The organism is uncultured Xanthomonas sp., assembly GCF_964278005.1.
In the GTDB taxonomy this organism is placed as follows: Bacteria; Pseudomonadota; Gammaproteobacteria; order Xanthomonadales; family Xanthomonadaceae; genus Xanthomonas_A; species Xanthomonas_A sontii.
This window is the reverse complement of the sequence record NZ_CAXYKF010000020.1, coordinates 1-114762: the sequence shown is the minus strand read 5'-3', so window position 1 is coordinate 114762 and position 114762 is coordinate 1. Positions and strand designations below refer to the sequence as shown.

Below are 114762 nucleotides of genomic sequence, written 5' to 3'. Positions count from 1 at the left end.
CCGCCACCGCCGCGCCGGACCTGCGCGGCCTGCGCTTCGCCCCGCGTCCGCGTGCGCCGCGGCGACGGCGCTGGCCGGGGGCGCTGGCGGCCGCGCTGCTCGGTGCCGCGGTGCTGTCCCTGGTCTGGCGGCATGCCGTCGAACCGGTACCGACCGCCTATGCCAGCGTCACCGGCCAGCTGCGCCCGGTGGCCCTGGCCGACGGCTCGCAGGCCACGCTGAGCAGCGACAGCCGCATCGCGGTGGCGCTGTCGCGCGCGCAGCGGCGCATCGACCTGCAGCGCGGCGAGGCGTTCTTCGCGGTGAGCAAGGACCCAGGCCGGCCCTTCGTGGTCGACAGCGGCGCGCGCCGGGTGGTGGCGGTGGGCACGCGCTTCGCGGTGCGCCGCGAGGCCGATGCGCTGCGCGTGGTGGTCACCGAAGGCACGGTGCGGCTGGAATCGGCGGGCGCGCCGCAGGCGCCGCCGCTGCTGCTGCATGCCGGCAGCATCGCCCAGGCCGGGCCGCACGGGGTGCTGGTACGCCGGGTCGCGCTGGCCGAGGCCGAGCGCGCGCTGGACTGGCGCAGCGGCTACCTGAGTTTCGACGACACCCCGCTGCAGGCGGCGGTGGCCGAGTTCAACCGCTACAACACGGTCAAGCTGCAGGTCGCCGATGCCGGTGCCGCGGCGCTGCGGGTCGGCGGCAACGTGCGCTGGTCCAACGTCGACGCCTTCGTGCGCCTGCTCGAACAGGGGTTCCCGATCCGCGCCGAGCGCCACGGCGACACGGTGTTGTTGCACAGCCGGTAAGCCGTCCCGCGCCGCGCCGGGCGGGCGCGGCGGCGGGGGGATTTGTCGGTCTCGTTCGTCTGGAGCTACTGAGGCGCGCTCCGCGCCCGTTTGGGGAGAAAACTCGATGCGGTATCCGATGCGTGCCCTGCTGCTGAGCATGGCCTGTGCGAGCGCCTGTGCGGCGCAGGCGCAACCCGCTGCCGTTGCCGCCACCGGCACGGTGGACGTCCCCGCCGGCCCGCTGCGCGCGGCGCTGGACACCCTGGCGCGGCAATCCGGCGCGCAACTGATTTACCGTGCCGACCAACTGGGCCAGGCCCGCAGCGGCGGCGCGCACGGCCAACTGGACACCGCACAGGCGCTGCAGCAGGTGCTGCGCGGCAGCGGCTTCGTCGCCCAGCGCGACCCCTCCGGCGCCTGGCTGGTGCGGCGCCAGGAGCCGGCCCCGGCCCGCGCGCAGCCGGTCCGTGCCACCGCGCCGGCTGCGGCGGCCGAGGCGCCGGTGGCGCAACTGGACACCCTGCGCGTGACCGGCTCGCGCATCCCGCGCACGCAGGTGGAAGGCCCCGCGCCGATCAGCGTGATCAGCGCCGAGCAGATCAAGGCCAACGGCTTCACCTCGGTGCCGGACGTGCTGCGCGCGATGACCCAGAACGGCGGCGAGACGCAGAGCCCGCAGTCGGCCAGCGGCGCGGACTTCTCGCCCGGCGCGCAGCAGGTGGACCTGCGCGGGCTCGGCCCCAACCACACCCTGGTGCTGGTCAACGGCCGCCGCATCGCCGACTTCCCGATGCCGTTCAAGGGCCGCAGCAACTTCACCGACATCTCCAACATCCCGCTGGGCATGATCGACCGCATCGAGATCCTGACCGGCAGCGCCTCGGCGATCTACGGCTCGGACGCGATCTCCGGCGTGGTCAACTTCATCCTCAAGAAGCACGCCGACGGCACCACGCTGGACTACCGTTTCGGCGACACCACCCGCGGCGGCGGCGAGAGCTTCAACCTCAGCCTCAGCAGCGGTTGGTCGCGCGGCAATTTCGACGCGGTGTTCGGCGCCGAACTGGTCTCGCAGACGCCGCTGTGGGCCTACCAGCGCAGCCGCCAGGACAGCACCCTGGACGGCCCCACCGCACGCTCGCAGGTGCCGCGCCGCACCTTCCTGCGCACCGACGGCAACGACGACTACCTGGACCCGGGCGCGGACACCTGCGCGGCGGTGTCCGGCCTCAACGGCGGCAGCACCGGCTACGCCACCCGCCCGGGCTACGGCGCGTTCTGCGGCAGCAGCGCCTCGATCGGCTACGGCACCATCACCAACAAGCGCCGTGGGCTCAACGGCTACGCCTCGCTGCGCTACGCCTTCGACAACGGCAGCGAATGGTTCGCCGACGTGCAGATGGGCTACCACGAGCTGTCATTGTTCCGCGACGTGACCCAGTGGGGCTACATGGCCCCGGACGGCAACGAGGAAGGCTATTTCTACAACCAGGCCACCGACCAGGTGGAAGCCTGGGGACGCCAGTTCAGCCCGGAAGAAATGGGCGGCCTCAACGCCGGCACCATCCGCACCCGGCAGAAGACCTTCAGCGTCACCACCGGTTTCAAGGGCCACCTCGGCGCGGACTGGGACTACGAGACCAGCCTCAGCCACTCGCAGTACCAGGCCACGATCAGTTGGCCGCAGATCGTCGCCGCGCGCGCCAACGCGCTGTTCCTCGGCCCTCAGCTGGGCGTGGACGAAGACTCGGGGCTGCCGATCTTCAACGCCGACCCGCAGCGCCTGTACACGCCGCTGAGCCGTGCCGAGTACGACAGCATCGCCCAGCGCACGGTGTACCAGCCGCGCTCGCGCACCGACACCCTCGCCTTCACCGCCACCAACACCGCGCTGTTCTCGCTGCCCGGCGGCGATGCCGGCATGGCGGCGACCGCCGAATTCGGCAACCAGTCCTACAACCTGCGCCCGGATCCGCTGGCCACGCAGTACTACTACTACAGCTGGAAGGACTCCGACGGCCACGGCAGCCGCAACCGCTGGGCGCTGGCCAGCGAGCTGCGCCTGCCGGTGCTGTCGACGGTATCGCTGAGCCTGGCCGGGCGCTACGACCAGTACCGCTTCGCCGGGCGCTCGCTGGGCAAGTTCACCTACAGCGGCGGGCTGGAGTGGCGGCCGGTGGACACGCTGCTGGTGCGCGCCTCCTACGGCACCGCGTTCCGCGCCCCCGACCTGCATTACGTGTATGCCGGGCCCGGCAACGACGAGACCACCGGCGTGGACTACTACCGCTGCGCCAGCGAGGAACCGGGCGTGGCGATCCAGGACTGCAGCTACAACGAAGAAGCGGTGATCCGCGGCCGCAGCGGCAACCGCGCGCTGAACCCGGAGAACAGCACCTCGTGGACCGCCGGCCTGGTGTGGTCGCCGATGGCCGACCTGGACCTGTCGGTGGACTACTTCAACATCGACATGCGCGACCAGGTGCAGGACCTGCGCGTGGACCAGGTGCTGCGCGACGAGGCCGACTGCCGCCTCGGCGTGCTGCAGGCCACCTCCACCACCTGCCAGCAGGCGCTGGCACGGGTCACCCGCAGCGCCGACGGCCGCCTGTACGGGGTCTACGTCAACCCGATCAACATCGCCCGCGAACGCACCAACGGCATCGACCTCAGCGCGCAGTACCGCCTCGACACCGGCATCGGCACCTTCCGCCTGAGCGGCAACTACACCTGGGTGCGCCGCCACGACATCCAGGTGTACGCCGGCGAAGCGATGGTGGACGAGTTCGCGGTCAACAGTGGCTACGACATCCCGCGCACCAAGGCCAGCGCCAGCGTGTCGTGGGAGCGCAACGCCTGGACCGCGACGCTGCACGGCGAACGCCTGGGCCGCCTGCCGACCTCCGATTCCTACGACCAGGTCTACGACCCGGAGAGCGGCGACAGCCCGTGGATCGGCGCCACCTACCGCTACAACGCCTCGCTGCAGTACCGCTTCACCGACCACGCGCAGTTGTCGCTGACGGTGACCAACCTGTTCGACAAGATGCCGCCGCACGACCGCACCTATACGTCGTACCCGTACTACGACGTGTCCTGGTTCGACACCGTGGGCCGCAGCGTGTACCTGCAGTACACGCAGAAGTTCGGCGGCAGCGCGCTGTAGCGCGGGGGTCAAGGCCTGCATGTGGGAGCGGCGTCAGCCACGACGAGCGAAAGGTCGGCTGACACCGTCCGTCGTCGGGACTGAAGTCCCTCCCACAGTGCAGCCCTCCAGCGATCCTGGCACCTCACTTGTGGGAGCGGCTTCAGCCGCGACGAGTGAAGCCCAAAGCCACTTGGCACCTTCCTGCGTCGGACTGAGATCCTCCACACAGTGCAGTCTTCCGGCGATCCTGGCGGCACACTTGTGGGAGCGACTTCAGCCGCGACGAGTGAAGCCCAAAGCCACTTGGCACCTTCCTGCGTCGGACTGAGATCCCCCACACAGTGCAGTCTTCCGACGATCCTTGGGGCGGCACTTGTGAGAGCGGCTTCAGCCGCGACGAGTGAAGCCCAAATCCACCCGGCACCTTCCTGCGTCGGACTGAGATCCTCCACACAGTGCAGTCTTCCGGCGATCCTGGGGCGGCACTTGTGGGAGCGGCTTCAGCCGCGACGAGTGAAGCCCAAAGCCACCTGGTACATTGCTGCGTCGGGACTGAAGTCCCTCCTACAACAACATCCGACCCATGCGCTGCTCCTACGGCATCGGTTGGCGCCGTGGGGCAAAACGGCGGATGGCGCCGCCGTCAGCCGCCGCTGCCCGTCACAAGGTATCGCGGTGCTTGCCGCGCCACGGCCGGTACCATTCGCGGATCGCGGCGATGTCCGCCTGCATGTCCTCGCCGGTCCACACCACCTCGCCAAGGCCGACGGTGCGGCTGGGGTAGTCGAAGTACACCGGGAAAATCGGCACCTGCGCGCCGTGGGCGATCTTCCAGAACCCGGTCTTCCACTTCTCCACACGCTTGCGCGTGCCCTCGGGGGTGATCACGTACCACATGCGTTCGGCGCCGCGGATCAGCGCCACCGCCTGTTCGACCACGCCGCGTGGCGAGTTGCGGTCCAGCGGGATGCCGCCGAGCCTGCGCAGCAGCGATCCCAGCGGCCACCAGAACAACTGGGTCTTGCCCAGCACGCGCACCTCGAAGCCGACCGCGAACTTGACTGCGAAGCCCAGGAACCCGTCCCAGTTGGACGAATGCGGGGCCACGATCATCACCAGCTTGGGCACATTGGGAAACTCGCCCACGACCCGCCAGCCGGTCAGCCGCAAGGCGGTGCGGCCGAGCCAGCGCATGAAGCGGCTGGGCCTGACCATCGGCATGTTCGGGGGCGCTGCGGGCAGGCGGTAATCGCGTTCGGTCAAAAGTCACTCCCAGCGGCCGGGCGAGCGGCCGCGTTTGATCTGGCTGCGCTCGCGCTTGGCGTCCAGGCGTCGCAGCTTGGCGCCGTGCGAGGGTTTGGTGGCGATGCGCCGCTTCGGCACCGACAGCCCGGCGGCGATGAACTCGGCCAGGCGCTGGCGCGCATCGTCGCGGTTGCGGTCCTGGGTACGGAAGCGCTGCGCATCGATCACCAGCACCCCGTCGGCGGTGATGCGGCGGTCGCGCCGCGCCAGCAGGCGCGCACGCAGCGGCTCCGGCAGCGACGGCGAGCCGGCCAGATCGAAACGCAACTCGACCGCGGTGGCGACCTTGTTGACGTTCTGCCCGCCGGCGCCGCTGGCGCGCACGAAGCGCTCGACGATTTCGTCCTCCGGAATCGTCAGGCTGCTCGAGATGTGGATGGCCCCGTTACCCATGGCGCGGATTGTAGGGTATTCGCCGGACCGCCCGGTTTCCGCGTCGGCACCGCCTGAACGAGCCAGGGAGCGGACGCAGGCCGGTCGCACGTCCCCACGCGCGGCGGCGGCGGCGCGGCGATTGCCGTATTCTGGCCGCCGGTCATCGTTCTGCAGGATGCTCCATGCCCCCGATTCCGCGCTTCTTCCGTTGGCCGCAGCGCCTGCTGCTGGCCCTGCTGCTGGCCCTGGCCGCCCTCCCCGCGCTGGCCGAACCGCCCACCGATGCCGACGTCAACCGCCTGCTGTCGGCCTCGCGCGCGCAGAACATGCTCGACACCATGCTGCCGCAGATCGAGGCGATGCAGCGCCAGCAGTTCGCCCAGCTCACCGCGCAGCACCCGCTCGACGCCGCGCAGCAGCAGAAGCTGCAGCAGATCCAGGAGCGTACCCAGGCCACCGTGCGCAAGGCGCTGTCCTGGCAGGAAATGCGTCCGCTCTACGTCAACCTGTACAAGCAGACCTTCTCCAAGCAGGACGTGCTGGCCATGGCCGAGTTCTACGAGAGCCCGGCCGGCCAGAGCCTGCTCGACAAGACCCCGCAGCTGATGCAGAACCTGATGGGCGCGATCCAGCAGAAGATGACCCCGCTGTTCGCCGACCTGCAGAAGGACCTGGAACAGACGGTCAACGCGCCGCCGGCCAAGTGACACAGCGCTGGCCCTGCGCGTCGCAGGAGCGGCTTCGGCCGCGACCGGACCTACGGATAAAGCCCAGTCGCGGCTGAAGCCACTCCTACGGTTCGCTGCCCGGGCATGTACGAGTGCTTTCTATGATCGCGCTATCAGCACGATCGATCGTTCAAGACTCGCAGGGCCCGATCGGATAGCACAGCATTTCAGTTATCGATCAGAATGTATTCGGCCGTTTCGCGATCTCCCCACGCCGAGCAATCCCCTGTTCCATGAACGGTGACCGCTTTGCCTTGTGCGACCGCGCTCAGTAGCAAGGCGTACTGGGCTCTTCCTGAGTTGGTCGCCAACGACAACGACCACGGCGTGCTGGAACATGCAGGCGCGTTCGTGTGGGGACCATCGAGGGAAAAAAATACGACATCATGCGAATGTGCGATGACCTGTATCACCTTTCCAGCCCCGTCTCCTGCCATTGCTGAAACTGGCAGCACGAGAAAAATCGAGGCAGCACGTGCCCAGCGAACCTTGTTCCACATATATCCCCCTGAAAACTATTGAATTCAGTCCAAGACGTTAGACGAAGCTCAGCTTCGTTAGCAACCCGCCACGGAAGCATCGGCACTTCGCTTACAAGCGTTCCGCCTCAAGCAGATCACCGCATAGCGGCATCCCCTACTGCGACGACAGCCTCATGGTGGTAGCGGTGCTACCCCGCCACACCCCGTCCCACATCCACCTGCCACGGCGCCGGATCCCAGCCGAACAAGCCGAACGCCCGCACGAATTCCGCATCCAGCGGCGCCGTCACCGCGATCCGATGGCCGTCCGGGTGCGGAAACGCCAGGCGTTCGGCGTGCAGCAGCATGCGGTGCACGCCCTGCATGCGGAAGATGCGGTTGTGGCGGCCATCGCCATGGCTGGTGTCGCCGATCAGGTGATGCGAGAGGTGCTTGAGGTGGCGGCGGATCTGCCGGAAGCGCCCGGTCACCGGGCTGCAGCGCAGCAGCGCATAGCGCGAGGTGGCGAACTCGCCCGACGGTACCTGCAGTTCGCCGCAGGCCAGGCGCTCGAAGCGGGTCTGCGCCGGTTTCTTCAGCGGCTTGCCGGGGCCGCCATCGAGATCGTGGTCGACGTCGAAACGGGCTTCGGCCGGCCAGCCGCGGCAGACCGCCAGGTAGTCCTTGTCCACCTCGCCCCCCATCAGCGCCTTGCCCAGCGCGCTGGCGGTGTCGCGGTCGAAGGCCAGCAGCAGGCAGCCGCTGGTGGCGCGGTCGAGCCGGTGCACCAGGAAGATCGGCCGACCCAGCTGTGTGCGCAGACGGTCGGCGAGGAAATCGTCCTCGCCGCGGGCGAGCTTGCTGTCGTGGACCATCAGCCGGGCGGGCTTGTCGACCACGGCGAGCAGTGGGTCTTGATAGAGGATCTGCAGGGAATCGGCGTCGGTATTCACTGCTGGATTATCCGCGCCGTGCCGCGGCGCGACAATGCGCATTGCAGGCAACGAGGCGCACATGCAGGTGGTGCCGAGCGGCAGTGTCCGCTGCACTGAGCCATGACCTCGCTCACGACAACGGCACCCATGGCACCGATGACGACGTGGCTGCAGCTCGCGCCGACGGTTGCTTGACCCGACGACGCACGTCGCGGGCAGGCACGCCGCCGCGCTGCGCCTACGCGTCCTTGACCGCCAGCAGTTCGCCGTTGCCGACGGGCAGCGTGGTGCAGGTGAACGCGGCATCGGCCTGCAACAGCGCGGCGAAGGGCGCCATCTCCGTCGCGTGCGACAGCGCGTTGTCCACCACCAGCAGACCGCCCGGCCGCAACACGCGACGCAGCTGCGGCCACCAGTGGCAATACAGCGTGCGCTCGGCGTCCAGGAACACCAGGTCGAACGTGGCCGAACCCGCAGCGGCCAGCCAGGCGCCGGCATCGGTGTGGATCAGGTCGACGCAGCCCTCCACGCCGGCGTGGGCGAAGTTGCGCTGCGCCAGCGCGATCTTGTGCGCGGCATATTCCAGCGTGGTCACGCCGCCACCCAACGCCGCCGCGGCCTCGGCCAGCCACAGGGTGGAATAGCCGTTGGACGTGCCGACCTCCAGCACCCGCCGCGCAGCCGTGGCGCGCACCAGCACCGCCAGCAGTTCGCCGGTCTCCGGGGTGATATTGAGCAGGCGCTGCGCGCGCTCGGGCTGGCCTGCATCGTGACGCGGACCTTCCTCACCGAGTTCGGCGCGCACCGCGTGCAGGCGCGCGCGATCCAGCGCCGCCACGCTCAGCGCCGCCACCACGCCGACAGCAACGCCGCGGTGCCGGCACCGCCGCTGATCCAGGCCCACAGCGACACCCCGCCCAGCTGCGGCCCGCCCGCGTCGAGCGCGTACAGCAGCGTGGCCACGGTGAGCAGGCCGACGCCGGCGATCGCCGCCACCACCCGCCGCTGCATGCGCCGCACCAGCAGGTTGAGTTCGAACAGGTCGCGCGAGCGCATCGACAGTTCGTGCCGGCCCTCGACCTGCTGGCGCAGCCAGCCGTGGATCAGCCGCGGCATGTCCGGTGCGTGGGTCATGATCTCCGGCAGCCGCTTGCGCAGTTCGTGCAGCGCGCGTTGCGGGCTGTAGCGCTCGATCAGGATGCGCTCGAGCACCGGCCGCGCCACCGCCCAGATGTCCAGTTCCGGGTCGAGCTGGCGGCCGACGCCTTCGATGTTGAGCAGGGTCTTCTGCAGCAGGATCAGTTGCGGCTGCAGGGTCAGCTGGTAGCGCTGGGCCACGCGGAACAGCTTGATCAGCACCTCGGCCAGGGAGATCTGCGACAGCGGCCGGGTGAAGTACGGCTCGCACACCGAGCGCGCCGCCGCCTCCAGTTCGTCGATGCGCACGTTGGCGGGCATCCAGCCGGCCTCCACGTGCAGCTCGGCCATGCGCCGGTAATCCTTGTTGAAGATGGCCATGAAGTTCTCGGCCAGGTAGTACTGATCTTCCTGCGAGAGCTGGCCCATGATGCCGAAGTCCAGCGCGATGAAGCGCGGGTTGTCGCGGCGCGCCGGATCGCTGTCGACCCAGATGTTGCCGGCGTGCGCATCGGCATGGAAGAAGTTGTCGCGGAACACTTGGGTGTAGAACACCCGCACGCCCTTGGCCGCCAGCGCGCGGCGGTCGATGCCGGCGGCGTCCAGCGAGGCGATGTCGTCGGACGGGATGCCACGCACCCGCTCCAGGGTCAACGCGCGCTCGGCGGTGTGCGTCCAGATCACCTCCGGCACGTACAGGTCGTCCGAGTGCAGCCAGAAGCGGCGCAGCACGCTGGCGTTGGCGCCCTCGCGCTGCAGGTCCAGCTCCGCAGCGAGGGTGGTCTCGATCTCGGCCACCACCTCGCGCGGGCGGATCTTGTCGGCGCGCGGATGGGTGCGCTCGACCAGTGCGGCGGCCGATTTCAGCAAGGCGATGTCGGCGTCGATCTGCCGCTCGATGTCCGGGCGCAGCACCTTGACCACCACTTCGCGGCCGTCGTGCAGCGTCGCCGCGTGCACCTGCGCGATCGAGGCCGAGGCCAGCGGTTCGGTGTCGAAGCTGGCGAACGCCACCGCGATCGGCCGCCCCAACGCCTGTTCCACGATGCGCCGCGCGGCCTCACCGTCGAACGGGCGCACCCGGTCCTGCAGCAGGGTCAGCTCCTCGGCCACGTCCGGCGGCATCAGGTCGCGGCGGGTGGAGAGGATCTGCCCGAACTTGACGAAGATCGGCCCCAGGTCCTGCAGCGCCAGGCGCAGCCGGGCGCCGCGCGACTGTGCGGCGATGTCGGGGCTGGCGCGCGGCACGAACGGCTTGGCCAGGCGCAACCAACGCTCGGCCGGGGTGCCGTCCAGCAGGTCGTCCAGGCGGTAGCGCAGGATCACCCGACCGATGCGGCTGGCGCGGAACATCGCCTTCATGCGCCGCGCTCCGGCTGCAGCCGCGCCACGCGCGCGGCCAGGCGTTCGATGTCGTCGCGCAGCACGTCGACGTCGTCGTAGAAGGCCTCCAGCTCGGCGCGCGCGACCACGTCGCGCGACTCCTCGGTGACATACTCGGCCGCGCTCTGCGCCAAGTCCTGCGCGCTACGCCGGGCCTGCTGCAGGGCCGAGCGCGCGGTGTTGGCCACCTGCACGCCGAGCACATCGCCGAACACCTGCACGAACGGCCGCTGCCAGTCCGGATCGAAGCGCGTCGCCAGCTGCTGCAGGCGCCGCGCCAGTTCGGCATCGCCGGAGACCCGCACCCGCCCGCCGGGGCCGCCAGGACGCCGGGCCTGGGCCAGGAACGGCAACTGCGCGAGCAGGCCGCCGAGGGTGCTGCGCACCGCCAGCTCCGGCTCCTGCGCCGGATCCACCGGGCCGACCCGCAACTGCGTGCCGTCGACGCGGATCTGCAGGGCCAGTGCCGGCGCCTCCAGGGTCAGCGCCACGCGCTGGCCGTCGAGGTCGCGCAGGGCCTCGCCGGTTTCCGGGTCCAGCGCCAGCGCGCGATTGAGCGCCGCTTCCAGCGCGCGGCCGGCCAGGGGCTTGAGAGCATCGAGGGGGGATCCAGACATCCCCGCATTCTAGCGGCAGACACGTCGCCAGGCCGTGCGCAGGGCGAGACAGATGTCCCGCCCATGCCATCGCCAACCGCTACTGCGCCTGCGCGCCGCCCAGGTGCTTGCTCAGGAACGTCAGAACTGCGCCTAGCCTGCGCGCCGCCGCGCTTCGCTACGCGGCTACTCCGGTGGAGCCGGTACACCGCAGCGTCTACCCCAGAAACGACTTGCCCGCGACGCAGGGCGCCGCGGGCAAGTATCGACGTTGGATTGTCGCGGCGGACTACACCTTGCCGCGGCGGAACATCGAGATCACCGCCAGGATCAGGAACACCACGAACAGGATCCAGGCGATGTTGGTCGCCGCGCCGGCGATGCCGCTGAAACCGAGCACGGCGGCGATGATGGCGATCACGAAGAAGATGATGGCGTAATGCAGCATGGCAATGTCCAGAAGGTTGTCGTGCCGAATCGGCGCGGCATCATCTTCGGAAACGCGTGGTCGTCAGCGGGTGACGGACGCGTCGTGGCGCCATGACGACGCCAGCCGCTGCAGGCCCTGCTCGATCGACACGTGCGGCACGTAGCCGAAGTCGCGCCGCGCCGGCTCCATGCTGTACCAGTGCGGGGTGCACAGCTGCTCGGCCAGGAACCGCGTCAGCGGCGGCTCGCCGCGCAGGCGAAGCAGCGGCCACAGGGTTTCGCAGGCAGCGCCGATGCGGTACGCGGCCTTGAACGAGAGCGTCTTGGTCACCGCCGGTGCGCCGACGGCGGCCAGCAGCTTGTTGAGCAGTTCGCGCATCGGCAACGGTTCGCCGTTGGAGATGAAGTAGGCCTTGCCGGCGCAGGGCGCGCCCACCGCCAGGTGCTCGAAGGCGTCGAAGTGCGCCTGTGCGGCGTTGTCGATGTAGGTGGAATCGACCTTGTTGTCGCCGCTGCCGACCAGACGCACGCGCCCGGCCTGCGCCCGCGCGACCAGCTTGGGCAGGATCTGGTTGTCGCCCGGCCCCCAGATCAGCCGCGGGCGCAGCGCCACCACCGCCAGTTGCGCGTCGTTGGCGGCCAGCACCATGCGCTCGGCGATCGCCTTGGTCGCCGCATACGGCGCCTGGAAATCCTCGCCGTAAGGCACCTGGTCCGCGCCCAGGCCTTCGACCGGATGGGTGGCGCGGTGGGTCACGCTCGGTGTGGAGGTGTAGACCAAGCGAGACACGCCGTGCAGGCGGCAGGCCGCCAGCACGTTCTCGGTGCCGACCACGTTGGGCTGGTAGTAGCTGTCGTAGCTGCCCCAGGCGCCGGCCTTGGCGGCGTTGTGGAACACCGCATCGGCGCCGGCCAGCGCATGCTGCAGCGCCTGCGCGTCGACCAGATCGCCCCGCACCTGGGCCACGCCCAAGGCCTGCAGTTCCGGGTAGTGGCCGCGGTTGTAGCTGACCACCTGGTGCCCGCGCGCGACCAGCCCGCGGCACAGCGCCTGGCCCAGGAACCCACCACCGCCCGTCACCACAATCTTCATCGCGTCGTACCGATCGAACCAGGGCGCACACGATAGCCGGGGGCGCCGGCGAAGGCGATCCGCGATGACGACGCCGGCGATGCAAGCCGCGCAAGCCCTTGATCCGACTGACCTTCAGAATTCTTCACTCTGGCATCAGGCACTTCACCGATGCCACGGGCGTAAGTGCGCTGGCCTTCCACCGGAGTTCCGCCATGTCGCCCCTGCCGCTGCTGCTGTGCCTCACCCTCTCCCTCGTCGTTCCGTGTGCTTCCGCCGCCGTAGCAGCGGCCGCGACCGCACCGCCGGCGCAGGATGACGGCTGGCCCGTCGCCGATGCCGCCACCGGCGGCTGGAAGCTGGACCGGCTGGCCGCCATGGAACGCGCCATCGCCGACGGCGCGGCGCCGGATACCACCAGCGTGCTGATCGTGCGCGACGGCGCCCTGGTCTACGAGCACTACTTCGGCGTTGCCGACCGGCAGACCTTGCACGACACCCGCTCGGCGACCAAGAGCGTGACCGCGCTGCTGGTCGGCGCGGCGATCGCCCGCGGCCGCCTGCCCGGCGTGCAGGCACGCGTCTACGACTTCTTCGGCGACCACCACTGGCAGCACGATGCGCCGCGCAAGCGCGCGATCACCGTCGAAGACCTGCTGACGATGAGTTCGCAATGGGAGTGCGACGACGACAACGCCTTTTCCAGCGGCCACGAGGAACGCATGTACGTCAGCGCCGACTGGACGCAGTTCGCGCTGGACCTGCCGCTCAAGGGCTATGCGCCCTGGATGCGCCGCCCCGAGGAGAGCCCGTATGGGCGCGCCTTCTCCTACTGCACCGCCGGCAGCTTCCTGCTCGGTGCGCTGCTCGAGAAGGCCACCGGGAAGCGCCTGGAGGACTTCGCCGGGCAGGTCCTGGAGCGGCCGCTCGGCATCGTCGGTGCACGCTGGCTGCACGCCGCCGAAGGCGTGGGCATGGGCGGTGGCGGCACCCGCTACCGCAGCCGCGACCTGGCCAAGTTCGGCCAGCTCCTGCTCGACGAGGGCCGCTGGCACGGCACGCAGGTCTTGCCGGCGGCATGGATCCGGGCAATGACCCAGGTGCATGCACAAGCCCGCGACGATGCCGACTACGGCTACCTGCTGTGGCGCTTCCGCTTCCAGGCGCATGGCATCGAACGCGGGGTCTGGGCGATGTCGGGCAACGGCGGCAACTATGTGTTCGTGCTGCCGGAGGAACGCCTGGTGGTGGTGATCACCCGGCGTGCCTACAACCGGCCGCAGATGCACCCGCAATCGCAGGCGCTGCTCGCCGACTACGTGCTCACGGCACTGCCGTAGGCACCAGTCCGGCACGCTGTGCCTGCACGCGTTGCGCGGCGACATCGGCCTCGTTGCGCGCCAGCAGCGCCGCGAAACCCGGCTCGGCGCGCAATGGCGCCAGCAGCGGCGACACCCGCAGGTAGGGGCCGTCGCGATAGCCCGCGGCCTGCGCCCGGCGCAGCGCGGCCAGGGCCGCCGGCCGGTCGCCGGCCAATTGCAGCAGCAGCGACGCATCCACCGCATCCAGCGGGTCGGTGCCGCGCGTCACGCCGTCCAGCAAGGCCTGGGCCCGCGCGCGCAACTGCGGCACCGGCGGCAGCGGTTGCGCCTGCAGCGTCCAGGCCACGGTCTGGACGAAACTGCCCTGCGGCCGCAGACGCATCGCCTGCAGGCTGGCCTGGCGTGCGTGCGCGGTGTCGCCGCGCGCCAGCGCCAGCTCCGCTTGCAGCAGGAACAGCCCGGCGTAGTCGGTGCCGCGCCCCAGCGCCTGGTCCAGCGCGACCTGGGCTTCGGCCGTGCGGCCATGCAAGAACAGGAAGCGCGGCCACGCCAGATTGGAATACGCGCTGTCGGGATAGAGCTGGAAACTGTCGCGGTAGCGGACCTCAGCGGCGCTGGCGTAGCCCAGCAGATCGAGGTTGCTGGCGATCTGCAGCGTCAGGAAGCGCACCCGCGTCGGATCGCGCACCCGCATGTTCGCCGCAAGCGCCTGCACCAGGCGGCCCTGGCGCTCGTACAGATAGGCCGCCGAGCCGCGCACGGCATCTGCCTGCGGGTCCAGTTGCAACGCGCGCTCGTAGGCGGCCAGCGCCGCGGCGTTGTCGCCGCGGCAATCGTACGCATAGCCAAGCGCGGCATGCGCGGCGGCCAGACGCGGATGCGCCGCGAGCACCTGCGTCGCCAACCGCTGCGCGCGCAATGCGACCTGCTGGTCGCCGTCGTATTGGCAGACGCGCGCACTGTAGGCGCGGCTCAGGCCGATCAATGCCGCCGCCTCGTCCGGTGCCTGCTGCAGGCGCTGCTGGTACAGCGCGATCGCACGCGCGTTGTCGTCGCGCTGGCCGATGCCGGCGTAGTACTCGGCGCGCTGCAGCAGCGGCGACGCGGCTGGCGTCGGCGCGGCCGCCTGCCAGCGCCATGCCATCGCTGCCGAGACGATCACCACCGCACCGGCCGCGATCGCCCAGGCGCCACGGCTGCGCCACATCGGCCGCGGCGCAAGGGCGGCGTCGGCAGGATCGGGGGCGGCGTCGGACTGCACCGGCAGGCACAGTTGATACCCCTGGCCGCGCACCGAGCGCAGATAGCGCGGTTGCCGCGAGGTGTCGCCCAGCGCCTGGCGCAGCAGGCGCACGCGCTGGGTGACGGTCTCCTCGTTGACCAGCGCCGGCGCCCACACCTGCGCGATCAGCTCATCGAACCCCACCACGCGCTGACCCTGCTGCAGCAGGTAATGCAGCAGGCGAAAACTCAGCCCGCCCACCTCCAGCACCGCACCGTCGCGCTCGACTCGCTGCCGCGCCGCGTCAATGCGCAGGTTGCCCAGCCGGTAGCGCGCGGCCATCGTCTTGCCTTAGCGCAGCTTTTCCGCGGCCCACAGCGCCAGCTTCTCGCGGCCGATCTTGGCGTTGTGGCGGATGTCCACCGGAAAGCCCGGGTGGCTCAGGAAATCGACGATGCCGGCCGTGTGCGCATGCGCGGCGGCGGTATCGCGCAGTCGCTGCTGCAGCGCCTGCAGTTCAGGGCCGCTCGAGAGCATGGCGCCCACTTCCAGCTCGTAGCACAGCACCGGGCGTTGCTGCCCCGGCGCGCCGATGCCGACCAGGGCGGTGCGGCCGATGCCCGGCAGCGCGTTGAAGATCGGCTCCACCTGCTCGGTGTACAGCGGTCCCTGCGCGGTTTCCACGCGCTGGGTCTTGCGCCCGCAGAACCACAGCCGGCCCTGCGCGTCGAAATAGCCGACATCGCCCATGCGGTGCACGACGCGCTCGCTGCCGTCGTCCAGGCGTTCGCGGATCTTGGCCAGGCGCGTGGCCGCATCGCGGTTGAAATAGGTGTCGGTGGCGGTCGGGCCTGCCACGGTGATCTCGCCGACCGTGCCCGTGGGGACTTCGCGCACGCCGCTCCACTCCGGAATCGCGGCGTCGTCGATGGCGATGATGCGCACCTGGTTGGGCGGCACCACCGTGCCGACGCAGGTGCCGGCACCGCGCTCGGTCGCCGCGCGCGTGTCCTGCAGCTCGCGGCCCTCGATCACCGCCACCGGCAGGCACTCGGTGGCGCCGTAGGGTGTCCAGAACTGGCCGTCCTCCGGCAGCAGGCTGCGGATCCGCGCCACCACGTCCGGCGGCACCGGCGCGCCGGCCGAGGTGGCGCAGCGCACGTTGGTCAACGGCTTGCCGTAGTCGGCCAGCACCCGCATCAGGGCCGGCGAGCCGAACAGCTGGGTCACGCCGAAGCGCTGCATCGCATCGTGCAGCTTGCGCGGGTCGACCTTGGCCGGACGCGTCGGGTCCATGTCCGGGATCACCGAGGTCAGCCCCAGCGCCGGGTCGAACAGCGCGAACGGCGGGAAAGTCGGCAGGTCGATCCCGCCGGGCTGCATGTCGAAGGCATTGCGCATCAGCTCGATCTGGCCGACGAAATGCCGGTGGCGGTAGACCACGCCCTTGGGCACGCCGGTGGAGCCGCTGGTGAACAGGATCGCGGCGACGTCGTCCGCGGCCGTGTCTGCGAGCTGGCTGCCGGCGCCCTGGCCGGCGCGCTCGATCCGCGCCAGCGTGGTGCCGCCCCAGGCCCAGCGCCGGCCGACGGTGACGATCCGTTTCGCCGAGCGCGCCCAGCCGAGCAGACGCCGCGCCAGTTGCGCCAGCGGAATGCCGATGAAGGCCTCCGGCTGCGCCTCGTCCAGGCACTGCTTGAGCGCGCGCCGGTCGATGCCCGGATCGACCAGCACCGGCACCGCGCCGGCCTTGAACAGCGCGAACATGAGCAGGAAGAACTCCGGCGACGGCCGCACCATCACCACCGTGCGGGTGCCGCGGCCGATGCCGTAGGCGCCCAGGCCGGCGGCGATGGCATCGCTGCGCGCGTCCAGCTGCGCATAGCTCAGGGTCACGTCGTAGGCCGCCATGCCGCCGGGGCCGGGCCGGCCGGGGCAGCGCATGGCGATCTGGTCCGGGCGCTCGCGCGCCAGCCGCGGCAGCGTCGCCGCGATGTTGCAGGTCGTGGTCATGCGCCGATTATCGCCGATGCGCCGGGCCGCAGCCGACACCCCGGCCGCGGCCGCCGCGGCTGAATGCCGGAATGCTTGCAGCGCGCCCCGGTTCGGTCAGAATGCCGCGCCCCCCACGCTGTTCGCCGCGCAAGGCCCGGCCGCCATGTCCCATCCCTGCCTCACCTGCGGCGCCTGCTGCGCCTACTTCCGCGTCAGTTTCCACTGGAGCGAAGCCGATCCCGCGCTGGGCGGCAGGGTCCCGTTCGAGTTGACCGAACCGCTGCGCACCCATGAGCGGGTGATGCGCGGCACATCGCAGGCGCAGCCGCGCTGCATCGCCCTGGACGCGGACATCGGCCGCTACAGCCGCTGCAGCATCCACGAGCGGCGGCCGTCGGTGTGCGCGGCGGTGCCGGCCTCGCTGGAATTCGGCGAACGCAGCGCGCAGTGCGACAAGTCGCGCCTGGCGCATGGGCTGCCGCTGTTGACAGCGGCCGACTGGGAAGGCGTGGTCGAACGCAACTTGCCGGACGCCTGAGCGGCGGCGCCGCCAGGACGGCAGGGAGGCCGTAGCATCTACCCTTGTCGCCGCGGGACCAGCCGCGATCCGCGTTCCCGGCAACGCCCGGTCGCGGCTGTAGCCGCTCCTACGCAAACTCCTGCAAACGCCCATCCTGGCGGCACCCGAAGAGCGGCGGACGCGCGCCGCATTGGCTCAGCGGTGCTTCCACGCCGTCGGCACCGGATTGGTCACGGTGTTCTTTTCCAGGGTGTAGGTGCCGTTCTGCTGGGCGATGGCCTCGCCGGTGTCGACGATCGCGTTCTGGATGAAGACGTTCCTGTCCTCGCCACGGATGAAGGTCAACTGGTGGAAGGCGGTCTTGTTGCCCCAGTCCTCGGACGGCAGCGAGATGAAGCGAATCGTGTAGGTCTGGTCGTCGAAGCTGCCCTGCAGCACGTACACGCCGTAGTGGTTCTCGCCCTGCGAGATGATCTTGTACATGCCGTTGCTGTAGTAGTAGATCTCCGCATCGGGGAACGGCTTCTTGTCGTACAGCTTGCGGTAGTGCAGCACCTGCTTCCAGGTGGGCTGGCCGAATCCGACCGTCAGCGTCTTGCCATCCGCGGACGTGGTCAGGTCTTCCGCATGCGCACCAGGCACGCTCATCGCCGTCAACAGCATCGCCATCGCCATCGCTTTCACTCTCTGTCTCCTGTCCGATTGCGTGCAGCGTCCGCTTCCGCGCGACGCGCACGTCGGCGGCGACTGTACCCAGCCAACAATGTTGCATCACGGCAATCGGTAGCAGTTTGCGCGCGCCCGTGTAGACGATCCACGGCGCAGCGGCAAGCACCGCAGCACACCCTGACAGCATTCGTGAGCATCGGCACTCAGTGCGCGCAACGATACTGACTTAGCTAGGTTGAGCTAGCGTAGTACACATGGCCACAGATCGTGGCTGTCGCTACTACCCTTGGTTGACTGGGACGGAGTGATCGAGCGCATCTTTCCAAGACAGTCACTCTTCCAATTTAAACCAAGAGAGAATCTAAATGCCTAATTGCCCTATGCAAGCTGGGTGATTTTTCTGCAGCCCTTCTTGGACTCCAAGAGCCATTCACGAACGCTTGGAGATGGATATTATATCCCACCCCAGGCTTCCCTGAATCGAAACTTGAAACAACTTCGTTACGCAACGCTCTTTTATTGGAGCTCCGCACAAGATTAACTACCTCTCGCTTTGGATCAACAACTTCATCTGGGGATCTTGGAATTTTTGCACGAGATATTCCAAAATAATCAGAAAAACCATCGTCGTCAGCAAGCAGCCAACTCTCAGCCTCATTTACGGCAAGCCGCAGTATAAACCTCTCCGATGCAGTCGATGGCCTCCATGTAGATAGCAACTTCACTGCACATTTACCATCAGTGTCAGCAATGCAAAGGACATGGCCAATTTTTGCAAGAGAAGAATACCTGGAAATATTCTTCACTAGCTTTGTAACTCCACCGGTATCTATTGGACTTGCTTCAATATCCCAACGGAGTATTTCAGAAACCAAGCGAACTCCAAGTGCACATGTGAGAGAATCCTCGCCAATCACATAAATTGACGGCATCAGAATAGCCCCATTTGCTCTATCTTATCTGGCCTCGTTTTTGGAAGCATAACTTCGGCCGCATTCAAGCCTGAATTCATTGCCTGAACTTCTTTTTTATCAGGCGACCTTGCTATTGTTCCATTATCACCTGGCTCCAGAAGTAGTACAGAGCTTGGATCAAGCACTGCCGCGATAAGGTTGTCACTATGCGTAGTAACCAAAATTTGACGCAAGAAAGCTCCCTTTTTCCGCTGTCTAAGCACCCGCTCAATCATTAATGGTATGTATTCGACAATAGCATCATTAAGCGAAAGCTCTGGTTCTTCCAGCAGAAGCATTCCATCGCCTTCTTGGAGAGCCCAAAGCAACCCTATAAGCCTCAATGTTCCATCTGAAAACTGATCTTCTCGTTGCCAAGCACCGTGCTCTCGCCAGTGCTTAAAACGAGCCTCAAGGTGTGGCGCCCCTGAGACCTCATCTTTTTTAAATTGCAATTCGGAAAACTGAGGAACCGCCACCACTAACGCTTTTCTTATCCTCTCCAGACGAGCCGCTTGTGTTTTTTGAGGCGTTCTAGCGATTCTCTGCAACAGGCCTTGTCCAAAAGGGTCATTCTCTACAACTCGACCGCTAATTTCATCCCCATGCTTTAAGAGTTGCGGCACCAAATGCAGATAGGTCGTCGCTCCAAAAAATTCAGCCAACTCGCGAAATTCCGAGTTATTATTAATCTGTTCTATGTGAGTTTGCGTTAGACGAACTGGATCTTCCATATCCTCCTTTTCCGGACGTGATCTAATTTTCTCCCCATCCAGAAAGACAACCTCTTTCGTGATAAGTACACGCTGCGCACCTTTACCCTCAGCCTTAAATGCCAACTCATAGCGCCAACGCGGGACTTCGTCTTCGAAAGATTCAGCAACTTCAACCTCAATCCCCACTTCAGGATTTGTCCTTGCGTGAAGACTCCTTAGCTTACTCAAGCCCCCGCGTTCCTTAAGAGCTTTCTGTAGACCACCACCCTCTGATTGGGCAACCGTTCTTAGAAAGCGGAAAACGTCCAAAAGATTAGATTTACCAGCTGCGTTAGCGCCTATGACATAACTACGCGGATGCAGCTCCACGTCCACATCTCGAAAATTTCTCCAGTTACGCAACCTGAGGCGAGTAATCAGCATTTAGTCTCTCCGCTACAAGAAAGCACAGCTAAGATAAGGAAATCTCGAGAAAATAACAAACTTAGTTTTTATAGCGGATGCGCGTCCAGAAACCGGCGGATCGCCGGCACCAGCACCTCGTGCTTGTCTTCCAGCACGTAGTGGTTGGCATCCTCGAAGGCCATCACCTCGGCCTGCGGCAACGCGCGGCGGAAGCCTTCCAGGAAATGATGGTCGAAGCAGATGTCACGCAGGCCCCAGCCGATGAAGGCCGGGCGATCGGCGAACGACGGCAATGCCTGCTCGGCCCGCGCCAGCAGCGACCAGGCCTTGTCGGCCGGCGACAGCGGAATGTCCTGCATGAAGCGGATCGTGGAAATGCGGTTGGCCCAATTGTCGTACGGCGCCACGTAGGCGCGACGCACATCGGCGGGCATGCGTCGCGACACACCCAGCCACGACGCGCCCGAAGAGAACGCATTGAACGTGCGGATGAACCACTCGCCCGGGCGCCAGTGCCGCCCCATCGCGATCTGCCACGGCATCGGCTTGGCCGCCGGCAGCGGGAACGCCGCGGTATTGGTGATGACCAGGCGCCGCACCTGCGCATAGTGCGACAGCGCCCAACCGAAACCGATCATGCCGCCCCAGTCGTGCACCGCCAGCGTCACCGGCCCGTCGATGCGCAGATGCCGCAGCAACGCGTCCAGGTCGTCCACGCGCGACTGCAGGGTGTAGTCGTAGCCCGGCCGCGCGCCCGGCGCATCGTCCGGCTTGTCCGACAGGCCCATGCCGATGTGGTCGGGCACGATGCAGCGGTAGCGGTCCGACAGCCCGCTCACCAGCGTGCGCCACAGATAGCTCCACGACGGATTGCCATGCAGCATCACCACCACCTCGCCGTCGCGTGGGCCTTCGTCGAGATAGGACATGTGCAGCCCCGGGCGGACCTGGAAGTGCTGCGGGGTGAAGGGGTAGCCGGGGTAGTTCATGCGGGGGACCGATGCGAGATGGAAGAGGAAGACGGCACCGCCGCGGCGCATGATGCATTGCCGTCGGCGTGCGGCGTTGGGGAACTCATAACGGCTGCGCACCCTCGCTGAGGATGTCCAGATAAGCCTGATAGGCGAACACGCGGTGCCGCTGCTGCCCGGTGAGTTCGTTGACGATGTCCAGATCCTGCAGGGTGCGGATGGCGGCACGGATCGTCGGTGCGCTGAGCGGCAAATGCGGCTGGACCTGCGGCACGCCCAGCAGGACACGACGGGCGAACTGCTCGTACACCAGGCCCACGTTGCCAGCGCGCGTTCCCAATCCGGCGATACGTGCGCGGTCGGCCGCCAGCAGTGCCAGCAGGCGCTGCGCGGTGGACACCGCCTGTTGCGCGGTGTCTGCAACGCCCTCGAGAAAGAAATCCAGCCAGCCTTCCCAGTCGCCCTCGGTGCGTACCGCGTTGAGGCGCTCGTAGTAACGCGCGCGATGGCGCTTGAAGAACAGGCTCAGGTACAGGCTGGGCGCGCGCAGCACACCTTCGTTGCACAGGATCAACGCGATCAGCAGCCGCCCCAGCCTGCCGTTGCCATCGCTGAAGGGATGGATGGTTTCGAACTGCACATGCGCCAAGGCTGCCTTGACCATCGGCGAGACGTCGCGGCCAGGCGCGTGCAGGAAGCGCTCGAAGGCGGCCAGCACCGCATCCAGGGCTTCCGGCGGCGGCGGCACGAAATGCGCCAACGCCGGCGAGGCACCGCCGATCCAGACCTGGCCCGAACGGAATTCGCCCGGACGTTTGCCGGCGCCACGCCCACCTTGCAGCAGCAGCGCGTGCATTTCGCGGATCAGGCGCAGCGACAGCGGGAAGTCATCCTCGCGCAAGCGCCGCAGCCCGTGGTTCAGCGCAGCGACGTAGTTGGAGACTTCTTCGACGTCGTCCAGAGGGACACCCGGTGCCTCGTCCAGTTCGAACAGCAGCAGATCGGACAGCGACGATTGCGTGCCCTCGATCTGCGAGGACAGGACCGCTTCCTTGCGCACGTAGTGGTAGAGGAACAGCTCCGGGTCCGGCAGCATCAGGGTGATGCCATCGAGGCGACCAAGCGCCTGGTCGGCCTGTTCCTTGCGCGCGATCAGCAGCGGCGCCGCCAACTGCAGCGGCGGCTCGGGCGGCAGCGGATCAGGAACGAACGCCTGATAACGGCTGCCCGCCAGCGACCCGGGAACATAGTGTCCGGTACAGCGTCGAGACGACATCAGGCAATCCTTGCCGTGGCCGGAGACGGCTCTTAGGAAAGAAATTTAGCAAATTTCTTTCTAAACACCCAAATACGGCGCGCAAGGAAAATTTGCGCGCCTGTCCTGCGCCTCTCGCTTACCAGACCACCTCGGCCATCGAGCAGTTCAAGCCCGAGCCGATGCCCATCAACGCGATCCGGTCGCCCTTCTTCAGGCGACCCAGCTCGCGCAGCTTGCTCAGCACGATCGGCACGCTGGCCGGGCCGATGTTGCCGTATTCGCCGAAGATGGTCATGACCTTCTTCTGGTCGATCCCGAAGCTCTTCATGAAGGCCTTGGTGTGCGGAAGGCTGACCTGGTGGATGACGAACTGGTCCAGTTCGTCCACCGCCCACCCCAGCGCCTGCCGCGCGGCGGCGAAGGTCTTCTGGCCCAGCTTGAGGCCTTCGATCAGCAGCATGCGGGTGTCGGTGACCATGCGGTCCATGTTGCCCCGGCACAGGGTGTTCCACTGCGTGGCCGAGCGAGTCACGCCGCCGCGGTAGCGCGGTGCATCCGGCGCCAGGTCGGTACGCGCCATCACCATCGCCACGGCACCGCACCCCAGGGTCAGGGTCGCCATTTCGTCGCGGAAGGCGTCGGCGGTCAGATCCTGCGAGGCCATCCGCTCCAGGGTCTTCTCGTACACCAGGTTGGCGGTCTCGCCATCGACCACCATCGCATAGTCGATATCGCCACGCTCGATCATGCGCGCCGCGATGTCCATGCCGTTGATGAAGGCCAGGCAGGCGTTGGCGACGTCGAAGGTCATGCACTGCTCGCTCACGCCCAGATTGCCGGCGACGATGCTGGCGGTGGACGGCTCCAGGTAATCGCGACTCACCGACGTGTTGACCAGCAGCCCGACCTGCCCAGCCTCGATGCCCGCATCGCCCATCGCCTTGCGCGCCGCCAGCGTCGCCACGTCGGACGCCTGCAGGTCCTGGTCCCACATGCGCCGCGCGTGGACGCCGGCGATGTCGCCGAGCACGTCGGCCCGGATCCGCAGCCGGTCCAGGGTAGGCTGCAGGCGCGCGTTGATCTGCTTGGAGGTCAGCGTGTGCGGCGCGTCGATATGCGCCAGTCCCGCGATCGAGACGTTGGTGAAGAGCATCGAGGTGTACGCCAGGGTCAGGCGAGGGGGCGCCAATTCTAGCGGTTACACCGTTTTACCGCATCTTTAACAAATCCCCGGAAAGCGTATGGTCTGAGCGGTTCAGCGGCCGCCGCACTGGTAGGCGGTGAAGCGCTGGTCGCCGTCGACCGGGTCGCCCATCGCCTGCACGGTGTTGGCGCCCACGCCGGGCGCCTCGTTGCGCGCCAGGGTCTCCAGCTCCTCGCGCACCCGCAGCGGGTTGCGCTGATAGAAGCCGACGCTGCTCTTCACCGACACCACCACCTCGCCGCGCTTCTCGCAGCCGCTGGCGGCCTGACCGGGCGGCAGGACCCGCACCCCTTTGCCTTCCGGCGCCATCGGCACCCAGGTGCAGCCGGCGAGCGTGGCGAGCAGGACGAAGGCGATCGGTAGACGCATGGACGGGCCCGTTGGCAGGTGAATCCGGATTGTGCCGCAAAACGCTGAATCGGCCATGACACCGTCGGCCTGCCGGCGTCGGCAGGCAGCGCGCGCCGGCCCTCGCCGACGCGCGCCTGCCGCACTCAGCGCGGCGCCGGGGCCGGGGCCGCCGCCCCGCCCTGCGGTACCCCGTCGGCATCGATCACGGTGACCTCGCCCAGCTTCAGCGCGCGCACCGTCGCCTCGATCTGCTTGAGGTCGCCCACCACCACCCAGGTCAAGGTGTTCGGGTCGAGCATCGACGCCGCCTCGCGCACCTGCGCCGGGGTCATCGCCTCGATCTCGGCCTTGCGCTTGAACACGTAGTCGTCGGGGCGGCCGTAGCGGACGATGCCGCCGATCGCGCCCATCACCGCGCTGGCCGTCTCATAGGCGCCCGGCAGGCTCAGGGTCTGGATGTTGCGGATGCGCGCCACCTCCTCCGCCGTCGGCGGTGCCTTGCCGCTCGCGAAGGCGCTGATCTCCTTGTACATCTCCTGCAGCGCCGGGGCGGTCTTGTCGATCTGCACCGGGGCCGAGGCGGTCCACGGCCGCTGGCCAAGGGCGCTGGCCGCGCCGCTGCGCGCGCCGTAGGACCAATGCTTGTTCTCGCGCAGGTTCATGTTCAGGCGCGAGGTGAAGTCGCCGCCGATCACGCCATTGGCGATGTCGAAGCGGACCGCCGCCGGATCGGTGGTCGGCGGCACCAGTTCCGAGGCGAACAGGTTGGCCTGCACCGCGCCGGGCTGGTCGATCAGGTACACGCGTGGCTTGGCCGGCCGCGCCACGCGGGCCGGGACCGGCACCGACGGTGCCGTCCCTTCGCCCTTCCAGTCGCCGAACTGCGCGTCCAGCAGCGGCACGATCTCGGCCAGGGTGGTGTCGCCGACCACGATCAGGGTGGCGTGCTCCGGACGCACCCAGTCGCGGTGGAAGTCGACCAGATCCTCGCGCTGCAGGGCCGCGATCGCCGCCTCGGTGCCGATGCCGCTGAACGGCATCGCGTAGGGATGGCCGACGCCGTACAGCAGCGGCGGCAGCACCCGCATCGCCACGCCGTTGGGCTGGGCCTTCTCCTGGCGGATGCTGGCGATCCAGCTGGCGCGGACCCGTTCGATCTCGTTCGGCGCGAAGCGCGGCCGCCGCAGCATGTCCGCGTACAGCGCCAGCGACGGCGCCAGGTTCTCCTTCAGCGCCGACAGGTAGGCATTGCTGCCGTCCAGCGCAGCGCCGGCCGCCAGCGACGCCCCCAATGCCTCGGCCGCATCGGCGAACGCCAGCGCATCGCGCTCGCCGGCGCCATCGTCGAGCATGCCCATGGTGAAGTTGGCCGTCCCCGGCTTGCGCCCCTGGTCGGCGCTGTAGCCGCCCTGGAACTCGTAGCTGAACTGCACCACCGGTACCTCGTGGCGTTCGGCCAGGATCACCGTGGTGCCGTTCCTCAGCGTCGCGCGCTGCAGCGTCGGGAACGTCAGTTTCGGAAACTGGGTGGTCTTGGGCGGGCCGGCGCTGCGGTCGACCACGCTGGGCAGGGTGCGGTACTTGGGATCGACCGGCGGCGGATTCAGCGGCGCCGGTTGCACCGTCGGCTCCTCGGCCTGCGCCACGCGTTCGCCCGGCTGCACCAGCAGGGTGTAGTCGCCCTTGCCCAGCCACTTGCGACCGACGGCGGTGAGATCGCGCGGACGGGTCTCGGCGATGGTCGCCAGCGAGGTACGGAAGCAGCCGGGGTCGCCGGTGTACACCGCGCATTCGGCCAGCACGTCGGCCTTGCCGCCGAAGCCGCCGATGCGCTCGACGCCACGGATGAAGCCGGCGCGGAAGGCGGTCTTGGCGCGCGCCAGTTCGGCCTTGTCCGGCCCCTTGTCCAGCAGCCTGCGCAGTTCCTCGTCGATCGCCGCCTCGACCCTGGCCGGGTCCACTCCCTGCTTGACCATGGCGATGATGCCGAAGCCGGAGCCGAGCTGCGACGGCCAGACCGAGGCGCTGACCATATCCACCAGCTTGTCCTGGTGGACCAGGCGCCGGTCCAGCCGCGAGGAGGTGGCGCCGCCCAGCACCTGCGCCAGCAGTTGCAGGCGGTCGACGTCCTCGGTGCCGGTCTGCGCCACGTTCCAGACGCGGTAGATCCGCGTCTGCGGCACCTTGTCGGTCATGGTCTCGCGGGTGGACTGGCTGCGCTGGGCCACGTCGACCTTGGGCTGGGCCATGCTGGGGCCGGCCGGAATGTCGCCGAAGTAGCGCGTCACCTTCTCCTTGGCCGTGGCCACGTCGATGTCGCCGGCCAGCACCAGCACCGCGTTGTTGGGACCGTACCAGGTGCGGAACCACTGCTTCACGTCGGCCAGCGAGGCCGCGTTGAGGTCGTTCATCGAGCCGATGACGGTGTGGTGGTACGGGTGGCCGGCCGGGTACAGCGCGCGACTCAGCCGGCTCCAGGCCTGCCCGTAAGGCTGGTTTTCGCCCTGGCGCTTCTCGTTCTGCACCACCCCGCGCTGCTCGTCCAGCGCCGCCTGATCGATGGCGCCGAGCAGGTGGCCCATGCGGTCCGACTCCATCCACAGCGCCATGTCCAGCGCGGTGGTCGGCACGTTCTCGAAGTAATTGGTGCGGTCGCTGTTGGTGGTGCCGTTCTGGTCGGTGACGCCGACCTGCTTGAACGGCTCGAAGAACTCGCCGTGGTGGTTCTCGCTGCCCTGGAACATCAGGTGCTCGAACAGATGCGCGAACCCGGTGCGCCCGGCCGGCTCGTCCTTGGCGCCGACGTGGTACCAGAGGTTGACCGCCACGATCGGCGCCTTGCGATCGGTGTGCACCACCACCCGCAACCCATTGGGCAGGGTGAATTGCTCGTAGGCGATATCCACCGACGCGGCGGCAGCAGGCCTGGCCGCCGTCGAAGGCGGCGCGTAGCTCAATGCGCCGAGCGCGACGGACAGGGCGACGGCCAACAGGGCGCCACGCGGGCGGGTCGAGACGGTCATGCGGATTCCTTCTTCCTTGGGGCGAGTGAAACAGCCGGTGAATGCCGATCGTACCGGGCGTACCGCACGGCGCGCAGTCCGCCGTTGTCGCTGACGCCCTTCTGCAACGGCGTCACCTCCGACCCATCAGCGGGTCGGCTGCCGCCGCGGACGGCGCCGCGGTGTCCGCGTCCGGCGTACGCGAGCGCCCGGGTGTCCGCCCGCGGACACATCACCCAGGAAAATTCTCTTTCAAAAACAGAAGCTTGGAATTGGCACGCGGTCTGCTTACACATCCCCGAGCGCAAGAGCCCCCGGCATTAGGTGAATGAAAGCTTAATAAAACAACCCGCCGCAAAAAAGTTCTTGCAACCCCTGATTAGGTGTACTACCTTACTACCACACCACTGATCAACAACACCAACGAGACCCGCCATGAAGACCACCGCCCTGCTCCTGACCGCCGCCATCGCCGCCCTGCTCGCCGCGCCGTCCTTCGCCGCCACGCAGATCACCACCCTGGATGCGGTGCAGGTGCGCCCTTCCGCCGAGCAGATCGCCCAGCGCAGCATCGAACAGGCCAGCGGCATCGCCACCCTGGCGGCCGTGCAGGTGCGCCCCTCCGCCGAGCAGATCGCCCAGCGCGACGCCGAACTGTCCAGCCGCATCGCCACCCTGGCGGCGGTGCAGGTACGCCCCTCGGCCGAGCAGCTCGCCCAGCGCAACCAGGAGCAGGCCGCCAGCCAGCACGTGGTGACCCTGGCCACCGTGCAGGTGCGTCCGGATGCGGACATGGGCAGCATGCTGGCGATCGGCGACGTGGTCGGCGAGACGCTGGACACCGCGATGCTGCAGCTGCAGCCGAGCCTGCAGAAGCTGGGCCAGGACCTGGCGGTCGGCCTGGTGCGCTGAATCGGCACCAAGGCCTCCGCGCCGGCGCGTACACTGCGCCGATGATCGCCACCCCAACGCTGCATGTTCTGCTGTACCAGCCCGAAATTCCGCCCAACACGGGCAACGTCATCCGTCTCTGCGCCAACACCGGCGCGCAACTGCACCTGATCGAGCCGCTGGGCTTCGACCTCGGCGACCGTCAGCTCAAGCGCGCCGGCCTGGATTACCACGAGTACGCACGATTGCAGGTCCACGCGTCGCTGGATGCGGCCCTGCAGGCCATCGCCCCGCGCCGCCTGTTCGCCCTCAGCACCCGCAGCAGCACCCGCTACGACACGCCCGCCTTCGCCGACGGCGACGCCTTCCTGTTCGGCCCGGAAACCCGCGGCCTGCCGGACACGGTGCTGGAGCAAGTGCCCGACGCGCAGCGCCTGCGCCTGCCGATGCAGCCGCACAACCGCAGCCTCAACCTGTCCAACGCGGTCGCGGTGGTGGTGTTCGAGGCGTGGCGGCAACTGGGCTTTCCCGGCGCCGACTGAGCGTACGGCGCGCGTCGCCTGGCAACGCGCCATCCGATGTTCTATCGCTGCATCGCTGGCGCAGCACGCGCCGCGGCACTGCAGGCGTCAGGACAGATCGTGCAGGTCCTTGCCCAGCACCGGCCCCAGGCTCCAGTCGGAGAAGCGGACCTTCAATCCTTCCCGTTCCGGCGTGCACGTCATCGGGCCGACGAGGTAGGAGGAGGCGACCGGGAACGGGCACAACCGCACCAGCGGCCAGGATCTCCCGTCGCGCGAGACCTGCAGGCGCAGCACGCCCTTGTCCACGGTGGCGCGCATCCAGAAATCCGACGCGTCCGCTTCGTACGGGCCGGTGGCCCAGTCCGAACGGCCGTCGGTCAATACGCTGCTGAGCATCGGCCGCCCATCGCTCAGTTCGATGCCGGCCTTGACCCAGCGGCGCTCGTCGACCCGCACCATGAGGCCGGCCTGATCGTAGAGCTGTTCGAACTTGCCGCGCACGCGCAATTGGCAGGTGAAGCGCGCGGGTGCGGCGATGCCGAGGAAATGCCCACTGTCGCGGGTGAACCCGTAATGGGTTTCGCGCCAGAAATCGCCGCCCTTGTCGGTGACGACCTCGAGCACGCCGCCCGGCAGGATCCGATGGACCTTGGGCGCGTTGAGCCAGGTGCCCGCCTCCCAGCCGGAAGCTGCCCCCGCGCGCGCACCCCTCGCCAGCACGACGCTGCCGGCGGCGAGCCCACCCAGGGTCGCCCGACGACCGATATCCACGTCCTGCTCCCCGGAATTCGCCATCGCACTGCTCCTCACGTCGCTGTTTCGGAGGCGCCATCGCGGCGATGGCCTTCGTCGACCTCATCGGCGAATTTGTACATCTGTACCAATTGAGGCGTCAACCGCGACCTGCGATCATCGGCTTCGTCGAGACAGCGTTGGACAGGCATGAGCGGCAGGACCTGGCGCCAGGATCCGCACCGGAAGGAAGCGATCGAGCAGGCCGCGCTGCGGGTGATCCTGGATCACGGCGTCACCGGCACCACCTTCCGCAAGGTCGCCGAGGAAGCCGGCGTTCCGCTCAGCGCCACCACCTACTATTTCGGCTCGATGCACGACCTGCTGGTCGCCGCGTTCACCCGCTTCTCCCAGGACGTGTCCGCCGACTTCGCCGCCGAAATCCGCACCGCGCAGAACCGCGACCAGGCCTGCGAGGCGGTGGTGAACATCATCTTCGCCGAGGGGACGGCGTCCCCGCGGGTGCTGCTGCTGAGCTACGAACTGTATGCGTTCGCCCGCCGGCATCCGGAGATGACCGCGATCATGCAGCAGTGGATGGCCAGGAGCCGGGCCGCCCTGGAAACGCAGTTCTCCGTCGCCGCATCCGCCGCCATCGACGCCTTCATCGAAGGCGCGACCATCCACCGCTCGGTCGTGCCCATGGACAGGCAGCGCGTGCGCGCGGCGATCGAGACGCTTGCCGCGCTGTAGCGTGCCGCTCGCACGCGGTGGGCGTCGCCACCTGCGCCGACAGTCCTGAAATTCCCTGTTGCCTGGAATGCAACGGCGCGCATCACAACAATGCATCGCGAGCGCCTGAACGGGGCGTTTAATTTATGGACTGGTCGGTTTGGGATTCAGGGCGAGTTCGGGTCGCTAACGGATAATTTACATATCGGCAGCGAACGGCCCCACGCCTCAGCGCCGACAAACCAATAACGAAGGTACCCCGATTATGAAGACCTCTCTGCTTGCTCTCGGCCTCCTGGCCACCCTGCCGTTCGCCGCTTCGGCCGCCGAAGGCCTTTCCTACAACTATGCCGAAGCCGGCTACGTCAAGACCGACGCCAGCGGCGGCGATGCCGACGGCTGGGCGGTCAAGGGTTCCTACGCGTTCCACCCGAACTTCAGCGTGTTCGGCGACTTCAACCGCCAGAAGACCGACTTTGCCGACGCACGCGTCGACCAGTGGCGCGTCGGCGCCGGCTACAACCACGAGATCGCGACCAGCACCGACCTGGTGACCCGCGTGGCCTACAACCGTTTCGCCCCGGAATACGGCACCAAGTTCAACGGCTGGAGCGCCGAAGCGGGTATCCGCACCGCGTTCAACCCGTACCTGGAAGTCTATGCCCTGGGTGGTTACGAGGACTACCTGAAGAAGGACGGCGTCAATCCGGAAGGCACCTTCTACGGCCGTCTGGGCGCCCAGGCCAAGCTGAACCAGAACTGGGGCCTGAGCGCCGACCTGAAGATGGACCGCCACGGCGACAAGGAATGGTTCGTCGGCCCGCGCTTCAGCTGGTAAGCGTTGCCTAGCGCCGCGCGCGTCGTCTCTCTCCCGCCGCGCGCGGTTCGGAAAGCCCGGTCCCACGACCGGGCTTTTTTTTGCCTGCCGATCCGGCGCATCACTGACCCACGGATGTGCAGACACGCAAACGCCCGGCCAGGCCGGGCGTTTGCGTTTTCCAGCACGTGGCCGGATCAACTGAACAAGGTGGTCGGGTACTCGGGCTTCTGTTCGCGCGCCAGCAGCTGCTGCAGGCCGACCGCCGGGGTCAGCTCGCCATGCAGGACCGCGCGCACCGCGTTGGAGATCGGCAGATCGATGCCGTGGCGCTCGGCCTGGCGCATCACCTCGTCGGCGGTCTGCACCGACTCGACCACCTGGCCGATCGCGCGCACCGCCTCCTGCAGCGGTTGCCCACGGCCCAGCGCCAGGCCAAGCCGACGGTTGCGCGAGAGGTCGCCGGTACAGGTGAGCACCAGGTCGCCGAGTCCGGCCAGCCCCATCAGGGTTTCCGGCTTGGCGCCGATCGCCGCGGCCAGCCGCAGCATCTCGTTGAGGCCGCGGGTGATCAGGCCGGCACGGGCGTTGAGGCCCAGTTCCATGCCGTCGGCCACACCGGTGGCCACCGCCAGCACGTTCTTCATCGCCCCGCCCAGCTCGGCGCCGACCATGTCGTCGCCGGTATAGGCGCGGAAGGTCGGGCCGTGCATCGCATCGGCGACCTGCTGGGCGAACGCGGCATCGCCGTGCACGGTCACCGCGGTCGGCAGGTCCAGGGCCACTTCCTTGGCGAAGGACGGACCGGTGACCACCGCCAGGGGGACGTCCTCGCCGAGGATCTCCTGCGCCACTTCGTGCAGGAACCGCCCGGACCCGGGCTCGAAGCCCTTGGTCGCCCAGGCCACGCCGGCCTGCGCCGGGCGCAGCGGCGCGATCTGGCGCAGGGTTTCGGTGAACGCATGCGACGGCACCACCACCAGGATCCAGTCGGCGCCATCGATGGCCGCCGCCAGGTCGGTGGTGGCCTGCAAGCCCTCCGGCAACGCGATCCCCGGCAGGTAGCGCGGGTTTTCGTGGCGCTGCCCGATGGCCTCGGCGACCACGGCATCGCGGCCCCACAGCACGGTCGGATACCCGTGCCGTGCGGTCAGCGACGCCAGCGCCGTGCCCCAGGAGCCGGCGCCGAGGACGGCGATCTTCTTCTTGGCGTTATCGCGCATGCGCAACGGCGAACGCGCTCAGGCGTTGCCGGCCGGCTCCGAATCGGCCAGCGACTGGCCCTCGCCCTGCTGCGCGCGCTGGCGCAGGGTCTCGGCGTACAGGGCCTCGAAGTTGATCGGCTGCAGGAAGAACGGCGGGAAGCCGCCGGCCTGGATCAGGTCGCTGACCAGCGAGCGCACGTACGGGAACAGGATGCTCGGGCACTGGGTGCCGAGCAGCACGTCCACCGCCTGCGGGTCCAGGCCGACCAGGCCGAACACGCCGGCCTGCTGCACTTCGGCCACGTAGGCGGTCTTGCCGCCGGCGGTGCAGGTCAGGGTCACGGCCAGCACGACTTCGAAGGCCTGCTCGTTCAGCTGCTGCACGCGCTGGTTGAGGTTGAGCTGCAGTTCCGGCTGCGCGTTGTCGTTGAACACCGACGGCGCGTTGGGGGACTCGAAGGACACGTCCTTGACGTAGATCTTCTCGATGGTGAAAGCGGGACCGGCCGCGGCGTCGGCCGGCGCCGCGGCGCCGTTGTTGGTGAGGTCGGACATTGCTTGACTCCGGTGGATTCGGTAACAGAAAGAAACGGGATTATCACACGCCGGCCGCGCCCCTCGAGGTCGAACCGGACGCGGTGTCTCAGCGGCCCTTGACCAGCGGCAGCTCGGCCTGCTGCCAGGCGGCGATGCCGCCCTCGAGCACGTAGACCTGCTCGAAGCCGGCCTTCTTCAACTGCTTGGCGGCGCCGTCGGCGGTGGTGCCGGTGCGGCAGACCAGCACCACCGGCTGCGCCTTGGCGTTGGCAACCAGCTTGTGCTCGGGGCCGAACTGGCTGGCGGTGGCATTGCGGCTGCCGGCGATGTGGCCCTTCTCGAAATCGGCCGAGGCCGACAGGTCGACCACCACCGCATTGCCGGCGTTGATCAGGCGGGTCAGCTCCGCCGGCCGCAGGCTCTTGTAGCCACGGAACAGGCGCGCCACTTCGGTGACGATCAGGGCGATGGTCAGGCCCACCAGGGCCAGGGCCAGCATCGGGTTGCGGCCGGCGAAGGCCAGCAGTTCTTCGAAGTTCACGGGACTCGGGGGCTGGAAGCGGGCGCCGATTGTCGCACAGCTCGGCGACCGCGCTACTGGCCGTTCCACAGGTCCGGCAGGCCATCCTGCAGCCACCAGGTCTTGGCCTCGGGGTCCCAGCGCCAACGCTCGCGGTAGCGGACGATGCGCTCGGCCTGGGTATTGCGGTTGATCACGCCCAGTTCGATCTCGCGCAGCGCCTCGCCGTCGCCGACCGCGCCGCCGCCGACCTTGTAGGAGGAGACCTGGATCTGCCGGTAGCGCTCCAGTTGCAGGTCGGTCAGCGGATGCGCCTGGCGGTAGGCCGGGTCGACCACCTGCCAGGCGGTCTCGAACTCGCTCCAGCGCACCGCCGCGGCGTAGGCGGTCTGCAGATCGTCGAGCTTGCGCTGTTGCGCGCGGCTGCCGGCCACGGCCGCGCCGGTCCAGCCCAGCAGCAACAGCAGCGCGAGCGCGCGGAACATCGAGGGCATGGCGGCGTCCAGGTGGCGGCGCGCGGGGCGCGCGATCCGCGCATCCTACCCCTTGGCGAGGGCCACGAAGCGACCGCTCAGGGTCGCTGCCGCGGCCGCGCCGGGCGCGCCGACCTGGGCCTGGATGCCGATGCGGGCGCGGCCGCGCTGGCGGAAGGTATTCACGAACACGGCCCAGTCGGCCTCCGCATCGGCATTGGCCTGGGCATGCAGATCGGCGTACAGCGGCGACAGGTAGCGCACCTGGCTGTCGGCGACGTAGACGTCGGCCTGCAGGCCGGCGCGGTGCAGCTCGCAGTTGACCAGCCCCCAGCCCGCCAGGGTCATCACCGAGCCCAGGCTGCCGCCGAAGGCGTTGCCCTTGTCGTTGAGGTTGGCCGCCAGTGGTGCGACCAGCTGCAGGCGCTGCTCGGCATACTCGTGCACGGCGACCTGCAGCGCCGCCACCGGCGGCATGGCCTGGAACTGCCGTTGCAACTGCTGCAGGAACGCCTCGAAGGAAAGATCCGCTGCCATGGTGCGATTGTGCTGCCGGTGGGGGCTCGCATAATGCCTGGCATGAGCGCGCATGCAACCGCCGCCCCGGCCTGGACCTTGATCTCGCTGCGCCCGCAGGGCGAGCACGCGCCGCTGCGGCGGGCCGCGGCGCGCTGTGGCGCACGGGTGCTGGCGGTGTCGCCGTGGCGGCTGCGGCCGCGCGCCGATCCCGCCACCCGCGCGGCCCTGGCCGCGGCGCTGGCTGCGCCGCGGGTCATCGTCAGCAGCCCGGCGGCGGTGCGCGCGGCCGCGGCGCTGCAGCCGCTGGCGGCACGCCCCGGCCAGTGCTGGCTGGCAGTGGGCGCAGGCACGGCGCGCGCCTTGCGCCAGCACGGCATCGCCGAGGTGGCGACGCCGGCGCGGATGGACAGCGACGGCCTGCTGGCGCTGCCGGAAATGTCCGCGCACGACCTGCCGGTGGGACTGATCACCGCCCCCGGCGGCCGCGGCCTGATCGCCGCACACCTGCAGGCGCGCGGCACCCCGCTGCTGCGCGCGGACGTGTACGTGCGCGAACCGGTACGACTGCGCGCGGCCGACCTGGCCCGCCTGCGTGCGGCGCCGCCCGGTGTGCTGGCGCTGAGCAGCGGCGAGGCGCTGCAACAGCTGCTGGCGCAGTTGCCGGAGGAGTTGGCCCGGGCCTGGCGTGCACGGCCGGTGGTCGCGGCCAGCGCGCGCCTGGCGACCCTGGCCGCGGACCTGGGGTTCGTCGACGTCGCCCAGGCGGCCGGACCGATGCCGCAGCAGTTGGTCGCCGCAGCGGCCGCGATCGTAACGCGCTCGCCACCTCGCTGAACGCGGGCCGCCGCCCGGGTTGCGGCCGCAGTGCCGCTCACGCCATGCTCCGGCGGTGCCGCGCCGACCGCCGCCTTGCTCGCGACGGGCGACGGCCCCCAGGACGCTGCCGATGACCGACGAAATCCCGATCACGCCTCGCCGTTCCACACGCTGGATCTGGTTGCTGCTGGTGCTCGCCACGCTGGCCGCGCTGGCGTTCGCCGGCTGGCGTGGCTGGGACTGGTGGCAGGCGCGCAGCGCGCGCGAACTGGCCCAGCAGTCGGACCTGCAGCAGCAACTGCAGGCCTTGCAGCAGGCCCAGGACAGCCTGCGCCGCGACCAGCGCGCCACCGCGCAGCGGCTGCAGGACGCGGCCAGCACCAACCGCGTGCTGCGCGACGAAATGCTCGGCCTGAGCCAGCGCAGCGCGTTGCTGGAGGCCAATGTCGCCAAGCTCGCCGATTCCAACCGTCACGGCGCACAGGCGCTGCGCCTGGACGAGGTCGAACTGCTGCTCAACCAGGGCCAGCAGCGCCTGCTGCTGGCCGGCGATGCGGCCGGCGCGCGGCGTGCCTACGCGCTGGCCAGCGGTGTGCTGGACGGCATCGACGATCCGCAATTCCTCAACCTGCGCCAGGCGCTGCTGCAGGAACGCACCGCGCTGGACGCGCTGGGCGACGGGCCGCAGGCACGCCTAGCGGCGCAACTGGATGCCTTCGCCGCCAGCCTGGACAAATTGCCGACGCAATTGCCGGAGAGCGCGCAGCAGCCGCTGTGGCAGCGCCTGCTGGCGCCGCTGGTGAAGATCCGCCCCTCGCAGGGCGGCGTCCTGGCCGCCGGCTCGGAGCGCGTGGCCGCCCACGACGCGCTGCAGCTCGACCTGACCCTGGCGCGCGCGGCGCTGGAACGCGGCGACACGCGTGGCTATCGCAGCGCCCTGGCCGGCGCCGGGCGCTGGCTGTCGCGGCTGTGGCCGGAGTCGCCGCAGCTGCGCGAACGCCGCGCCGCGCTGCGCACCCTGGCCAATGCCGATCTGCGCCCGACCATTCCCGAACTCGGAACCACCCTGCAACAGTTGCGCGCGATGCGCGACGCAAGGAGCCCGTCATGAAATCCCTCCGTTCCCTGATCGTGCTGTTGATCGTCATCGCGCTGGGCGTGATCGGTGCGCAATGGCTGGGGCAGGACCAGGTGCGTCAGCTCGGCGAGGTGATCGTGCGCGTCGGCGGCACCGACTACATCGCCTCGCTGCCGCAGGCCTCGCTGCTGCTGGTGATCGCGTTCCTGGCGCTGTGGCTGGTGTGGAACGTGCTCAGCTTCCCGTTCCGCGCCTGGGGCCGGCGCCGCCGCAAGCAGTCGCGCGCGCGCCTGCTCGACGGCCTGGCCGCCGCCCACGCCGGCCAGTGGACACGGGCCGAGAAGCAGCTCAACGCCGCCGCCGAAGACCCCGAGGTCAGCGCCATCGCCCTGATCGCCGCGGTGCGCGCGGCCGATGCGCGCGGCGACCGCGAGGCGACCGAGCGCCACCTGCGGCGCCTGGCCGAACGCGATCCCGCCGCGCATGCACTGCTGCTGGCCGAACTGCATCTGGAGCAGCAGCGCCCGGTCGATGCGATCAATGCGCTGGACGTGGCCGCGGCGCAGCCGCTGCCGCCGCGCGGGCTGTTGCTGCGCACCGAGGCACTGACCCGCATCGGTCGTGCCGGCGAGGCCTACGGACAGCTCGGCGCGATCCGCCAGCAGCAGGCGCTGCCGCTGGAGGCGATCGCCACGCTGGAAACGCGCCTGGCCGCGGCCTCGCTGGACCAGGCCGCCGATGCCAATGCCCTGGCCGAGCGCTGGGAGAGCCTGCCCAAATCGCTGCGCAGCGAGCCGGCGGTGGTCGCCGCCTACGCGGTACGCGCGGCCGCCCTGCGCTGGGACGATGCGGCGCTGCGCAGCCTGGAGCAGGCGCTGGACACGCGCTGGGACGAAGGCCTGGCCGCGCTGTACGGGCGCCTGCCGGTGGAGAAGTACGATTCGCGCCGCGCCAGCGCGCAGCGCTGGCTGCAGGCGCATCCGGACAGCCCGGCGCTGCTGCTGACCCTGGCGCGTCTGGCCAGCCGCCAGCAGCAGTGGCCGCAGGCGGAGGAATTCCTGCACCGCGCGCTGGCGCTGGGTGCTGGTGCCGAGGCCTGGGAGGTGTTCGGTGACGGCTATGCCGACGCCGGCGACATGCTCGCGGCGCAGCGCTGCTACGCCAATGCGCTACGCGTGCAGCGCGGCGACATCGCGCAGCCGCTGCCCGAGCCGGTCGCGCCGGTGACCCCGATCGCGCCGGCGCCGGACAGCACGGAACGCCGCGACGACCATGGATTCCCGCGGCTGGAGGGTTGAGTCCGTCCCGGTGTTGTCAGAGATGGCCGAGCCTGCAAGACCAGGCCGGGCACGCTGATCCGCGGCGAAAGCGCGTCATGGCTGCTTCCGGACGCGGCAGCGCACGCGCATCGCTCCTGCGCCGATCAGCGAAGAGGAGCACGGCCGAACGCATGGGCCGCGTCGTGTGCCCAGGCCGGCGGCGCGCTGGTCATCGCATCCGAAGGTAGGCCGGCCGCGTCCGGCCGCTCAGCGCCGCAAGGCCGGCGGCAGCGCCGGCAGGCGCGCCAGGAACGCGGGCGCCAGGCCCTTGTAGCGCGCGTAGCGCTCGTCCATGCGCCGCGGCACCAGGATGCGCGCGCCGAACATGCCCCAGATCAGCATGATCAGGAACACGGCGCCTCCCAGCCAGAACCCGCTCTCGCCGCCGACGGCGAATCCCAGCAGCGGGCCAACCAGGAAGGCACCGGCGATCAACAGGATGTACCGGTTGCGCCGACGCCGATGCACCGCGCACATCCCGAGCACATGGCTGCTGCGCTTGCGCGCGACCAGCGCCGCGATCGCATAGACCAGGATGCTCACCAGGATCAGCGTGTACCAGCCCGGCGCGTGCCAGTAGAAGGTGCGCTTCTTGAGTTCGTCGTTGCCCAGCGCCGCCCCGCACTTCACGCAGTGCGGCGGGAACGGCGCATCGCGCAGGCACAGCAAATCCGTGCCATCGCGCCACAACGTCTCGCCCGGCAACGGCGGCGGCAGGCTGGACGGACTGGCGACGCTGGGCGCCTGGTACGGATTGAAACTGCCCTGCTCGGTCATGGCCTGCGCCCCCTGCGCGCCGTGGCGCCCGCGTGACGCAGGCGAATCGGCGGGCATGGTAGCGCGACGGATGCGGCGCGGTCAGCGCCGGGGCGGCGCCGCAGGGCCGAAGGCCGTGGCGCGGCGCACGCCGGCACGAGTGCCAGCGCGCGGTGACGCTCAGCGTTCGACGATCGCCACCACGCCCATGCCGCCGGCGGTGCAGATGGAGATCAGCGCGCGGCCGCCGCCGCGTTCGACCAGTTGCTTGGCGACGGTGGCGACGATGCGCGCGCCGGTCGCGGCGAACGGATGGCCGGTAGCCAGCGACGAGCCCACCGGATTGATCTTGGCCGGATCGATCTGCCCCAGCGGCGCGTCCAGGCCCAGCCGGGTGCGGCAGTAGTCCTCGCTCTCCCAGGCACGCAGGGTGCACAGCACCTGCGCGGCGAAGGCCTCGTGAATCTCGTAGATGTCGAAGTCCTGCAGGCGCAGGCCATGGCGCTTGAGCATCTCCGGCACGGCCACGGTCGGCGCCATCAACAGGCCTTCGCCGTGCACGAAATCCACCGCCGACACCTGCGCATCGCGCAGGTAGGCCATCGGCACGTGGCCATGCGCCTGCGCCCATTCTTCCGAGGCCAGCAACACCGCGGCGGCGCCGTCGGTCAGCGGGGTCGAGTTGGCCGCGGTCAGAGTGCCGCGGCCGCTGACCTTGTCGAAGGCCGGCTTCAGCGTGGCCAGCTTCTCCAGCGAGGTATCCGCGCGCAGGATGTTGTCGCGCTCCACGCCGCGGAACGGCGCGATCAGGTCGGCGAAGAAGCCGCGCTCATAGGCGGCGGCCAGCTTGTGGTGCGAAGACACCGCCCAGGCGTCCTGCGAATCGCGCGAGATGTTCCACTGCTTGGCCATGTCCTCGCAGTGGTCGCCCATGCTCTTGCCGGTGCGCGGCTCGGCCACGCCCGGGAACTCGGGCTTGAGCTCGGCGAACTTGAAGCCGCGGGTCAGCGCGCGCAGCTTGTCGCCGGTGCTCTTGGCGCGGTTGGCCGCCAGCAGCCGCGCGCGCAGTTTCTTGCCGTAGACGATCGGCACTTCGGAGGTGGTGTCCGAACCGCCGCCGATGCCCGATTCGATCTGCCCCAGCGCGATCTTGTTGGCGACGGTGATGATGCTGTCCAGGCTGGTGCCGCAGGCGCGTTGCAGGGTGATGCCCGGAGTCAGCGGCGACAGCCCGGAGGACAGCGCCGCCTCGCGGCCCAGGTTCCAGTCGCTGGAATGCTTGATCACCGCGCCCATCGCCACTTCGCCCAGTTGCTGCCCGTGCAGCCCGTAACGCTCGACCAGCGCGCCCAGCGTGCGCACCGACATGCCGAGGTTCCCGACATCCGCATACGCCGTGTTCTGCCGGCAAAACGGAATGCGGACGCCGCCGAGAATGGCGACGGGACGGGCTGCTGGCATGGGATTACCTCGCGCGAGGGGAGTCGGGGACATGGCCTGCACGGTAGCGCAGGCATAATGAAGCGAGTGTAGCTATGCGCCCGCGACGGGCCAACCGCCAATCCCATGACCCAAGCCTCCGCCACTCGCCACGCCCACGGGGTCATCGCCCTGGAATTGTCCTCCGGGCGCGAACCGGCGCACCCGGCGCTGCCGCATGCGCAGGCCGCCGAACTGGCCGAGAAGGTCGGCCGCGACCTGGCGCAACTGGTGCCGGCGGTGCGCGAGCTGGAACTCAGCTTGGCCGGCGCGCATTTCGACCCGGCCGAAGCGTTGCGTCCGGGCTGGCCGCTGCACCGGCGCCTGGAGGAACTCGCCGCCCGCGCGCCCGGCCGCGCCGAAGGCCCGCGGTTGCTGGCCTTCGGCACCGATGCCGACGGCAGCGTGCCGCTGCCGTTCCAGGCCGACGCCGGCCTGCGCGGCGGCGCATTGCGGGTGGTGCCGTTCCTGCTCAGCGGCCCGGCCGACACCGTGCAGTCCGTGGCCGAGGCATTGGAGGACGTGTTGCTGGCGCAGGGCATGGCGCAGGCCGATACCGCGCTGCTCGCGCAGAAGGGCTTTGGCGCGGAGATCGAGCACGCCCGCTACCTGACCGGCCACGACCTGGCGGCGATGATGTCCATGCAGTACGACAACCAGGGTCTGGCACCGCTGTGGCCGCTGATCGAGACCGCGCTGCTGGCGCCGGACCAGGAAGAATGGCTGCAGGCCCCGCCGGAGCCGCTGCTGCGCTACCGCGAAGGCGAGGTGCGCATGGCGCTGTTCGACCCGGCCAGCTGGTGCGCGCACTACGCCTACGACCGCCAGGACTGCGAACGCCTGCAGCGGGTCTACGAGCAGTACCTGGCGCGCCAGCGGCAACTGGCCGCGGTACTCGAGGCCCACGGCCTGCCGGTGCTGTACGTGCATTGCGAGAGCGGGCAGGACGCCAAGCAGGCGTTGCTGGCGGCCTGAGCCGCGAGACGCGTCGCGGTGCGTCAGTCATCGCTGGGACAATCTTGATGCTGGGAGCGCAACTGCATCGGCAGCGCGTCACTGCATCCTGTGTACACCGGTACACGACACCGGCGACGGCATCACTGCCGTCGCCGACGCCGCGACGAGCTTAGTGGCTACCGGCCGCAGCCGGCGCAGCCGCCGCGTCGCCCTTGATCACGCCGCAGGCCAGGCGGCCGCCGGCGTTGCCGGTGGGCTGGCTCTTGTAGTCGTCCGGGTCGGCGTGGACGATCACCGCGTGGTTGAGGATGTCGAAGCCGTCGCCCTTGCCGATGTTGACATTGTTGGACACCGCCGCATCGATCGTCGCCTTGCCGTCGGCGTCGGCCTTGAGGTTGGGCATGTCGCCGCCGTGGTGCGGATCGCTACCGACCTGGCCGTGCTCGGTCTTGGCCGGGTTGAAGTGGCCGCCGGCGCTGCTGCCGTCGGGCGCGCTGCAATCGCCGAACTCGTGGATGTGGAAGCCGTGTTCGCTGTTGGGCTTGAGCCCGGTGATGGTGCCGGTGACATGCACGGCGCCGTCGACGGTGGTGAACTTGACCTCGCCGGCCACTTCGTTGCCCTGGGTCGGGCTGAGCGCGGCGCTGGCGCTGCCAGTGGCGTTGCTGGCGGCCGGCGGTGCGCTCGCGGCCGGGGCGGCGGCGGGTTCGGGGGTCGCCGCCGGGGTGGAGGCGGGTTCTTCGCGCTTGCAGGCGCTCAGCGCCAGGGTGGTGGCCAGGAACAGCAGACTGGGAAGGGTACGACGCACGGGGGTTCTCCTTCGTTGCAGAGCCGCGGAATGCGGACGGACCTCCCAGGCGGACCCGGGCGGAAGTAGCGATGCGAGGTCAGCGCAGCGGGCGGATCACGCCGCAGGCCACGCGCGCGCCGGCGTTGCCGGCCGGCTGGCTGTGGTAGTCGTCCGGATCGGCATGCGCGACCAGCGCGCGGCCGACGATATCGTTGGCCGCGCCGCCGCCGAGCACCACGCCGCGCAGCAGCACGTCGATCTGCGCGGTGCCATCGGCCGTGGCGTTGAGGTTGTCCATGTCGCCGGCGTGGTGCGGGCCGTTGCCGGCGCGGCCGTGCGGCGCGCCGAGCGGATTGAAGTGGCCGCCGGCGCTGCTGGCATCGGCCGCGCTGCAATCGCCGCGCTCGTGCACGTGGAAGGCAAAGCTGTGGTTGGGCTGCAGGCCGCCGAGGGTGCCGGTGATGCGCACGCCGCCGGGGGCGGCGACCAGCGACAGCTTGCCGCTGACCAGGCTGCCGGAGGCCGGCGCCAGCACGGCCTGCGCCTGCTGCACGGTGCCGGCACTGGCCAGCGGCGGCGCCTTGGGCGGCGGCGGCGGCGGGGCCTTGGGCGGCGCGCTGCTGCACGCGGCCAGCATCAACAAGGCACTCGCGGCGAGGGGCAATCCGTAACGCATCGACATCGACTCCTGTGGCAGGGCGAAACTAGAGGGGCGGCCGTGCAGACCCCATGAAGGTGCACGGGGCGCAGTCTAATCGGGCGGGATTGGGGATTGGGGATTGGGGATTGGGGATTGGGGATTGGGGATTCGCAAGAGCGTAGCGCCAGGCGGTTCGGCGCAATGACCTGCGACGTCATGCCGCAACACGCGCCGCATGCAGCGGGCGACATCCGACCGGACGTGGGGCCTCGCCGTTGCGAATCCCCAATCCCGGCTCTCAACAGCCGCAGGCTGGTCATTCCCGATCCCGCGCTTCAGCGCCGCCGCCGCCCCGGCCCCAGCTTGCGGGTGACGGTGTTGCGGCCCACGCCCAGGCGGGCGGCGGCTTCGGCGCGGCGGCCCTGGGTGAAGCGCAGCGCCACTTCCAGCAGCGCCTTGTCGAAGCGTTCGCGGGCCTCGGCATGCAGGCCCTCGGCGCCGTCGGACAGGCGCTGCTGCGCCCAGGCCGACAGTTGCGTGTCCCACTCGCCGCCGTCGCCGCTGCGCTCGCGGCGGCCGCCGCGCAGCAGGGCGGCCTCGACGTCGCCGGCATCGATGATTTCCGCCGGCGCCAGCGCGGCCAGGCGCCAGCACACGTTCTCCAGTTCGCGCACGTTGCCCGGCCACGGATAGGCGCGCAACGCGTCCAGCGCCGCCGGCGCCAGCCGCTTGGGCGGGGTGTCGAGCTTGCGCGCGGCCATCGCCAGGAAGTTCTCGGCCAGTTGCGGCACGTCGGCGCGACGCTCGCGCAGCGGCGGCAACTGCAATCGCACCACGTCCAGGCGGTGCAACAGGTCGGCGCGGAAGCGGCCCTGTTCGACCAGCGCTTCCAGATCCTGGTGGGTGGCGGCGATGACCCGCACGTCGACCCGGATCAGTTCGCGCCCGCCGACGCGGAAGAACTCGTTCTCGGCCAGCACGCGCAGCAGCCGGGTCTGCAGCGGCAGCGGCATGTCGCCGATTTCGTCCAGGAACAGGGTGCCGCCGTCGGCCTGCTCGAAGCGACCGATGTGGCGGCGCTGCGCGCCGGTGAAGGCGCCGGCCTCGTGGCCGAACAGTTCGCTCTCCAGCAGTTCGGCCGGAATCGCCGCGGTGTTGAGCGCGACGAACGGCTTGCGCGCGCGCGGCGACTCGGTGTGCAGCGCGTGCGCGACCAGTTCCTTGCCGGTGCCGGTCTCGCCGTTGATCAGCACCGACAGCGGCGCCTGCGCCAGCCGGCCGATGGCACGGAACAGCGCGCGCATCGCCGGGGTGTCGCCGATCAGTTCGGTGCTGCCCTGCCCGGCCGGTGTCGTCGCCGGCACCGCGGCGATGGCGCTGCCGGGATCGGGCAGCGCGCGTGCGGCCAGCGCCACCGCATCGTCCAGGTCGAACGGCTTGGACAGGAACTCGTGGGCGCCGCCGCGGAACGCGCCGGCGGTGCTGGCCACGTCGGTGTAGGCGGACATCACGATCACCGGCAGTTGCGGGTGCGCGGCCTTGAGCTTGTCCAGCAGCACCAGACCGTCGTCGCCGGGCATGCGCACGTCGGTGAACAGCAGGTCGGGCATGGGCCGCTGCGCCAGCGCCTGCAGCGCGGCGGCGGCGCTGTCGAAGCCGTCGACGCTGTAGCCGGCGTCGCGCAGCGCGGTGGACAGCACGAAGCGCACCGAACGGTCGTCGTCGACCACCCAGATACGTTGCGTTCCTTGCAGGGAGTCGGTCATCGCAGTGCTCCTAATCGGTGTCCGCTGCGCGCTGCGGCAGCAGCAGGGTGAACACGGTGTGGCCGGGGCGGGAGCGGTAGGTCAGCGAGCCGGCATGCTCGCGCGCCACCTGCTGGGCCAGCGCCAGGCCCAGGCCGCTGCCTTCGGCGCGGCCGCTGACCAGCGGCAGGAACAGGTGCTCGGCCAGTTCCTCGGGCACGCCGCGGCCGTCGTCGACGATCTCCAGGCGCAGGCCGCGCGCGTGCACGCGGTCGCGGATGCGCTGGCCGTGCTCGACGCGGGTGCGCAAGGTGACCTGCGCCGCGCCGGCCTGGATCGCGTTGCGCACCAGGTTCCACACCGCCTGGGTGAGGCGGTCGGCATCGCCGAGGAATTCGGGGATGCTGGGGTCGTAATCGCGCTGCAGACGTACCGACCAGCCGCCTTCGTTCTCGGCCAGGCGCAGCACCCGCTCCAGCACCGCGTGGATGTTGAGCATGGCGTGAGGGCGCGCCGGCGCCGGCGACAGCAACTGGTCGAGCAGGCTGTTGAGGCGCTCGATCTCCGCGCCGATCAGCTCGATCAGTTCGCGTTCGTCCTCGTCGCGGTGCTGGGCGCGGCGCGCCAGCAGCTGCGCGGCGCCCTTGAGCCCGGCCAGCGGATTGCGCAATTCGTGGGCCAGGCCCTTGAGCGCCGCGCTGAGCGCATTCGGCAGGGCCTGCGCCGGGTCCGGCGTGGGGAACTCATCGACCGGGTGCGCTTCCAGCAGCCAGCCGCCGTCGTCCAGCCGCGACAGCCAGCCCTCGGCGAAACGCGGCGGCTCGCCGGGCACGGCCAGGGCCATGCGGTGCAGGCGCAGCACGTCGCGCTCGTCGTTGCGCAGGAACCGTGCGAGCGCATCGCCCTGCACTTCCAGCGAGGCCAGCGGCTGGTCGAGCAGGCGCCGCACGCTGACCCCGAGCCAGCGCGCGAAGGCGGGGTTGGCGCCGCGCAGGCGGCCGTCTGTATCGGCCCAGACCACCGGGGTGCCAAGGGCGGAAAGCGGGGGCGGCGTGGTGTTCATGGCCATTGCACCAATGTAGTGCAAAGCCAGGCAGGCGGCACGGGCGAGCGGCGCACGGCGTGGTCCCTGCCCTGGCGGACGGCGCGGCGCGCGGCTGGCTGCGGACCGGGTGACGGGACCAGCGGACCTTGCATCGCAACGCAACCAGGAATCTTGCGGAAAGCCGGGGGTGTGGCGAGGCGAATGGCCACGCGGAATACCTCGATCTTTTGAGAATGGCCGGCGCTTCCCCCCAGGAAGCGCCGGCGAAGGCCGCGGTCGCGAGGGCCGGCCACCAGCACCGGTCACACGCGCTGCGACAAGGCCCGCGACCGCCGTCGCGGGCCGGCGAACCTCACAACTCGTAGGCGGATTCGCCATGCGAGGTGATGTCCAGACCCTCGCGCTCGGCGTCTTCCGGCACGCGCAGGCCGATCACCAGCTTGGCGATCAGGAAGCCAACCACCGAGACCACGCCGATCCAGCCGACAGTGATCAGCACGCCTTCGGCCTGCACCAGCACCTGGTGGCCCATGGTCACGCCCTCGGCGTAGCCCATGCCGCCCAGCGCCTTGTCGGTGAACACGCCGGTGAGGATCGCGCCGACGATGCCGCCGACGCCGTGCACGCCGAACACGTCCAGGGTGTCGTCGGCATTGAGCAGCTTCTTCAGCCCGGTCACGCCCCACACGCAGATCACGCCGGCGGCCACGCCGATGGCGATGGCGCCGAACGGCCCCACGGTGCCGGCGGCGGGGGTGATGCCGACCAGGCCGGCGACCATGCCCGAGGCCACGCCCAGCGCCGAGGACTTGCCCTTGATCACCTTCTCGGTCAGCGACCAGGCCAGCACCGCCGCGGCGGTGGCCAGCAGGGTGTTGAGGAAGGCCAGTGCGGCGGTGGCGTTGGCTTCCAGCGCCGAGCCGGCGTTGAAGCCGAACCAGCCCACCCACAGCAGCGAGGCGCCGACGAAGGTCAGGGTCACGTTGTGCGGCTTCAGCGCGGTGTGGCCGAAGCCCAGGCGCTTGCCGACGAAGTACGAACCGACCAGACCGGCCACGCCGGCGTTGATGTGGACCACGGTGCCGCCGGCGAAGTCCAGCGCGCCCTTGCCGAACAGGAAGCCGGGGGCCGACCACACCATGTGCGCCAGCGGCAGGTAGCCGAAGGTGAACCAGATGACCACGAACAGCAGCACCGCGGCGAACTTCACCCGCTCGGCGAAGGCGCCGACGATCAGCGCGCCGGTGATGCCGGCGAAGGTCAGCTGGAAGGCGACGAACACGTACTCCGGCAGCTTGAAGCCCTTGGAGAAGGTGTCGGCCAGCGTAGTGGTGTCGACGCCGGCCAGCAGCGCCTTGTGCAGTGTGCCGATGAACGGACCGCCATCGGCGAACGCCAGGCTGTAGCCGTATACCACCCACAGCACCGCGATCAGCGAGAACACCACGCCGACCTGGATCAGCACCGACAGCACGTTCTTGGCGCGGACCATGCCGCCGTAGAACAGCGCCAGGCCGGGCACCACCATCAGCAGCACCAGCAGCGTGGAGGTGAGCATCCAGGCGACGTCGCCCTTGTCCACCACCGGCGCCGGCGTGGCCGCGGCCGGCGCGGCGGCCGGTGCAGGCGGCGGCGTCAGTTGTTCGGTGACCACGTCCGGCGTCGGCGCCGGGGTGGTTTCGGCCTGGGCGAAGGCCTTGCCGGGAATGCCGACCGCCATCGCGCTGACCAGCATCAGCATGCATACCGCGTAGAACCGGGCCTTCCACCCGGCGAACAGACCTGTCTTCATGAAGGGCTCCAAGGTGGGGTTAGAGCGCATCGGCGCCGATTTCGCCGGTACGGATGCGGACGACCTGCTCGATGGCGGTGACGAAGATCTTGCCGTCGCCGATCTTGCCGGTGCCGGCCGCGCCCTGGATCGCCTCGACCACGGCATCCAGACGCTCGTCGGTCACCACGGTCTCGATCTTGATCTTGGGCAGGAAGTCGACGACGTACTCGGCACCGCGATACAACTCGGTGTGGCCCTTCTGCCGACCGAAGCCCTTGACCTCGGTGACGGTGATGCCGGACACCCCAGCCTGCGACAAGGCCTCGCGGACCTCGTCGAGCTTGAATGGCCGGATGATGGCGGTGATCAGTTTCATGCGCATACCCCGTTGGTGGAAGGAACCGGCCGCCGAAGGCCGACCGGCACTGGGCCCATCGACCGCGCCGCGAACGGCGCGGGTGCTGCTGCGCGATGCGTTCCGTGGATCACGCCGTGGCCCACCGCACCCAAGGTGCGGCGGCGACGGCGACGTGGGAGGGAACGTGGCCCACGGCACGCAAGCGCTCTGTTGCGCGGTCCATCCCCTGGACACTCGATGACGCGATGGTGGGCGCGGACCACCTGCGCGGCTCCCCAGCCGGGCAGGTGGCGGCGATGGCGAAGGAGGGAGGGGAAGCCTTCGCCATCGCCGCGCGTGGAACTCAGTTGGCGTAGTACAGCTGGTATTCCAGCGGGTGCGTGGCCGCGCGGAACTTGGTCACTTCCTGCATCTTCAGCGCGATGTAGCCGTCGATGAAGTCGTCGGTGAACACGCCGCCGGCCTTGAGGAACTCGCGGTCGGCGTCCAGCGCTTCCAGCGCCTGGTCGAGGCTGGAGCACACCTGCGGGATCTGCTTCTCCTCTTCCGGCGGCAGGTCGTACAGGTCCTTGTCGCTGGGCGCGCCCGGGTCGATCTGGTTCTTGATGCCGTCCAGGCCGGCCATCATCAGCGCGGCGAAGGTCAGGTAGCCGGACTGCAGCGGATCCGGGAAGCGGATCTCGATGCGGCGCGCCTTCGGGTTGGACACCCACGGAATGCGGCACGAGGCCGAACGGTTGCGTGCCGAGTAGGCCAGCATCACCGGCGCCTCGAAGCCCGGGACCAGGCGCTTGTAGCTGTTGGTGCCGGAGTTGGTGAAGGCATTGATCGCCTTGGCGTGCTTGAAGATGCCGCCGATGTACCACAGCGCCATCTGCGACAGGCCGCCGTAGCCGTCGCCGGAGAACAGGTTGGTGCCGCCCTTGGCCAGCGACTGGTGCACGTGCATGCCCGAGCCGTTGTCGCCGACGATCGGCTTGGGCATGAAGGTCGCGGTCTTGCCGTTGCGGTAGGCGACGTTCTTGATGATGTACTTCATCATCATCAGTTCGTCGGCCTTCTTCACCAGCGAGTTGAACTTGGTGCCGATCTCGCACTGGCCGGCGGTGGCCACTTCGTGGTGGTGCACCTCGACTTCGATGCCGACCTGCTCCAGGGTCTTGCACATCTCGGCGCGCAGGTCCTGCAGCGAGTCGGTCGGCGGCACCGGGAAGTAGCCGCCCTTGACCGCCGGACGGTAGCCGCTGTTGCCGCCTTCGATCTTGCTGCCGCTGCTCCAGGCCGCTTCTTCCGAATCGATCTTGAAGAAGGTGTGGCCCATCTCGTTGCCGAAGCGCACGCCGTCGAAGATGAAGAATTCCGGCTCCGGGCCGAAGAACGCCTGGTCGGCGATGCCGCTGGACTTCAGGTAGGCCTCGGCGCGCTTGGCGACGCCGCGCGGGTCGCGGCCGTAGCTCTGCATGGTGGCCGGGTCGAGGATGTCGCAGGTCAGCACCAGGGTCGGATCGGCCATGAACGGATCGACGAAGGCGGTGTCGGCGTCGGGCAGCAGGACCATGTCCGACTCGTTGATGCCCTTCCAGCCGGCGATCGAGCTGCCGTCGAACATCTTGCCTTCCTCGAACAGCGCCGGCTCGATGATGCTGACCGGGAAGGTGACGTGCTGCTGCACGCCGCGCATGTCGACGAAGCGCAGGTCGACGAACTCGATCTTGTTGTCCCTGACCAGCTTCTCAATAGTTTCCGCAGACATTCGATGCAACCTCGGGTTGTGAAGGGCGTGGGCGAGTATCAGCAATCGCCATGCCAAGCGTGTGGCACTCACAAGCCCTTGATTCTGCTGAAGCGTGCACGCGAAGGATGCAAATGCACTGCACTTTAGTGGTGCATTCACACCTGAACGCACCAAATTTGTGCGCGAGGCGGATGCTCTATCCTTGCGCAGCTTCCCCTCCCCCAAAGCGACCCCTCCTCCATGAGCGATCTGTTGTCGGCCCTGCTGCTGGGCATCATCGAAGGCCTGACCGAATTCCTGCCCATCTCCAGCACCGGGCACCTGTTGATCGCCGAGCGCTGGCTCGGCCACCGGTCCGACTTCTTCAACATCGTGATCCAGGCCGGCGCGATCCTGGCCACCACCCTGGTGTTCCGGCAGCGCCTGTGGGATCTGGCCACCGGCCTGGGCGACCGCGCCAACCGCGACTACGCCTTCAAGCTGGGCGCCGCCTTCCTGGTGACCGCGGTGGTCGGTCTCATCGTCCGCAAGGCCGGCTGGCAGTTGCCGGACAGCGTGCAGCCGGTGGCCTGGGCGCTGGTGATCGGCGGCGTGTGGATGCTGGTGGCCGAGTACTTCGCTGCGCGCATGCCGGAGCGCGAGACGGTGACCTGGACGGTGGCCATCGCGGTCGGCCTGGCGCAGGTGGTGGCCGGCGTGTTCCCCGGCACCTCGCGCTCGGCGGCGACGATCTTCCTGGCGATGCTGCTGGGCCTGAGCAAGCGCTCGGCCGCGGCCGAGTTCGCCTTCCTGGTCGGCATTCCGACCATGTTCGCGGCCAGCGCGTATTCGTTCCTGGAGCTGTACAAGGACGGCGGCCTGGGCAGCGAGAACTGGGGCGACGTGGCCCTGGCGTTCGTCGCCTCGATGGTCACCGGCTTCGTGGTGGTGAAGTGGCTGCTGGGCTACATCAAGTCGCACCGCTTCACCGCGTTCGCGGTGTACCGGATCGTGCTGGGCGCGGCGCTGCTGCTGTGGTTGCCGGCGGCGTGAGGGGTTGAGTCGGCGGGGCGCTTCGCGCGCCGACCCTCACCCCAACCCCTCTCCCGGCGGGAGAGGGGCTACGGCTTTTCCCTTCTCCCCGTGGGCCCATGGCCCCCTTTTCGGGGGAAGGTGCCCCGAAGGGGCGGATGAGGGTCCGGGCGAAGCCTCGCAATGCCAGATCGGCGAGGCGCTTCGCGCGCCGGACCCTCACCCCAACCCCTCTCCCGGCGGGAGAGGGGCTTTGGTGCTCACTTCGCCGCCGGATTGAGGCTGTAAGTGCCGTACAGGCTGGCTTCGGCCAGCACGTGGCCCTGCATCGCGCGCAGGGCATCGGCGGCGGTGAAGCGTGCCGGCACGTCCAGGCGCGCCACATCCAGCGCGAACAGGCGGAAGAAGTACCGGTGCACGCGCAGGTCGTTGGCCGGCGGATACGGGCCGTCGTAGCCGTGGTAGTCGCCGCCCATCGCCGCGTCGCCGGCGAACCAGTCGGTGTAGCTGTTCAGTCCCTGCCGCGCGCCGTCCAGGCCGGGCGGTTGCTGCTTGCCCTTGGCCACCACGCCGTCGCTGGCGCTGGCCTCGGCGATCTCGCGCAGATCGGCGGGCAAGTCCACTGCCACCCAATGCACGAATTCGGTGCGCGGTTGTTCGACCGGGATCTGCACGTCGTCGCGGCCGACCATCTCGGCCACGGTCGGCACGTCCGGATCGACGCACAGCAGCACGAAGGACTGGGTGCCGGCCGGCACCGCGTCCCAGGCGAGGTGGGGATTGCGGTTGCCGCCGAAGCCGTCGGCCTGGCCCATCGCGTAGGTCGCGGCGATGGGCTGACCCGGCTGGATGCTGTCACTGCGAAGACGCATGCGTGAATCTCCGTGGGGAATCAGGTTTCAGGGTAGCCAAGGCGCACCGCCACCGGCGTCAGCAGCGCGAACGCGGCGGCCAGCGGCGTGGCATAGGCACGCCAGTGGCCGGCGGCCAGGCGCGGAGGGCCGACCGTGGCGATGGTCGGGAACGCCACGCCGAACGCCTGCTCCAGCGCCGCCGCCACGCCGGCCGGATCGTGCTCGGTGCCGTCCAGGCGCACCAGATGGTGCGGATACAGATCCTGTTCGTGCAGGTCGGCGACCTGCGCCAGCACCGCCGCCAGCCACTGCGCGCCGGTCTCCGGCGAGGCCAGGCCCAGCGGCGCCGGGGCACCGTTGGCCAGCCAGTCCAGCAGCATGTCGCGCGGGTCGCGCAGCACGATCAGCAGCCGCCCTTCCGGCAGGTGCGGGCGCAGCGCGCGCAGCAGCGCGTTGTCCCACCACAGCAGCCAGTCGACGATGTTGCCGTCGCCGACGCCGCGTGCCGGCAGTTGCGCGCGCCATTCGGCGACCAGCGCCGCACCGTCCAGGGCGCCGCTTTCCAGTTCCTCGATGCTGCGGAAGCGCTGCAGGCCGTCGGTCGGCGGCTGCTGGCCGAAGCGGTCGCCGCGCAATACCGGGCTGGCCGCGTCGATCACCGCGATCGCCCGCTCCACGCCGCTGCCCGGGGGGCCCCAGACGAACAGCGGGCGCGCCTGGTTCTGCGGATCGACCGCGCCCAGCGGCAGCCACTGCGCCGGGGCCTGGCCCAGCGGCGGCAGCGGCAGGCGGTGCGGCAGCTGTTCCTGCTGGAAGGCCACCCAGGTCGCGAGCGCGTCGTCCGGGCGCCCGGCCGCATCCTGCACCGCCGCCAGCCACGGCCGCACCACGGTGCGGTCGCGCTCGGGCATGCGCTGCATCAGGCCGTGCACGTGGGCGATGGCGGCATCGTGCTCGCCGCGCTCCAGCAGCGCCTCGACCAGGCGTTCCTCGCCGCTGAGCCGGCCCGGTTCCAGCGCCACGATGCGCTGCGCCACGGCTTCGCCCTGGTCGCGTTCGCCGGCCATGTCGTGCACCCGCAGCTGCGCTTCCAGCGCCGGCACGTGCGCCGGCATCGCCGCCTGCCAGCGCGCGATCAGCGCGCGCGCCTCGGGGCCGCCCACCGGCTCCAGCGCCAGCCGCGCCAGCCACAGGTCGTGGGCGTCGGTGGTGGTGGCCAGCGCCGCTTCCAGGGTGGCGCGGGCATCGTCGATCGTGCCCAGCCGCTGCCAGGCGATCAGCGCGGCGTGCAGGGTGCGGCGGTCGGCCGGGGCCACCGCCAGGGTGCGGCGCAGGTGGTCCAGCGCCTCGGCCGGGCGGTCGGCCTGCAGGGCGTACTCGCCGGCCAGCCGGCGCATGTTGGCGGTATCGCCGGACGGATCGGCCAGCACCGTCTCCAGCGCGGTGATGGCGTCGTCCAGGCGGCCCTGGCGGTAGGCCAACTGCGCGACCAGCGCCATCATCGCCGCGCCGGTGCCCGGAGTGAGCGCGGCGACGCGGCGGAATGCGGTCTCGGCGAAGGCGAAGTGCTGCTTGTCCAGATAGGCGAAACCCAGCGCGTAGAGCAGGCGGGGATCGTCCGGCAGCGCGTTGCCGGCGCGCGAGAGCAGCGCCAGCGCGCGGTCGGCGTCGCCGCGGCGCAGCGCCAGCATGCCGTCCACGCCGAGCAGTTGCGGATGCTCCGGCTGCAGGCGCGCGGCGGTGCGGCTGAGCCGCTCCACTTCGTCCAGGTCGCCGCGGCCCAGCGCCAGGTGTGCGCGCATCACGTAGGCGAGGAATTCGTTGGGATCCAGCGCCGCGGTCTGCGCCAGCGCGTCCTCAGCCTGGGCCAGATCGTTGGCGCTGACCAGCATGCCGGCGTGCAGCAGGTGCAGGCTGGCGTCTTCCGGCGCCAGCGCGATCGCGCGGCCGATGCTGTCCAGGGCCGTGGCGGTCTCGCCGTGCTGCTGTTGCGCCAGCGCCAGCCAGCGGAAGGCCTGCGGGTCGTCGGCGGCCTCGGCGGCCCAGGTCTGGGCGAGACGCAGCGCGTCGGCGGTGTCCTGGCGGCGCAGGGCGTCGAGAATGGGCTGGTGCATGTGGGTCCGGCGTTGGGGCAAACCCGCATTGTAGCGGGAGCGCCCGGCCGCTCTGCGCGGGCGCCTGCGTCTGCGCGGCGGGCACATCGGGCGCATCGGGCATCGCTGGGAGCGGCCATGTCGCCGACGCTGCGGGGGGGACTGAGGCCACGCGGCGCCGAGGCGCGCCGAACATGCCGGGCTGCGCAGATGACTCGGTGCGCCGGGCAGCGCTACGTGGTGACGGCGGTGATGGTGCGGGAACGGCGGAAGGAGCGTCGACGCGTGCCGCACCCGGGAATCCCGGTGCGCCCACCTTGCCGACCGCCTGCCGCACGCGGGCGCGGGCGAGGTCGCCCGCCGGCCTGCGCGAAACGCCGCTTAGGCCTCCACCAGCCCCTCGGTCAGCCGTTCGGCCACCCAGCGTTCGGCGAAGCCATCGCCGCGCGCGTTCTCGATGAAGCCGCAATGGCCACCCCAGCGGGCGATCTCCAGCCGGGCGATGTCGGGCAGGCGCCAGCTGCGGAAGTCGTCCAGCGGGATCACCGGATCGTCCTCGGCCATCAGGATGTCGGCCGGCACGCGCAGGCCGAGCAGGCGCTCGCCGGCGATGCAGTAGCTGTCGAAGTAGGCGTCCAGGCTGGCGAAGCCGGCGTGGCGCTCGGCCAGCCAGGCCATCAGCCCGCGCATGTCCAGCGCCAGGGTGGCGTCGTCGTAGCCGTGGCGGTCGGGGAACAGTTCGCGCTTGCGCAGCAGCGACTCGCGCCACTTGCGGCGGAAATACCAGTCGTAGAACTGCGGGCCGTTCTCGATCCGCTGCATGGTGGTGGCCGGGTCCAGCAGCGGGCACACCGCGGCCACGTGCTGCAGCGGCAGCCCCGCCGCCGGCGCGCGCAGCGCCAGGCGCAGGGCGAAGTTGCCGCCCAGCGAGTAGCCGGCGGCGAGCAGGGTCGGCGCCGGGAAGCGCCGCCACAGGTCGCAGGCGGCGTTGACCACTTCATCCAGCCGCTCGGAGTGGAACAGGTCCACGTTGAGGTGGTGGGTACCGCCGTGGTCGCGGAAGTTGAGCCGGAACACCTGGTAGCCCAGCGCCAGCATTTTGGCCGCGGTCAGGCGCATGTAGCTGGAGTCGGCGCTGCCTTCCCAGCCGTGCAGCAGCAGCACGGTGCCGCGCGGCGCTTCGCCGGCCGGCACGCTGAGCCAGCCCTGCAGGCGCACGCCATCGCCGCCGTCGAGGATGTGCGAGGTGGTGGTGGCGCCGCTGGCGGCGAGCAACTGTTCGCCACGGCGCACGCGCAGCAGGCTGGAACCCAGTACCGATTGGACGTGCGGGTTGCGCAGCCAGCGAGGGGGGGAGTAATCGGTTGCGTTCATGGGCAGCGAGCTTGCACCCGTCGACTGGAGTAATCGGTCAGGCGCGGCGTGGTCGGTGTCCCGGTGTTCAGGGTTGTGCCATCGCCGTGACGATGCGCGCACGCGAGATCTCGGCGATGCGCCGGCGCCCTTCCACGTCCTGCAGCCGGATCGGCTCCAGGAAATGCACCTCGGCCACCCGCCCCGGCTCGCCGAGCAGGCGCAGGAAGTTGGCGAAGAAACTCTCGTGCGGACCGAACGCGACGATTTGCTGCGCCGAGCCGCCGGCACCGTAGCGCAGCGCCACCGGCTGCACCGCCACCTCGGCCTCGACCGCGGCCTGGAAGATGCGCGCATGGAACGGCCCCACGTCCTGGCCGCTGCGGGTGCGCCCTTCCGGGAACACGCCGACCGAGCAGCCGGAGCGCAGCCGCTCCAGCATCGCCTGCAACACCCCGCCCAGCGACTCGGTGCTGCCGCGCTGGTGGAAGATGGTCTGCCCGCGCGCGGCCAGCCAGCCGACCAGCGGCCAGCCGGCGATCTCGCGCTTGGCGACGAAGCCCATCATGCGCTGGCTGTGCAGCATCACGATGTCGATCCAGCTGACATGGTTGGCGACGAACAGCACCGGATTGGGCAGCGGCGCGCCGATGCGGCGCACGCGCAGGCCGAAGATGCGCAGCAGCCAGGTCGACCACCAGCAGACCATGCGGTCGCCGAAGGACTCGGTGCCGGCGCGGCCGGGCGACAGCGCCATGCACACCAGCAGGAACGGCAGCGACAACAGCACGTGCAACGCCAGCAGCGGCACGCGGTAGCCGTAACGAACCCAGCGCAGCGCCCCACCGTATTGGCGCATGGCGGGTGGGGAGAACTCGCTCATTCGAACAAGGGTACCGGAAGCGGGGGCCTAGCGGACAATTGTGTCACCCCGAAGACGCGCCCGCAGACACGTCGCCCGTGACCGCCGAGGCAGGGTTCAGCCCGGGACCGGGCTCAGCCGCGGTCGACCACCGCCAGGGTCAGCCGCGACACGCACACCGGCTTGCCGGCCGCGTCCTCGATGTGGATCTCCCACACCTGCGTGGTCCGGCCCACGTGCAGCGGCCGCGCGGTGCCGGTGACCGTGCCGCTGCGCGCGGCGCGCAGGTGGTTGGCGTTGATTTCCAGGCCCACGCAGATCCGCCCCGGCTCCACGCACAGGTTGCCGGCGGTACTGCCCAGGGTCTCGGCCAGCACCACCGATGCGCCGCCGTGCAGCAGCCCGTACGGCTGCCGCGTGCGCGCGTCCACCGGCATCGTCGCCCGCAGCCAGTCCGGCCCGGCCTCGGTGAAGACGATGCCCAGGTGCGCGATCAGGGTGTCGCGGCAATCGGCGTTGAGGACGGCGAGATCGGCAGGTTCGCGAAAGGGCATTGGAGGGCCGGGATTGGGGAGTCGGGATTGGGGATTGGCAACAGCGGCATCCCCTGCGCGGACATTATCGCGCCTGCACGGGGCATCAAGTCGCAGGGATCTGCTTTTACGAATCCCCAATCCCCAATCCCGAATCCCCGCCCCTCAAAGAATCGGCACCAGCCCAGAGCCGAACGCGGTCAACATCCGCACCAGCAGCCACTTGGGGCCGACGTTGACCTCGGGGAAGTCGCCGACCGCGCTGTAGCAGCGGTGGAAACCGGGGTCGCGCCGGGTCAGCGGCGCCGGGCAGTCGGGGCCGGGCTGGAATTCGTAGTCGGTGGCGTAGCGCCAGGGCCAGAAGTCCAGCACCGGCAGCGCCTCGGAGACCTTGCCCATGCTGTAGTTCAGGCCCGACAGCACCGGCGGCTTGACCCGCGGCGCCACCACCCAGGAATTCTCCGGCTCGATGTCGCGGCCAATGCTGGCCGCCAGCGCCTGCGCGAACGCCGGATCGTCGACGATCACCGCGCCCTCGGTGTTGTAGGTCTCGCTGCGCGGGTCGAAGTTGTGGGTGCCGATCACGCCGACGCGGCGGTCCACCACCAGCGACTTGGCGTGCAGGCCCATGCGCGCGCCCTCGCGGGTCACCGGCAGCGGCCGGTTGGCGATGCGCCGGCTCAGGTACGACGGACGGGTCTCGGTGCGCAGCACGCGGCGCGCGACCTGGCTGCCGTCGCCGCGGCTGCCGGACGGCCCGCCACTGCCGCTGCCGAGCAGCGAACTGCGTCCGGCGGCGCTGCCGCCCAGCAGCGTGTTGCGCCCGCTGCCGGTATCGCCGCCGCCGTGCTCGCCTGCGTTTTCGCCGCTGGCCGGCGCGGCCGGCACCTCGCCCTGCAACGGCGCCGGCAGCAGGTTGGCGTAGTCCACCGGCGCATCCAGCGGGAACGGCTTGTACTCGTAGATGTCGAAGCCCAGTTCGCGCAGGTTGCGGCGCTTGTACTTGTAGGACAGTGCATACACCACCGGGTTGTCGGTGGCGGCCAGGCTGTTGGTGGCCACCACCACGCGCGGTGGCGGGGTGCGCTTGCGCAGGTCGCGGAAGATCTCCTGCGCGGGGTCCGACAGCACCAGGTACGGCGTCTGCAGGATGATCTCCTGGCGTGCGTCGGCGATCAGCCGGTCGAGCTTGGGCGCGGTGGAGATGGCCTTGGGGCCGTGTTCGCGGCGGTGCTTCTGCGGCAGGTCGGCGACGTAGTCCACATGCTTCACCGGCAGCGCCGGCAGCACGAAGGCGTTCTCCACGAAGGCCGGATCGGACGCCTCCTCGCTGACCCGCTGCACCCGCTCCGGGCGCAGGAACTGCGCCGGCGGCATCGCCGGCACGCCCTGGCGCAGCAGCAGCTTGCCGACGTCGTTGAGCCGCGCCACCGGCACGCTGCGCCGGGCCGCCCAGTAGGCGTCGAAATTGGCGGCCATCGACCGCGCCACCGGGCCGGCGACCAGCACGTCGCGGTCGCGGAAGTTGTACTCGGCGTCCCAGTCGAAATAGTCGTCCTGGTAGTTGCGCCCGCCGACCACGCCGATCGCATCGTCGATCACCAGCAGCTTGTTGTGCATGCGCTGGTTGAAGCGGCGGAAGCAGCACAGCACGCTGGCGGCGTAGTGGAAGTAGTTGGGCTTGGCCAGGCCGAAGGTGGGGTTGTAGATGCGCAGCGAGAAGTTCTCGTGCGCGCCGGCCAGGGCGCCGAGGATCTGCAGGTCGGAGATCGCCGAGAGCTGGTCGATCAGCACACGCACCTGGACCCCGCGCCGCGCCGCGGCCAGCAGTTCGTCCATCACCAGCCGCGCGCTGTCGTCCTTGTCGAAGATGTAGGTCTGCAGGTCGATGCTGCGGCTGGCGCTGCGGATCAGGTTGATCCGCGCCACCAGCGCTTCTTCGCCGTGGTCGAGGATGGTGGCGTAGTGGCGCGGCGTGCCGTCGCCGGACTGGGCGAAGGCCTTGCCGGCCAGCCCGCGCAGCGGCGAGGCCAGCGCGCAGTGGTCCCCGCGCGTGCAGTCGACTTGGCGGTCGCGCGCGGCCTCGGCGATCGCCACGGCGCGGCCGTGCTGCGCCTGCGACAGGCTCGCGCAGCCGCTGCCGAGCAGCAGCGCCACCACCACCAGCACCCGCATCAATTTTGATATCACCGAGTGGCCGCCTCGGTCAGGCGTGCGCGCAGCACGAAGGTGACCCGGTCGCTCAAGGCCAGATCCCACTTGTCCATTCCGTAACGTCCACGCAATACCGTACCGCGGCTGATGACGTCGCAATCATAGCCTGCGCGGGTGCATGCGGCCGGCATGACGGTCAGCGTCTCGGCGTGGCTGACCCCGCGGATGCTCAGGATGCCGGGGATCGGCCCGCCCTTGCCCAGCACCTGCGGCGAGAACGGCTGCGAGTCGAAGGACACGGTGGGGTAGCGCGGCGCGTCGAAGAAATCCTCGCCGCGCATCCAGCCGGTGTAGCGCGGCTTGCCGGGGATTTCCACGTAGGCGGTGAACAGGCGCAGGTGCACCTGGTGGCGGCCATCGGGCAGCACGTGCACGGTGCCCTCGTAGCGCGGGAAGAAGCCTTCGATGCGCTGGCCGAAGCGGGTGCGGATCTCGAACCCGAAGCGCGACTGCGCCGGGTCCAGGGCGTATTCGCCGGGCGCCAGCAAGGCCGGCGTCACCTGCGCGTGGCCGACGGCGCACCACAGCCACAACGGCAGCAGCGCGGCGCACAGCGCCGGCCGCAGGAACCTGCGCAGCGGGCTCAGGGCCACCAGAACGCGGTCAAGCGCGCCACGCCCGGCTCGATCGCCGCGTCGTGCGGGACCCCGAGTACGGCGACGCTGGCGGTGGGCATGCCGCGGTAGTCGCCGGACTGGCCGCTGTGCATCAGTGCCGCCAGCCGCTCCAGGCCCGGGTTGTGGCCGACCAGCAACAGCCGCTCGACGTCGCGGTGGCCGTCCAGCAGATCGGCCAGGGTGCCCGAGGTCGCCTCGTAGATGCGCGGCTCCAGGCGCTGCTCGACGTAGCCGGTCAGCTCCAGCACCGCCTCCAGGGTTTCGCGCGCGCGCCGCGCCGGCGAACACAGCACCCGGTCCGGCACCAGCCGCTGCTCCAGCAGCCAGCGCCCGGCGGCTTCGGCCTCGGCCAGGCCGTGCGGCGACAGCGGCCGGTCGAAATCGGCCTGGCCGGTGTCGGCCGGTTCGGCGTGGGCATGGCGCAGCAGGATCACTTCTCGCAAAACGATGGTCATCGGTCAGGCCTTCTTGAGCCACTTGAGCAACGGTTCCCAGTCCTGCTGGTGATCGCGGACCTGGACGGAGTGGTAATCGAACAGGCTGCGGCCCAGCCCCACCAGCACCACGTAGGCCTGGCTGTCGCGCAGTTGCGCCACCACCGGGTAGGGCCATTCGGCGAGCATCTGCAGCGCCTGCTGGGTGGCATTGGTCCAGGGTTTGCTGCGGTTGAGCACCAGCCCGACCGGCAGCTTGCGCTGGTGCACCCGCGGCACCTTGGCCAGGGTGTTGAGGAAGCCGACGGTGGCCTCGATGTCCAGCGCCGAGGGCATCACCGGCACCACCACCGCGTCGGCCTCGTCGAGGAAGTGGGTCAGGTCCTCGGCCATGGCGCCGGCGGCGGCGTCGACGATCACCCGCTGCGCGTCGTCGGGCAGCGCCGCGCGCCAGCTGCGCTTGCGGCTGGCGTCGATCGGCAGCACCGCGCTGTCCAGGCCGGCACGGCGTTCGGCCCAGCGGGTCGAGGAGCCCTGCGGATCGGCATCGGCCAGCACCGTGCGCTTGCCTGCCAGCGCGTAGGACGCCGCCAGGTGCGTGGCGACCGTGGTCTTGCCCACGCCGCCCTTGGAGCCGGCCACCAGGATCGTCTTCATGCACGCCTCGCTTCCGGGGGAAGAAGCCGGAGCGTACACCGGCCCTACGTCAGCCGGTAGTCAACGCGCAGCACGCCGCCAGCCGCCGGGCTTGCTATCGTGGCGGCCCCCTTCGCCTTCCGATGCCATGAGCGAGCTGCAGGACCTGGTCGCGCTGATCCGCGCCAACACGCCCCTGATCGTGATCGAGACGCAGGAGGAGGCGCGCATCGTCGACCTGTTCCGGCAGGCCTTGATGCAGGTCTGGCGCGCCCTGCACCGCTGGTCGATCACCGAGGGCCTGCGCCGCATCGACCTGGACCGCGAGGACCCGCCGAGCGGGCCGCCGGATGCCAGCGCGGTGCTGCAGGCGATCAAGCAGGCCGATCAGCGCGGCATCTACCTGCTGCTCGACGTCACCCCGTACCTGGGCTATGCCAGCCACCAGCGGCTGCTGCGCGACATCGTCGAGCGCCGCCACTGCCAGCCGCACGTGCTGGTGCTGATCGGCACGCGGATCGAACTGCCGCCGGAACTCGAGGCGCTGGCGACCCGCTTCAATCCGCGCCTGCCCGATGCCAACGCCCTGCTGAAGATGGTGCAGGAGGAAGCGCTGGGCTACGCGCGCGAGTTCGGCGGACGCCGGGTCGAGGTCGACGGCGAGGCGGTCAAGCAGATCCTGCGCAATCTGCGCGGGCTCAGCCTGATCGACGCGCGGCGCATCGCCCGGCAACTGATCTACGCCGACGGCGCGCTCACCGCATCCGATCTGCCGCAACTGGCCAAGCTCAAGTTCGAACTGCTCAACCGCAGCGGCCACCTGCAGTACGACAACGATGCCACGCGCTTCGAGGACGTGGCCGGTGCGCGCCGGCTCAAGCAGTGGATCGCACAGCGCCGCGCGGTGTTCGCCGGCACCGCTCCGCCGGGGCTGGACCCGCCCAAGGGCGTGCTGCTGCTCGGCGTGCAGGGCTGCGGCAAGTCGATGCTGGCCAAGGCCACCGCGGCGGGGTTCGGCGTGCCGCTGCTGCGCCTGGACATGGGCGCGCTGTACGCCAAGTACCACGGCGAGACCGAGAAGAACCTGCGCGACGCGCTGGCCGCGGTCGAGCAACTGGCGCCGTGCGTGCTGTGGATGGACGAGATCGAGAAAGGCCTGGCCAGCGGCGGCGAGGACGGCGGCGTATCGCGGCGCGTGCTCGGCACGCTGCTGACCTGGATGGCCGAACGCGGCAGCGCCGACGGCAGCGCCGCGGTGTTCATCGTCGCCACCGCCAACCAGGTGCACGAGCTGCCGGCGGAACTGCTGCGCAAGGGCCGCTTCGACGAGATCTTCTTCGTCGACCTGCCCGACCCGCAGACGCGCGTGGAGCTGTTGCGCCTGCACCTGACGCGGCGGCAGCTGCATGCGGACGCGTTCGCGCTGCCGGCCTTGGCTGCCGCCGCCGACGGGTTCTCCGGTGCCGAGATCGAGCAGGCGATCGTCTCCGGGCTGTATGCCGCGCACGCCGAACAGCGGCCGCTGGATACCGAGCTGCTGATGCAGGAGATCCGCACTACCCGACCACTGTCGGTGCTGATGGCCGAACAGGTGCAGGCGCTGCGCAGCTGGGCAAGCGGGCGGACGGTGCCGGCGGATTAGCGGCAGGCGGTTGCTGAGATCAGGCGATGCCGCTGTGCGAGGCTGCGCCCGACCCTCACCCCAACCCCTCTCCCGGGGGAGAGGGGCTTCTAAATTCCTTCTCCCTCCGGGAGAAGGTGCCCCGAAGGGGCGGATGAGGGTGCGTCGCCCATGCCATGCCATACCCCATCGATCCAGGTAGCACCCTCCGGCGCAGGCTCAACGCAGCGCCCCCAACAACCACGCCCACGCCGGCAACGTGACCAGCGACAGCAGAATCCCGTAGCCGACCAGGGCCGCGGCCAGGCGCGGGGCCAGGCGATGCGAGATCGCCAGCAGCGCGGCGGTGATCATGGTCGGCATTGCCGATTCCAGTACGTTGGCCTGCAGCGCCTGCCCGCGCAGGCCCAGCGCCCACGACAACGGCCAGGCCAGGGCCGGCAGCAACAGCAGCTTCAACACCAGGCCGGCGGCCAGCGGCGCCAGTTCTTCGCGCGGCAACCGCAACTGGATCGAGAACCCCACCGCCAGCATCACCAGCGGCAGCATCGCATCGGCCAGGTGCTGCAGGCCGGAGGCGATCCACGCCGGCGGCTGCGCCGGCATCAGCGTCAGTGCGAACAGCAACGCCCACAGCGGCGGGAAGCGTGCCATGCGCTGCAGGGTCTGCCGCGGCGATGGCGGCGCCTCGCCGCTGTAGCGCGCCAGCACGTACAGGCCGAAGCTGGACAGCAGCACGAAGGTGCCGAACTGGTCGTAGACCACCGCATACGGCAAGGCCGCCTCGCCGAGCAGCGCGCGCACCATCGGGTAGCCGATGAAGCTGGAATTGCCCAGCGCCACGCACAGCAGCAGCACCGCCTGCTGATCCCGGCGCAGCCGCAACGGCCGGCGCAAGCCCAGCATCGCCAGCGCGCTCACGCCGGTCAGCAGCCACGGCGTCAGCATCAATCCGAGCAGTTCCAGATTGAACTGCAGGCGCGGCACGTAGATCAGCACCGAGGCCGGCAGGCACAGGTACAGCACCACCCCGTTGAGCACCTCGGTGGTGTTGGCCGGCAGGACGCGCTGACGCGCGAACAGCTTGCCGAGCGCCAGCATGACCAACATCAGGGCGAACGCATCGAAAGCCATCGGCACAGCACGAAATCAGCGGGTACGCGGCATCATCGCATGGCATGCGCACGCAGGCCGTCGAGGCATCGCGCGACCGAAGCCGCACCAGGCCTGCGCCCAGCACGGGCCGGCGCTCCGCGCAGGCGCGGCGACACGGTGCGCTGTGCGACCGGGCACACCCGGACTCTAGATTGCGCCGGCCACCCGCGCGGGCCGCGTCGTGCTTCCTGGACCCGCGTGCCTCAGGGCCAGGCCGGCGGCGCGGCCTTCCAGGCGGCCTGCACTTCGGCCAGGGTCGCGCGCTCGTCGTCGCGCCAGGCCGGCAGCAACGCCGCGAAATCGGCGGTGGCGCCCCACTTGTCCGGCCAGGTGCGTGCCGCCGCGGCGTACCACTTCACGGCCTCGTCCTTGCGCTGCAGGCGCCACAACGCCAGCGCCAGGGTCGGCGGCAGCCAGTCCGGCGCCGCCGGGCGGCCGTTGACCAGTGCGCTCCACTGCGCCAGCGCGCGCGCCGGATCACCTGCGCGCAGCAGATCCCAGCCATAGTTCCACTGCACCTGCCGCCGCTGCACGCCGGCGGGCAGCCCGTGCAACGCGGCCTGATACAGCTGTTCGCCCAGTTCCTGGCGGCCGCCGGCCATGGCGATGCCGGCCAGCTGGGCGCGCGCCTCGTTGGCGTTGGGATCGCGCTGCACGGTACTGGCCAGACGGTCCACCAGGGCCTCGCCGCTGCCGGCGATGGCGGTGACCGGACGGGTGGTGCCGCGGTCTTCGTCGAAGTAGAACTCTTTCGGTGCCGGCAATGCCTGCGCCCGCACGCTGGCCGCGGTGGCCAGGCCGATGCAGGCCAGCATCGCGGCCACTGCGTATGTGTATGCCTTCACTGCTGCAATCCCCTGGAGTGATCCCCTCACCCGGGCCCCATCCTACCCCGCCACGGCCGGCGTGGACGAGAACGGGCGCAAAAATCGCCGCTGATACAATCGGGGCGACCGCGCGCGGCAGGCGCTGCGCGCCCGCCAGCCTTCCATTTCCGGGCAAGCCATGAACCGCATCGCCGATCCGCGTCCGTCGTCCTCCCTCGCCGCAGCGGCCGCCGACGGCGTGGACACCCGCTATACGCTGGAAGACAAGTACACCCGCACCGATGGCCGCATCTATCTGTCCGGGGTGCAGGCGCTGGTGCGGCTGCCATTGATGCAGCAACTGCGCGACCGCGCCGCCGGGCTGAACACCGGCGGCTTCGTCAGCGGTTACCGCGGCAGCCCGCTGGGCGGTTTCGACCTGGAACTGTGGCGCGCGCGCAAGCACCTGGACGCGGCCAACGTGGTGTTCAAGCCCGGACTCAACGAGGACCTGGGCGCGACCATGGTCTGGGGCACGCAGCAGACCAACCTGTTCCCCGGCGCGCGCGTGGATGGCGTGTATGCCATGTGGTACGGCAAGGGCCCGGGCGTGGACCGCTGCGGCGACGTGTTCAAGCACGGCAACGCCGCCGGCACCTCGCGCCATGGCGGCGTGCTGGCGCTGGCCGCCGACGACCACGCGTGCCGCAGCTCGACCCTGCCGCACGGCTCGGAGGACGAGTTCGTCAGCGCGATGATGCCGGTGCTCAATCCGGCCGGGGTGCAGGACATCCTCGACATGGGCCTGCTCGGCTGGGCGATGAGCCGCTACACCGGGCGCTGGATCGGCTTCAAGACCATCGCCGAGACGGTGGAATCCTCGGCCTCGGTGCAGGTGGATCCGTTCGCGCGGCAGATCGTGCTGCCGGAGGATTTCGACCTGCCGCCGGGCGGCCTCAACATCCGCTGGCCGGATCCGCCGCTGGACCAGGAAATGCGCCTGCATCGCTACGCGGTGCGCGCGGCGCAGGCCTTCGCCCGCGCCAACGGCATCGACCGCACGGTGATGGATGCGCCGCAGGCGCGGCTGGGCATCGTCACCACCGGCAAGAGCTACCTGGACGTGCTGCAGGCGCTGGAATACCTGGGCCTGGACGCGGACACCTGCGCGCGCATCGGCATCCGCGTGTACAAGGTCGGCATGACCTGGCCGCTGGAGCCGCTGGGCATCGCCGCGTTCGCGCGCGGGCTGCAGGACATCGTCGTGGTGGAGGAGAAGAAAGCCTTCATCGAGCGGCAGATGAAGGAACAGTTCTACAACTGGCCGGCCAGCGCCGGTCCGCGCCCGAGCATCGTCGGCAAGTACGACGAGGCCGGCGAATGGATCCTGCCGTCCACCGGCGAACTGACCCCGGCCACCATCGCCGGGGTGATCGGCAAGCGCATCCTGCGTCTGCCGCAGTCCGCTGCGGTCAATACGGAGTCGATCGAGCAGCGGTTGCGCTGGATGGAGGCCAAGGAAGCCGAGATGGCGCTACCGCGCGCCAATTTCCCGCGCGTGCCGCATTACTGCTCCGGCTGCCCGCACAACACCTCCACGGTGGTGCCGGAAGGCTCGCGCGCGCTCGGCGGCATCGGCTGCCATTACATGGTGACGTGGATGGACCGCGCCACCGACACCTTCACTCACATGGGCGGCGAAGGCGTCACCTGGGCCGGGCAGGCGCCGTTCACCGACACCCCGCACGTGTTCCAGAACCTGGGCGACGGCACCTATTTCCACAGTGGCTCGCTGGCGATCCGCCAGTCGATCGCCGCCGGCGTCAACATCACCTACAAGATCCTCTACAACGACGCGGTGGCGATGACCGGCGGGCAGCCGGTGGACGGCACCCTCAGCGTGCCCGACATCGCCCGGCAGATGCGCGCCGAAGGCGTGCACACCATCGCCCTGGTCAGCGACGACATCGGCAAGTGGACGCGCCGCCGCGAGCTGTTCCCCAGCGACGTGGAGTTCCACGACCGCAGCGAGCTGGACGCGGTGCAGCGGCGCCTGCGCGAGGTCAAGGGCACCAGCGTGCTGATCTACGACCAGACCTGCGCCACCGAGAAGCGGCGCCGGCGCAAGCGCGGCAAGCTGCCCGATCCGCCCAAGCGCGTGCTGGTCAACTCGCTGGTCTGCGAAGGCTGTGGCGATTGCGGCGAGAAGAGCTTCTGCGTGTCGGTGCTGCCGAAGGAGACCGAGTACGGGCGCAAGCGCCAGATCGATCAGTCCAGCTGCAACAAGGACTACTCCTGCGTGTCCGGGTTCTGCCCCAGCTTCGTCACCGTGCACGGTGGGCAGCCGCGCAAGGGCCGCAAGGCCGACGCTGCGGCGCTGCTGGAGCAATTGCCGACACCAAGCTTCCGCAGCGACCTGAGCCAGCCCTGGAACATCCTCATCACCGGCGTCGGCGGCACCGGCGTGGTCACCATCGGCGCGCTGCTGGGCATGGCCGGGCACCTGGAGGGCAAGGGTGCCAGCGTGCTCGACCAGACCGGCCTGGCACAGAAGGGCGGCGCGGTCACCACGCATATCCGCATTGCGCGCCAGCCCGAAGACCTGCACGCGGTGCGCATCGCCGCCGGCGAGGCCGACCTGGTGCTGGGCTGCGACATGGTGGTGGTCAACGATTACTGGGCGCTGTCCAAGGTGCGCGGCGATCGCTCGCAGGTGGTGCTGAACAGCTACGAGGCGATGCCAGGCACCTTCACCACGCACCCGGACATGCAGTTCCCGGCCGCCGAGATCATTGCCGGCGTGCGCCTGGCGCTGGGCGGGCGCGATCCGCTGTTGCTCGACGCCACCCAGCTGGCCACCGCCCTGCTCGGCGACGCCATCGCCAGCAACCTGTTCATGCTCGGCTACGCGTGGCAGCAGGGCCTGGTACCGCTGTCGCACGCGGCGCTGATGCGCGCGATCGAACTCAACGGCGCAGCGGTGGCGATGAACCAGCAGGCCTTCGCCTGGGGCCGCCTGGCGGCGCTGGACCTGCCGGCGGTACGACGCGCGGCGGGTCTCGCCGATCCGGCCGCGGACGAACGCGAACGCCAGGCGCCGGGGCTGCAGCAGCTGCCGCCCGGCGAGTGGGAAGGCCACGAGGCCGGTGCCAGCGCCGCGCCGCGCAATCCGTCCAATCCGCGTCCGGCGCGCGAATTGCCGGCTGCCGCCGACAGCGGCGATGCCGGGCACGCGCCGCTGGACGACAGCCGTCTGTCGCGCTCGCTGCCCGAACTGGTCGCACGCCGCCACGCCTTCCTGGCCGATTACCAAGATGCTGCCTACGCCGCGCGCTACACCACGCTGGTGGAGCGCGTGCGCGCCGCCGAGCAGCGCGTGGCGCCGGTCTCGACCGCGCTGACCGAAGCGGTGGCGCGCTACGCGTTCAAGCTGATGGCCTACAAGGACGAGTACGAGGTGGCGCGGCTGTACACCAGCGGCGCGTTCGCGCAGCAGCTGCAGGCGCAGTTCGAAGGCGACTACCGCCTGCGCTTCCACCTGGCGCCGCCGCTGCTGGCGAAGAAGGACGAACACGGTCGGCTGCGCAAGCGCGAGTACGGCCCGTGGATGTTCACCGCGTTCAAGTGGCTGGCCAAGCTGCGCCGGTTGCGCGGTGGCGCCTTCGACGTGTTCGGCTACAGCGCCGAGCGCCGCGGCGAACGGCAGTTGATCGCCGACTACCTCGCCACCGTGGACGAACTGCTGCAGCGGCTGCAGGCGGACAACCTGGCGCTGGCGGTGCAGATCGCCAGCATTCCGGAACACATCCGCGGCTACGGCCACGTCAAGGAAGCACACCTGCACGAGGCCAAACAACAGGAAGCGCGGCTGCTGGCGACCTGGCGCAATCCGAAGGCGCTGCATATCGTGCAGGCGGCCTGAGCGGGAGACGAACGCCTGCCGCCGTGCAGCGGCGGCGCAGTGGCGGCATCGGGGGCGTCTGACCGAACGCGGCGCGGCTGGCGCTGCGCCTGCAGCCTTCCCGCGTTCCCTGGCGTCCATGCATCTGCCGCAGAAGCGGCTGCAGCCGCGACCCGACTCCAGCCGCACGCAGGACAGCAGCATCGCCCAGGGCGCCCAGCCTTGGGCATCATCCGCACGTTGCGTGGATCGCCAGCGATCCACGGCCGCATCACCCTCGAAGGAACATCGCGTGAAGCGTTTGCTCAAACTCGCATGCGTGGCGCTGGTGGGCGCCATCCTGCTGTTCTACCTGCTGGCGGAGCACGCCGGCCCCTGGATCATGCCGCGGTTCATCACGATCCGTGTCGTGGCGGGACCCGATCGGCCACTCTCGGGCGCTAGGATCCGCGTCCAGCAGGACGTGTGGTCGATTCCGTGTCTGAGCTACATGGGGATCTCCGGCGCGAGTTGCGCGTCGGGCAAATGGACGGTCTTCCATGGCCGCCTGGATCGCAACGGCGAAGCGCGGGTGTTGGTCTTTCAGGCAGCCGGGCTGCGGGCGGATTCGTATATCGCCTGCATCAATGGGAACCAGTACGAGGGCTACTTCGCCTACACAGAGTGGCCAGAGCAACAGGACGTGCAGCGTCTCACCCTGGACTACAAGCGCCTGGAGCAGCAACGAACAGGTTGCATGAACGGCTATGGAGAAGAACGGCTGGCGGCGCCGGCCTGGTGGGATGCCGCCTTGAAGGAAGACGCGGAGGCGGAGGCGGAGGAGGACGATTCGTCGCAATCGACGTCTCAACAACCTCCGGATAGCTCACCGACATCGGACGGACCGTAGGAACCAGGCTGCAGGAGCGGCTTCAGCCGCGACCTGCCATGTCACCAGGTGGCGATGCAGCCTATGCCCAACGGTTTGCAGCGCACTACTACCATGCAGATGGATCCCGGTCGATCGCGATGCTGCCGATGACGGAAGGGTCTGCGCGTCGGGATTGAAGTCCCTCCCACACGGTCGCTTGCGTACACTTCGCATACGACACAGCGGCCCTGGGCGAGCGGCCGCTGTGTCGTATCAGGATGCGATTCGATCGAGTGCCTGGTGGCAACTCGACCGAGTGCCATTCAACGCAACGAACGTCGAATCAGACCCGCGGATCAGGCGGGTTGCCGCGGCCCGGGCGATCGTAGCGATCCGAATCGAAGGCCTCGCGTACGGCCGCCTTGGCCTGTGCCCAGCTCAGCCGCGAGCGATCCTTGGCGCGCTCCCAGCCGCTTTCCAGGTCCGTGTCCAGGCGGTCGTCCCAGACCCGGTCGCGGTAGCGGCTGCGCGCCTGCACGCCGTAGCGGTAGGCCGGGCGGTAGTCGTCGTAGCTGCTGTCGGTCTCGCGGTAGTCCAGGGTGTCGAAGCGATCGGCGTAGTAGCGGTCGCTGTCCTCGTAGGTGCGGTAAGTGGCGTCGGCACGCTCCCAGGAATCGCGCGCGGCCAGCCGCGCCTCGTCCCACTCCAGGCGCGAGTCGCCGCGGCGCGTGCCCCAGTCGTGAGACAGTTCGCGCTCGTGTTCGTCCCAGGTGCGCGAGGGATACTGCTCGCGCGCCTGCAGGCCGAGCCCATAGGCCGCGGCGTAGTCGCGGTCGTAGTCGTAATCGGCCTTGGCGTAGTCGCGGTTGCGGTATTCCTCGCGCCAATAGGCGTCCTCGCCGGTGGGATCGATGCGCTCGGCCACGCCCTTGCCCGCGGCTGCGCCGGCGACCACGCCCACCGCCGCGCCGATCAAGGTGCCGAGCGGCCCGAACACGGTGCCGGCCAGCGCGCCCGCGGCCACGCCGCCAGCGGTGCCGCCGATGCCGACCCCGACCGGATGCGAACCCGGGGTGCCGGAAATCGGATCGCGATTGAGATCGCGGGCTTTGTCGTTGTTGTCCATGGGTATGCTCCGTGGCGAAGGAAGGAAGCACCGGCTGCAGGCCCGTTCGGCGGCGGCGGGTGTCGGCGCACAGTCGCAAGCGCGTGGTGAATCCGCCGTGGCACGGCGGTGAACCCGTGATGAGGGAGAGAGTGCGGCTTCGTCACCTGGACACAACGCCTACTGCGTCGCCCACCATGCAGCGCAGGCATGCAACCGGCCAAGACAGTGCTGCATCAAGCACGTCGGCGTATTCGGTACGACCACGCACTCCGCGTCGCTGACGCATGCACAGTCACGACATGGCTGACGCAGTCAGATTGGGCGCCCACGGCGTATCCGCCTGCGCGATCGCGCTCCCGCACGGCGCCAAGGCATCGCCGGGTGGCACTGCTGCCTCAGCCGCGCCGCCAGACCAGGCAGCGGTTGTTGGCCGGCATCGCCACGTCTTCCTGCAGCGCCAGTCCCTGCGCCTGCGCCAGCGCGTCCACCGCCTCGGCATCGCGGATGCCGCTGGCCGGGTCGCGCGCCTTCAGCCACGCATCGAAGTCGCGATTGCTGTCGCTGGTGAAGGCGCCGCCGTAGTTGAAGGGGCCGTAGACCACCAGCATGCCGTCGGCGCTGTTTGCCAGCAGTTGGCCGACGCCGGCGAAGAACGCCTGCACAGCGTCCCAGCCCATGATGTGCAAGGTGTTGGAAGTGAACACCGCATCGTAGCCGGTGCGCGGCCACGGCCCCTCGCGCACGTCCAGGGCCAGCGCCGGCGGCGTGTTCGACAGCGCCGCCACCTCCAGCCACTGCGCGATGCCGGGCAGGTGCTCGGCGCGCTCGCTGCATTGCCAGGTCAGCTGCGGCAGCGCCGCGGCGAAATGCACCGCGTGCTGGCCGGTGCCGCTACCGATCTCCAGCACCTGGCGACGATCGGCGAACTGCCGCTGCAGCACCTGCAGGATCGGATCGCGGTTGCGGTCGCAGGACGGGGCGTAGGGTCGATCGCTCATCGTGGCGTGCACCTGTGTGTGCCATTGCGCGCCACGACGGCACGCACCAGTGCGAATGGCAGCGGACGGCTCATCCGCGCGAGCGCACGAAGATGCGCTTGCCGCCGCCCTCGTTGCCACGCTCCTCCAGTTCGAAGTGCGACGACAGCCGGCGCAGCAGGTCGCTGAGCTTCTTGTGCCCGTACAGGCGCGGATCGAAATCCGGCCGCACCTTGTTCAGATAGCTGCCGACGCTGCCGAGCCCGGCCCAGCCCTGGTCGTCGGAGGCCTCCTCGATGGCCTGGCGCAGCAGGGTCAGCGGCGCCTGCTTGGTCTCGGTGGCGGCGGGCACGGGCTCGGGCTTGGCCGGCGTCGCGGCCGGCTTCTTGCGGCCCTTGGCCGCCGGCTTGGCAGCCGCAGCGGCGGGCTTGGCCGGCTCCGCCGAGCTGGCCTCGCTGCGCAGCACTTCGGTGTAGATGAACTTGTCGCAGGCCTGCACGAACGCATCCGGGGTCTTGCGCTCGCCGAAGCCGTATACGGTCGGTCCTTCCTCGCGCAGGCGCTGCGCCAGGCGGGTGAAGTCGCTGTCGCTGGAGACCAGGCAGAAGCCGTCGAAGCGGCCGGTGTAGAGCAGGTCCATCGCATCGATGATCAGCGAGCTGTCGGTGGCGTTCTTGCCGCTGGTGTAGGCGAACTGCTGCACCGGGCTGATCGAGTGCTTCAGCAGCGCCTGCTTCCACTGGGTCATGCGCGTGCTGGTGAAATCGCCATAGATGCGCTTGACGCTGGCCAGGCCGTACTTGGCGACTTCGGCGAGCAGGCCTTCGATCACCGACGGCTGCGCGTTGTCGGCATCGATCAGCACCGCCAGCCGTGGCTGGTCGTCGTCGCTGTCGGAACGGTGGCGGGTTTTCATGGCGTGCACCTGCGGCAAGGAAAGATCGGGAGAAGCGTGGCGGCGGCCACCACTGTGCCAGCGCGCGCTGCCCACAGCCAGCGCAACGCGGCGACCGCCATGGCTCATCGCCCGGCCGGCAAGGCCTCGTAGGCCTGGCGTACCGCCGCCTCGCCGTAGCGGCGCTCCAGCCGGCGCACGATGAAGTGGCCGCGCGCCATCGCCTGGAAGTGCGAGATGAACACCGTGTTGAGCAGCGCGCCGCTGGCCGCGCCGACCAGCGGTACCGCCTGCGCCGCCAGCTTCTCGCTGACCGTGACCGAGAACTTGGCGGCGATGCGCGACAGCAGCGACACCAGCACCGGCGCGCCCTTGCTGCCCAGGCCGTGCGCGGCGATGTACTGCGCCGCGGCGCTGAGCTGCTGCGCCATCGCCGCGCGCACCGCGAAGTAGCCCGATTCGCTGCCGTCGTCGCGGTGGCTGCGGCCGCCATGCGCCAGCACCTCCAGACACGCGAGGGCGGTCGCCGGGTCGTCCAGGCGCTCGCCCTCGGCGCGGGCGATGTCGGCGATCGAACGCAGCATCAGGGTCGTGGTCAGCGGCAGTTCCACCACCAGCCCGGGCAGGCCGAAGAAGCCGCCGGCCGCACCGGTCGCCGCCACCGCGGCGCCATGCAGGCGCGGCCGTGCGCGTTCCGGCGCCTGCCCACGCAGGGTCAGCAGCGCCGAGCGCAACGCGACCCGCAGCGCACGCTGGCTGACCGCATCGATGCGCGAGGACAGCAGTTTCGGCAGGCGCTTGTTGATCAGCGCCTCGATCGGCGCGCCCACCGCATTGGCGATCTTCGCCGCCAGGCCGGGGTGTTCCAGCAGGGCGCGCGCCTGGGCCAGGTCGCGGTGGTCGGCGGCATCCATCACGGGGACGGGCAATAGCGAGGTCATGGCCGAAGCTCGTGGCGAGGGAGGCCACAGCATGCACCGGGCCGCCCCGGCATGGTGTCGAGGGACGATGACCGGTGCGGGACGTTAAGGAATCGCGCGGCCGGAACGCGTGATCGGGATTGAGGCAGGCCCCTGCCGCACACCGCGCCTGCGTCTGGCCCACGCGGCGCCGGGCGCGGCCAGACAGGACGGCCGGTCCACCGCCAGGCCAAGCGTGGCGCCCTGGCCCCGGCGACATCGCGCCGGTCCACCGAACTGGCCATGGCCCAAGGTGGCAGGATCGGCGCTGCAGAGGCAGCCGTCATAGCGGCGGTTGCATGCCCCGCGACGCACGCTGTAAACCCGCTTCTCGTATCGCAGGCAACAACTGGCCGGCCAGACCAGCTACCCCTGCACGCACTGAGCCAGGTAGTCGCGCAGGCGCTCCTGCAGATGGGGCACGGCCTGGGGATGGGCGAGAAATTCGGCCACGGGCATCAGCAGCCACCCCCGGCCTTCATCGCCGAAGCGGATGCTGGCGATCTCGACACAACTCAGGCGGCCAACGAACAACCAGCTCGGCAGGGACCCGGGCTGCAGGGACGGATAGCAGCGGCCCCAGGTCAGCCTGTCTTCCTCCAGCACTAGGCCGAACTCCTCCTGCAGTTCGCGCAGAGCGCAGCGCTCAGGGCTCTCGTCGTCCTCGCGGCCGCCGCCAGGCAGGTCCCAGAGTCCCGGCCAGGGAATCTCCGGCTTCACATCGCGCTGGTACACCAGCAGCGCGTCGTCGCACAGCAGCGCCAGCTTGGCGCCGTTGAACGGTTGCATGGCGTCCTCCGCGGTAGGTAAAGGGCCAGTCTGGACGCGATGCACGCCTCGATGTGCGCCAGGCCACTTCGCGCGCGTCTCAACATATCCCACACGCCTAGATCCGCTCCAGCGCGCGCTGGCGGGTGCGCGGCCCGAACCGGCCCACCACCGCGGCGGCGATCAGCAGGCTGGCGGCGATGCAGGCGAGCACGCCGCGGTGGCCGGTGCGCTCCAGCAACACGCCGATCAGCAGGCTGCTGGCGGCCGTGGACAGGCGGCTGAAGGAGTAGCAGAAGCCGACCGCGCGGGCGCGCAGCGCGGTGGGAAACAGTTCGGCCTGGTAGCCGTGATAGGCGAAGCTCATCCAGGCATTGCAGAAGGTGACCGCCGCGCCGCAGGCGATCAGCAGCAGCGGCTGGCTCTGCCAGGCGAACAGCAGGCCGAACAGCATCGCGCCCAGCGCCGACACCACCACCTGCCACTTGTTCTCCCAGCGCTGCGCAACGCCGATCAGCAGCAGCGGCGCCAGTGGATACGCCAACGAGATGGCGAAGGCGTAGCCCAGGCCGTGCACGCTGTCGGCGCCCTGCCGCGCCAGCAGCGCCGGCAACCAGTTGCCGAAACCGAAGAAGCCGATCGCCTGGAAGATGTGGAAGCTCACCAGCATCGCCATGCGGCGCCGGTACGGGGGCTGCCACAGCGCGGACAGTTGCGGCGTCGGCGCGGCCGGCGCCGAGGCCGGCTCGGGCGCGGGCAAAGGCCGCCCCAGGTCGGCGGTACAGCGCGCTTCCAGCCGCTGCAGCACCGCGTCGGCCTCGGCGTGGCGGCCCTGGGTGGCCAGCCAGCGTGGCGACTCCGGCAAACGGCTGCGCAGCCACCACACCGCCAGCGCGAAGCCGCCGCTGAGCAGCGCCACCCAACGCCAGCCGCTCAGGCCCAGCGGCGCGTGCGGCACCAGCGCCCAGGCGCTCAGCGCCACCGCCGGCACCGCCAGGAACTGCAGGCAGAACGCCAGCGCGAACGCCGCGCCGCGCATCTGCCGCGGCACCATTTCCGACAGATAGGTATCGATGGTGACCAGTTCCACGCCCAGGCCGATGCCGACCACGCCGCGCCACAGGATCACCCCCAGCGCGCTGTGCTGCAGGCCCATCGCCACCGTGGCCACGCAGTACCAGAGCAGCGCGAAGGAGAACACCGCGCGGCGCCCGACACGATCGACCAGCGGGCTGAGCAGGCTCGCGCCGAGGAACAGGCCCAGGAACGTCGCCGAGGCGAACGCGGCCTGGTCGGCGATGCCGAACACGCCGGCCGCGCCCTCGGCGAAGATGCCGTCGCGCAGCAGGCCGGGGCTGAGGTAGGCGGTCTGGAACAGGTCGTACAGTTCGAAGAAGCCGCCCAGCGCCAGCAGCGCGACCAGGCGCCACAGGCTGCGGGTCGGCGGCAGGCGTTCCAGGCGCGCCGCCACCAGGGCGACGGGATCGGAAGCGGCAACGGCGGCATCGCGCATGCGGGTGGGTCCTGGGGGGAAGGAAACGCGCCGCCGCATGCTGCCCGATCCGCCGCCGCGCGCGCCACCGAGTCGGGTCGAAACTGCCGACCGCGCCGGATCGGCGTTCAGCCGGATGTCGGCTTCGACGCGACCGGCCGCTGCGGGCGCCGATTACGCGTCAGCGCAGGAACAGGATGTCCAGGTCGCGGTCGGGCACGAAGTCGCGCTGGCGAAATTCGAAAGTGAGCGCATCGGTGCGCTGCAGGTCGCCGTCGAAGCACAGGCTAAGCAGGTCGCCGGGGGCGCGCTTCTTCAGGGTCAGGTGGAAGTCCTGGATCGGCCCCTTCCAGTTGGCGCCGGTGCGCAGCACGTAGCGCAGGTTGCTCCACTGCAGGCCGTTTGCGCCGGCGCGGCGACGCAGGCGCTGCTGGGTGGCGGCGTCCAGGCAGGTGGACTTGGCGTACTCGCCGATCAGGTCGCTGGCCGGCATCGGCACGCCGGTGGCGACGCTGGGCACGTAGCTGTGGCGGATCGCCACCGTGCCGCCGGCGGGAAAGCGCTGCTGCCAGACGAAGTACTCGCTGAGGGTGAAGCGCGGCTGCCCGTCGGCGTCGAACCAGCGCGCGGGCAACGGCGTGCGACCGGCCGGGACGGTGCCGCCCTCGACATACTCGGCCAGGTCGTCCGGCGTCCAGCCGCTGGCCGCCCAGGCGCGCGAGATGTCGCTACCGTCCAGCTTCGCCACCAGCTTGCGCTCGGTGCGCACCGGCTTGCCGTCCACCCACAGCCTGAAGTCGGTGAGCGCGCTGTGGTCGGCCATGCCGAAGTACATCGGCGGCATCGGGAAGGCGATCGGCACCAGCAGGTCGCGCGTGCTGGTGTTGGTGAACACGTAGTCCACCTGCACCCGCTCCTCGCTGATGAACAGGTCTTCCTTGCTCATGCGGATGTCCGGCTGGCGGATCAGTTCGATGGAGCCATTGGCGTCGCCGATGCTGCTGTCGTTGGCGAAGGCGGCAGCGGCCGCGAACAGCAAGGACGACAACAACACGGGCAGCAGGCGGCGCAGCGAGACGTTGGCGGTCATGGAGTCGGAGGTCGGCGAGGGAAGGCGCCGCGGCCGCAGCACGGCAGCGGGGAACGGGCGGGCGCCATGGTAACCGCGGCGGCATGGCCTGCCGCATCGCGCCCTGCCGCTGCGTTTGCTACGGTAGCCGGCGCCGCCACGGGGGGAAGGCCATCGCCATGTTCAGAGCATTCGCAACGCTGGCCCTGCTGGCGTCCGCCGGGCTGGCCGCGGCGCAGGCGCCAGGCCAGCGCAGCTATGCCAATCCGATCGACCTGGATTACCGCTACAACTTCGAGCAACTCAACGAAGGCATTTCCTACCGCACCGGCGCCGACCCGGTGTTCGTGCGCTTCGGCGATGCCTACTATCTGTTCCAGACCCTGGCCGACGGCTACTGGCGCTCCAGCAACCTGCTCGACTGGCAGTTCGTGACGCCCAGCCGCTGGCCGTTCGAGAGCATCGTCGCGCCGGCGGTGGTGGCCGACGGCGACCGCCTGGTGATCATGCAGTCGGCCTTCGAACCGCGCCCGCTGCTGCAGACCCGCGACCCGGCCAGCGGCAAGCTCGACTTCCTGACCCGGCTGCTGCCCACGCTGCCGCGCGCCCAGCCGATCGGCACCGAGATGAAGGGCCGCCCGCTCAGCGACGTGCCGCCCGGCCCCTGGGACCCGGACCTGTTCATCGACGACGACGGCCAGTGGTACCTGTACTGGGGCTCGTCGGACCGCTATCCGCTGTATGGCATCGCCATGGATCGCAACGCGCAGGGGTTCGCCTTCCGCGGCGTGCCGACGCCCTTGCTCGCGCTGGACCCGGCGCAGCACGGCTGGGAGCGCTTCGGCCCCGACCACCGCGGTGCCCGCTTCCCCGACGGCAACCCGATCGGCAGCTACCTGGAAGGCGCGTGGATGACCAAGACCGGCGGCCGCTACTACCTGCAGTACGGCGCGCCCGGCAGCGAGTACAACGCCTACGCCAACGGCGTGTACGTCGGCGAGCACCCGCTCGGCCCGTTCGTCTATGCGGCGTACAACCCGGTGGCCTACAAGCCCGGCGGCTTCATGCAGGGCGCCGGCCACGGCTCCACCTTCCAGGACGCGCACGGCAACTGGTGGAACAGCGGCACCGCCTGGATCGGCGCCAACTGGACCTTCGAACGGCGCATCGTGCTGTTCCCCGCCGCGTTCGCCGCCGACGGACAGATGCGCGTGTCCACCCGCTTCGGCGATTTCCCGCACTGGATGCCGGACGGCCCGGTGGCCGACCCGGAGGCACTGTTCACCGGCTGGATGCTGTTGTCCTACCGCAAGCCGGCCACCGCCTCGTCCACCCTGGACGGCTTCGCCGCCGACCGCGCCACCGACGAGGACCCGCGCAGCTACTGGGTGGCCGCACGCAACACGCCCGGCGAGACCCTCACCGTGGACCTGGGCGGGGAACGCAGCGTGCGCGCGGTGCAGGTCAACTTCGCCGACTACCGTGCCGGCCGCTACGGCGATGCGCCGGACATCTACACCGCGTTCCGGCTGCAGCACTCGCGCGACGGCCGCCACTGGCTGCCGCTGGCCGAGGTCGGCGACGGCGCCGACCGCCGCGACCGGCCCAACGCCTACCTGCAAGTGCCCGCGCCGGTACGCACCCGCTACATCCGCTACGTGCACGGCCACGTCGGCGCCGCCCACCTGGCGATCAGCGACCTGCGCGTGTTCGGCAACGCCGACGGCGCCCCGCCGCCGGCGCCGACCGGCGTTGTCGCGCAGCGCGATGCCGACCGCCGCAATGCCCGCGTGCACTGGCAGGCGGTGCCCGGCGCCGTCGGCTACAACGTGCGTTGGGGCCTGCGTGCCGACCGCCTCAACCTGACCTACCAGGTGTTCGCCGACCGCGGCACCGACCTGGAGATCCGGGCGCTGAACCGCGACCAGGACTACGTGTTCGCCGTCGAAGCCTTCGACGAGCGCGGTGTCTCCCCGCTGAGCGCCCGCATCGCCGTGCCATGAAGCCATCACCGCCTTCCCGTATGCTTGGCCCCACCTCGACCACGCACCGGCGATGCGGCGCGCGGCAGGATCGGTTACCGATCGAAGGAGAAGGACGATGCACCAGCACCAGGGAACCCAGCACCAGCGCCGGCTGCGCGCCTGGCTGATCGCCGCGATGGTCGCCGGCGTGTGCGGCAGTGCCGCCGCGCAGCAGACCGACCCGCGCGATGCGCAACTGCAGCAACAGCAGCGCCTGCTGCAGCAGCAGGCCCAACAGATCCAGCAGATGCAGCAGCAACTGCAGCAGATGCCGCCGGCCGGCGCCGACGCCGCTGCACCGCGCGATGGCCTGTCCGCCGCCTACCACGACTGCCGCAAGCAGGCGCAGGGCCTGGACGAGAGCCGCCGCTGCATCCAGCGCGAACAGCGCGTGCAGCAGGAGCGCCTGGACCGCGCCTACGACAAGCTGCGCTACCGCATCAGCGGTACCGACCGGTCCCGCCTGATGGACGCGCAGTCCACCTGGCAGCAGTCCAACGACCAGGCCGCACAGCTCGACCGTGCGTTCGGCGCACGCGGCCAGGAGGCGGGCCTGCAAAGCGCCGAAGCCACCCTGCGCCGGATCAGCTCCCGCGCCGACGAACTGGAAGGCTATACGCGCGGCGGGCGTTGAGGGCAGCGACAGGCAAGCTGTCGGACGATACGCGGCAGCGTGTTGCGGTGCCGAGCGGGCGATTGTCCCCGGCAGCAGCGCACGGTTGAGGTCTTTCAAAGGCGTTGCATGGAGGCCGGAGATGGCAGGCATGGAACAACGGGATCGGATTCGTAAGCGGAGCACGTCGCCACAACTGCCGCACCCTGGCCTTGTCTCATCGTTCAAATGGGCGCACGCGCGCTGGCTCGGCACCCGGTGCCTCGGGGCCCTGTCCGCGATCGTGCTAAGTGGCGCAGTCGCGGCGGCTCCGTCCTTGCCGTCGGGCGCGGAGTTGTTGGCGTTGCAGAAGGACGCGCTGCGTCCGACATATTCGCAGTGTCTCTCCAAGGCGATGCAGCAGGAGGCGCGGGAACGCTGCGTGGACGAGGAGTTCGCCTACCAGGATGGCGAGTTGAACAGGGTCTACCGCGCCCGCATGGCGGCCCTGCTCTCCGCGAAAGAGCGATCGACGTTGCAAGCCGCGCAGCGCCAGTGGATCGCGCAGATCTACCAGAACCGCTGCAAGCTGCCAGAGCAGGCAAGCCCGGCGATGCGCCTGGATGCCAAGCAATGCAGACTAGCCACGACGATCGGCCGACTGCGCCAACTGAACGATCCGCAGTTCGTCGCGTCGATCAGTGCCGCCAGGCCGATCACGCCGTCGCCCGATGCAGGCTCGGTGGCGAAGGTGTTCACTGCGACTGGGCTGCCGGATGCGGCGGGACAGGTCGCGTTTTCCCTGGGAGATCTAAGCCTGCAGGTCGCAGACGCGCATTGTCGCGACACCGGCGGGCTACTCCTGCGCTGCGCGCCCGCGACGGTCGTGGTGCAGCGTCAAACAGGTAAACAGTCCATCCCTGTCCCGTCGCTGGTCTTTTTGAACAAGACAGCGGATCAACAGGACTATGTCGCCGCCTACCGCGGCACCATCGCCCAACAGGGCGAAGAGAGCGAGGGCCTGCGCTATACCGTGATCGTCTCGGACATCAATGGCGACGGCTACGACGATCTGCTGTTGTGGACCGACTTTTCCGGCCGCCTCGGCGCGCCCGCCTATACCTATTATCTATTCGATCCAAAGGCCAAGCGCTTTTTGAAGAGCGAGAAGCTCGCACAGGCGACACGCGGCCTCGCACTCTCGGGCATCAGCGGCACGACCCTGCACCTGTGGTCCGAAGAAGGACAATGCAAACGCACCATGGTGACGCTTGCACTGCACGGAACGACACCGACGCGGCATTCCAGCAAGACCCTGGATTTCTGCGAGTAGCCAGCCAGTACGGCGCAGCCCTCGCACGCCCCAGAGAGACAAGGACTTCCCATGAGCGACGGATACGGCAAGCAGAACGCAGGATTCGGGCTGACACGCGAACAGTCGGTCGACCTGATCGTCCGCAGCTGCCTGGATCACGGTGTCACCGACACCCGGCAGATCGCATATGTGCTGGCAACCGCACAGCACGAATCCAGAGACTTCCAGGCACCTGAAGAGGACTGGGGGCGAAAGCAGGCCGTGACGCTGTCCTATCACGGTGGCGAAGCCTATTACGGCCGCGGCTATGCGCACCTCACCCATGTCGAGTTGTACGAAAAGCTTGGCGAGAAGGCCGGGCTAGGCCGAGAACTCGTGCAATCGCCAGGCCGGGCTGCGGAAGCCGCCATTGCGACGAAGATTCTCGTCGCCGGCATGCGCGATGGCGACTTCGTGCCGGGACAGACCCTGGCCGCCCATATCAACGCCGACAAGCAGGATTATGCCGGCGCACGCGCGATCATCAATCCCCGTGATGCGGCAAGCGTGCAAACCATCGCCGGCTATGCGCGCACGTGGGAAGCTTCGGTACCGGCGCTGGTAGAGCGCGCCCAACGCGAAGGCGTGGCGCCCGCGCAAGCGCCGGCTGCATCCAATCCGCCGGTGTCTGTCGGCAAGGGCGATGCGAATCAAACCGTCTTCGAAGCACAGCAGTATCTGGCGGCGTTGGGGATGACCGATGGCAAGGGCAAGGCCATTTCGGCCGATGGTGATTTCGGCGCTGGGACCGAACATGCGGTCAAGCAGTACGAACGCAGCAAAGGCGTGGCAGAGCCAACCGGCCGCGTCGATGCCGCCATGCTGGCCGAACTGCGCGCCGATACCTTGCAGGCACAGCCGCAATTCAAGCGCCAGACCATGACGGACCTATACGGGCCATTGAAGGACGGGGAGCTCCGCCGAGGCGAGAAGGGTGAACCCGTCTATGAACTGCGCCGGCAGTTGCAGGGCCTGGGCTACATCCAGAATGCGCCTCCGAACTGGGGCGGCGACCGCCTCTACGACGAGCACATCGAAGCCGGCGTCCGTGCATTCCAGAAAGCCAATGGGCTACAGGAGACCGGACGCGCCGATACGGAGACGCGGCGACAGTTGAATGCGTTCGCGGTGAGCCAGCATCTAGCGCCGACCACCGAATTCGACCGTCCGGAAAATTGGCCGCCGCAACCGCCGCCGTATACCAGGGCCGAGTACCAGACCCGCCAGCAGGCACCGGCGCAAGCCACTCCATCTGCACCTGCAACGCAGGAGCCATCACCCGATCAGCGGCGAGGCCAGGCACCTACGCCAGTAACGCCTGCGGTCATGCACAGTTCGCTGTACCAGGATTGCTCCAACGGCGTGGACGCACTTGACCGGCAACTGGGCCGCGCGTCCGACACGGCGAGCGCATGCATGAAGGCCAGCCTGACCGAGCTCGCCACACGCAGCGGCCTTACCCGGGTCGATCATGTGCTGCTCAGCGAACGCGGTCGTCAGGCCGAACCAGGGCAGTACGTCTTCGTCGTCGAAGGCGATTCACGCAACCCCGCCAGCTTGCGCGCGCACATGCCGACCGACCAGGCGATCAAGACACCAGTGGAGGTGTCCTTCGGTGCCCTGGCGCAATCGCAGCAACGCCAAGCCAGCGTGCAGGCCGAGTTGGGCGGCGAGCAACAGCTCGACGCGCAGGTGCGTCAAGCACAAGGCAGAGGCATGGGCTGACACGTCACCCGCCGATGGCGTCGCGACGTTGGACCCTGCAGTCTCACCACACCTTGGAGAACGTTCCGATGCACGCCTACGACATCGAACCCGGAGATTGGCACGACGGCGCGCCCGCTCCCGACAGCGACGGCTGGTGCTTCGGCCTGCCGCCGGGCATCGCCGCGGCGCAATGGCCGCTGGATCCGTGGAGCGGCTATCCGATGCAGCACGGCTTCACCCTGCGGCTGCCACCGGACTACCGCGTGCACGGCCCGGACATCGTCGCGGTGTCGTTCTTCGCCACCGCGCCGGACCATAACGACGGCGGCCCGGCCGGAACAGTGGACGGGATGCACGCCGCGATCGCCACGCCCGCGCAGGCGCTGGCCGACCCGGCGCTGCAACCGTTCCGCGAACGCGCGCTGCAGGCCCACCCGCGGCTGCGGCGCATGCAGGACCTGCTGGACTGCGCCTATGCGCTGATCCTGCTGCGGCAGGAAGAGGTGGATGGCGCGCCATGCAGGCCGCCGCCGCTGGTGGACAGCCCGTTGCTGCAGCGGACGCCGCCGCCGGAATGGTTGCAGGTCGGAAGCGCGACAGTATGCGAAGCGTGGGACGCGCGCAGCGTGCCGCTGCCGCAGGCGCCGGACCGTTTCGCCCTGCATCGTCCGCTGCGGCTGCGCCGGCGCGAGCACGATCCCAATGCCGGGGTGCCGCCGCGCGAGACGTTCGGCGACGCGCCCGATCCCGGCGGCTATCAGCCGTTCTACTACTGGCAGGACGGCGTGGTCAGCCGCGAGCACTACCGCGAACACGACTGGGCCGCCGGCCACGCCATCAACCACCTCGGCGGCACCATGCGCCCGATACAGGGCATCCCGGACTTCAGCCCGTACTACATCGAGTTCGACGAGGCCTTCGGCGGCTACAACTTCGGCGGCGGCGTCGCGCAACTGGACATCCAGGACCTGCGATTGGACTGGGCCTGCGGTTGAGGTCGCCGAGGTGGGCGACGCTTGTGCGGCGGCGCGCTCACTGCCCCGCTGCGCAGCCCCCGCCCTGTTCCGCGCACACCTTCATGGCGCGTTGCAGTTCGGCCTCGCTCAGCTGTGGAGGTGGCCGCGCGACGGCAGCCTGGACCTGGTCGGGGCCGCCGGTCAGCGCGTGCAGGCCCTTGGCCGCCTTGCCGGCCAGGTAGTAGACACCGAGCGCGATGTAGCCGCCGCTCTGGCTGACCTGCTCCACCGAGGGCGGCGGACGCCAGTCCTTGTCGAAGCGGTTGGGTGGCGGCGACACCGGATTCTTGAAGCGGTACAGGTCCAGCGGCTCGCCCTCGTCCGGCGGCAGCGCGCGCACTTCGCCCAGGGTCTGGATGTCGGGCTGCGCCGCGGCATCGGATGTGGACGGCGGTGCGACCGAGGGCGGCGGCGGCGCAGCGGCCGGTGCGGCGGGCGCGGCCTGTTGTGCCTGCACATTCGCGCACGTCGCCAGCAAGGCGATTGCCAGCATCGTGCGCAGGCGCCGGCCGTTCGGATCCGCTGTGTGCATGCTGTCCATGACGCCCGAGCTTACGGACGCGGCACGGCCATCTCTAGCGCATCGGCGCCACCGTTCACGTCGCCGACAGCGGGCGCAGGCACAGCCAGATCGCGCACCAGTGCGCCAGTGCGCCGCCCAGCACGTGCGCATGCCAGATCGCGCGGTTGTAGAGCATCGACTTGCGCACGTAGAACGCCACGCCCACCGTGTAGATCGCCCCGCCGGCAGCGATCAGCCACAGCACCGGCGTGTCCAGCCCGGCCACGATCGGCTTGACCGCCGCCATGCCCGCCCAGCCCAGCAGCAGGTAGATCGCCACCCAGAAGCCCTTGGCGATGCCCGGCAGGAACAGCTTGGCGAACACCCCGAACAGCGCCACGCCCCACACCGCCAGGGTCATCGACCAGACCCAGGCGCCGGACAGCGCCAGCACGAAGAACGGCGTGTAGGAGCCGGCGATCATCACGAAGATGCCGGCGTGGTCGAGCTTGCGCAGCACCGGCTGGCGCTGCGGCGGGGCGAAGTTGTACGCCGCCGAGCAGGCGAACATGGTCAGCAGCCCCAGCGCGTAGATGCTGGTGGCCACGATCAGCGCGTCGTTGGCATGGGCGCGCCAGACCAGCAGCGCGCCGCCGACCACGGCCAGCAGCAGGCCGGCGGCATGCACGAGCAGATCGGCGCGGCGCGCGGCGGCGGTGCGGTAGTGCGGGGCTGGCGAGGAAGTCGATGCGGACAAGGCGATCTTCGGCACCCCGGGAAGCAGTGCCTTGGTGCTGGGGGACGCACAGGATACGCGCGTAGCGGCTGATCCCTGCATCGCCACGCGCCGCATCCTGCCAAGACCGCGCTGGCGATTACCTGCCGAGCGGATAGCGCGTGTCCAGATCGTCGAGTGCGCGCTTGTTTCCTGCCGGCGAAGGATGGCTATCGGCACCTTCGCGCTCCAGTGCCTGCTCCCATTGCCGCACTTGATCCTTCAGCTTACGCGCATAGGTCTTGAGCTGGGACGGGGTGACGCCGCCCTGCTCCTGCCAAAAGGCGGCTTCGACCGACGTGCGGAACGTGCCATCCGCGTACACCCACAGAGCGCGACCGATGGTGCTGTCGTCGCCACTACGTTTGCCCAACGCCTGCGCGTCTGCGTCGACGCGGATAGTGCCGTGGATTTCGAACGCCAGCCGATGGGCATCGGCAAATGTCACCTTCAGATGCGCATGCAGGTTGCCGGAAGACGGCAGCGCCTTGGTGACATCCTTGATGTAGACGTTGGCGTCGACCGACGCCTTGTTGCTGAAGCCGTTATCCTGCAGAAATTCGGCGGTGACCATGGCATTCGCTCCTGAGTGTGTGAACGGGGTCCGTCATTGCACGACGGGTAGCGAAAGCCTCGCGCCACGCGCGGAACACGGCCATCGGCACAAGCCTGATCTGCGCAGTACGCGCTGCCGAGGACGTGTCATCGGCGCAGACGGCCGCTGTGTCGGTACAGACGCGCAGGGCCGGCACGCATCGCCAATAGGCTGCCGCATGCAGTGCGAACAGCGATGCGTTCCGCATGCAATCGCCCAGCCTGAATCCGCTCAGCCTGCCCGTCTCGCCTCGGCGCGCCCGGTCTCATACCCTGAGACGCGATTTCGCTTCCCTGTTCCACTTTGAGAGCCGTGCCGATGCCCGCCCACGCCCTAGCCCCGCGCACCGAGGACGCCGAGCGCGCCCTGTCCACCACCGACGGGATGCCCTCGCGCGATGGCGCCCTGCTCAGCGCGCGGCTGGAGCGCCGTTACCACGACCGCATCACCGGCAGCTTCACCATCCCCGGCCAGGCCGGCCGCTACGCGCCGATCCCGGACGACGTGCCGCCGGCGCTGGCCGCCGCATTGCGCGAACGCGGCATCGCGCAGCTGTACAGCCACCAGGCCGAGGCCTGGGACGCGGCGCAGCGCGGCGAGCACGTGGCCATCGTCACCCCTACCGCCTCGGGCAAGTCGCTGTGCTACACGCTGCCGGTGGTGGCCGCGGCGATGACCGCGCAGGCCAAGGCGCTGTACCTGTTCCCGACCAAGGCGCTGGCGCAGGACCAGGTGGCCGAGCTGCTGGACCTCAACCGTGCCGGCGACCTCGGGGTGAAGGCCTTCACCTTCGACGGCGACACCCCCGGCGATGCGCGCCAGGCGATCCGCCTGCACGGCGACATCGTGGTCAGCAACCCGGACATGCTGCACCAGGCGATCCTGCCGCATCACACCAAGTGGGCGCAGTTCTTCGAGAACCTGCGCTACGTGGTGATCGACGAGATCCACACCTACCGCGGCGTGTTCGGCAGCCACGTCGCCAACGTGCTGCGCCGGCTCAAGCGCATCTGCGCGTTCTACGGCGTCACGCCGCAGTTCATCCTGTGCTCGGCCACCATCGGCAACCCGCGCGCTCACGCCGAGGCGCTGATCGAGCAGCGTGTGCACGCGATCACCGACTCCGGCGCGCCCAGCGGCGACAAGCACGTGCTGCTGTGGAACCCGCCGGTGGTCAACGCCGACCTGGGCCTGCGCGCCTCGGCGCGCTCGCAGAGCAACCGCATCGCGCGCATCGCGATCAAGTCCGGGCTCAAGACCCTGGTGTTCGCGCAGACGCGGTTGATGGTGGAGGTGCTGACCAAGTACCTGAAGGACATCTTCGACCACGACCCGCGCAAGCCGCCGCGCATCCGCGCCTACCGCGGCGGCTACCTGCCCAGCGAGCGCCGCGAGGCCGAGCGGGCGATGCGCGCCGGCAGCATCGACGGCATCGTCTCCACCTCGGCGCTGGAGCTGGGCGTGGACATCGGCGCGCTGGACGTGGTGGTGCTCAACGGCTACCCCGGCAGCGTCGCCGCCACCTGGCAGCGCTTCGGCCGCGCCGGACGTCGCCAGCAGCCTGCGCTGGGCGTGCTGGTGGCCAGTTCGCAGCCGCTGGACCAGTACGTGGTGCGGCACCCGGACTTCTTCGCCGATGCCTCGCCGGAACACGCCCGTATCGCCCCGGACCAGCCGCTGATCCTGTTCGACCACATCCGCTGCGCCGCGTTCGAGCTGACCTTCGTCGCCGGCGAGGCGTTCGGCCCGGTCGACCCGGCGGTGTTCCTGGAGGCGCTGGCCGAGAGCGAGGTGGTGCACCAGGAAGGCGACCGCTGGGAGTGGATCGCCGACAGCTACCCGGCCAACGCGGTGAGCCTGCGCTCGGTGGCCGACGGCAACTTCGTGGTGGTGGACAAGACCGACGGCAAGCAGCAGATCATCGCCGAGGTCGACTATTCCGCCGCCGCACTGACCCTGTACGAAGGCGCCATCCACATGGTGCAGAGCACGCCCTACCAGGTGGAAAAGCTCGACTGGGAAGGCCGCAAGGCCTACGTCACCCGCACCCACGTGGACTACTACACCGACAGCATCGACTTCACCAAGCTCAAGGTGCTGGACCGCTTCGACGGCGGCGCGGCCGGGCGCGGCGACGCGCACCACGGCGAGGTGCACGTGGTGCGGCGCGTGGCCGGCTACAAGAAGATCCGCTACTACACCCACGAGAACATCGGCTACGGCCCGGTCAACCTGCCCGACCAGGAACTGCACACCACCGCGGTGTGGTGGCAGTTGCCGCAGGCGACCCTGCTCAAGGCGTTCGGCAGCAAGCAGGACGCGCTGGATGGTTTCCTGGGCGCGGCCTACGCGCTGCACGTGGTGGCCACGGTGGCGGTGATGGCCGACGCACGCGATCTGCAGCAGGCGGTGGGCGACGGCGACGGCGCCTGGTTCGCGGTGGCCGACGCCAAGGGCCGCGGCCAGTTGCGCGGTGGCGACAGCGGCGAGCCGGCCAGCGTCGAACTGCAGCAGTTCGTGCCCACCGTGTACCTGTACGACAACTTCCCCGGCGGCGTCGGCCTCAGCGAGCCGTTGTGGCGGCGCCAGGCCGAACTGGTGCAGCGCGCGCGCGAACTGGTGCAGGGCTGCGACTGCGTGGCCGGCTGCCCGGCCTGCGTCGGCCCGGTGCTGGCCGCGCAGGAGGAAAGCGCGACCACGCCGCGGGCGCTGGCGTTGCGCGTGCTGCGCTTGTTGCTCGACGGCGAGGACGACACGGCGCTGGACGCGCACGGCGCAACCACGATCGCCATCGATGCCGACGCCGATGCGCTGCCGGAGTGGAGCGCATGAGCATCAGCCTCGAACGCCTGCGCGCGCTGCGCCGGCAGGCCGGCGACGCCAGCGCCGAGCGCGCGCCGGCGTCCTCCGGCCATCGCATCGCAGCCGACGCGTCTGCCGCGCAACGCGCAGGCACTGCCGCGGCGACGTCCACGCAAGCGCCGCGGCAGGCAGCGCCGCAGCCGCGCGAGATCGTATCGCAGGCAACTGCAACGCCGGCCCCACGCACGCCACCCGCTCCCCCGCGCAGCGGCGGCGCCGATACCGCGGTGGCGCCGCCCATCGCCATCGCCCCGTTCGACCGCGGCGGCACCGATATGTCCGCCCTGCGGCGCCTGCTCGGCCTGCGCGAGCGCGCGGTCGCACCCGCCGCGGCGGCGGCCGCACGCAAGCCGGCAACGGCGCCGGACCGGCACCTGCCCGGGGTGGAGATCGCGCCCGGGCTGCACCTGATCGAGGCGTTCCTGCCGCAGCCGATCCCCGCCGGTGCGCTGTCGCTGGCCTTCGCCCGCCGCGAGGATACGGTGGACCCCACCGACCTGCTGTTCTTCGACACCGAAACCACCGGCCTGGCCGGCGGCACCGGCACCCGCGCCTTCATGATCGGCGCGGCCGACTGGAGCGTGCATCCGGCCGACGGCCCGGGCCTGCGCATCCGCCAGTTGCTGATGGCCACGATGGGTGCGGAGAAGGCGATGCTGGAGGCGTTTCGCGCCTGGCTGCGGCCGGGCACGGTGCTGTCCAGCTACAACGGCCGCTGCTACGACGCGCCGTTGCTGAAGACCCGCTACCGGCTGGCGCGCTGCGCCGATCCGCTGTCGGCGCTGGACCACGTGGACCTGTTGCATCCTACCCGCCGCCGCTACCGTGGCACCTGGGAGAACTGCAAGCTCGCCACCATCGAGCGGCAGTTGCTGCGCGTGGTGCGCGAGGACGACCTGCCGGGCTCGGAAGCGCCGGCGACGTGGCTCGGCTACCTGCGCGGCGGCAACGCGCGCAACCTGCGCCGCGTCGCCGCGCACAACCACCAGGACGTGGTCACGCTGGCGCTGCTGCTGCAGCGCCTGGTCGCCGCCGAGGCCGAGGAACGCGCGCTGGCGGCTGCGGCGTCGGCGTAGGCGCTGCGCACGCCGCCGGCGACATCACTCCAGCCGCTGCGCATTGCCCGCGGCGATGGCGGCATCGAACAGGCGGTCGACCTCGCGATCGAGCTGCGCGCTCAATTCGCCCTGACGCGCACCCAGTTCGCCCTGCTGCCGGCCCAGCGCGGCCTGCTGTGCGCCGAGCGCGCGCATCTTCGCCGACAGCGCGTCCTGGCGCTGCGCAAGCGCTGCCTGTGCATTCGCCTGCGCCTTGGCAGCGACGGCGTCCATGTCGATGCGCGCCAGCGCCCGCGCTGCGGCCTCCTGCGCCAGCTTGCCCTGTTCACGGCCCAGCTCGCCCTGCTCGCGGCCCAGCGCTCCTTGGCGCTTACCCAGCTCGCCCTGCTGTGCGCCCAGCTTGCCGATCGGCTCGAACAGCGCGTCGAAGCGGGCCAGCAGCGCAGGATCGTGCACCACATAACGCTTGCCGCCGCGGCGGAACCACAGGCCATCGCCCTGGGTCTCGCGCTTCATGCTGGCGAGCTCGTCGCTGCTGCCGCTCATCGTCGAATGGTTGCCCTTGACCCGGACATACGACTGTTCGAGTTGACCGTTGCGGGTCTTCTGCACCGACCGCGTGCTGATCCGCGAGCCGATGGCCGGCGGCGGCGCGGGGACCGCCGGGACCGCCGGGACCACCATTGCAGGCCGCGCAGGCGGCGCGGGCGGCGGCGGCGGCGGCGGTACTGCGGGCACGTTGGCGGCGCGGGCGGCGGCACCGGCGTCCCCCATGTCGACCGCATCGGCCGCCTCCGCGGCCGCCGCGTTCGCGGCTTCCATCTCAGGCTCCTGCGCCGCTGCGCTCGCGTCGGCTGCCTGCTTCGCTGCATCTGCAGCCGCCATGGCAGCCTGCGCCTCCGCCGCCGCAAGCGCCGCTTCGCGGGCCGCGTCATCGGCAGTGTATTCGCTCGGTGGCGCCGCGGCCTGCGCCGGGGAGGCGGGAGCCGGCTTGCCGGCGGCAGGCAGCGCATGGCCGGGCTGGGCCACCAGGCGCAGCGGCGCCACGCCGAGCACGGCCACCGCGGTCAGGATCAGGGCCGCGCCCAGGCGCGGAAAAGCGGACGTGGTCTGCAGCATCAGCAATCTCCGTTTCAGGCTCAGGAAGGTCGGCGAAGCGCTGGCCAGGCCGGCGCTGGGCCGCGGTGCCACACCCAGCTGCACCAGCAGCCGCGCGTAGTCGTGACGGCAATGGCGGTGGCCGGCGACCACGGCGGCGTCGCAGGCCGCCTCGCGGGCCAGGGCGTACTCGCGGTTGGCCAAGTGCACCAGCGGATGGAAGAAGAACAGGTGCTGCGCCACCGCCGGCAGCAGCCCCCACCACAGGTCGCGGCGCTGCAGGTGCACCAGTTCGTGGGTCAGCGCCATGTCCAGATCATCGGCGCGCAGGCTGTCCATGCGCCGCGCCGGCAGCAGCAGCACCGGCTGCCACGGCCCGATCAGTTGCGGCGAATCGGTGTGCGCGCACAGCCGCAGCTGCGGCGGCTGGCGCAGGCCGTGGGCCTCGGCCGCCAGGCGCAGCGCACCGAGCAGGGCGGTGTCGGTGCACGGCGCCGCCTCGCGTGCACGCTGGCGGCTGCGACGGTAGGCCAGCACGCTGTGCGCGGCGCAGACCAGCACGCCGGCCAGCCACAGCGCCACCAGCGCCTGCGCCCACGGCCAGGCCGCCAGGGATGTCGTGGCCGGGGGTGCGGCGATCGCCGCGGTGGCAGCGGTGGCGTTGACGTTGATCTGCGCAGGCATCGCAGCGGACACGCGCGGCATCGCAGCGCCTGCCGGCGTCGCCGGCACCGTGGCGGCGGCCGCCGGTGCTACAACGACCGGCGCCGGCGCGGCCGGCAGCACCGGTAGCTGCACCGCCCCGGCCCACAGCAGGCCCAGCACGCTCTGCGCGGCGACCAGCCACCACAACCGGCAACGCGTCGCCGCCGGCAGGGTCGGCAGCCAGCGGCACAGCGCCCAGATCAGCGCGACCAGCACCAGCGTCTGCACACTGGTCGCCAGCAGCCGCGACAGCAGGCTCTCGAACACGTCCGTCCCCACCAGGCTGTGCATGGCTCAGTCCTCTCGCCGTTGCGATTGCAGTTTGGCCACCAGGGCCTCCAGTTCTGCCAGTTCCGTGTCGCTGACCTCGGCGCGCTGCGACATCCACGCCACGAACGGCGAGACCGAGCCCTGCAGGGTCTTCTCGACGAAGCTGCCGACCGCGCTGCGCACCACGTCGTCCTGGCCGCTGGTGGCGGCATAGCGGTACACGCCCTGCACCTGGCGGCGACGCAGATAGGCCTTGGCGCGCAGGCGCTCCATCATGGTCAGCACGGTCGAGCGCGCCAGCCCGCGCGCCTCGCCGAACCCGCCGGCGACCTCGCCGACACTGGCATCGCCGTGTTCGGCGATGTACTGCAGCAGGGCCAGTTCCTGGTCCCCGATCGATTTGCGGCGCATCCGCCCACTCCGATGACTACACGTGTCGGCAAAGCTACCCATGACGACAACTGTCGTCAATAGGTCGCAGGTCATGGGCGGCAGGTGTCTGCAAGCCTGGCGATGGCGCCCCTCCGCGAGGCCAGCCGCACCCGGCGTCTGCCGGTGGAGCCGCATCGGTCCTGAGCATTCGACCCCATGTCTCGCGCACGCGTGCAGCAGCATGAGGTCGGCCCCCCGGCCACCGTGCATGCACTCGCCGTAGACGTCGGCGCTGATCCATCCTCGTTCGCGCAGCGGCACCAGCGCCCTATACCCAGGTATCGCATCGCATACGCGCAGCAGGCAGCGCTGTACCAACGCGCAATGGTGCAAGCGCACATGCGATGCAAGAATTTCCTGCATCGCTTCACGCCGCTGTATTCACCGCGGGAAGCGCGCTGCCGCAGCTGCGCCGTTCGCCTCCATCGATCCGGAGCGGGCCGCCGCACCTGCCGCGCGCCACCTTCCCGGGTCCGTGCCGCACCGTCGGCGCTCTTCCATCGCAAACGCACAGCCAGCCGGACGCCGCCGCGAGGCCGTCGCCCTGCGCTGGGTGCGCGTGCGCCACCGCCTCCCACTCCACGCCGGATCCGACCATGCACGCGACCTCCTCCCGTCTCCGCGCCGCCACCCTGCCGATCTCTGCACCGCATCGCCTCAGGCACAAGTGCGCACCGTCGTTGTTGTCTACGGCGCTGGTCGCCTGCCTCGCCGCCTCCACGGCGCACGCCGCGGAGGCGGCTGCCAGCAGCAACGCCGACACCACGCCGACCACGCTGTCCGCGCTGGACGTGGTGGCCTCGCCGCACGCGGCGGCGGTGGCGCCCACCCAGGTGGTGGGCCCGAACCGCTACGTCATCAATGCCGGCGACATGGACGCCGACCTCGCCGGCAGCAACGGCTTGGCACGGCTGAAGACCGTGCCCGGCGCCAGCTACACCGCCACCGACGGGCTGGGCCTGGACGTGTCCGCCACCAGCCTGTTCGTGCGCGGGTTCCGCATGAACGAAATGGGCATCACCTTCGAAGGCGTGCCGTTGAACGACAGCGGCTTCCTGTCGTTGACCGGCACCAGCGTGGTCAACGTCGGCGTGCCGGACGCCATCGGCACCATCACGGTCAGCCCCGGCGCGGCACCGGTGAGCGTGTTCTCCAGCAGTGCCAACGGCGGCGCGCTGGAGTATCGCCTGGGCGAACCGAAGGACACGCCCGGCCTGCGCGTCAAGCAGGGCGTGGGCAGCGACGCGACCCGGGTCACCACGGTCTCCGCGCAGAGCGGGCAGCTCGGCGCCAACGGCCCGAAGCTGCAGGTCGACCTGCAACGGCTGGGCGCGGACAAATACCAGGGCGGCGGCACCCAGCGCTTCCTGCGCGGCGACCTGAAGGCGACCCAGGACGTGGCCTGGGGTACGTTCACCGTGTTCCTGTCGGCCAGCCACGCCGCGATGTGGGGCTACAACAACCTGTCCTTCGACATGCTCGGCAAGCTCGGCTGGCGCGCCGACAGTCTCTATCCCGACTACGCCAGGGCCTACGCCATCGCCCTGCCGCAGAACGCCGGCGCCTCCTGCGGCGTCTACCGCTGCGGCACGCTGGCCGGACTGTTGCCGTACGACACCGGCCAGGTCACCGACGATCGCATCGCCTCGCTCGCGCACGACTTCCGCATCTCCGACGCGCTCAGCGGGCGCGTGCAGCTCTACAGCGCGCGCAGCCGCACCCACGCCACGCTGAGCGATCCGACCACGCCCTCGCCCGACGCTGCGCCGTTCTCCGAGCAGGTGCAGGCGCCGCACCTGCAGCGCACCGGCGGCCTGCTCAGCCTGACCTATGTGCATGGCCGGCACACGCTCAGCGCCGGCCTCTGGCAGGAGCACAGCAGCGCCGACGCGGCGACGTCCTGGTACACCGAACCGCTGCTGGGGCAGGGCCGGCCGCTGCGCACCACCGGGCCGTGGGATGTGTACGGCCCGGCGTTCAAGACCGACAACGTCTCGCAGTGGACCACCCGCGCGCGCCAGGTCTACCTGCACGACGACATCGCACTGAGCGACACGCTGGTGCTGGGCCTGGGGGCAAAGGCGGTGGATTTCCGCACCAGCGGCGGCGGTGTCGGCGATGCGCCGGACCGGCCGGCGGCCGGCACGCTGCGCGCCAGGAGCGCGTTCCTGCCGCACCTGTCGCTGTTCTGGAGTCCGACCACGCAGACCGATGGCTTCATCGACCTGGGCAGCGCGATGAACGGCTTCCGCGTCGCCCAGCGCGGCAACATCGGCTATACCGCCTCGGCCTGGACCGTCCCCGACCAGGCAACGTTCGACCGCCTCGCCCGCCACCTGCAGCCGGAACAGGACTGGAACCTCACCCTCGGCGGCACCCATCGCTTCGACCACGCCACCGTCACCGCGGACGTGTTCTACGGCGACATCCGCCATCGCCTGCTGTCGGCCGCGGTCGGCACCCAGTTCGCGCAGGTCAACACTGTGCAGGTGATGCCGAAGATGCACACCTTCGGCGCCGACCTGGGCGTGACCGCCGACCTCACCCCGCACCTGCAGTTCTACCAAGGCGTGGCGCTGGCGCGCTCGGTCTACGACCGCGACGCGGTCGTCGACGGCAACGCCTATCCGATCCAGGGCAAGGCGCAGCCGGGCTATCCGCAACTGTCGCTGGTCAGCGACCTATCGGCGCATGTGCGCCACTGGCGCTTCGGCGCCACCAGCACCGAGTACCTGCATCAGCCCTTCACCTACGAGAACGACCTGCGCGTGCCGGCGTTCTGGCAGGTCAATGCGTACACGGCCTACACGCTGGGCGCCGACAGCCCGCTGCCCGGCCTGGAGCTGCGCCTGGACGTGAGCAACCTGCTCGACCGCCACAACATCGGTACCGCCAACATCGCCGGCTCGGCGTTCGCCGGCGACTACCAGACGCTGCAGCGCAGCGCGCCGCGGCAGGTGTTGTTCAGTACCTCGCTGGCGTTCTGAGCGGGCGGCGCGCATGCATGGGGCAGACACGGCGTTCACGGCGATGCCACGCCGGCGCGACTAGAAGTTTCCGCACCGGTCCGCCGACGCATCCCGCGTCCGTCGGCACTCGCCGCCACACGTGGCGCCCCACGACCGCAGCGGCTTCTGCACAGCAGGACATCGGCATGAGCGACGACACCCGCAACACCGGTTCGCCCGATCGCGACCGCATCAACCTCCACGAAGACGACGAAGTGCGCGACTGGACGCAGGCGCTGGGCGTCTCCGCCGACGAGCTGCGCGCCGCGGTGCAGGCGGTGGGCAGCAGCGCCGCCGCGGTCCGCGCGCACCTGCGCAAGTGACGCGGGCCGGGCCCGCGCCATGAGCCTCACCGACTACCGTCGCAAGCGCCGCTTCGACAAGACCCGCGAACCGGAGCCAGGCAAACCGGTGCCGGCGGGGCAGCGGCCGATCTTCGTCGTGCAGCTGCACCACGCCAGCCGCCGCCACTACGATTTCCGCCTGCAGGTCGGCGATGCGCTGAAGAGTTGGGCGGTGCCGAAAGGGCCGAGCTACGACCCCAAGGTCAAGCGCATGGCGGTGGAAGTGGAAGACCATCCACTGGACTACGCCACGTTCGAGGGCGAGATCCCGCAGGGCGAATACGGCGGCGGCCACGTCGCGCAGTTCGATCACGGCGTGTGGAGCAGCGCGGACGATCCGGAAGCGCAACTGGCCAAGGGCCATCTGCGCTTCGAACTGTTCGGCGACAAGCTCAAGGGCGGCTGGCACCTGGTGCGCTCGGGCAAGCCGGCGCGGCAGCCGCAGTGGCTGCTGTTCAAGGAGGACGACGCCTTCGCCGGCGACCTGGAGGCGGACGACCTGCTGGCCGATGTCACCGCGGCGCCGGCGCAGGACGTCAAGCGCGCCGGCGCCGGCAAACCGGACAAGCGCAAGGTCACGGTGGTGGCGCCAGTGCGCAAGGGCCGCCGGACGAACTGGGCCAAGTTGGCCGAGGCGCTGCCCGGCGCGGTGCCGGCGGCGGCGCCGGACGGACCGTTCGCGCCGCAGCTGGCCCGGCTGGGCGACGCGCCGCCACAGGGCGCGCAGTGGATCCACGAGATCAAGTGGGACGGCTACCGGATCCTGGCCACTGTCGCCGACGGCGTGGTGCGGCTGTGGTCGCGCAACGCGATCGAGTGGACCGACAAGATTCCCGAGATCCGCGACGCCATCGCGGCGCTGGGCCTGCGCTCGGCGGCGCTGGATGGCGAACTGATCGCCGGCAAGGGGACCAAGGAGGACTTCAACCTGCTGCAGGCGGTGCTGTCCGGCGAGCGCCAGGGCAAGCTCGCGCTGGCCCTGTTCGACCTGTTGCACCTGGACGGCATCGACATCGCCGCCGCACCGCTGTCCGAACGCAAGGCGCTGCTGCAGCGGCTGCTGCAGAACGCCGATACGCACCTGGCCTTCAGCTCGCACATCGACGGCGACGGCGACGCCGCGTTCCAGCTCGCCGGCGCGCAGCACTTCGAGGGCATCGTCTCCAAGCGCGCCGACCGCGGCTACCACGGCGGCCGCAGCGACGACTGGCGCAAGACCAAGCAATTGGGCTCGGACGAATTCGCGGTGGTCGGCTACACCGCACCCAAGGGCAGCCGCAGCGGCTTCGGCGCGCTGCTGCTGGCGCGGCCGGATCCCGAGCATGGCTGGCTGTATGTCGGGCGCGTGGGCTCCGGCTTCTCCGACGCCTTGCTGCGCGAGTTGACCGCGCTGATCGGCAAGGCCGGCAGCGCCACGCCCAGCGTGCACGTGCCGACCACCGACACCGACCTGCGCAGCGCACGCTGGTTCGCGCCGCGCTTCGTGGTGGAGGTGTTCTACCGCGGCATCGGCGGACAGCAGTTGCTGCGCCAGGCCTCGTTGAAGGCGGTGCGCCCGGACAAGGACATCGCCGACCTGCGCGATGCCGACGCACCGGCACCGCGCGCGGCGGCGGCGCGGGCGAGGCCGCCGGCCAGGAAAGCCAGGGCAGATGCAACGGTCAAAGCCACGAAGGCGACCAAGGTGGCGAAGGCGGCGAAGTCGAGCGAGACCAAGACCAGCGGTCCCCGGCGCAGCAAGCGCGACGTCGCGACCACGGGCACCGCGCGCACGCCGCCGACCCTGTCCAGCCCGGGCCGCGTGGTCTTCCCCGACATCGGCGCGACCAAGCGCGAGGTCTGGGACTACTACAGCGCGGTGATGGATCACCTGCTGCCGGAGATCGCCGGTCGCCCGCTGTCGATCATCCGCTGCCCCGCCGGTGCCGAACGCGCGTGCTTCTTCCAGAAGCACCACACCGCCGGGCTGGAACTGGTGTCGTCGGTGCGGTTGAAGGAAGAAAGCGGCACCCAGGCCGAGTACCTGGTGGTCGAGGATGCGGCCGGGCTGCTCGAACTGGTGCAGTTCAATGCGTTGGAGTTCCACCCGTGGGGCGCGCATGCCGCGTCCCCGGAGCGTGCCGACCGCGTGGTGTTCGACCTGGACCCGGGCCCGGACGTGCCCTTCGCCGAGGTCAAGCGCGCGGCCACCGACATCCGCAAGTTGCTCGCGCAACTGGAGCTGGAGTCGTTCCTGCGCGTGTCCGGCGGCAAGGGCCTGCACGTGGTGGTGCCGCTGGCTCCGGGTTGCGACTGGGACCTGACCAAGCGCTTCGCCCACGGCTTCGCCGACGCGCTGGCGCAGTCGCAACCCGAGCGCTTCCTCGCCACCGCCAGCAAGCGCCTGCGCAACCAGCGCATCTTCGTCGACTATTTGCGCAACGGCCGCGGCGCCACCGCGGTGGCCTCGTACTCGCTGCGCGCCCGCGCCGGCGCCCCGGTGGCGATGCCGCTGGCCTGGAGCGACCTGCCCAGGCTGCACCGCGCCGACGCCTTCAAGCTGCGCGACGTCCCGGCCAAGCTGAAACGACGACGCAAGGATCCGTGGGCCGGCATCGATGCGCTGAAACAGAACCTGTCGCGCTGGGCCGAAACGGAGTGAGCGAAGCCCCTCTCCCTGCGGGAGAGGGGTTGGGGTGAGGGGCGGGGCGCGAAGCGCCTCGCTGAGATTGAACACGAGCGACCGTACCCTCATCCGCCCCTGCGGGGCACCTTCCCCCGATGGGGGAAGGGAAAAGCCGAGTCCCTCTCCCGCCGGGAGAGGGGTTGGAGTGAGGGTCCGACCGCCAGCCAACTCACCCGCCAACCCACTCGCCCCCTACCCCGTCGGCCCACCCATCACCGGCAGGATCGCGCCATTGATGTAGCTGGCGGTGATCGGCGAGGCCAGGAACACGTACGCCGGCGACAGCTCCTCCGGCTGCGCCGGGCGTCCCATCGGGTTCTGCTTGCCGAACTCGGCCACATCCTCGGCGGGCTTGTCGGCAGGATTGAGCGGCGTCCACACCGGCCCCGGCGCGACCGCGTTGACGCGGATGCCGCGCGGCTGCAACTGGCTGGCCAGGGCCATGGTGAAGGCATGGATCGCGCCCTTGGTCGCCGAATAGTCCAACAGCGACTTGCTGCCGAACAACCCGGTCTCCGAACCGCTGTTGACGATCGCCGAACCACGCTTGAGATGCGGCAGCGCCGCGCGCGCCATGTGGAAATAGCCGGCGATGTTGGTCTGCAAGGTCTCCTGCAGATGTTCCTCGCTCAGGTCCTCCAGCGCATCGCAATGCAACTGGAACGCGGCGTTGTTGACCAGCACATCGAGCCCACCGAAGGCTTTGACGGTCTGCGCCACCGCGTCCTCGCAGAACGCCGGATCCTTCACGTCGCCGGCGATGGTGATGCAGCGGCGGCCTTCGTTCTCCACATGCTGGCGGGTGACCTGCGCATCCTCGTGTTCGTCCAGGTACAGCACCGCCACATCCGCGCCCTCGCGCGCGAACAGCACCGCCACCGCGCGGCCGATGCCCGAGTCGGCCCCGGTCACGATCGCGCTCATGCCGCGCAGCTTGCCGCTGCCCACGTACTCCGGCGCCTCGAAGCGCGGCTGCAGCGCCAGTTCGTGCTCGTTGCCCGGCTTGGCCAGGTGCTGCCTGGGCATGCGCTGCGGCTGCTTGCGCGGCCCGGCCTGGCCGGCGTCGCCCGGCTTGGCGCGCTTGGGCTTGGGCTTGGGCTTGGCGTCGCCGGCATCGACCGCGCGCTGCAGCGCGCGTTGCTGCTGCACGGTCTTGTCGCTGGACGACGCCGTGGCGCTGCTGCGCTTGGACGGGGCGGACTTGGTGGCGGCAGGACGCTTGCGGGAGGCCATCGGCAATACTCCGGATGCGGGAGGAGGACGCGGTCGCGCAACCCTCCTCGAAGGGAAGGAACGGGCGTCGCTCAGGCGCGGTCGGCGAGACCGCTGACGCCGGCGTGCTGGGCGCAGTGCGCGCAGCAGAACATGCGCTCGCCGGCCTGCACGCCGTGGCCGACGATGCGGCACTCGCAGTGGCTGCAGCGCGGGGCGAAGGCGTGGATGGCGCACTCGAACGAATCGAAGGTACCGCTGCGCGCGCCCTGGGTCAGGGTGAAGGCCTGGTCGTCGTCGTTTCCGCAGACATCGCAGGTGGCCATGATCGGCTCCGGTTGCTGGGGGAATCCCGAGTCTGTCCCCGCCGGCGGCCACGACCGGTGAAACCGCCGGCGCGATCTCTTCATGCGGCGCAAACATGCGCCGCGACAGGCTCGCGCCATCGATCGAAGGAGACGCCCCATGATCCGCCACCCGCTCGCCCGCCTCGCCCCGTTCGCCGCCGTGCTGTTGCTCGGCGCCTGCAGCACCACCCAGGTGGCGCAGGTGCAGCCGATCGATGGCGTCATCTCCGGCCAATGCCATATCGACAAGGTGCGCGGCTCCGTCGGCCTGGCCGCCTCGCGCATGACCGTCGAACGCGCCCGCGTCGACAGCGACAGTCTCAAGGTGCAGGTGGTGAGGAGCAGTGTCAGCGACAACGGCGCCACCGCCAGCGGCGTGGACAGCGCCAACCGCGGCGCGCGCGAGACCGGCGGCGACCGCCTGACCGTCGAGATCGGCCCGACCAACAACATCACTACCGTGTATTGCGGCTGATCCGCACCGCGGGACCGTGCCGCCGCATCCGCGGCGGCGCGGCGCTCATGCGCGCTTGTGCGCCGCGGGCGTGGCCTTGCGCTTGCTGCGGTGACCACTGCCCTGGGTGCCTGCCGCCGCACCATTGCGCGTGGTCCGCGCGGCCTTGCGCAAAGGCGGCGCCTTGGCCGAGGTACGACCGGCCGCCTTGGCCGCCTTGCGTGCCGCGGTGCGTGCCCGGCCCAGGTACTTCAGCGTGATCAGGTCCCACTGCCGCTCGCCGCGCACGCCCTCGCACAGGCCGTGCAGGCGGCCGCAGCGCCAACCGTCGAACACGCACGGGTCGATATAGGCCTTGCGGCACACCGCCGGAGTATTGCCCAGCGCCTCGGCCACCTCACGGATCACCGCGTTCTGCGCCTGCGCCAGCGCGCGCTCGCCGCCGGTGTCCGGCAGCGGCAGCGCGGCCAGCCGCTGCAGCGCGGCGCGGGTGCCGCCCCAGGTGCGGAAGTCCTTGGCGGTGAAGCTCTCGCCCATCGCCTCGCGCAGGTAATCGTTGACCTCGCCCGAATCCACCGGCTGCAGCTGGCCGTCGTCGTCGCGGTACTGGAACAGCGCCTGCCCCGGCAATTGCTGGCAGCCACGGATCAGCTTGACCAGGTGCACGTCGTCGACCTCGATGTCGTGCTCCTGGCCGCCCTTGCCGCGGAACTGTAGCCGCGCACGGCCGCCCTTCACGAACGCCAGGTGGCGGTTGCGCAGCGTGGTCAGACCGTAGGAGCGGTTGCTGCGCGCGTATTCGGCGTTGCCCACGCGCACCAGGGTCTCGGCCATCAGCGCCACCACCATCGCCAACACCTTGTCGCGCGGGTAGCCAGGCAGGGCCATGTCGCGGCGCAGGCGCCGGCGCAGCCGCGGCAGGGCCTGGCCGAAGGCGACGATGCGCTCGAACTTGCCGTCGCCGCGCACCTGCGCCCAGTCGGCGTGGTAGCGGTACTGCTTGCGCCGGCGCGCGTCGCGGCCGGTGGCCTGCAGATGGCCGTTGTCGCGCGTGCAGATCCACACTTCGGTGTAGGCCGGCGGGATCGCCAGTTGGCGGATGCGCTGCAGGGTGGCCGCATCGCGCACCGCGCTGCCGTCCGGCAGGCGGTAACCGAAGCCCTTGCCGGCGCGGCGGCGGACGATGCCCGGCTCCTGATCGCTGACATAGACCAGGCCGGCGCTGCTGGCGGCCTGGCGGGACTGGCGGGCACGCGCCGCCTCGGCCGCGGCGGTGGAACGGGACGCGTTGGACATCGGACCTCCGGAAGCCGGAACCGCGGCCCGCGCCGCCGATTCCACGAGCATCGATTGTCGGCAGCGCCGCGGCTAGGCCGCGTGAGCGATTGCCGCCTGCGGCATATCGGTCCACCGCTGCGGAAGTACTGCGGTCCTTGTGGGAGGGACTTCAGTCCCGACGCCCGACGCTGTCGGCGCGCCTTGGACATCACGCGTCGCAGCTCAAGCCATTCCCACAAGGCGTGTCGGCGTGCCGGTTAACGCCTGGCGAACGCGCGGTGTCCGATCCTGTCGCCACCGGAACCTGCGCTGCGCCGGCGCCTGCCGTCGCCCGGCGAGACGACGGCGACGCAAAGCGCATCACACGCTCTATGCTTCACCCCTCTTCCCTCCAGCCATAGGAGCCCCGATGAGCAACCTCCTTTCCTCCCGTGCGTCCACGCGTGCCGGCCTGCTCGGCACGGCCTGCCTGGCGCTGGCCCTGGCCGCCTGCGGCGCGCCGCCGCCGGACGAGCAGGAACAGGTGAGCGCCAAGGCCCAGGCCGCCGCGCAGCAGGCCGCCGCGCCGGACCCGGCCAACGCACCGGACGCCCCGCCGGTGGGCACCTGCGATGCCTCGCAGGCGCAGGGCCTGGTCGGCCAGACCTTCGCGCCGGCGCTGCTGGACCAGGCGCGCAGCGACACCGGCGCCAAGACCGCGCGCGTGCTCAAGCCGAACCAGGCAGTGACCATGGAGTTCAACGGCGAACGGCTCAACATCGAGGTCGACGAGAAGAACCAGATCACCGGCGTGCGCTGCGGCTAGGGCCTGTCCTCATTCCCGGGCAGGTCGCGCCACCCTTGCGCGCGCCCGGGGCAAGGAAGTGCGAGGGAGTGGACGTCTGTCCATGACGGGCAATGACACAGTCCCGGGCACGCACAAGGACAGGCCCGGGGGCGCCGCCAGGACGCCCGGCGCGGCGGCGGCGACAGCGCCGCCGCCAGCGCTGAAGTTGCAGGTGTAACGGTGTATTGCGGCACCGCACCAACTATGTTTTAGTCGGGATTCCGGTGACCTCAAGAAGCGCTCCAGGACAGAGCGGGGGCGAGTGTCGCCGCGTTCCTTCGGATCGCTTTCAGAGGCAGACATGGCCCCCCGCAACCGCCACGGGCTCTACGACCCCCAAGACGAGCGCGATGCCTGTGGTTTCGGCATGGTCGCGCAACTCGACGACCAACCTTCGCGGGCACTGGTGGATACCGCCATCGCCGCCCTGTCGCGCATGACCCATCGCGGCGGCGTCGCCGCCGACGGCCTCACCGGCGACGGCTGCGGCCTGCTGTTCCGCAAACCCGAGCCGTTCCTGCGCGCGCTGGCGCGCGAGGCCGGCATCGCGGTCGGCGCGCGCTTCGCTGCCGGCAACGTGTTCCTGCCGCGCGACGATGCCGATGCCGCCGCGCGCTGCCGCCAGGTGCTGGAAGAAGAACTGCGCCGCGTCGACGCGCAGCCATGCGGCTGGCGCCTCACCCCCACCGACGATGCGGTGTGCGGGCAACTGGCCAAGGACACCCTGCCGCGCATCGAGCAGGTGTTCGTCGACGCCGGTGCCGAGCAGAGTGAAGACGCGTTCGCCCTGGCCCTGTTCCTGGCCCGCCGCCGCGCCGAGCAGCGCCTGCGCGAGGTCGCCGATTTCTACGTCACCACGCTCTCGCCCAACGGCATCAGCTACAAGGGCATGGTGCTGCCGGACAAGCTCAGCACCTTCTACCCGGACCTGCAGCGCAACGACCTGGCCTCCAGCGCCATCGTGTTCCACCAGCGCTTCTCCACCAACACGCTGCCGCGCTGGCCGCTGGCGCACCCGTTCCGCCTGCTCGCGCACAACGGCGAGATCAACACCATCGAGGGCAACCGGCACTGGGCGCAGGCGCGCAGCAAGGTATGGAAGACCCCGCGTTTCGACATCGCCGAGCTGGACCCGGTGATCTCGATGCATGGCTCCGATTCGCAGAGCCTGGACAACATGCTCGAGCTGCTGGTCGCCGGCGGCATGGATCTGCTGCAGGCGCTGCGCATCCTGGTGCCGCCGGCCACCCAGTCGCTGGAGTTCAAGGACGCCGACCTGGCCGCCTTCTACGAGTTCTACGGCCTCAACACCGAGCCGTGGGACGGCCCGGCCGGCATCGTCGCCTGCGACGGCCGCTACGCCGCATGCATGCTCGACCGCAACGGCCTGCGCCCGGCGCGCTGGATGCTGACCTCCGACCGGCATTTCCTGGTGGCCTCCGAAGCCGGCGTGTGGGAACTGCCGGCCGAACGCGTCACCCGCAAGGGCAAGCTCGGCCCCGGCGAGATGATGGCCATCGACCTCAAGCGCGGCGACCTGCTCGATTCGGACGCCATCGACCGCATCAACCGCGGCCGCGCCCCGTACAAGCAATGGCTGCAGCAGGGCGTGACCTACCTGCAGACCGAACTGATCGATCCCTCGCTGGTCGAGGAGCCGTTCGACGAGCGCACCCTGCGCAGCTACCACAAGCTGTTCCAGCTCAGCACCGAGGAAGTGGAGCAGGTGCTGCGGCCGCTGGCCGAGACCGAGCAGGAAGCCACCGGCTCGATGGGCGACGACACGCCGATGGCGGTGCTCAGCCGCCACACGCGGCCGCTGTACGACTACTTCCGCCAGGCCTTCGCCCAGGTCACCAACCCGCCGATCGACCCGCTGCGGGAAGACTGCGTGATGTCGCTGACCACCCAGCTCGGCAAGGAGACCAACATCTTCCATGCCGGCCCGGAGACGGTGAACCACGTCATCCTCAACTCGCCGGTGCTCAGCCAGCGCAAGCTGCGGCAGTTGCTGAAGATGCCGCAGTACCTGACCCGCAACGCGCAGATCGACCTGTCCTACAGCGTCGAGGAAGGCCTGGAGGCCGGGCTCAAGCGCATCTGCGCCGAGGCCGAACAGGCCGCGCGCGACGGCAAGGTCATGCTGCTGCTGACCGACCGCTACCCGGTGCCGGAGCGGCCGATGGCGCATGCGCTGCTGGCCACCGGCGCGGTGCACCACCACCTCTCGCGGGTGGGCCTGCGCTGCGACGTCAACCTGATCATCGAGACCGGCACCGCGCGCGATCCGCACCACATGGCCTGCCTGCTCGGCTTCGGCGCCACCGCGGTGTATCCGTACCTGGCCTACCAGACCCTGTTCGACCTGGGCCGGCGCGGCATCCTGCTGCTCAAGAGCGGTGGCGAGCAGACCCAGATCGGCCGCAAGTACCGCAAGGGCATCTACAAGGGCCTGTCCAAGATCATCTCCAAGATGGGCATCTGCACCATCGCCAGCTATCGCGGCGCGCAGCTGTTCGAGATCGTCGGGCTGGATCCGGACGTGGTGGCATTGTGCTTCCCCGATACCGCCGCGCGCATCGGCGGCGTCGGCCTGGCGCGGCTGGACACCGAGGCGCGGCAGCTGGCCGCGCGCGCCTGGAACGACCTGCTCAAGCCGGAAGTGGGCGGCCTGCTCAAGTACGTGCACGGCGGCGAGTACCACATGTACAACCCGGACGTGGTGCTGACCCTGCAGCGCGCCACCCGCAGCGGCCTGCAGGCCGACTGGGACGCCTACGCCGCCGCGGTGCACGGGCGCCCGGCCTCGGCCCTGCGCGACCTGCTGCAGCTCAAGCGCGCTGAGACGCCGACGCCGCTGGACGAGGTGGCGCCGGCCGAAGACCTGCTGCGCCGCTTCGACACCGCCGCGATCAGCCTCGGCGCGCTGTCGCCGGAGGCGCACGAGGCGCTGGCGATCGCGATGAACCGCCTCGGCGGGCGCAGCAATTCCGGCGAAGGCGGCGAAGACCCGGCGCGCTACGGCACCGAGAAGCGCTCCAAGATCAAACAGGTGGCCTCCGGGCGCTTCGGCGTCACCCCCGAGTACCTGGTCAATGCCGAGGTGCTGCAGATCAAGGTCGCGCAGGGCGCCAAACCCGGCGAAGGCGGCCAGTTGCCCGGGCACAAGGTCAACGAACTGATCGCGCGGCTGCGCTACGCCAAGCCGGGCATCGGCCTGATCTCGCCGCCGCCGCACCACGACATCTACTCGATCGAAGACCTCGCGCAGCTGATCTACGACCTCAAGCAGGTCAATCCGAGCGCGCTGGTGTCGGTGAAGCTGGTCAGCCATGCCGGCGTGGGCACCATCGCCGCCGGCGTGGTCAAGGCCGGCGCCGACCTGATCACCGTGTCCGGCCACGACGGCGGCACCGGCGCCAGCCCGGTCAGCTCGATCCGCTACGCCGGCGTGCCGTGGGAACTGGGCGTGGCCGAGTCGCACCAGGCGCTGGTCGCCAACGACTTGCGCGCGCGCACCATCCTGCAGACCGACGGCGGCCTGAAGACCGGCCTGGACGTGGTCAAGGCCGCGATCCTGGGTGCGGACAGCTTCGGCTTCGGCACTGGGCCGATGATCGTGCTCGGCTGCAAGTACCTGCGCATCTGCCACCTCAACAACTGCGCCACCGGCGTGGCCACCCAGGACGAGCGCCTGCGCGCCAACCACTTCGTCGGCCTGCCCGAGCGCGTGGAGAACTTCTTCCGCCTGCTGGCCGAGGAAGTGCGGCAATGGCTCGCGTACCTGGGCGTGCGCTCGCTGGACGAGATCGTCGGCCGCACCGAACTGCTGCAGCAACTGGACATCTGCCCGCGCGAAGGCGTGCGCGTGGACCTGTCGCGGCTGCTCAAGGACGTGCGTCATGACGGCGGCCACTGCGCCGCGCAGCGCCTGTACGAATCGCCGGATAGCCTGGCCACGCAGATGGACGGCCTGCTCGCCGACGCCATTGCGCACAAGCGCGGCGGCGACCATCGCTTCCTGATCCACAACACCGACCGTTCGATCGGCGCGCGCCTGTCCGGCGCCATCGCCCGCGTCCACGGCAACCACGGCATGGACGATGCACCGCTGACCCTGCGCTTCCGCGGCTCGGCCGGGCAGAGTTTCGGCGCGTTCAACGCCGGCGGCCTGCACCTGGAACTGGAAGGCGAGGCCAACGACTACGTCGGCAAGGGCATGGCCGGCGGCCGCCTGGTGGTGCGTCCGCCGCGCGGCGCGCGTTTCGAGGCGCGCAGCACCGCGATCATCGGCAACACCTGCCTGTACGGCGCCACCGGCGGCGAGCTGTACGCCGCCGGCCGCGCCGGCGAGCGCTTCGCGGTGCGCAACTCCGGCGCGCTGGCGGTGATCGAGGGCGCCGGCGACCACTGCTGCGAGTACATGACCGACGGCATCGTGCTGGTGCTGGGCAAGGTCGGCCTGAACTTCGGTGCCGGCTTCACCGGCGGCCTGGCCTACGTGCTCGACGTGGACCGCGACTTCGTCGACCGCTACAACCACGAACTGATCGACATCCACCGCATCTCCGCCGAAGGCTTCGAGAGCCACCGCCAGCACCTGCACAAGCTGATCAGCCGCCACCGCGAACTGACCGGCAGCATCTGGGCGCAGCAGATCCTCGACGAGTTCCGCGACTACGTCGGCAAGTTCTGGCTGGTCAAACCGAAGGCGGCGAGCATCGAGTCGTTGACCGAGTCGCTGAGGCGCGCCGCTTGAAGGCGGCGCGCCGGGAATCGGGAATGGAGAATCGGGAATGGTAAAAGCCCGGCTCCCCCAGTTTCCGATCGCGCGCGCAGATTCGCTTTTGCCATTCCCCATTCCCCATTCCCGGTTCCCCACACCATGAGCCGCAAACACGCCTTCCAGTTCCTCGACCTGCCCCGGCAGATGCCGCAACGCATCCCGGTGGAACTGCGTACCTCCGGCGACTGGAACGAGCTGTACGGCAAGTTCGACAAGGCCGATGCGCAGTACCAGGCCGGGCGCTGCCTGGATTGCGGCAACCCGTACTGCAGCTGGAAGTGCCCGGTGCACAATGCCATCCCGCAGTGGCTGCAGCTGGTGCAGGAGAACCGCATCGAGGAGGCCGCGGCGCTGTGCCACAGCACCAATCCGCTGCCGGAAGTGTGCGGCCGGGTGTGCCCGCAGGACCGCCTGTGCGAAGGCAGCTGCACGCTGGAGGAATTCGGCGCGGTCACCATCGGCGCGGTGGAGAAGTACATCGTCGATACCGCACTCAACAACGGCTGGCGCCCGGACCTGAGCCAGGTCGAACCCACCGGCAAGCGCGTGGCGGTGGTCGGCGCCGGGCCGGCCGGGCTGAGCTGCGCCGACCGCCTGGCCCGCGCCGGCATCCAGGCGGTGGTATACGACCGCTACGAGCAGATCGGCGGGCTGCTGCAGTTCGGCATCCCCAGCTTCAAGCTGGACAAGAGCGTGATCGGCAAGCGCCGCGAGGTGCTCGAAGGCATGGGCGTGCAGTTCCGCCTGGGCGTGGAGATCGGCCGCGATGTGAGCCTGGAGCAATTGCTCGAGGAGTACGACGCGGTGTTCCTGGGCACCGGCGCCTACCGCTACACCGACGGCGGCCTGCCCGGCCAGGACCTGCCCGGCGTGCTGCCGGCGCTGCCGTTCCTGGTGCAGAACAGCCGCATCGTCGGCGGCAACGACCCCTGGGGCCGGCCGATCGCCGGCTGGGAAGACAAGATCGCGCTGCCCGACCTGAGCGGCAAGCGCGTGGTGGTGCTGGGCGGCGGCGACACCGGCATGGACTGCGTGCGCAGCGCGATCCGCCTGGGCGCGGCCAAGGTCACCTGCGCCTACCGCCGCGACGAGGCCAACATGCCCGGCTCGGCGCGCGAGGTGGCCAATGCGCGCGAGGAAGGTGTGCGCTTCCTGTTCAACCGCCAGCCGCTGGCGGTGGAAGCCGATGCCGCCGGCAACCTGGCCGGCGTGCGCGTGGTGCAGACCCGTCTGGGCGAGCCGGATGCGCGCGGGCGCCAGGCTGCGGTGCCGGTGGAAGGCAGCGAATCGCTGCTGGACGCGGACGTGGTCATCATCGCCTTCGGCTTCTCGCCGAGCGTGCCGGACTGGCTGGCGGCGCAGGGCGTGGAAGGCACCGCCAACGGCCGCATCCTCGCCGGCGGCAGCGAGCCCGACGGCAGCGGCCGCCTGCCGTACCAGACCACCAACCCGAAACTGTTCGCTGGCGGCGACGCCGTGCGCGGCGCCGACCTGGTGGTGACTGCGGTGGCCGAAGGCCGCGACGCGGCAGCCAGCATCGCCGAATGGATCGGCAACCGCCTGCCGGTGACGACCCAGGCTGCGGCCTGAGCGAGGCTGCTGCAGCGTTCGGTCAGTTCGGCGGCGACGGCAATACTTGCTCGACTGGGCGATGCGACCTTCGACCGCATCGCGAACCGCTGCGCTTCGCATTCGCCGAAAGTCGAGGTCGCCTGGAGCGGCCGGCCTCCAGCCACGTCGCCAGCGCCAGCGCTGGCCTCGGCATGGACCTCGTCGAACGCTACCGCCTCGGCACCGCCGCCGCCGGCAGCGATCGCCTTTACCAACGCCACCACCGCCGCGGCGCAGGTAGCGTCGCCGGCCTCTAGCGAATACCTTCTCCACCGCTCCTCCTTCGCCACGTGCCCAACCTGGCGCGCCGGCGATGGAAGCATGGCCGCGACCTCGATCACGCCGCTGCCGACGGGTGCACCACGCACCTGATGTGACGCCGCCGACGTCCGCGCGCAGCGTGTCCGCGCCAGGTGAATGTCGGGCTAACACCGGTGCGTGCAGGCTGGCGATCACGGGGGCGATCCTTGCACGCTTGCGCCTGCCGTCCCGCACTCCCCCGAGCGGGCGGCGCTCCCCCTTCACTCCAGGAAGCTCCCCCATGCCGCTTTCCTCGTCGTGTTCCCCGCGCTGGCGTTCCCTGCCGCTGGCGCTGCTGCTCGCCACCGTCGCCTGCAACGCCGCCGCCGAAGGCCGCAGCGTGCTCAAGTACGCCGGCGTCAACCTGTCCGGCGCCGAGTTCAACTCCGGCAAGAAGCCCGGTGTGCTGTACAAGGATTACACCTACCCGACCGCCAGCGACTACAGCTACTTCGCCAGCAAGGGCATGAACACCATCCGCCTGCCGTTCCTGTGGGAGCGCCTGCAGCCCACCGCCAAGGGCGAGTTCGACCCGGCGCAACTGGCGCTGTTGAAGAAGGCGGTGGAGCAGGCCAAGGCCAACCACCTGTACCTGATCCTGGACCCGCACAACTACGCCAAGTACAACGGCGCGCTGGTCGGCAGCGAGGGTGCCCCGGACGAGGTGTTCGCCGACCTGTGGCGGCGCCTGGCCAAGGAGTTCAAGAGCGACGACCACGTCATCTTCGGGCTGATGAACGAGCCCAACGCAGTCTCCTCGACCGACTGGGCCAGCGCGGCGCAGGCGGCGATCGATGCCATCCGCAAGGCCGGCGCCAACAACCTGATCCTGGTGCCGGGCACCGCCTACACCGGCGCGCACAGCTGGCGCAGCACGGCCTACGGCACACCGAACGCGGTTGCCCTGCAGCCGCTGAAGGATCCGCGCAACCGCATGGCGTTCGAAGCGCACCAGTACCTGGACCGCGACAACAGCGGCACCAAGGGCGAGTGCGTCAGCGCCACCGCCGGCGCCGAGAAGCTGGCCGGCTTCGTCAGCTGGTTGCGCGAGAACAAGAAGGTCGGCTTCATCGGCGAGTTCGCCACCGCGAATACGCCCACCTGCAATCAGGCGCTGGAGAACATGCTCAGCTACATGCAGAAGAACGACGACGTGATTCTCGGTTGGACCTGGTGGGCCGCAGGTGCGTGGTGGAAGCCCGACTATCCGTTCAACGTGCAGCCCGGCAAGGACGGCAGCGAGAAGCCGCAGATGGAGATCCTGTCCAAGTACGCGCGCGAGATCACCGGCAAGAAGTGAGCCGTCGCTGCCGGCGCCGCGTGTCGGCAACGCGGCAACACGCCATGCAACGTGTGCGACGCGCACGCCTGGCATAGCACATGCAGCGCGATCCAGTACCGGTTCGCGCTGCCAATCGCCGCACAGATCCATGCATGCGCGCACGCAGCGCATCGCCTCGTCCTCGGCAATGCACTACGGTGTCCGCACACCGTAGTCATCAGCCCGGCCTGGCATCTCCTCGGCCGGGTTCCCCCTCTGATGCCGAAGGAGACTCACCATGATCGCGCGCACCTTGCGGCGGCGGTCGCGGCACGCCCGGCGTGCCGCGCTGCTGCTGTGCCTATCCGTTCCGCTGTCGTCGCTGCAGGCGCAGCAGTCGCTGCGCTTCGCCGGCGTCAACCTGTCCGGTGCCGAGATCGCGCCGTCGAAGATTCCCGGCATCGTCGGAGTCGACTACACCTATCCGCGCAGCAGCGACTACACCTATTTCGCCGGCAAGGGCATGAACCTGCTGCGCCTGCCGGTGCGCTGGGAACGCCTGCAGCCGCAACCGCGCGGCCCGCTCGACGCCGCGCAACTGGCGCTGATCGACGACGCCGTGCAGCAGGCCAAGGCGCAGGGCATGTACGTGATCGTGGACATCCACAACTACGCGCGCCGCGACGGCCGCCTCATCGGCAGCAGCGGCCTGCCGGTCGCCGCCTTCGTCGACCTGTGGCAGCGTCTGGCGCGCGCCTACGGCAGCGACAATGCGGTGGTATTCGGGCTGATGAACGAGCCGCACGGCATCAGCCCGGCCGCGTGGGCCGCCGCCGCGCAGGCCGCGGTCGATGCGATCCGCGCCACCGGCGCCAGCAACCTGGTCCTGGTACCGGGCGCGCTGTGGACCGGCGCGCATAGCTGGTACACGCCGGTGGACGGCACCTCGAACGCCAGCGCGCTGGCCACGCTGCACGACCCGCTGCAGCGCGTGGCGATCGAAGTGCACCAGTACCTGGACGCCGATTCCAGCGGCACCAGCCCGGTCTGCGTGAGCGACGACATCGGCGTCCAACGCCTGCGCGCCTTCACCGATTGGCTGCAGCAGACCGGCCATCTCGGCTTCCTCGGCGAATTCGCCGCCGCCGACAATCCCACCTGCCGGCGCGCGCTGGACGGCATGCTGGCCGACATCGCGCGGCACCCGACGCTGTGGCTGGGCTGGAGCTACTGGGCCGGCGGCGCCTGGTGGCGCGCCGACTATCCGTTCAATGTGCAACCCGACGCCGACGGCCACGACCGTCCGCAGATGGCGATCCTCGCGCCCTGGGCGCAGCGCATCACGCGCTGAGCGCGGCGCATGCGTGACAACGCCGTGGCGCACGTCGACAACTAGGCACCTCCAAGTCACGTCGGGACATGTCTGCGAGGGACGGCGCGTGCCCTTTCACCGGCTCAGCGGCAGCGGACTTTTGCCTGGGCTCGCGCCGTTGCGGGTTTAAGCCTCTGCTACAGAGCAACGTGCATCCGCCGGGTTGTACGCAAGCAGGTGATTCGAGGTGCCCGCATGGCGTGCGACGTGCAATGCGTCGCATATTTCCGATGACCTCGATCGCTCTGGCATGACGGTTGCAGCGTGGTGCACGGCCGCGCACGCCGCATCGTGGCGTCGCCTGCCGCTCTTTCCCCACGAAGGATCCGTCATGCCACGCTATTCCCGTTTTTTCCGCTCCCCGCAATGGCGGCAGCGCGCCGCGCTGTGCCTGCTCCTGGCCGCCTGCGCGCCGTTCGCAAACGCCCAGCAGACGCTGCGCTATGCCGGCATCAACCTGGCCGGTGCCGAGTTCAACTCGGCGAAGAAGCCCGGCGTGCTGTTCAAGGACTATGTGTATCCCACCGACGCCGACTATGCGTACACCGCGACGCAGGGCATGAACATCGTGCGCCTGCCGTTCCTGTGGGAGCGGCTGCAGCCGCAAGCCAACGGCCCGCTCGACCCCGCGCAACTCGACGCGCTGCGCACCGCGGTCGAACGCGCCAGGCGCTACAACCTGCAACTGATCCTGGACGTGCACAACTACGCCAAGTACGACGGCGTGCGCATCGGCGGCGACGCGGTGCCGGCGGCGGCGCTGGCCGATCTGTGGCGGCGCCTGGCGCTGGTCTTCGGCAACGATGCCAGCGTGGCGTTCGGGCTGATGAACGAGCCCAACGGCCTCGCCTCCGGCGATTGGGCGGCCATCGCGCAGGCGTCGATCGATGCGATCCGTGGCACCGGCGCCGACAACCTGATCCTGGTACCCGGCACCGCCTTCAGCGGCGCGCACAGCTGGAACAGCACCTGGTACGGCGTGTCCAACGCGCAGGGCTTGCTGACGGTCCACGACCCCGCCGGCAACCTGGCGTTCGAAGTGCACCAGTACCTGGATCCCGACTCCTCCGGCACCAGCGCCGCCTGCGTCAGCACCAGCATCGGTGCGGAACGCCTGCAAGGGTTCACCCAATGGCTGCGCGCCAATGGCTATCGCGGCTTCCTCGGCGAGTTTGGCGGCAGCAGCGATCCCACCTGCCTGGCCGCGCTCGACACCATGCTCGGCTACGTCCACGACAACGGCGACGTCTGGCTGGGCTGGACCGCCTGGGCCGGCGGCGCGTGGTGGCGCAGCGACTATGCGTTCAACCTGCAGCCGGACAAGAGCGGCGCCGACAAGCCGCAGATGGACGTGCTGGCGGTGCGCGCGCAGCAGGTCACGCAGTGACAGCGCCAGGGCCGGCATGCGCAGCAGCGGCCCGGCGATCGCGCGGCGATTGAGTCGACACCGCGATCGGGCGCAGACTGTCGCACCTCTTCCGCAGGGATCGACACATGCGCCTGGGCCTGGCCGCCAACCGACTGCACCACCAGGGCAAGGATGCCGCGCTGTTCCGCTGGCTGCGCGCTAGCGAAGCCGGTATCCGCGAATTGCAGCTCGGCCTGCACGCGGTCGGCCGCACCCACGAGGCGATCGTTCGTGCCGGCCTGCTGGCCGGCCATGCCGGCCTCAGGCGCTACCCGTTCGGCCGCGAGGGCGGACTGATGAAGCTGGTGGCCGAGGTCGTGGGCCTGGAAGGCGCCGAGCGGACCCTCGACGGTGCCATCTACCTGATCGATCCGGTCGACCCGTCCTCGATCTTCCCCGAGGCGATCGCGCTCAAGCGCCAGTGCGTGATCCACGGCAAGCCGTTCATTTCCACCGTGGCCAGCGCCCGCGATTGGGTGGAGATGGAGCGCGTCCACGCCGGGCTGGCCGCCGACGCCGGCGCCGACGACCTGTACGCGCTGCAGCGGCAGACCCTGGCGCTGATCGCGCACGATGCGATGAAACCGCAGATGCTGGCCTTCGCCAGCGAACATTTCGATCTGCTGTCGCGCTTCGCCGAGCGCGTGGCCACCGGCACCACCGGGCAGCGGCTCAACGAACTGGCCTGGAGTCGCGGCTGGCCGCAGGGCCAGGCGTGGGTGCACCGCTATCAGAGCGGCCCGATGGGCGGCGACGCGCAGATCGCCGATCGCGTGCTGGAACGGCGCTGCCACCGCGCGATCTTCTTCGAGGATCCGCACGTCGCGCGCCAGCACGAGGCCGACATCCAACTGCTGGAACGCGCGGTGACCACGGTCACCGACAGCGCCGTGTGCATCACCTCGCCGGCGATCGCCGCACGCTGGGCGCAGGCCGCCGAACGCCGGCTCGGATCGGCCTGAGGTTTTCGACGCGCGCGATCGCGTCGCGCGCGGACCGCTGACAGGACACGCCGCGACGCAGCGACGCCGCGTTGTCGTGCGTGACCATGCGCACAGTCACTGCGATGTCACGCCGATCGCCAACACTGCCGCGCCTGTCCAGATCCCAGGGGGGATCCCATGTTGCGTTTCACCCTGCGCCTGCTGCTGCTCGGCGCAGCAGCGCTGTGCGCGCTGCCGTCCGCGTCCGCGCAACCGGCCGAGCGCCTGCGCGTACACGGCTCCAACAGCCTCGGCGCGCGGCTGATGCCGGCGCTGGTGGAAGCCTGGCTGCAGAGCATGGGCTACCGGCAACTGCAACGTCGTCGCGTCGATGCGACGACGCTGGAGATCGCCGCGGTGCGCGACGATGCGCCGCTGGTGGTCGAGATCGCCGGCACCGGCTCGGCCGCCGGCATCGCCGACCTGGTGCATGGCGACGCCGAGCTGGCGATGCTGGCGCGTCAGCCCGATGCGCGCGAACGCGAGGCCGCCTGGCAGCTCGGCGACCTGGGCTCGCCGGACCAACAGTTCGTCGTCGCCCTGGATGGCACGCGGGTGCTGGTCGCCGCCGACAACCCCATCGCCACGCTGAGCGTCGTGCAGCTGCGCGACATCCTGAGCGGCCGGACCACGCGCTGGTCGCAACTCGGCGGCGCGGACCTGCCGATCGCGCTGCACCGCAGTGCTATCCCCGGCGGTCTCGACGACTTCCTGCGCGAACGCCTGGGGCTGCCGGCGGTGCGCATGCCGGGGAACGTCCTGCATGCCGACCTGGCCGAGGCGGCACGCGCCGTCGTCGGCCATCCCGACGCACTGGCGATCGTCGGGCTGACCACGCCGGTGCCGGCCGGCACACGTGCGCTAGCCATCGCCGACGGCGGTATCGCGGTGCTCCCGACGGCAGCAGCCGTGCGCGGCGAGGACTATCCCTTGGTCCAGCGCTATAGCCTGTACGGCGGCCAGATGATGTCGGCGCTCGGCCGCAGCCTGGCCCTGTACGCCCTCGGTCCGCAGGCGCAACAGCTGGTGCGCCGGCTTGGCCCGATTTCCATGGCGATCGACGTCGATCCGGCCACGCCGCAGAGCGGCGCCACCGCTGCCCGCGCGGATGCTACCTACGCGCAGGCCAGCACCGGCGCCCGGCGCCTGACCACCACGCTGCGTTTCAGCCTGCAGTCGCTCAATGGCATGTACGAAGCGCGCAGCGCCCAGGATCTCGACCGATTGGTCGCCTTCATGCAACAGCCGGCGATGCACGGCCGCGCCCTGGCGGTGATCGGCTTCGCCACGCCGGACAGCGCCAACCGGCTGTACCCGACCATCGCCAGCAACGACCGCGCCGACGTCGTCGCCGCCTACCTGGTGCAACGCGGTGTCGCCGTGGAACGGGTACGCGGTCTCGGCGCACTGCATCCGCTGATCGGCGGCGAAGACGCCGCGGCCAAGGCGCGCAACGAGCGCGTCGAACTGTGGTTGCTGGATCGGGCGCGATAGGGCAGTCGGAGCGTGGTTGCGGCCGGTTGGGCACGACATCGCTCGGCCGCTCGTCCCCTTCGGAACCTTTCCCCCGAAAAGCAGGCCGTGGTCCGGGGAGGAGAAGGGAAGCCAAAGCCCCTCTCCCGTCGGGAGAGGGGTTGGGGTGAGGGTACGCAGCGCGAAGCGCCCTCACCGGCGCAAGCTGGGAGGTTAGCGCGTTGTCAGGCATTGGCAGCCGCGCGCGTGACGTCGCGCTGGCGCCGATACGACCCGTCGCCATCCGCGCATCGGCGAGCGCATGCTGCCGACCGTGCTCACGGACTCGGGCCATCCGGCGTTCACCGCATCGCGCCTACAGTCGCCCGACACCCTCGCCAGCGCTTCCGGAGATCGCCATGCTTCGCTCATCGCACGCCGTTCTCGGCGTGGTGCTTGCCGGACTCGTGCTGACCCACAGCACGCCCGCCGCCGCGGTGCAGCGGCTGTGGCCGACCGCGGAGCAATGGCAACAGTTGCACGCGTCAGCCGCCACCGATCCGGCCTGGCGGCAGGTCGAGGCGGCGCAGGCCCGGCTGGCCGATGCGGCACGCGCGCAGGGCGCACATCCGCTCAAGACGCTGAGCACCGGCGGCCGCCTGCGCGGCGATCCAGTGAAGGCGGCGACCGAAACCAGCCTGGGCGACATGCCGCGCATCCAGGCGCTGGCGCTGCGCTACGCCCTGGACGGCGAGCGCGCCGACGCGCTGGCCGCCGGCGACCAGCTCGCGCAATGGGCCGCGTGCAATGTGCCCAACGGCAACCCGATCGACGAGACCGGGCTGGAACCGGCGATCTTCGCCTACCGCATCGTCCGCCCGGCGCTGCCGGACGCGCAACGCCGCGCCATCGATGCATGGATGCGCAAGATCGCCGATGCCGAAATCGGCTCGCGCGATCTCAAGCGCAAGACCGCCACCAACAACTGGCACAGCCATCGGCTGAAGACCGTGGGCATGATCGGCGCCGCGCTCGACGACGCCCGGCTGCTGAACTACGCCCGCACCGGCTTTCGTCAGCAGATCGCCGACAACCTGTTGCCCGACGGCCGCAGCATCGACTTCGTCGAGCGCGATGCGCTGTCCTACCACGTCTACGACCTGCGTCCGCTGGTGACGCTGGCGCTGCTGTTCTCCGAACGCGGTGAGGATCTGTACCACTGGCGCGCACCGAACGGCGCATCGCTGGCGCGCAGCGTCGACTGGCTGCTGCCGTATCTGCGCGGCGATCGCAGCCACGCGGAGTTCGTCGGCAGCCAGGTGCCGTTCGACAAGGCGCGCTCGGACAACGGGGAAGCGGGCCACGTGATCGGCAAGCCGTATGCCGCGGAGGGGGCGGAATCGCTGCTGGTGCTTGCTGCGGCCTACGATCCGGCGTGCGTGCAACTGGCGCGGCAACTCGGCCACGGGACGCCACCCTGGCGCCTGGCGATCAGCACATTGCCCGATTTACCGCGCTAGCTTCCGTCGACTCCAACGGCATCAGAGTGCAGGTGCTCAGCCACGGCATCACGGAGGGTCCGCGACGCGACAGGTCTCGATGCGAGCCATCGCACATCTCATCGCGCGGCACAGCGGCGCGGGAGGTGGTCCAGCGGTTTGGCCTTATCAGCCCCTGCGGGGCACCTTCCCCCGCAAAGGGGGCCATGATCCCGATGGGAGAAGGAAGAAGGGAGAACGAGGTTTCGCCCGTCCCCGCTCGCCTGGGCGCGTCGTGTTGGTTTTTCGCACGCGCAATAAAAAATCCCCGTCCTTGTGGGACGGGGATTTGGGGTAAAGCCCCTGGCGATGACCTACTCTCGCATGGCTTGAGCCACACTACCATC

At 69.8% G+C, this 114762-nt stretch carries 98 protein-coding genes (1 of these 98 only partly in view); 38 read left to right on the top strand and 60 right to left on the bottom strand.

From position 1 onward, the window contains the following. Positions 1 to 791, top strand: partial view of a FecR family protein gene (locus tag ACHWVH_RS13225; RefSeq protein ID WP_295928720.1) — the 3' portion only. The gene continues 268 nt to the left of window position 1, outside the view; 791 of the gene's 1059 nt are visible here — the last part of the coding sequence; the start codon falls outside the window, past its left edge; its stop codon occupies positions 789 to 791. 406 nt (positions 792 to 1197) lie between these two features. Continuing rightward, a complete protein-coding gene (locus ACHWVH_RS13220; RefSeq protein WP_394687362.1) occupies positions 1198 to 3939 on the top strand; it encodes a TonB-dependent receptor plug domain-containing protein in 2742 nt (913 codons plus the stop codon). Between the two features lie 642 nt (positions 3940 to 4581). Here the strand turns inward: ACHWVH_RS13220 and ACHWVH_RS13215 are convergent. Together ACHWVH_RS13215 and arfB are read right to left on the bottom strand one after the other, a co-directional pair. Beyond that, the gene (locus ACHWVH_RS13215; protein ID WP_394687361.1) at positions 4582 to 5136 is read right to left on the bottom strand and encodes a lysophospholipid acyltransferase family protein; all 555 of its coding nucleotides are present in this window, start codon (positions 5134 to 5136) and stop codon (positions 4582 to 4584) included. Positions 5137 to 5187: 51 nt separating this feature from the next. Next, the gene (gene arfB / locus ACHWVH_RS13210) at positions 5188 to 5619 is read right to left on the bottom strand and encodes an alternative ribosome rescue aminoacyl-tRNA hydrolase ArfB (RefSeq protein WP_017907723.1); all 432 of its coding nucleotides are present in this window, start codon (positions 5617 to 5619) and stop codon (positions 5188 to 5190) included. Positions 5620 to 5783: 164 nt separating this feature from the next. Between arfB and ACHWVH_RS13205 the strand changes: the two genes are divergently transcribed. Beyond that, positions 5784 to 6308, top strand: a complete 525-nt coding sequence (locus tag ACHWVH_RS13205) for a DUF2059 domain-containing protein (protein WP_017915507.1) — start codon at positions 5784 to 5786, stop codon at positions 6306 to 6308. Positions 6309 to 6496: 188 nt separating this feature from the next. On the opposite strand, the gene ACHWVH_RS13200 is transcribed toward ACHWVH_RS13205, so the two are convergent. From ACHWVH_RS13200 to oleD, 7 genes are all read right to left on the bottom strand, one after another. Beyond that, positions 6497 to 6829 carry a hypothetical protein gene (locus ACHWVH_RS13200; RefSeq protein WP_267087696.1) on the bottom strand — a complete coding sequence of 111 codons (333 nt, stop codon included), beginning with the start codon at positions 6827 to 6829 and terminating at the stop codon, positions 6497 to 6499. Positions 6830 to 6999: 170 nt separating this feature from the next. Further along, positions 7000 to 7785 (bottom strand): pseudouridine synthase, encoded by a 786-nt coding sequence (locus ACHWVH_RS13195; protein ID WP_394687334.1) that lies wholly within the window; start codon positions 7783 to 7785, stop codon positions 7000 to 7002. 178 nt (positions 7786 to 7963) lie between these two features. Beyond that, a complete protein-coding gene (locus tag ACHWVH_RS13190; RefSeq protein WP_394687333.1) occupies positions 7964 to 8581 on the bottom strand; it encodes an O-methyltransferase in 618 nt (205 codons plus the stop codon). Further along, the gene (gene ubiB, locus ACHWVH_RS13185) at positions 8566 to 10224 is read right to left on the bottom strand and encodes a ubiquinone biosynthesis regulatory protein kinase UbiB (RefSeq protein WP_010340081.1); all 1659 of its coding nucleotides are present in this window, start codon (positions 10222 to 10224) and stop codon (positions 8566 to 8568) included. The genes ACHWVH_RS13190 and ubiB overlap by 16 nt, the downstream gene beginning before the upstream one ends. Then, positions 10221 to 10862, bottom strand: coding sequence for an SCP2 domain-containing protein (locus ACHWVH_RS13180; RefSeq protein ID WP_267096370.1), 642 nt, complete (start codon positions 10860 to 10862; stop codon positions 10221 to 10223). Before ACHWVH_RS13180 ends, ubiB begins: the two co-directional genes overlap by 4 nt. Positions 10863 to 11130: 268 nt before the next feature. Next, positions 11131 to 11289, bottom strand: a complete 159-nt coding sequence (locus tag ACHWVH_RS13175; protein ID WP_003468167.1) for a DUF1328 domain-containing protein — start codon at positions 11287 to 11289, stop codon at positions 11131 to 11133. 63 nt (positions 11290 to 11352) lie between these two features. Then, a complete protein-coding gene (gene oleD / locus ACHWVH_RS13170) occupies positions 11353 to 12363 on the bottom strand; it encodes a 2-alkyl-3-oxoalkanoate reductase (RefSeq protein WP_394687332.1) in 1011 nt (336 codons plus the stop codon). A 194-nt stretch (positions 12364 to 12557) separates the two neighbouring features. Between oleD and ACHWVH_RS13165 the strand changes: the two genes are divergently transcribed. Beyond that, the gene (locus ACHWVH_RS13165) at positions 12558 to 13682 is read left to right on the top strand and encodes a serine hydrolase domain-containing protein (RefSeq protein ID WP_394687331.1); all 1125 of its coding nucleotides are present in this window, start codon (positions 12558 to 12560) and stop codon (positions 13680 to 13682) included. On the opposite strand, the gene ACHWVH_RS13160 is transcribed toward ACHWVH_RS13165, so the two are convergent. Further along, positions 13666 to 15228 (bottom strand): winged helix-turn-helix domain-containing protein, encoded by a 1563-nt coding sequence (locus tag ACHWVH_RS13160; protein ID WP_394687330.1) that lies wholly within the window; start codon positions 15226 to 15228, stop codon positions 13666 to 13668. The genes ACHWVH_RS13165 and ACHWVH_RS13160 overlap by 17 nt on opposite strands. A gap of 9 nt (positions 15229 to 15237) precedes the next feature. Next, complete coding sequence (gene oleC, locus ACHWVH_RS13155; RefSeq protein ID WP_394687329.1) at positions 15238 to 16899, bottom strand: olefin beta-lactone synthetase; 1662 nt, start codon at positions 16897 to 16899, stop codon at positions 15238 to 15240. Between the two features lie 145 nt (positions 16900 to 17044). Here oleC and ACHWVH_RS13150 point away from each other — a divergent pair, with 145 nt between their 5' ends. Next, positions 17045 to 17419 carry a YkgJ family cysteine cluster protein gene (locus ACHWVH_RS13150; RefSeq protein ID WP_295958508.1) on the top strand — a complete coding sequence of 125 codons (375 nt, stop codon included), beginning with the start codon at positions 17045 to 17047 and terminating at the stop codon, positions 17417 to 17419. Between the two features lie 177 nt (positions 17420 to 17596). Here ACHWVH_RS13150 and ACHWVH_RS13145 read toward each other — a convergent pair whose 3' ends face one another. The 8 genes from ACHWVH_RS13145 to ACHWVH_RS13110 all read right to left on the bottom strand — a co-directional run bounded on the left by ACHWVH_RS13145 (position 17597) and on the right by ACHWVH_RS13110 (position 26951). Next, positions 17597 to 18076, bottom strand: a complete 480-nt coding sequence (locus ACHWVH_RS13145; protein ID WP_017907733.1) for a hypothetical protein — start codon at positions 18074 to 18076, stop codon at positions 17597 to 17599. 338 nt (positions 18077 to 18414) lie between these two features. Then, positions 18415 to 18945 carry a hypothetical protein gene (locus ACHWVH_RS13140; RefSeq protein WP_394687328.1) on the bottom strand — a complete coding sequence of 177 codons (531 nt, stop codon included), beginning with the start codon at positions 18943 to 18945 and terminating at the stop codon, positions 18415 to 18417. Positions 18946 to 19001: 56 nt separating this feature from the next. Next, entirely contained in the window at positions 19002 to 20162 is a 1161-nt protein-coding gene (locus ACHWVH_RS13135) for an AAA family ATPase (RefSeq protein ID WP_152237146.1), read from the bottom strand. A gap of 68 nt (positions 20163 to 20230) precedes the next feature. Then, positions 20231 to 21133: an alpha/beta fold hydrolase gene (locus ACHWVH_RS13130; protein WP_394687327.1), complete on the bottom strand. Its 903-nt coding sequence runs from the start codon at positions 21131 to 21133 to the stop codon at positions 20231 to 20233. A gap of 85 nt (positions 21134 to 21218) precedes the next feature. After that, on the bottom strand, positions 21219 to 22391 hold the full coding sequence (locus ACHWVH_RS13125; RefSeq protein ID WP_173003392.1) for a Fic family protein: 1173 nt from the start codon (positions 22389 to 22391) through the stop codon (positions 21219 to 21221). A gap of 118 nt (positions 22392 to 22509) precedes the next feature. Continuing rightward, positions 22510 to 23526, bottom strand: a complete 1017-nt coding sequence (locus ACHWVH_RS13120) for a 3-oxoacyl-ACP synthase III (RefSeq protein WP_017907736.1) — start codon at positions 23524 to 23526, stop codon at positions 22510 to 22512. Between the two features lie 102 nt (positions 23527 to 23628). Next, positions 23629 to 23946 carry a DUF4156 domain-containing protein gene (locus ACHWVH_RS13115; protein ID WP_017907737.1) on the bottom strand — a complete coding sequence of 106 codons (318 nt, stop codon included), beginning with the start codon at positions 23944 to 23946 and terminating at the stop codon, positions 23629 to 23631. A gap of 125 nt (positions 23947 to 24071) precedes the next feature. Further along, positions 24072 to 26951 (bottom strand): M16 family metallopeptidase, encoded by a 2880-nt coding sequence (locus tag ACHWVH_RS13110; RefSeq protein ID WP_394687326.1) that lies wholly within the window; start codon positions 26949 to 26951, stop codon positions 24072 to 24074. Positions 26952 to 27365: 414 nt separating this feature from the next. Between ACHWVH_RS13110 and ACHWVH_RS13105 the strand changes: the two genes are divergently transcribed. After that, the gene (locus ACHWVH_RS13105; protein WP_394687325.1) at positions 27366 to 27842 is read left to right on the top strand and encodes a hypothetical protein; all 477 of its coding nucleotides are present in this window, start codon (positions 27366 to 27368) and stop codon (positions 27840 to 27842) included. Between the two features lie 41 nt (positions 27843 to 27883). Beyond that, positions 27884 to 28363 (top strand): tRNA (cytidine(34)-2'-O)-methyltransferase, encoded by a 480-nt coding sequence (locus ACHWVH_RS13100; protein ID WP_017907740.1) that lies wholly within the window; start codon positions 27884 to 27886, stop codon positions 28361 to 28363. A gap of 87 nt (positions 28364 to 28450) precedes the next feature. On the opposite strand, the gene ACHWVH_RS13095 is transcribed toward ACHWVH_RS13100, so the two are convergent. Then, positions 28451 to 29140 (bottom strand): DUF1349 domain-containing protein, encoded by a 690-nt coding sequence (locus ACHWVH_RS13095; RefSeq protein ID WP_295933647.1) that lies wholly within the window; start codon positions 29138 to 29140, stop codon positions 28451 to 28453. A 147-nt stretch (positions 29141 to 29287) separates the two neighbouring features. On the opposite strand from ACHWVH_RS13095, the gene ACHWVH_RS13090 reads away from it, so the two are divergent. Beyond that, positions 29288 to 29830: a TetR/AcrR family transcriptional regulator gene (locus tag ACHWVH_RS13090; RefSeq protein ID WP_017912149.1), complete on the top strand. Its 543-nt coding sequence runs from the start codon at positions 29288 to 29290 to the stop codon at positions 29828 to 29830. 244 nt (positions 29831 to 30074) lie between these two features. Beyond that, on the top strand, positions 30075 to 30647 hold the full coding sequence (locus ACHWVH_RS13085) for an Ax21 family protein (protein ID WP_017907743.1): 573 nt from the start codon (positions 30075 to 30077) through the stop codon (positions 30645 to 30647). 176 nt (positions 30648 to 30823) lie between these two features. Here ACHWVH_RS13085 and ACHWVH_RS13080 read toward each other — a convergent pair whose 3' ends face one another. The 5 genes from ACHWVH_RS13080 to ACHWVH_RS13060 form a co-directional block, all read right to left on the bottom strand. Then, positions 30824 to 31849 (bottom strand): NAD(P)H-dependent glycerol-3-phosphate dehydrogenase, encoded by a 1026-nt coding sequence (locus ACHWVH_RS13080; RefSeq protein ID WP_043095427.1) that lies wholly within the window; start codon positions 31847 to 31849, stop codon positions 30824 to 30826. An 18-nt stretch (positions 31850 to 31867) separates the two neighbouring features. Continuing rightward, on the bottom strand, positions 31868 to 32386 hold the full coding sequence (gene secB / locus ACHWVH_RS13075) for a protein-export chaperone SecB (protein ID WP_017907745.1): 519 nt from the start codon (positions 32384 to 32386) through the stop codon (positions 31868 to 31870). Positions 32387 to 32474: 88 nt separating this feature from the next. Next, positions 32475 to 32909, bottom strand: coding sequence for a rhodanese-like domain-containing protein (locus ACHWVH_RS13070; RefSeq protein WP_017907746.1), 435 nt, complete (start codon positions 32907 to 32909; stop codon positions 32475 to 32477). Positions 32910 to 32962: 53 nt separating this feature from the next. Beyond that, a complete protein-coding gene (locus tag ACHWVH_RS13065; RefSeq protein ID WP_026144149.1) occupies positions 32963 to 33382 on the bottom strand; it encodes a hypothetical protein in 420 nt (139 codons plus the stop codon). A gap of 45 nt (positions 33383 to 33427) precedes the next feature. After that, positions 33428 to 33898 (bottom strand): YiiD C-terminal domain-containing protein, encoded by a 471-nt coding sequence (locus ACHWVH_RS13060; protein WP_043094080.1) that lies wholly within the window; start codon positions 33896 to 33898, stop codon positions 33428 to 33430. Positions 33899 to 33940: 42 nt separating this feature from the next. Here ACHWVH_RS13060 and ACHWVH_RS13055 point away from each other — a divergent pair, with 42 nt between their 5' ends. From ACHWVH_RS13055 to ACHWVH_RS13045, 3 genes are all read left to right on the top strand, one after another. After that, positions 33941 to 34714: a uroporphyrinogen-III synthase gene (locus ACHWVH_RS13055; RefSeq protein WP_394687324.1), complete on the top strand. Its 774-nt coding sequence runs from the start codon at positions 33941 to 33943 to the stop codon at positions 34712 to 34714. Between the two features lie 112 nt (positions 34715 to 34826). Next, entirely contained in the window at positions 34827 to 35807 is a 981-nt protein-coding gene (locus ACHWVH_RS13050) for a uroporphyrinogen-III C-methyltransferase (RefSeq protein WP_017908650.1), read from the top strand. Beyond that, the gene (locus tag ACHWVH_RS13045; protein ID WP_017908649.1) at positions 35804 to 37072 is read left to right on the top strand and encodes a heme biosynthesis HemY N-terminal domain-containing protein; all 1269 of its coding nucleotides are present in this window, start codon (positions 35804 to 35806) and stop codon (positions 37070 to 37072) included. The genes ACHWVH_RS13050 and ACHWVH_RS13045 overlap by 4 nt, the downstream gene beginning before the upstream one ends. Before the next feature lie 228 nt (positions 37073 to 37300). On the opposite strand, the gene ACHWVH_RS13040 is transcribed toward ACHWVH_RS13045, so the two are convergent. After that, on the bottom strand, positions 37301 to 37870 hold the full coding sequence (locus ACHWVH_RS13040; protein ID WP_394687323.1) for a hypothetical protein: 570 nt from the start codon (positions 37868 to 37870) through the stop codon (positions 37301 to 37303). A gap of 159 nt (positions 37871 to 38029) precedes the next feature. After that, a complete protein-coding gene (locus tag ACHWVH_RS13035) occupies positions 38030 to 39310 on the bottom strand; it encodes an acetyl-CoA C-acetyltransferase (RefSeq protein WP_026143786.1) in 1281 nt (426 codons plus the stop codon). A gap of 105 nt (positions 39311 to 39415) precedes the next feature. On the opposite strand from ACHWVH_RS13035, the gene ACHWVH_RS13030 reads away from it, so the two are divergent. Further along, positions 39416 to 40303, top strand: coding sequence for a hypothetical protein (locus ACHWVH_RS13030; RefSeq protein ID WP_152237155.1), 888 nt, complete (start codon positions 39416 to 39418; stop codon positions 40301 to 40303). A 151-nt stretch (positions 40304 to 40454) separates the two neighbouring features. Here ACHWVH_RS13030 and ACHWVH_RS13025 read toward each other — a convergent pair whose 3' ends face one another. From ACHWVH_RS13025 to glnA, 7 genes are all read right to left on the bottom strand, one after another. Next, positions 40455 to 41093 (bottom strand): superoxide dismutase family protein, encoded by a 639-nt coding sequence (locus ACHWVH_RS13025; RefSeq protein WP_295924968.1) that lies wholly within the window; start codon positions 41091 to 41093, stop codon positions 40455 to 40457. Positions 41094 to 41172: 79 nt separating this feature from the next. After that, positions 41173 to 41751: a superoxide dismutase family protein gene (locus ACHWVH_RS13020; RefSeq protein ID WP_267110539.1), complete on the bottom strand. Its 579-nt coding sequence runs from the start codon at positions 41749 to 41751 to the stop codon at positions 41173 to 41175. Positions 41752 to 42050: 299 nt separating this feature from the next. Then, positions 42051 to 43481 (bottom strand): nitrogen regulation protein NR(I), encoded by a 1431-nt coding sequence (ntrC, locus tag ACHWVH_RS13015; protein WP_267112242.1) that lies wholly within the window; start codon positions 43479 to 43481, stop codon positions 42051 to 42053. Between the two features lie 10 nt (positions 43482 to 43491). Next, positions 43492 to 44529, bottom strand: a complete 1038-nt coding sequence (locus ACHWVH_RS13010; protein ID WP_193314201.1) for a nitrogen regulation protein NR(II) — start codon at positions 44527 to 44529, stop codon at positions 43492 to 43494. A gap of 328 nt (positions 44530 to 44857) precedes the next feature. Further along, positions 44858 to 46297, bottom strand: coding sequence for an ammonium transporter (amt, locus tag ACHWVH_RS13005; protein WP_267097612.1), 1440 nt, complete (start codon positions 46295 to 46297; stop codon positions 44858 to 44860). Between the two features lie 19 nt (positions 46298 to 46316). Further along, on the bottom strand, positions 46317 to 46655 hold the full coding sequence (locus ACHWVH_RS13000; protein ID WP_010341076.1) for a P-II family nitrogen regulator: 339 nt from the start codon (positions 46653 to 46655) through the stop codon (positions 46317 to 46319). 325 nt (positions 46656 to 46980) lie between these two features. Next, positions 46981 to 48390, bottom strand: coding sequence for a type I glutamate--ammonia ligase (gene glnA, locus ACHWVH_RS12995; protein WP_295924970.1), 1410 nt, complete (start codon positions 48388 to 48390; stop codon positions 46981 to 46983). Between the two features lie 222 nt (positions 48391 to 48612). Here glnA and ACHWVH_RS12990 point away from each other — a divergent pair, with 222 nt between their 5' ends. Further along, positions 48613 to 49404: an undecaprenyl-diphosphate phosphatase gene (locus ACHWVH_RS12990; RefSeq protein ID WP_017908899.1), complete on the top strand. Its 792-nt coding sequence runs from the start codon at positions 48613 to 48615 to the stop codon at positions 49402 to 49404. Between the two features lie 239 nt (positions 49405 to 49643). Here ACHWVH_RS12990 and ACHWVH_RS12985 read toward each other — a convergent pair whose 3' ends face one another. The 9 genes from ACHWVH_RS12985 to ACHWVH_RS12945 form a co-directional block, all read right to left on the bottom strand. Continuing rightward, a complete protein-coding gene (locus ACHWVH_RS12985) occupies positions 49644 to 50255 on the bottom strand; it encodes a YbhB/YbcL family Raf kinase inhibitor-like protein (RefSeq protein ID WP_295924974.1) in 612 nt (203 codons plus the stop codon). Between the two features lie 20 nt (positions 50256 to 50275). Then, positions 50276 to 52351 (bottom strand): tetratricopeptide repeat protein, encoded by a 2076-nt coding sequence (locus tag ACHWVH_RS12980; RefSeq protein WP_394687322.1) that lies wholly within the window; start codon positions 52349 to 52351, stop codon positions 50276 to 50278. Between the two features lie 360 nt (positions 52352 to 52711). Then, complete coding sequence (locus ACHWVH_RS12975; RefSeq protein WP_010340927.1) at positions 52712 to 53704, bottom strand: YheT family hydrolase; 993 nt, start codon at positions 53702 to 53704, stop codon at positions 52712 to 52714. A gap of 67 nt (positions 53705 to 53771) precedes the next feature. Then, complete coding sequence (locus ACHWVH_RS12970; protein ID WP_019801786.1) at positions 53772 to 54566, bottom strand: 1-acyl-sn-glycerol-3-phosphate acyltransferase; 795 nt, start codon at positions 54564 to 54566, stop codon at positions 53772 to 53774. 113 nt (positions 54567 to 54679) lie between these two features. Next, complete coding sequence (locus tag ACHWVH_RS12965; RefSeq protein WP_017908098.1) at positions 54680 to 55099, bottom strand: hotdog fold thioesterase; 420 nt, start codon at positions 55097 to 55099, stop codon at positions 54680 to 54682. Between the two features lie 144 nt (positions 55100 to 55243). Then, the gene (locus ACHWVH_RS12960; protein WP_394687360.1) at positions 55244 to 57265 is read right to left on the bottom strand and encodes a phospholipase D family protein; all 2022 of its coding nucleotides are present in this window, start codon (positions 57263 to 57265) and stop codon (positions 55244 to 55246) included. Further along, complete coding sequence (locus tag ACHWVH_RS12955; protein WP_394687321.1) at positions 57265 to 57885, bottom strand: YceI family protein; 621 nt, start codon at positions 57883 to 57885, stop codon at positions 57265 to 57267. Before ACHWVH_RS12955 ends, ACHWVH_RS12960 begins: the two co-directional genes overlap by 1 nt. Continuing rightward, positions 57876 to 58352 (bottom strand): histidine phosphatase family protein, encoded by a 477-nt coding sequence (locus ACHWVH_RS12950; RefSeq protein WP_010340932.1) that lies wholly within the window; start codon positions 58350 to 58352, stop codon positions 57876 to 57878. Before ACHWVH_RS12950 ends, ACHWVH_RS12955 begins: the two co-directional genes overlap by 10 nt. 15 nt (positions 58353 to 58367) lie before the next feature. Further along, positions 58368 to 59000 carry a ParA family protein gene (locus ACHWVH_RS12945; RefSeq protein WP_017913046.1) on the bottom strand — a complete coding sequence of 211 codons (633 nt, stop codon included), beginning with the start codon at positions 58998 to 59000 and terminating at the stop codon, positions 58368 to 58370. A 127-nt stretch (positions 59001 to 59127) separates the two neighbouring features. Here ACHWVH_RS12945 and ACHWVH_RS12940 point away from each other — a divergent pair, with 127 nt between their 5' ends. Next, positions 59128 to 60621, top strand: a complete 1494-nt coding sequence (locus tag ACHWVH_RS12940; RefSeq protein WP_295943910.1) for an AAA family ATPase — start codon at positions 59128 to 59130, stop codon at positions 60619 to 60621. A gap of 198 nt (positions 60622 to 60819) precedes the next feature. Here the strand turns inward: ACHWVH_RS12940 and ACHWVH_RS12935 are convergent, their stop codons facing one another. Next, positions 60820 to 61734 (bottom strand): AEC family transporter, encoded by a 915-nt coding sequence (locus tag ACHWVH_RS12935; protein WP_295924982.1) that lies wholly within the window; start codon positions 61732 to 61734, stop codon positions 60820 to 60822. A gap of 224 nt (positions 61735 to 61958) precedes the next feature. Further along, positions 61959 to 62570, bottom strand: coding sequence for a M48 family metallopeptidase (locus ACHWVH_RS12930; RefSeq protein WP_267083477.1), 612 nt, complete (start codon positions 62568 to 62570; stop codon positions 61959 to 61961). A gap of 190 nt (positions 62571 to 62760) precedes the next feature. Here ACHWVH_RS12930 and ACHWVH_RS12925 point away from each other — a divergent pair, with 190 nt between their 5' ends. Both ACHWVH_RS12925 and ACHWVH_RS12920 read left to right on the top strand, forming a co-directional pair. Next, the gene (locus ACHWVH_RS12925; RefSeq protein ID WP_394687320.1) at positions 62761 to 66483 is read left to right on the top strand and encodes an indolepyruvate ferredoxin oxidoreductase family protein; all 3723 of its coding nucleotides are present in this window, start codon (positions 62761 to 62763) and stop codon (positions 66481 to 66483) included. Between the two features lie 118 nt (positions 66484 to 66601). After that, positions 66602 to 67351 (top strand): hypothetical protein, encoded by a 750-nt coding sequence (locus tag ACHWVH_RS12920; RefSeq protein WP_394687319.1) that lies wholly within the window; start codon positions 66602 to 66604, stop codon positions 67349 to 67351. A 304-nt stretch (positions 67352 to 67655) separates the two neighbouring features. Here the strand turns inward: ACHWVH_RS12920 and ACHWVH_RS12915 are convergent, their stop codons facing one another. The 7 genes from ACHWVH_RS12915 to ACHWVH_RS12885 form a co-directional block, all read right to left on the bottom strand. Further along, positions 67656 to 68438 carry a hypothetical protein gene (locus tag ACHWVH_RS12915; protein ID WP_295924988.1) on the bottom strand — a complete coding sequence of 261 codons (783 nt, stop codon included), beginning with the start codon at positions 68436 to 68438 and terminating at the stop codon, positions 67656 to 67658. Between the two features lie 377 nt (positions 68439 to 68815). Then, the gene (locus ACHWVH_RS12910) at positions 68816 to 69418 is read right to left on the bottom strand and encodes a class I SAM-dependent methyltransferase (RefSeq protein ID WP_267117672.1); all 603 of its coding nucleotides are present in this window, start codon (positions 69416 to 69418) and stop codon (positions 68816 to 68818) included. 70 nt (positions 69419 to 69488) lie between these two features. Then, on the bottom strand, positions 69489 to 70313 hold the full coding sequence (locus ACHWVH_RS12905; protein WP_043095422.1) for an NYN domain-containing protein: 825 nt from the start codon (positions 70311 to 70313) through the stop codon (positions 69489 to 69491). A 104-nt stretch (positions 70314 to 70417) separates the two neighbouring features. After that, a complete protein-coding gene (locus ACHWVH_RS12900) occupies positions 70418 to 71233 on the bottom strand; it encodes an EcsC family protein (protein WP_173003393.1) in 816 nt (271 codons plus the stop codon). A gap of 384 nt (positions 71234 to 71617) precedes the next feature. Further along, the gene (locus tag ACHWVH_RS12895; RefSeq protein WP_043094046.1) at positions 71618 to 72040 is read right to left on the bottom strand and encodes an NUDIX hydrolase; all 423 of its coding nucleotides are present in this window, start codon (positions 72038 to 72040) and stop codon (positions 71618 to 71620) included. Between the two features lie 97 nt (positions 72041 to 72137). Continuing rightward, positions 72138 to 73532 carry an MFS transporter gene (locus ACHWVH_RS12890; RefSeq protein ID WP_394687318.1) on the bottom strand — a complete coding sequence of 465 codons (1395 nt, stop codon included), beginning with the start codon at positions 73530 to 73532 and terminating at the stop codon, positions 72138 to 72140. A 160-nt stretch (positions 73533 to 73692) separates the two neighbouring features. Next, positions 73693 to 74601: a DUF4424 family protein gene (locus tag ACHWVH_RS12885; protein WP_394687317.1), complete on the bottom strand. Its 909-nt coding sequence runs from the start codon at positions 74599 to 74601 to the stop codon at positions 73693 to 73695. A gap of 158 nt (positions 74602 to 74759) precedes the next feature. Between ACHWVH_RS12885 and ACHWVH_RS12880 the strand changes: the two genes are divergently transcribed. From ACHWVH_RS12880 to ACHWVH_RS12860, 5 genes are all read left to right on the top strand, one after another. Beyond that, positions 74760 to 76583, top strand: coding sequence for a family 43 glycosylhydrolase (locus tag ACHWVH_RS12880; RefSeq protein ID WP_394687316.1), 1824 nt, complete (start codon positions 74760 to 74762; stop codon positions 76581 to 76583). Positions 76584 to 76680: 97 nt separating this feature from the next. Continuing rightward, on the top strand, positions 76681 to 77238 hold the full coding sequence (locus ACHWVH_RS12875; RefSeq protein ID WP_017910234.1) for a lysozyme inhibitor LprI family protein: 558 nt from the start codon (positions 76681 to 76683) through the stop codon (positions 77236 to 77238). A gap of 121 nt (positions 77239 to 77359) precedes the next feature. Then, complete coding sequence (locus ACHWVH_RS12870) at positions 77360 to 78529, top strand: XAC2610-related protein (RefSeq protein WP_394687315.1); 1170 nt, start codon at positions 77360 to 77362, stop codon at positions 78527 to 78529. A gap of 51 nt (positions 78530 to 78580) precedes the next feature. After that, positions 78581 to 80275, top strand: coding sequence for a peptidoglycan-binding protein (locus ACHWVH_RS12865; protein ID WP_394687314.1), 1695 nt, complete (start codon positions 78581 to 78583; stop codon positions 80273 to 80275). Positions 80276 to 80343: 68 nt separating this feature from the next. Beyond that, positions 80344 to 81252 carry a hypothetical protein gene (locus tag ACHWVH_RS12860; RefSeq protein WP_394687313.1) on the top strand — a complete coding sequence of 303 codons (909 nt, stop codon included), beginning with the start codon at positions 80344 to 80346 and terminating at the stop codon, positions 81250 to 81252. 37 nt (positions 81253 to 81289) lie between these two features. Here ACHWVH_RS12860 and ACHWVH_RS12855 read toward each other — a convergent pair whose 3' ends face one another. From ACHWVH_RS12855 to ACHWVH_RS12845, 3 genes are all read right to left on the bottom strand, one after another. Continuing rightward, positions 81290 to 81814: a hypothetical protein gene (locus ACHWVH_RS12855; RefSeq protein ID WP_394687312.1), complete on the bottom strand. Its 525-nt coding sequence runs from the start codon at positions 81812 to 81814 to the stop codon at positions 81290 to 81292. A gap of 55 nt (positions 81815 to 81869) precedes the next feature. Beyond that, entirely contained in the window at positions 81870 to 82532 is a 663-nt protein-coding gene (locus ACHWVH_RS12850; protein ID WP_153751676.1) for a hemolysin III family protein, read from the bottom strand. Between the two features lie 118 nt (positions 82533 to 82650). Then, positions 82651 to 83124: a hypothetical protein gene (locus ACHWVH_RS12845; protein ID WP_043094041.1), complete on the bottom strand. Its 474-nt coding sequence runs from the start codon at positions 83122 to 83124 to the stop codon at positions 82651 to 82653. Between the two features lie 339 nt (positions 83125 to 83463). Here ACHWVH_RS12845 and ACHWVH_RS12840 point away from each other — a divergent pair, with 339 nt between their 5' ends. Both ACHWVH_RS12840 and ACHWVH_RS12835 read left to right on the top strand, forming a co-directional pair. After that, positions 83464 to 85977: a DEAD/DEAH box helicase gene (locus tag ACHWVH_RS12840; RefSeq protein ID WP_150410059.1), complete on the top strand. Its 2514-nt coding sequence runs from the start codon at positions 83464 to 83466 to the stop codon at positions 85975 to 85977. Continuing rightward, entirely contained in the window at positions 85974 to 87083 is a 1110-nt protein-coding gene (locus tag ACHWVH_RS12835) for a ribonuclease H-like domain-containing protein (protein WP_394687311.1), read from the top strand. Before ACHWVH_RS12840 ends, ACHWVH_RS12835 begins: the two co-directional genes overlap by 4 nt. Before the next feature lie 24 nt (positions 87084 to 87107). On the opposite strand, the gene ACHWVH_RS12830 is transcribed toward ACHWVH_RS12835, so the two are convergent. Both ACHWVH_RS12830 and ACHWVH_RS12825 read right to left on the bottom strand, forming a co-directional pair. After that, a complete protein-coding gene (locus ACHWVH_RS12830; protein WP_394687310.1) occupies positions 87108 to 89159 on the bottom strand; it encodes a M56 family metallopeptidase in 2052 nt (683 codons plus the stop codon). A gap of 3 nt (positions 89160 to 89162) precedes the next feature. Beyond that, on the bottom strand, positions 89163 to 89549 hold the full coding sequence (locus ACHWVH_RS12825; RefSeq protein WP_267121720.1) for a BlaI/MecI/CopY family transcriptional regulator: 387 nt from the start codon (positions 89547 to 89549) through the stop codon (positions 89163 to 89165). A gap of 617 nt (positions 89550 to 90166) precedes the next feature. On the opposite strand from ACHWVH_RS12825, the gene ACHWVH_RS12820 reads away from it, so the two are divergent. The 3 genes from ACHWVH_RS12820 (at position 90167) to ligD (ending at position 95563) form a co-directional block, all read left to right on the top strand. Then, on the top strand, positions 90167 to 92557 hold the full coding sequence (locus ACHWVH_RS12820) for a TonB-dependent receptor (RefSeq protein ID WP_295925024.1): 2391 nt from the start codon (positions 90167 to 90169) through the stop codon (positions 92555 to 92557). Between the two features lie 167 nt (positions 92558 to 92724). After that, the gene (locus ACHWVH_RS12815) at positions 92725 to 92901 is read left to right on the top strand and encodes a DUF3606 domain-containing protein (protein WP_295925027.1); all 177 of its coding nucleotides are present in this window, start codon (positions 92725 to 92727) and stop codon (positions 92899 to 92901) included. Between the two features lie 19 nt (positions 92902 to 92920). Then, entirely contained in the window at positions 92921 to 95563 is a 2643-nt protein-coding gene (gene ligD, locus ACHWVH_RS12810; RefSeq protein ID WP_394687309.1) for a DNA ligase D, read from the top strand. Positions 95564 to 95779: 216 nt separating this feature from the next. Here the strand turns inward: ligD and ACHWVH_RS12805 are convergent, their stop codons facing one another. Together ACHWVH_RS12805 and ACHWVH_RS12800 are read right to left on the bottom strand one after the other, a co-directional pair. Continuing rightward, complete coding sequence (locus tag ACHWVH_RS12805; protein WP_394687308.1) at positions 95780 to 96820, bottom strand: SDR family oxidoreductase; 1041 nt, start codon at positions 96818 to 96820, stop codon at positions 95780 to 95782. Positions 96821 to 96891: 71 nt separating this feature from the next. Continuing rightward, entirely contained in the window at positions 96892 to 97125 is a 234-nt protein-coding gene (locus tag ACHWVH_RS12800; protein WP_148829819.1) for a hypothetical protein, read from the bottom strand. A 139-nt stretch (positions 97126 to 97264) separates the two neighbouring features. Between ACHWVH_RS12800 and ACHWVH_RS12795 the strand changes: the two genes are divergently transcribed. Further along, positions 97265 to 97621, top strand: a complete 357-nt coding sequence (locus ACHWVH_RS12795) for a hypothetical protein (protein ID WP_394687307.1) — start codon at positions 97265 to 97267, stop codon at positions 97619 to 97621. A gap of 45 nt (positions 97622 to 97666) precedes the next feature. On the opposite strand, the gene ACHWVH_RS12790 is transcribed toward ACHWVH_RS12795, so the two are convergent. Continuing rightward, complete coding sequence (locus ACHWVH_RS12790; RefSeq protein WP_394687306.1) at positions 97667 to 98896, bottom strand: DNA topoisomerase IB; 1230 nt, start codon at positions 98894 to 98896, stop codon at positions 97667 to 97669. Between the two features lie 391 nt (positions 98897 to 99287). Here ACHWVH_RS12790 and ACHWVH_RS12785 point away from each other — a divergent pair, with 391 nt between their 5' ends. From ACHWVH_RS12785 to ACHWVH_RS12740, 10 genes are all read left to right on the top strand, one after another. Then, a complete protein-coding gene (locus tag ACHWVH_RS12785; protein WP_148829055.1) occupies positions 99288 to 99683 on the top strand; it encodes an I78 family peptidase inhibitor in 396 nt (131 codons plus the stop codon). A gap of 322 nt (positions 99684 to 100005) precedes the next feature. Then, positions 100006 to 104463 (top strand): glutamate synthase large subunit, encoded by a 4458-nt coding sequence (gene gltB / locus ACHWVH_RS12780; RefSeq protein ID WP_394687305.1) that lies wholly within the window; start codon positions 100006 to 100008, stop codon positions 104461 to 104463. 126 nt (positions 104464 to 104589) lie between these two features. Next, a complete protein-coding gene (locus tag ACHWVH_RS12775; RefSeq protein WP_267085373.1) occupies positions 104590 to 106080 on the top strand; it encodes an FAD-dependent oxidoreductase in 1491 nt (496 codons plus the stop codon). Continuing rightward, the gene (locus tag ACHWVH_RS12770; RefSeq protein ID WP_267093259.1) at positions 106035 to 106358 is read left to right on the top strand and encodes a hypothetical protein; all 324 of its coding nucleotides are present in this window, start codon (positions 106035 to 106037) and stop codon (positions 106356 to 106358) included. The genes ACHWVH_RS12775 and ACHWVH_RS12770 overlap by 46 nt, the downstream gene beginning before the upstream one ends. A gap of 284 nt (positions 106359 to 106642) precedes the next feature. Beyond that, positions 106643 to 107701, top strand: a complete 1059-nt coding sequence (locus tag ACHWVH_RS12765) for a glycoside hydrolase family 5 protein (protein ID WP_043094025.1) — start codon at positions 106643 to 106645, stop codon at positions 107699 to 107701. A 259-nt stretch (positions 107702 to 107960) separates the two neighbouring features. Further along, positions 107961 to 109013, top strand: a complete 1053-nt coding sequence (locus ACHWVH_RS12760) for a glycoside hydrolase family 5 protein (protein WP_394687304.1) — start codon at positions 107961 to 107963, stop codon at positions 109011 to 109013. A 352-nt stretch (positions 109014 to 109365) separates the two neighbouring features. Then, positions 109366 to 110421, top strand: coding sequence for a glycoside hydrolase family 5 protein (locus ACHWVH_RS12755; protein ID WP_267123857.1), 1056 nt, complete (start codon positions 109366 to 109368; stop codon positions 110419 to 110421). 107 nt (positions 110422 to 110528) lie between these two features. Continuing rightward, a complete protein-coding gene (locus ACHWVH_RS12750) occupies positions 110529 to 111404 on the top strand; it encodes a methylglyoxal synthase (RefSeq protein WP_295933697.1) in 876 nt (291 codons plus the stop codon). Between the two features lie 159 nt (positions 111405 to 111563). Next, the gene (locus ACHWVH_RS12745; protein ID WP_267085379.1) at positions 111564 to 112919 is read left to right on the top strand and encodes a substrate-binding domain-containing protein; all 1356 of its coding nucleotides are present in this window, start codon (positions 111564 to 111566) and stop codon (positions 112917 to 112919) included. Positions 112920 to 113296: 377 nt separating this feature from the next. Next, positions 113297 to 114397, top strand: coding sequence for an alginate lyase family protein (locus ACHWVH_RS12740; protein ID WP_394687303.1), 1101 nt, complete (start codon positions 113297 to 113299; stop codon positions 114395 to 114397). The last annotated feature ends 365 nt before the right edge of the window (positions 114398 to 114762 follow it).

Coding starts and splice junctions, on each gene's coding strand:
- ACHWVH_RS13215 (WP_394687361.1), bottom strand. CDS start 5,136: ATGGTCAGGCCCAGCCGCTTCATGCGCTGGCTCGGCCGCACCGCCTTG.
- arfB (WP_017907723.1), bottom strand. CDS start 5,619: ATGGGTAACGGGGCCATCCACATCTCGAGCAGCCTGACGATTCCGGAG.
- ACHWVH_RS13205 (WP_017915507.1), top strand. CDS start 5,784: ATGCCCCCGATTCCGCGCTTCTTCCGTTGGCCGCAGCGCCTGCTGCTG.
- ACHWVH_RS13200 (WP_267087696.1), bottom strand. CDS start 6,829: ATGTGGAACAAGGTTCGCTGGGCACGTGCTGCCTCGATTTTTCTCGTG.
- ACHWVH_RS13195 (WP_394687334.1), bottom strand. CDS start 7,785: ATGCGCATTGTCGCGCCGCGGCACGGCGCGGATAATCCAGCAGTGAAT.
- ubiB (WP_010340081.1), bottom strand. CDS start 10,224: ATGAAGGCGATGTTCCGCGCCAGCCGCATCGGTCGGGTGATCCTGCGC.
- ACHWVH_RS13180 (WP_267096370.1), bottom strand. CDS start 10,862: ATGTCTGGATCCCCCCTCGATGCTCTCAAGCCCCTGGCCGGCCGCGCG.
- ACHWVH_RS13175 (WP_003468167.1), bottom strand. CDS start 11,289: ATGCTGCATTACGCCATCATCTTCTTCGTGATCGCCATCATCGCCGCC.
- oleD (WP_394687332.1), bottom strand. CDS start 12,363: ATGAAGATTGTGGTGACGGGCGGTGGTGGGTTCCTGGGCCAGGCGCTG.
- ACHWVH_RS13165 (WP_394687331.1), top strand. CDS start 12,558: ATGTCGCCCCTGCCGCTGCTGCTGTGCCTCACCCTCTCCCTCGTCGTT.
- ACHWVH_RS13160 (WP_394687330.1), bottom strand. CDS start 15,228: ATGGCCGCGCGCTACCGGCTGGGCAACCTGCGCATTGACGCGGCGCGG.
- oleC (WP_394687329.1), bottom strand. CDS start 16,899: ATGACCACGACCTGCAACATCGCGGCGACGCTGCCGCGGCTGGCGCGC.
- ACHWVH_RS13150 (WP_295958508.1), top strand. CDS start 17,045: ATGTCCCATCCCTGCCTCACCTGCGGCGCCTGCTGCGCCTACTTCCGC.
- ACHWVH_RS13145 (WP_017907733.1), bottom strand. CDS start 18,076: ATGGCGATGGCGATGCTGTTGACGGCGATGAGCGTGCCTGGTGCGCAT.
- ACHWVH_RS13135 (WP_152237146.1), bottom strand. CDS start 20,162: ATGCTGATTACTCGCCTCAGGTTGCGTAACTGGAGAAATTTTCGAGAT.
- ACHWVH_RS13130 (WP_394687327.1), bottom strand. CDS start 21,133: ATGAACTACCCCGGCTACCCCTTCACCCCGCAGCACTTCCAGGTCCGC.
- ACHWVH_RS13125 (WP_173003392.1), bottom strand. CDS start 22,391: ATGTCGTCTCGACGCTGTACCGGACACTATGTTCCCGGGTCGCTGGCG.
- ACHWVH_RS13120 (WP_017907736.1), bottom strand. CDS start 23,526: ATGCTCTTCACCAACGTCTCGATCGCGGGACTGGCGCATATCGACGCG.
- ACHWVH_RS13115 (WP_017907737.1), bottom strand. CDS start 23,946: ATGCGTCTACCGATCGCCTTCGTCCTGCTCGCCACGCTCGCCGGCTGC.
- ACHWVH_RS13110 (WP_394687326.1), bottom strand. CDS start 26,951: ATGACCGTCTCGACCCGCCCGCGTGGCGCCCTGTTGGCCGTCGCCCTG.
- ACHWVH_RS13105 (WP_394687325.1), top strand. CDS start 27,366: ATGAAGACCACCGCCCTGCTCCTGACCGCCGCCATCGCCGCCCTGCTC.
- ACHWVH_RS13100 (WP_017907740.1), top strand. CDS start 27,884: ATGATCGCCACCCCAACGCTGCATGTTCTGCTGTACCAGCCCGAAATT.
- ACHWVH_RS13095 (WP_295933647.1), bottom strand. CDS start 29,140: ATGGCGAATTCCGGGGAGCAGGACGTGGATATCGGTCGTCGGGCGACC.
- ACHWVH_RS13090 (WP_017912149.1), top strand. CDS start 29,288: ATGAGCGGCAGGACCTGGCGCCAGGATCCGCACCGGAAGGAAGCGATC.
- ACHWVH_RS13085 (WP_017907743.1), top strand. CDS start 30,075: ATGAAGACCTCTCTGCTTGCTCTCGGCCTCCTGGCCACCCTGCCGTTC.
- ACHWVH_RS13080 (WP_043095427.1), bottom strand. CDS start 31,849: ATGCGCGATAACGCCAAGAAGAAGATCGCCGTCCTCGGCGCCGGCTCC.
- secB (WP_017907745.1), bottom strand. CDS start 32,386: ATGTCCGACCTCACCAACAACGGCGCCGCGGCGCCGGCCGACGCCGCG.
- ACHWVH_RS13065 (WP_026144149.1), bottom strand. CDS start 33,382: ATGCCCTCGATGTTCCGCGCGCTCGCGCTGCTGTTGCTGCTGGGCTGG.
- ACHWVH_RS13060 (WP_043094080.1), bottom strand. CDS start 33,898: ATGGCAGCGGATCTTTCCTTCGAGGCGTTCCTGCAGCAGTTGCAACGG.
- ACHWVH_RS13055 (WP_394687324.1), top strand. CDS start 33,941: ATGAGCGCGCATGCAACCGCCGCCCCGGCCTGGACCTTGATCTCGCTG.
- ACHWVH_RS13050 (WP_017908650.1), top strand. CDS start 34,827: ATGACCGACGAAATCCCGATCACGCCTCGCCGTTCCACACGCTGGATC.
- ACHWVH_RS13045 (WP_017908649.1), top strand. CDS start 35,804: ATGAAATCCCTCCGTTCCCTGATCGTGCTGTTGATCGTCATCGCGCTG.
- ACHWVH_RS13040 (WP_394687323.1), bottom strand. CDS start 37,870: ATGACCGAGCAGGGCAGTTTCAATCCGTACCAGGCGCCCAGCGTCGCC.
- ACHWVH_RS13035 (WP_026143786.1), bottom strand. CDS start 39,310: ATGCCAGCAGCCCGTCCCGTCGCCATTCTCGGCGGCGTCCGCATTCCG.
- ACHWVH_RS13030 (WP_152237155.1), top strand. CDS start 39,416: ATGACCCAAGCCTCCGCCACTCGCCACGCCCACGGGGTCATCGCCCTG.
- ACHWVH_RS13020 (WP_267110539.1), bottom strand. CDS start 41,751: ATGCGTTACGGATTGCCCCTCGCCGCGAGTGCCTTGTTGATGCTGGCC.
- ntrC (WP_267112242.1), bottom strand. CDS start 43,481: ATGACCGACTCCCTGCAAGGAACGCAACGTATCTGGGTGGTCGACGAC.
- ACHWVH_RS13010 (WP_193314201.1), bottom strand. CDS start 44,529: ATGGCCATGAACACCACGCCGCCCCCGCTTTCCGCCCTTGGCACCCCG.
- amt (WP_267097612.1), bottom strand. CDS start 46,297: ATGAAGACAGGTCTGTTCGCCGGGTGGAAGGCCCGGTTCTACGCGGTA.
- ACHWVH_RS13000 (WP_010341076.1), bottom strand. CDS start 46,655: ATGAAACTGATCACCGCCATCATCCGGCCATTCAAGCTCGACGAGGTC.
- glnA (WP_295924970.1), bottom strand. CDS start 48,390: ATGTCTGCGGAAACTATTGAGAAGCTGGTCAGGGACAACAAGATCGAG.
- ACHWVH_RS12990 (WP_017908899.1), top strand. CDS start 48,613: ATGAGCGATCTGTTGTCGGCCCTGCTGCTGGGCATCATCGAAGGCCTG.
- ACHWVH_RS12985 (WP_295924974.1), bottom strand. CDS start 50,255: ATGCGTCTTCGCAGTGACAGCATCCAGCCGGGTCAGCCCATCGCCGCG.
- ACHWVH_RS12980 (WP_394687322.1), bottom strand. CDS start 52,351: ATGCACCAGCCCATTCTCGACGCCCTGCGCCGCCAGGACACCGCCGAC.
- ACHWVH_RS12975 (WP_010340927.1), bottom strand. CDS start 53,704: ATGAACGCAACCGATTACTCCCCCCCTCGCTGGCTGCGCAACCCGCAC.
- ACHWVH_RS12970 (WP_019801786.1), bottom strand. CDS start 54,566: ATGAGCGAGTTCTCCCCACCCGCCATGCGCCAATACGGTGGGGCGCTG.
- ACHWVH_RS12965 (WP_017908098.1), bottom strand. CDS start 55,099: ATGCCCTTTCGCGAACCTGCCGATCTCGCCGTCCTCAACGCCGATTGC.
- ACHWVH_RS12945 (WP_017913046.1), bottom strand. CDS start 59,000: ATGAAGACGATCCTGGTGGCCGGCTCCAAGGGCGGCGTGGGCAAGACC.
- ACHWVH_RS12940 (WP_295943910.1), top strand. CDS start 59,128: ATGAGCGAGCTGCAGGACCTGGTCGCGCTGATCCGCGCCAACACGCCC.
- ACHWVH_RS12935 (WP_295924982.1), bottom strand. CDS start 61,734: ATGGCTTTCGATGCGTTCGCCCTGATGTTGGTCATGCTGGCGCTCGGC.
- ACHWVH_RS12930 (WP_267083477.1), bottom strand. CDS start 62,570: ATGCTGGCCTGCATCGGCCTGGCCACCGCGGCCAGCGTGCGGGCGCAG.
- ACHWVH_RS12925 (WP_394687320.1), top strand. CDS start 62,761: ATGAACCGCATCGCCGATCCGCGTCCGTCGTCCTCCCTCGCCGCAGCG.
- ACHWVH_RS12920 (WP_394687319.1), top strand. CDS start 66,602: ATGCATCTGCCGCAGAAGCGGCTGCAGCCGCGACCCGACTCCAGCCGC.
- ACHWVH_RS12915 (WP_295924988.1), bottom strand. CDS start 68,438: ATGGACAACAACGACAAAGCCCGCGATCTCAATCGCGATCCGATTTCC.
- ACHWVH_RS12910 (WP_267117672.1), bottom strand. CDS start 69,418: ATGAGCGATCGACCCTACGCCCCGTCCTGCGACCGCAACCGCGATCCG.
- ACHWVH_RS12905 (WP_043095422.1), bottom strand. CDS start 70,313: ATGAAAACCCGCCACCGTTCCGACAGCGACGACGACCAGCCACGGCTG.
- ACHWVH_RS12900 (WP_173003393.1), bottom strand. CDS start 71,233: ATGACCTCGCTATTGCCCGTCCCCGTGATGGATGCCGCCGACCACCGC.
- ACHWVH_RS12895 (WP_043094046.1), bottom strand. CDS start 72,040: ATGCAACCGTTCAACGGCGCCAAGCTGGCGCTGCTGTGCGACGACGCG.
- ACHWVH_RS12890 (WP_394687318.1), bottom strand. CDS start 73,532: ATGCGCGATGCCGCCGTTGCCGCTTCCGATCCCGTCGCCCTGGTGGCG.
- ACHWVH_RS12885 (WP_394687317.1), bottom strand. CDS start 74,601: ATGACCGCCAACGTCTCGCTGCGCCGCCTGCTGCCCGTGTTGTTGTCG.
- ACHWVH_RS12880 (WP_394687316.1), top strand. CDS start 74,760: ATGTTCAGAGCATTCGCAACGCTGGCCCTGCTGGCGTCCGCCGGGCTG.
- ACHWVH_RS12875 (WP_017910234.1), top strand. CDS start 76,681: ATGCACCAGCACCAGGGAACCCAGCACCAGCGCCGGCTGCGCGCCTGG.
- ACHWVH_RS12870 (WP_394687315.1), top strand. CDS start 77,360: ATGGCAGGCATGGAACAACGGGATCGGATTCGTAAGCGGAGCACGTCG.
- ACHWVH_RS12865 (WP_394687314.1), top strand. CDS start 78,581: ATGAGCGACGGATACGGCAAGCAGAACGCAGGATTCGGGCTGACACGC.
- ACHWVH_RS12860 (WP_394687313.1), top strand. CDS start 80,344: ATGCACGCCTACGACATCGAACCCGGAGATTGGCACGACGGCGCGCCC.
- ACHWVH_RS12855 (WP_394687312.1), bottom strand. CDS start 81,814: ATGGACAGCATGCACACAGCGGATCCGAACGGCCGGCGCCTGCGCACG.
- ACHWVH_RS12845 (WP_043094041.1), bottom strand. CDS start 83,124: ATGGTCACCGCCGAATTTCTGCAGGATAACGGCTTCAGCAACAAGGCG.
- ACHWVH_RS12840 (WP_150410059.1), top strand. CDS start 83,464: ATGCCCGCCCACGCCCTAGCCCCGCGCACCGAGGACGCCGAGCGCGCC.
- ACHWVH_RS12835 (WP_394687311.1), top strand. CDS start 85,974: ATGAGCATCAGCCTCGAACGCCTGCGCGCGCTGCGCCGGCAGGCCGGC.
- ACHWVH_RS12830 (WP_394687310.1), bottom strand. CDS start 89,159: ATGCACAGCCTGGTGGGGACGGACGTGTTCGAGAGCCTGCTGTCGCGG.
- ACHWVH_RS12825 (WP_267121720.1), bottom strand. CDS start 89,549: ATGCGCCGCAAATCGATCGGGGACCAGGAACTGGCCCTGCTGCAGTAC.
- ACHWVH_RS12820 (WP_295925024.1), top strand. CDS start 90,167: ATGCACGCGACCTCCTCCCGTCTCCGCGCCGCCACCCTGCCGATCTCT.
- ACHWVH_RS12815 (WP_295925027.1), top strand. CDS start 92,725: ATGAGCGACGACACCCGCAACACCGGTTCGCCCGATCGCGACCGCATC.
- ligD (WP_394687309.1), top strand. CDS start 92,921: ATGAGCCTCACCGACTACCGTCGCAAGCGCCGCTTCGACAAGACCCGC.
- ACHWVH_RS12805 (WP_394687308.1), bottom strand. CDS start 96,820: ATGGCCTCCCGCAAGCGTCCTGCCGCCACCAAGTCCGCCCCGTCCAAG.
- ACHWVH_RS12800 (WP_148829819.1), bottom strand. CDS start 97,125: ATGGCCACCTGCGATGTCTGCGGAAACGACGACGACCAGGCCTTCACC.
- ACHWVH_RS12795 (WP_394687307.1), top strand. CDS start 97,265: ATGATCCGCCACCCGCTCGCCCGCCTCGCCCCGTTCGCCGCCGTGCTG.
- ACHWVH_RS12790 (WP_394687306.1), bottom strand. CDS start 98,896: ATGTCCAACGCGTCCCGTTCCACCGCCGCGGCCGAGGCGGCGCGTGCC.
- ACHWVH_RS12785 (WP_148829055.1), top strand. CDS start 99,288: ATGAGCAACCTCCTTTCCTCCCGTGCGTCCACGCGTGCCGGCCTGCTC.
- gltB (WP_394687305.1), top strand. CDS start 100,006: ATGGCCCCCCGCAACCGCCACGGGCTCTACGACCCCCAAGACGAGCGC.
- ACHWVH_RS12775 (WP_267085373.1), top strand. CDS start 104,590: ATGAGCCGCAAACACGCCTTCCAGTTCCTCGACCTGCCCCGGCAGATG.
- ACHWVH_RS12770 (WP_267093259.1), top strand. CDS start 106,035: ATGGATCGGCAACCGCCTGCCGGTGACGACCCAGGCTGCGGCCTGAGC.
- ACHWVH_RS12765 (WP_043094025.1), top strand. CDS start 106,643: ATGCCGCTTTCCTCGTCGTGTTCCCCGCGCTGGCGTTCCCTGCCGCTG.
- ACHWVH_RS12760 (WP_394687304.1), top strand. CDS start 107,961: ATGATCGCGCGCACCTTGCGGCGGCGGTCGCGGCACGCCCGGCGTGCC.
- ACHWVH_RS12755 (WP_267123857.1), top strand. CDS start 109,366: ATGCCACGCTATTCCCGTTTTTTCCGCTCCCCGCAATGGCGGCAGCGC.
- ACHWVH_RS12750 (WP_295933697.1), top strand. CDS start 110,529: ATGCGCCTGGGCCTGGCCGCCAACCGACTGCACCACCAGGGCAAGGAT.
- ACHWVH_RS12745 (WP_267085379.1), top strand. CDS start 111,564: ATGTTGCGTTTCACCCTGCGCCTGCTGCTGCTCGGCGCAGCAGCGCTG.
- ACHWVH_RS12740 (WP_394687303.1), top strand. CDS start 113,297: ATGCTTCGCTCATCGCACGCCGTTCTCGGCGTGGTGCTTGCCGGACTC.